General features: G+C 56.0%; 114 protein-coding genes. 67 read left to right on the forward strand and 47 right to left on the reverse strand.

Translation table 11 applies throughout. The features are described 5' to 3' along the window. On the forward strand, positions 1-534 hold a 534-nt coding region (locus Q0835_RS15020), incomplete at its 5' end, for a TOBE domain-containing protein (protein ID WP_298962514.1). A 19-nt stretch (positions 535-553) separates the two neighbouring features. Beyond that, positions 554-3,040 carry a glycoside hydrolase family 2 protein gene (locus Q0835_RS15025; RefSeq protein WP_298962517.1) on the forward strand — a complete coding sequence of 829 codons (2,487 nt, stop codon included), beginning with the start codon at positions 554-556 and terminating at the stop codon, positions 3,038-3,040. Here the strand turns inward: Q0835_RS15025 and Q0835_RS15030 are convergent. The 5 genes from Q0835_RS15030 to Q0835_RS15050 all read right to left on the reverse strand — a co-directional run bounded on the left by Q0835_RS15030 (position 3,037) and on the right by Q0835_RS15050 (position 6,358). Continuing rightward, positions 3,037-4,008 carry a LacI family DNA-binding transcriptional regulator gene (locus Q0835_RS15030; protein ID WP_298962520.1) on the reverse strand — a complete coding sequence of 324 codons (972 nt, stop codon included), beginning with the start codon at positions 4,006-4,008 and terminating at the stop codon, positions 3,037-3,039. The two genes, Q0835_RS15025 and Q0835_RS15030, sit on opposite strands and share 4 nt — an antisense overlap. A gap of 154 nt (positions 4,009-4,162) precedes the next feature. Then, positions 4,163-4,663 carry a hypothetical protein gene (locus tag Q0835_RS15035; protein WP_298822859.1) on the reverse strand — a complete coding sequence of 167 codons (501 nt, stop codon included), beginning with the start codon at positions 4,661-4,663 and terminating at the stop codon, positions 4,163-4,165. Between the two features lie 29 nt (positions 4,664-4,692). Then, positions 4,693-5,367 carry a L,D-transpeptidase gene (locus tag Q0835_RS15040; protein WP_298962523.1) on the reverse strand — a complete coding sequence of 225 codons (675 nt, stop codon included), beginning with the start codon at positions 5,365-5,367 and terminating at the stop codon, positions 4,693-4,695. Between the two features lie 21 nt (positions 5,368-5,388). After that, complete coding sequence (locus Q0835_RS15045) at positions 5,389-5,904, reverse strand: L,D-transpeptidase (RefSeq protein ID WP_298962900.1); 516 nt, start codon at positions 5,902-5,904, stop codon at positions 5,389-5,391. A 127-nt stretch (positions 5,905-6,031) separates the two neighbouring features. Next, complete coding sequence (locus tag Q0835_RS15050; protein ID WP_298962526.1) at positions 6,032-6,358, reverse strand: hypothetical protein; 327 nt, start codon at positions 6,356-6,358, stop codon at positions 6,032-6,034. A 458-nt stretch (positions 6,359-6,816) separates the two neighbouring features. On the opposite strand from Q0835_RS15050, the gene Q0835_RS15055 reads away from it, so the two are divergent. Further along, positions 6,817-7,290 (forward strand): DUF3775 domain-containing protein, encoded by a 474-nt coding sequence (locus tag Q0835_RS15055; protein WP_298962528.1) that lies wholly within the window; start codon positions 6,817-6,819, stop codon positions 7,288-7,290. Between the two features lie 396 nt (positions 7,291-7,686). Continuing rightward, complete coding sequence (locus tag Q0835_RS15060; RefSeq protein WP_298962532.1) at positions 7,687-8,646, forward strand: heparan-alpha-glucosaminide N-acetyltransferase; 960 nt, start codon at positions 7,687-7,689, stop codon at positions 8,644-8,646. On the opposite strand, the gene Q0835_RS15065 is transcribed toward Q0835_RS15060, so the two are convergent. Further along, complete coding sequence (locus Q0835_RS15065) at positions 8,634-10,031, reverse strand: FAD-dependent oxidoreductase (RefSeq protein WP_298962535.1); 1,398 nt, start codon at positions 10,029-10,031, stop codon at positions 8,634-8,636. The two genes, Q0835_RS15060 and Q0835_RS15065, sit on opposite strands and share 13 nt — an antisense overlap. An 80-nt stretch (positions 10,032-10,111) precedes the next feature. Continuing rightward, the gene (locus Q0835_RS15070; RefSeq protein ID WP_298962538.1) at positions 10,112-11,011 is read right to left on the reverse strand and encodes a choline/ethanolamine kinase family protein; all 900 of its coding nucleotides are present in this window, start codon (positions 11,009-11,011) and stop codon (positions 10,112-10,114) included. A 43-nt stretch (positions 11,012-11,054) separates the two neighbouring features. Between Q0835_RS15070 and Q0835_RS15075 the strand changes: the two genes are divergently transcribed. Continuing rightward, entirely contained in the window at positions 11,055-11,354 is a 300-nt protein-coding gene (locus Q0835_RS15075) for a SelT/SelW/SelH family protein (RefSeq protein ID WP_298822867.1), read from the forward strand. 66 nt (positions 11,355-11,420) lie between these two features. Here Q0835_RS15075 and Q0835_RS15080 read toward each other — a convergent pair whose 3' ends face one another. Further along, positions 11,421-12,653, reverse strand: a complete 1,233-nt coding sequence (locus Q0835_RS15080; protein WP_298962542.1) for an alpha/beta fold hydrolase — start codon at positions 12,651-12,653, stop codon at positions 11,421-11,423. A gap of 69 nt (positions 12,654-12,722) precedes the next feature. Between Q0835_RS15080 and Q0835_RS15085 the strand changes: the two genes are divergently transcribed. Then, entirely contained in the window at positions 12,723-13,181 is a 459-nt protein-coding gene (locus Q0835_RS15085; protein ID WP_298822871.1) for a MarR family transcriptional regulator, read from the forward strand. 157 nt (positions 13,182-13,338) lie between these two features. On the opposite strand, the gene Q0835_RS15090 is transcribed toward Q0835_RS15085, so the two are convergent. The 3 genes from Q0835_RS15090 to Q0835_RS15100 all read right to left on the reverse strand — a co-directional run bounded on the left by Q0835_RS15090 (position 13,339) and on the right by Q0835_RS15100 (position 15,496). Further along, complete coding sequence (locus Q0835_RS15090) at positions 13,339-14,370, reverse strand: fatty acid desaturase (RefSeq protein ID WP_298962545.1); 1,032 nt, start codon at positions 14,368-14,370, stop codon at positions 13,339-13,341. A 300-nt stretch (positions 14,371-14,670) separates the two neighbouring features. Beyond that, a complete protein-coding gene (locus tag Q0835_RS15095) occupies positions 14,671-15,066 on the reverse strand; it encodes a carboxymuconolactone decarboxylase family protein (protein ID WP_298962548.1) in 396 nt (131 codons plus the stop codon). Then, entirely contained in the window at positions 15,014-15,496 is a 483-nt protein-coding gene (locus tag Q0835_RS15100; RefSeq protein ID WP_298962551.1) for a MerR family transcriptional regulator, read from the reverse strand. Before Q0835_RS15100 ends, Q0835_RS15095 begins: the two co-directional genes overlap by 53 nt. 211 nt (positions 15,497-15,707) lie before the next feature. Between Q0835_RS15100 and betC the strand changes: the two genes are divergently transcribed. Continuing rightward, on the forward strand, positions 15,708-17,222 hold the full coding sequence (gene betC / locus Q0835_RS15105) for a choline-sulfatase (RefSeq protein ID WP_298962554.1): 1,515 nt from the start codon (positions 15,708-15,710) through the stop codon (positions 17,220-17,222). A 28-nt stretch (positions 17,223-17,250) separates the two neighbouring features. Here betC and Q0835_RS15110 read toward each other — a convergent pair whose 3' ends face one another. The 3 genes from Q0835_RS15110 to Q0835_RS15120 all read right to left on the reverse strand — a co-directional run bounded on the left by Q0835_RS15110 (position 17,251) and on the right by Q0835_RS15120 (position 20,945). Then, on the reverse strand, positions 17,251-18,132 hold the full coding sequence (locus Q0835_RS15110) for a hypothetical protein (protein ID WP_298962557.1): 882 nt from the start codon (positions 18,130-18,132) through the stop codon (positions 17,251-17,253). 178 nt (positions 18,133-18,310) lie between these two features. Next, positions 18,311-19,912, reverse strand: a complete 1,602-nt coding sequence (locus tag Q0835_RS15115) for a D-Ala-D-Ala carboxypeptidase family metallohydrolase (RefSeq protein ID WP_298962559.1) — start codon at positions 19,910-19,912, stop codon at positions 18,311-18,313. A gap of 25 nt (positions 19,913-19,937) precedes the next feature. Continuing rightward, a complete protein-coding gene (locus Q0835_RS15120) occupies positions 19,938-20,945 on the reverse strand; it encodes a hypothetical protein (RefSeq protein WP_298962561.1) in 1,008 nt (335 codons plus the stop codon). 278 nt (positions 20,946-21,223) lie between these two features. Here Q0835_RS15120 and uvrB point away from each other — a divergent pair, with 278 nt between their 5' ends. Both uvrB and Q0835_RS15130 read left to right on the forward strand, forming a co-directional pair. Next, complete coding sequence (gene uvrB, locus Q0835_RS15125; RefSeq protein WP_298962902.1) at positions 21,224-24,241, forward strand: excinuclease ABC subunit UvrB; 3,018 nt, start codon at positions 21,224-21,226, stop codon at positions 24,239-24,241. 135 nt (positions 24,242-24,376) lie between these two features. Continuing rightward, a complete protein-coding gene (locus tag Q0835_RS15130) occupies positions 24,377-24,664 on the forward strand; it encodes a GIY-YIG nuclease family protein (protein ID WP_298962564.1) in 288 nt (95 codons plus the stop codon). Between the two features lie 353 nt (positions 24,665-25,017). On the opposite strand, the gene Q0835_RS15135 is transcribed toward Q0835_RS15130, so the two are convergent. Further along, complete coding sequence (locus Q0835_RS15135) at positions 25,018-26,169, reverse strand: caspase family protein (RefSeq protein ID WP_298962567.1); 1,152 nt, start codon at positions 26,167-26,169, stop codon at positions 25,018-25,020. A gap of 131 nt (positions 26,170-26,300) precedes the next feature. Further along, positions 26,301-27,608: an adenylate/guanylate cyclase domain-containing protein gene (locus Q0835_RS15140; RefSeq protein WP_298962569.1), complete on the reverse strand. Its 1,308-nt coding sequence runs from the start codon at positions 27,606-27,608 to the stop codon at positions 26,301-26,303. Between the two features lie 232 nt (positions 27,609-27,840). Here Q0835_RS15140 and Q0835_RS15145 point away from each other — a divergent pair, with 232 nt between their 5' ends. After that, positions 27,841-29,058: a DUF1176 domain-containing protein gene (locus Q0835_RS15145; protein WP_298962572.1), complete on the forward strand. Its 1,218-nt coding sequence runs from the start codon at positions 27,841-27,843 to the stop codon at positions 29,056-29,058. A 59-nt stretch (positions 29,059-29,117) separates the two neighbouring features. Here Q0835_RS15145 and Q0835_RS15150 read toward each other — a convergent pair whose 3' ends face one another. Then, the gene (locus tag Q0835_RS15150) at positions 29,118-29,501 is read right to left on the reverse strand and encodes a hypothetical protein (RefSeq protein WP_298812365.1); all 384 of its coding nucleotides are present in this window, start codon (positions 29,499-29,501) and stop codon (positions 29,118-29,120) included. A 331-nt stretch (positions 29,502-29,832) separates the two neighbouring features. Between Q0835_RS15150 and Q0835_RS15155 the strand changes: the two genes are divergently transcribed. Continuing rightward, positions 29,833-31,326, forward strand: a complete 1,494-nt coding sequence (locus Q0835_RS15155) for a hypothetical protein (RefSeq protein ID WP_298962575.1) — start codon at positions 29,833-29,835, stop codon at positions 31,324-31,326. A gap of 141 nt (positions 31,327-31,467) precedes the next feature. On the opposite strand, the gene Q0835_RS15160 is transcribed toward Q0835_RS15155, so the two are convergent. Both Q0835_RS15160 and Q0835_RS15165 read right to left on the reverse strand, forming a co-directional pair. Further along, a complete protein-coding gene (locus Q0835_RS15160; RefSeq protein ID WP_298962578.1) occupies positions 31,468-32,466 on the reverse strand; it encodes an NAD-dependent epimerase/dehydratase family protein in 999 nt (332 codons plus the stop codon). A 52-nt stretch (positions 32,467-32,518) separates the two neighbouring features. Continuing rightward, positions 32,519-32,854 carry a hypothetical protein gene (locus tag Q0835_RS15165; RefSeq protein ID WP_298962580.1) on the reverse strand — a complete coding sequence of 112 codons (336 nt, stop codon included), beginning with the start codon at positions 32,852-32,854 and terminating at the stop codon, positions 32,519-32,521. A 15-nt stretch (positions 32,855-32,869) separates the two neighbouring features. Between Q0835_RS15165 and Q0835_RS15170 the strand changes: the two genes are divergently transcribed. Next, on the forward strand, positions 32,870-33,154 hold the full coding sequence (locus tag Q0835_RS15170) for a hypothetical protein (RefSeq protein ID WP_298812374.1): 285 nt from the start codon (positions 32,870-32,872) through the stop codon (positions 33,152-33,154). Between the two features lie 329 nt (positions 33,155-33,483). On the opposite strand, the gene clpS is transcribed toward Q0835_RS15170, so the two are convergent. Next, positions 33,484-33,780 (reverse strand): ATP-dependent Clp protease adapter ClpS, encoded by a 297-nt coding sequence (clpS, locus tag Q0835_RS15175; RefSeq protein WP_298812378.1) that lies wholly within the window; start codon positions 33,778-33,780, stop codon positions 33,484-33,486. 379 nt (positions 33,781-34,159) lie between these two features. Between clpS and Q0835_RS15180 the strand changes: the two genes are divergently transcribed. The 7 genes from Q0835_RS15180 to Q0835_RS15210 all read left to right on the forward strand — a co-directional run bounded on the left by Q0835_RS15180 (position 34,160) and on the right by Q0835_RS15210 (position 44,244). Beyond that, on the forward strand, positions 34,160-34,723 hold the full coding sequence (locus Q0835_RS15180) for a chalcone isomerase family protein (protein ID WP_298962582.1): 564 nt from the start codon (positions 34,160-34,162) through the stop codon (positions 34,721-34,723). After that, on the forward strand, positions 34,720-36,108 hold the full coding sequence (locus Q0835_RS15185) for an MFS transporter (RefSeq protein ID WP_298962585.1): 1,389 nt from the start codon (positions 34,720-34,722) through the stop codon (positions 36,106-36,108). The genes Q0835_RS15180 and Q0835_RS15185 overlap by 4 nt, the downstream gene beginning before the upstream one ends. A gap of 67 nt (positions 36,109-36,175) precedes the next feature. Continuing rightward, positions 36,176-36,496: a DUF6665 family protein gene (locus tag Q0835_RS15190; RefSeq protein WP_298962588.1), complete on the forward strand. Its 321-nt coding sequence runs from the start codon at positions 36,176-36,178 to the stop codon at positions 36,494-36,496. 305 nt (positions 36,497-36,801) lie between these two features. Next, entirely contained in the window at positions 36,802-38,820 is a 2,019-nt protein-coding gene (locus Q0835_RS15195) for a calcium-binding protein (protein ID WP_298962590.1), read from the forward strand. Between the two features lie 167 nt (positions 38,821-38,987). Beyond that, positions 38,988-42,077, forward strand: a complete 3,090-nt coding sequence (locus Q0835_RS15200) for a PAS-domain containing protein (RefSeq protein WP_298962592.1) — start codon at positions 38,988-38,990, stop codon at positions 42,075-42,077. Further along, positions 42,074-42,784 (forward strand): response regulator transcription factor, encoded by a 711-nt coding sequence (locus Q0835_RS15205; RefSeq protein ID WP_298962594.1) that lies wholly within the window; start codon positions 42,074-42,076, stop codon positions 42,782-42,784. The genes Q0835_RS15200 and Q0835_RS15205 overlap by 4 nt, the downstream gene beginning before the upstream one ends. Before the next feature lie 554 nt (positions 42,785-43,338). After that, positions 43,339-44,244 carry a DUF1402 family protein gene (locus Q0835_RS15210; RefSeq protein WP_363324504.1) on the forward strand — a complete coding sequence of 302 codons (906 nt, stop codon included), beginning with the start codon at positions 43,339-43,341 and terminating at the stop codon, positions 44,242-44,244. Positions 44,245-44,271: 27 nt separating this feature from the next. On the opposite strand, the gene Q0835_RS15215 is transcribed toward Q0835_RS15210, so the two are convergent. Further along, entirely contained in the window at positions 44,272-44,910 is a 639-nt protein-coding gene (locus Q0835_RS15215; protein WP_298813189.1) for an MBL fold metallo-hydrolase, read from the reverse strand. Between the two features lie 213 nt (positions 44,911-45,123). On the opposite strand from Q0835_RS15215, the gene Q0835_RS15220 reads away from it, so the two are divergent. The 7 genes from Q0835_RS15220 (at position 45,124) to Q0835_RS15250 (ending at position 50,765) form a co-directional block, all read left to right on the forward strand. Continuing rightward, on the forward strand, positions 45,124-46,221 hold the full coding sequence (locus Q0835_RS15220) for a DUF1176 domain-containing protein (RefSeq protein WP_298812399.1): 1,098 nt from the start codon (positions 45,124-45,126) through the stop codon (positions 46,219-46,221). A 214-nt stretch (positions 46,222-46,435) separates the two neighbouring features. Beyond that, positions 46,436-47,317: a cold-shock protein gene (locus Q0835_RS15225; RefSeq protein ID WP_298962601.1), complete on the forward strand. Its 882-nt coding sequence runs from the start codon at positions 46,436-46,438 to the stop codon at positions 47,315-47,317. Between the two features lie 160 nt (positions 47,318-47,477). After that, complete coding sequence (locus tag Q0835_RS15230; RefSeq protein ID WP_298962604.1) at positions 47,478-48,002, forward strand: GNAT family N-acetyltransferase; 525 nt, start codon at positions 47,478-47,480, stop codon at positions 48,000-48,002. Next, entirely contained in the window at positions 47,999-48,847 is an 849-nt protein-coding gene (gene rlmJ / locus Q0835_RS15235; RefSeq protein WP_298812405.1) for a 23S rRNA (adenine(2030)-N(6))-methyltransferase RlmJ, read from the forward strand. The genes Q0835_RS15230 and rlmJ overlap by 4 nt, the downstream gene beginning before the upstream one ends. 94 nt (positions 48,848-48,941) lie before the next feature. Next, positions 48,942-49,388: a cytoplasmic protein gene (locus Q0835_RS15240; protein WP_298812407.1), complete on the forward strand. Its 447-nt coding sequence runs from the start codon at positions 48,942-48,944 to the stop codon at positions 49,386-49,388. A 28-nt stretch (positions 49,389-49,416) separates the two neighbouring features. After that, positions 49,417-50,070: a ribonuclease T gene (locus Q0835_RS15245; protein WP_298962607.1), complete on the forward strand. Its 654-nt coding sequence runs from the start codon at positions 49,417-49,419 to the stop codon at positions 50,068-50,070. 47 nt (positions 50,071-50,117) lie between these two features. Next, entirely contained in the window at positions 50,118-50,765 is a 648-nt protein-coding gene (locus tag Q0835_RS15250; RefSeq protein WP_298962610.1) for a glutathione S-transferase family protein, read from the forward strand. A gap of 109 nt (positions 50,766-50,874) precedes the next feature. Here the strand turns inward: Q0835_RS15250 and Q0835_RS15255 are convergent, their stop codons facing one another. The 3 genes from Q0835_RS15255 to Q0835_RS15265 all read right to left on the reverse strand — a co-directional run bounded on the left by Q0835_RS15255 (position 50,875) and on the right by Q0835_RS15265 (position 56,472). Continuing rightward, complete coding sequence (locus tag Q0835_RS15255; protein WP_298962613.1) at positions 50,875-54,054, reverse strand: efflux RND transporter permease subunit; 3,180 nt, start codon at positions 54,052-54,054, stop codon at positions 50,875-50,877. Positions 54,055-54,097: 43 nt separating this feature from the next. Beyond that, the gene (locus Q0835_RS15260) at positions 54,098-55,603 is read right to left on the reverse strand and encodes an HlyD family efflux transporter periplasmic adaptor subunit (protein WP_298962616.1); all 1,506 of its coding nucleotides are present in this window, start codon (positions 55,601-55,603) and stop codon (positions 54,098-54,100) included. Between the two features lie 197 nt (positions 55,604-55,800). Then, positions 55,801-56,472 carry an outer membrane protein gene (locus Q0835_RS15265; protein ID WP_298812419.1) on the reverse strand — a complete coding sequence of 224 codons (672 nt, stop codon included), beginning with the start codon at positions 56,470-56,472 and terminating at the stop codon, positions 55,801-55,803. 376 nt (positions 56,473-56,848) lie between these two features. Between Q0835_RS15265 and Q0835_RS15270 the strand changes: the two genes are divergently transcribed. From Q0835_RS15270 to Q0835_RS15315, 10 genes are all read left to right on the forward strand, one after another. After that, entirely contained in the window at positions 56,849-57,865 is a 1,017-nt protein-coding gene (locus Q0835_RS15270; protein WP_298812422.1) for a calcium/sodium antiporter, read from the forward strand. 79 nt (positions 57,866-57,944) lie between these two features. Next, positions 57,945-59,906 carry an excinuclease ABC subunit UvrC gene (gene uvrC, locus Q0835_RS15275; protein WP_298962619.1) on the forward strand — a complete coding sequence of 654 codons (1,962 nt, stop codon included), beginning with the start codon at positions 57,945-57,947 and terminating at the stop codon, positions 59,904-59,906. A gap of 170 nt (positions 59,907-60,076) precedes the next feature. Next, a complete protein-coding gene (locus Q0835_RS15280) occupies positions 60,077-61,624 on the forward strand; it encodes a tetratricopeptide repeat-containing sulfotransferase family protein (RefSeq protein WP_298962621.1) in 1,548 nt (515 codons plus the stop codon). Between the two features lie 78 nt (positions 61,625-61,702). After that, positions 61,703-62,812 carry an endonuclease/exonuclease/phosphatase family protein gene (locus tag Q0835_RS15285; protein WP_298962624.1) on the forward strand — a complete coding sequence of 370 codons (1,110 nt, stop codon included), beginning with the start codon at positions 61,703-61,705 and terminating at the stop codon, positions 62,810-62,812. A gap of 97 nt (positions 62,813-62,909) precedes the next feature. Further along, positions 62,910-63,488, forward strand: coding sequence for a thymidine kinase (locus tag Q0835_RS15290; RefSeq protein ID WP_298962627.1), 579 nt, complete (start codon positions 62,910-62,912; stop codon positions 63,486-63,488). A 121-nt stretch (positions 63,489-63,609) separates the two neighbouring features. After that, a complete protein-coding gene (locus tag Q0835_RS15295; protein WP_298962629.1) occupies positions 63,610-63,903 on the forward strand; it encodes an HlyU family transcriptional regulator in 294 nt (97 codons plus the stop codon). Positions 63,904-64,032: 129 nt separating this feature from the next. Next, entirely contained in the window at positions 64,033-64,605 is a 573-nt protein-coding gene (gene pgsA, locus Q0835_RS15300) for a CDP-diacylglycerol--glycerol-3-phosphate 3-phosphatidyltransferase (protein WP_298813190.1), read from the forward strand. Positions 64,606-64,656: 51 nt separating this feature from the next. Then, on the forward strand, positions 64,657-64,908 hold the full coding sequence (gene moaD, locus Q0835_RS15305; protein WP_298812437.1) for a molybdopterin converting factor subunit 1: 252 nt from the start codon (positions 64,657-64,659) through the stop codon (positions 64,906-64,908). A 3-nt stretch (positions 64,909-64,911) separates the two neighbouring features. Continuing rightward, positions 64,912-65,376 carry a molybdenum cofactor biosynthesis protein MoaE gene (locus Q0835_RS15310; protein ID WP_298812439.1) on the forward strand — a complete coding sequence of 155 codons (465 nt, stop codon included), beginning with the start codon at positions 64,912-64,914 and terminating at the stop codon, positions 65,374-65,376. 99 nt (positions 65,377-65,475) lie between these two features. After that, positions 65,476-66,771 (forward strand): multidrug effflux MFS transporter, encoded by a 1,296-nt coding sequence (locus Q0835_RS15315; protein ID WP_366142345.1) that lies wholly within the window; start codon positions 65,476-65,478, stop codon positions 66,769-66,771. Between the two features lie 30 nt (positions 66,772-66,801). On the opposite strand, the gene Q0835_RS15320 is transcribed toward Q0835_RS15315, so the two are convergent. Next, positions 66,802-67,878, reverse strand: a complete 1,077-nt coding sequence (locus tag Q0835_RS15320; RefSeq protein ID WP_298962632.1) for an alcohol dehydrogenase family protein — start codon at positions 67,876-67,878, stop codon at positions 66,802-66,804. A 67-nt stretch (positions 67,879-67,945) separates the two neighbouring features. Between Q0835_RS15320 and Q0835_RS15325 the strand changes: the two genes are divergently transcribed. Continuing rightward, a complete protein-coding gene (locus tag Q0835_RS15325) occupies positions 67,946-68,470 on the forward strand; it encodes a TetR/AcrR family transcriptional regulator (protein ID WP_298962635.1) in 525 nt (174 codons plus the stop codon). Positions 68,471-68,577: 107 nt separating this feature from the next. Here the strand turns inward: Q0835_RS15325 and Q0835_RS15330 are convergent, their stop codons facing one another. Next, entirely contained in the window at positions 68,578-69,480 is a 903-nt protein-coding gene (locus Q0835_RS15330; protein ID WP_298962638.1) for a branched-chain amino acid aminotransferase, read from the reverse strand. 244 nt (positions 69,481-69,724) lie between these two features. Here Q0835_RS15330 and Q0835_RS15335 point away from each other — a divergent pair, with 244 nt between their 5' ends. The 3 genes from Q0835_RS15335 (at position 69,725) to Q0835_RS15345 (ending at position 72,442) form a co-directional block, all read left to right on the forward strand. After that, on the forward strand, positions 69,725-70,282 hold the full coding sequence (locus Q0835_RS15335) for a MarR family winged helix-turn-helix transcriptional regulator (RefSeq protein ID WP_298962641.1): 558 nt from the start codon (positions 69,725-69,727) through the stop codon (positions 70,280-70,282). Between the two features lie 37 nt (positions 70,283-70,319). Then, positions 70,320-71,018 (forward strand): response regulator transcription factor, encoded by a 699-nt coding sequence (locus Q0835_RS15340; protein WP_298812451.1) that lies wholly within the window; start codon positions 70,320-70,322, stop codon positions 71,016-71,018. 119 nt (positions 71,019-71,137) lie between these two features. After that, a complete protein-coding gene (locus tag Q0835_RS15345; RefSeq protein ID WP_298962905.1) occupies positions 71,138-72,442 on the forward strand; it encodes an ATP-binding protein in 1,305 nt (434 codons plus the stop codon). On the opposite strand, the gene Q0835_RS15350 is transcribed toward Q0835_RS15345, so the two are convergent. The 6 genes from Q0835_RS15350 to Q0835_RS15375 all read right to left on the reverse strand — a co-directional run bounded on the left by Q0835_RS15350 (position 72,385) and on the right by Q0835_RS15375 (position 76,394). Further along, complete coding sequence (locus tag Q0835_RS15350; RefSeq protein ID WP_298962644.1) at positions 72,385-73,185, reverse strand: DUF1194 domain-containing protein; 801 nt, start codon at positions 73,183-73,185, stop codon at positions 72,385-72,387. The two genes, Q0835_RS15345 and Q0835_RS15350, sit on opposite strands and share 58 nt — an antisense overlap. 61 nt (positions 73,186-73,246) lie before the next feature. Beyond that, complete coding sequence (locus Q0835_RS15355) at positions 73,247-73,588, reverse strand: tRNA-binding protein (protein ID WP_298812457.1); 342 nt, start codon at positions 73,586-73,588, stop codon at positions 73,247-73,249. Between the two features lie 82 nt (positions 73,589-73,670). Continuing rightward, the gene (locus tag Q0835_RS15360; RefSeq protein ID WP_298962647.1) at positions 73,671-74,372 is read right to left on the reverse strand and encodes a TetR/AcrR family transcriptional regulator; all 702 of its coding nucleotides are present in this window, start codon (positions 74,370-74,372) and stop codon (positions 73,671-73,673) included. Between the two features lie 95 nt (positions 74,373-74,467). Continuing rightward, positions 74,468-75,286, reverse strand: coding sequence for a pyrroline-5-carboxylate reductase (proC, locus tag Q0835_RS15365; RefSeq protein ID WP_298962650.1), 819 nt, complete (start codon positions 75,284-75,286; stop codon positions 74,468-74,470). Next, entirely contained in the window at positions 75,283-75,783 is a 501-nt protein-coding gene (locus Q0835_RS15370; protein ID WP_152500561.1) for a YbjN domain-containing protein, read from the reverse strand. The genes proC and Q0835_RS15370 overlap by 4 nt, the downstream gene beginning before the upstream one ends. A 344-nt stretch (positions 75,784-76,127) precedes the next feature. After that, positions 76,128-76,394, reverse strand: coding sequence for an accessory factor UbiK family protein (locus tag Q0835_RS15375; RefSeq protein WP_152500560.1), 267 nt, complete (start codon positions 76,392-76,394; stop codon positions 76,128-76,130). Between the two features lie 166 nt (positions 76,395-76,560). Between Q0835_RS15375 and lgt the strand changes: the two genes are divergently transcribed. The 11 genes from lgt to Q0835_RS15430 all read left to right on the forward strand — a co-directional run bounded on the left by lgt (position 76,561) and on the right by Q0835_RS15430 (position 88,425). Continuing rightward, complete coding sequence (gene lgt, locus Q0835_RS15380) at positions 76,561-77,394, forward strand: prolipoprotein diacylglyceryl transferase (RefSeq protein ID WP_298962655.1); 834 nt, start codon at positions 76,561-76,563, stop codon at positions 77,392-77,394. Next, complete coding sequence (locus tag Q0835_RS15385) at positions 77,391-78,479, forward strand: class I SAM-dependent methyltransferase (protein WP_298962658.1); 1,089 nt, start codon at positions 77,391-77,393, stop codon at positions 78,477-78,479. Before lgt ends, Q0835_RS15385 begins: the two co-directional genes overlap by 4 nt. Positions 78,480-78,527: 48 nt before the next feature. Further along, complete coding sequence (gene pgeF, locus Q0835_RS15390) at positions 78,528-79,295, forward strand: peptidoglycan editing factor PgeF (protein ID WP_298812479.1); 768 nt, start codon at positions 78,528-78,530, stop codon at positions 79,293-79,295. Between the two features lie 15 nt (positions 79,296-79,310). Next, on the forward strand, positions 79,311-80,468 hold the full coding sequence (locus Q0835_RS15395) for a Xaa-Pro peptidase family protein (RefSeq protein ID WP_298962660.1): 1,158 nt from the start codon (positions 79,311-79,313) through the stop codon (positions 80,466-80,468). Positions 80,469-80,561: 93 nt separating this feature from the next. Continuing rightward, complete coding sequence (locus tag Q0835_RS15400) at positions 80,562-81,083, forward strand: hypothetical protein (protein ID WP_298962663.1); 522 nt, start codon at positions 80,562-80,564, stop codon at positions 81,081-81,083. A 234-nt stretch (positions 81,084-81,317) separates the two neighbouring features. Then, positions 81,318-82,250, forward strand: coding sequence for a ribose-phosphate pyrophosphokinase (locus Q0835_RS15405; RefSeq protein ID WP_152500556.1), 933 nt, complete (start codon positions 81,318-81,320; stop codon positions 82,248-82,250). A gap of 211 nt (positions 82,251-82,461) precedes the next feature. After that, positions 82,462-83,469 carry a BMP family protein gene (locus Q0835_RS15410; RefSeq protein WP_298962666.1) on the forward strand — a complete coding sequence of 336 codons (1,008 nt, stop codon included), beginning with the start codon at positions 82,462-82,464 and terminating at the stop codon, positions 83,467-83,469. A gap of 84 nt (positions 83,470-83,553) precedes the next feature. After that, a complete protein-coding gene (locus Q0835_RS15415; protein WP_298962668.1) occupies positions 83,554-85,101 on the forward strand; it encodes an ABC transporter ATP-binding protein in 1,548 nt (515 codons plus the stop codon). Next, positions 85,098-86,180 carry an ABC transporter permease gene (locus Q0835_RS15420; protein WP_298962671.1) on the forward strand — a complete coding sequence of 361 codons (1,083 nt, stop codon included), beginning with the start codon at positions 85,098-85,100 and terminating at the stop codon, positions 86,178-86,180. Before Q0835_RS15415 ends, Q0835_RS15420 begins: the two co-directional genes overlap by 4 nt. Then, positions 86,177-87,121, forward strand: coding sequence for an ABC transporter permease (locus Q0835_RS15425; RefSeq protein ID WP_298962674.1), 945 nt, complete (start codon positions 86,177-86,179; stop codon positions 87,119-87,121). Before Q0835_RS15420 ends, Q0835_RS15425 begins: the two co-directional genes overlap by 4 nt. Positions 87,122-87,132: 11 nt before the next feature. Further along, positions 87,133-88,425 carry an amidohydrolase family protein gene (locus tag Q0835_RS15430; RefSeq protein ID WP_298962677.1) on the forward strand — a complete coding sequence of 431 codons (1,293 nt, stop codon included), beginning with the start codon at positions 87,133-87,135 and terminating at the stop codon, positions 88,423-88,425. 39 nt (positions 88,426-88,464) lie between these two features. Here Q0835_RS15430 and Q0835_RS15435 read toward each other — a convergent pair whose 3' ends face one another. After that, a complete protein-coding gene (locus tag Q0835_RS15435) occupies positions 88,465-89,229 on the reverse strand; it encodes a hypothetical protein (protein ID WP_298962680.1) in 765 nt (254 codons plus the stop codon). A gap of 89 nt (positions 89,230-89,318) precedes the next feature. Here Q0835_RS15435 and Q0835_RS15440 point away from each other — a divergent pair, with 89 nt between their 5' ends. Together Q0835_RS15440 and Q0835_RS15445 are read left to right on the forward strand one after the other, a co-directional pair. Then, positions 89,319-89,870, forward strand: coding sequence for a MarR family transcriptional regulator (locus tag Q0835_RS15440; protein WP_298812499.1), 552 nt, complete (start codon positions 89,319-89,321; stop codon positions 89,868-89,870). A 9-nt stretch (positions 89,871-89,879) separates the two neighbouring features. Beyond that, positions 89,880-90,566, forward strand: coding sequence for an MOSC domain-containing protein (locus tag Q0835_RS15445; protein ID WP_298962683.1), 687 nt, complete (start codon positions 89,880-89,882; stop codon positions 90,564-90,566). A 25-nt stretch (positions 90,567-90,591) separates the two neighbouring features. Here Q0835_RS15445 and Q0835_RS15450 read toward each other — a convergent pair whose 3' ends face one another. Continuing rightward, positions 90,592-90,933, reverse strand: coding sequence for a TfoX/Sxy family protein (locus tag Q0835_RS15450; protein ID WP_298962686.1), 342 nt, complete (start codon positions 90,931-90,933; stop codon positions 90,592-90,594). Between the two features lie 325 nt (positions 90,934-91,258). Between Q0835_RS15450 and Q0835_RS15455 the strand changes: the two genes are divergently transcribed. The 6 genes from Q0835_RS15455 (at position 91,259) to Q0835_RS15480 (ending at position 97,393) form a co-directional block, all read left to right on the forward strand. Then, positions 91,259-91,894 (forward strand): 50S ribosomal protein L25/general stress protein Ctc, encoded by a 636-nt coding sequence (locus Q0835_RS15455; protein WP_298962690.1) that lies wholly within the window; start codon positions 91,259-91,261, stop codon positions 91,892-91,894. Positions 91,895-92,034: 140 nt separating this feature from the next. After that, positions 92,035-92,778 (forward strand): aminoacyl-tRNA hydrolase, encoded by a 744-nt coding sequence (pth, locus tag Q0835_RS15460; protein WP_298962693.1) that lies wholly within the window; start codon positions 92,035-92,037, stop codon positions 92,776-92,778. Positions 92,779-92,961: 183 nt separating this feature from the next. Then, positions 92,962-93,981 (forward strand): ribonuclease T, encoded by a 1,020-nt coding sequence (locus tag Q0835_RS15465; RefSeq protein WP_298962696.1) that lies wholly within the window; start codon positions 92,962-92,964, stop codon positions 93,979-93,981. A 113-nt stretch (positions 93,982-94,094) separates the two neighbouring features. Then, positions 94,095-95,195 carry a redox-regulated ATPase YchF gene (gene ychF, locus Q0835_RS15470; protein ID WP_298962700.1) on the forward strand — a complete coding sequence of 367 codons (1,101 nt, stop codon included), beginning with the start codon at positions 94,095-94,097 and terminating at the stop codon, positions 95,193-95,195. A 106-nt stretch (positions 95,196-95,301) separates the two neighbouring features. Beyond that, a complete protein-coding gene (locus Q0835_RS15475) occupies positions 95,302-96,567 on the forward strand; it encodes an MFS transporter (protein ID WP_298962703.1) in 1,266 nt (421 codons plus the stop codon). 142 nt (positions 96,568-96,709) lie between these two features. Continuing rightward, positions 96,710-97,393, forward strand: coding sequence for a fumarylacetoacetate hydrolase family protein (locus Q0835_RS15480; RefSeq protein ID WP_298962706.1), 684 nt, complete (start codon positions 96,710-96,712; stop codon positions 97,391-97,393). Between the two features lie 63 nt (positions 97,394-97,456). Here Q0835_RS15480 and Q0835_RS15485 read toward each other — a convergent pair whose 3' ends face one another. Next, positions 97,457-97,624, reverse strand: a complete 168-nt coding sequence (locus Q0835_RS15485) for a hypothetical protein (RefSeq protein ID WP_298812520.1) — start codon at positions 97,622-97,624, stop codon at positions 97,457-97,459. 652 nt (positions 97,625-98,276) lie between these two features. On the opposite strand from Q0835_RS15485, the gene Q0835_RS15490 reads away from it, so the two are divergent. Beyond that, the gene (locus Q0835_RS15490; protein WP_298812522.1) at positions 98,277-98,465 is read left to right on the forward strand and encodes a hypothetical protein; all 189 of its coding nucleotides are present in this window, start codon (positions 98,277-98,279) and stop codon (positions 98,463-98,465) included. A 161-nt stretch (positions 98,466-98,626) separates the two neighbouring features. Here Q0835_RS15490 and Q0835_RS15495 read toward each other — a convergent pair whose 3' ends face one another. Both Q0835_RS15495 and Q0835_RS15500 read right to left on the reverse strand, forming a co-directional pair. Beyond that, positions 98,627-99,961, reverse strand: coding sequence for an ATP-binding protein (locus Q0835_RS15495; protein WP_298962709.1), 1,335 nt, complete (start codon positions 99,959-99,961; stop codon positions 98,627-98,629). A 36-nt stretch (positions 99,962-99,997) separates the two neighbouring features. Continuing rightward, entirely contained in the window at positions 99,998-100,675 is a 678-nt protein-coding gene (locus tag Q0835_RS15500) for a response regulator transcription factor (protein ID WP_298962712.1), read from the reverse strand. A 205-nt stretch (positions 100,676-100,880) separates the two neighbouring features. On the opposite strand from Q0835_RS15500, the gene Q0835_RS15505 reads away from it, so the two are divergent. The 7 genes from Q0835_RS15505 to Q0835_RS15535 all read left to right on the forward strand — a co-directional run bounded on the left by Q0835_RS15505 (position 100,881) and on the right by Q0835_RS15535 (position 105,926). After that, positions 100,881-101,234, forward strand: coding sequence for a PepSY domain-containing protein (locus Q0835_RS15505; RefSeq protein ID WP_298812527.1), 354 nt, complete (start codon positions 100,881-100,883; stop codon positions 101,232-101,234). Between the two features lie 77 nt (positions 101,235-101,311). Continuing rightward, positions 101,312-101,533 (forward strand): hypothetical protein, encoded by a 222-nt coding sequence (locus Q0835_RS15510; protein WP_298962715.1) that lies wholly within the window; start codon positions 101,312-101,314, stop codon positions 101,531-101,533. A gap of 197 nt (positions 101,534-101,730) precedes the next feature. Then, complete coding sequence (locus tag Q0835_RS15515; protein ID WP_298962716.1) at positions 101,731-103,506, forward strand: SLC13 family permease; 1,776 nt, start codon at positions 101,731-101,733, stop codon at positions 103,504-103,506. Between the two features lie 51 nt (positions 103,507-103,557). Continuing rightward, the gene (locus Q0835_RS15520) at positions 103,558-104,457 is read left to right on the forward strand and encodes an NAD(P)-dependent oxidoreductase (protein ID WP_298962718.1); all 900 of its coding nucleotides are present in this window, start codon (positions 103,558-103,560) and stop codon (positions 104,455-104,457) included. 104 nt (positions 104,458-104,561) lie between these two features. After that, positions 104,562-104,924 carry a hypothetical protein gene (locus Q0835_RS15525; protein WP_298962719.1) on the forward strand — a complete coding sequence of 121 codons (363 nt, stop codon included), beginning with the start codon at positions 104,562-104,564 and terminating at the stop codon, positions 104,922-104,924. Positions 104,925-104,997: 73 nt separating this feature from the next. Beyond that, positions 104,998-105,453, forward strand: coding sequence for a MaoC family dehydratase (locus Q0835_RS15530; protein WP_298962721.1), 456 nt, complete (start codon positions 104,998-105,000; stop codon positions 105,451-105,453). Further along, on the forward strand, positions 105,453-105,926 hold the full coding sequence (locus Q0835_RS15535; RefSeq protein ID WP_298812541.1) for a MaoC family dehydratase: 474 nt from the start codon (positions 105,453-105,455) through the stop codon (positions 105,924-105,926). The genes Q0835_RS15530 and Q0835_RS15535 overlap by 1 nt, the downstream gene beginning before the upstream one ends. Before the next feature lie 53 nt (positions 105,927-105,979). Here Q0835_RS15535 and Q0835_RS15540 read toward each other — a convergent pair whose 3' ends face one another. The 10 genes from Q0835_RS15540 to Q0835_RS15585 form a co-directional block, all read right to left on the reverse strand. Beyond that, entirely contained in the window at positions 105,980-106,459 is a 480-nt protein-coding gene (locus tag Q0835_RS15540; protein WP_298812544.1) for a GNAT family N-acetyltransferase, read from the reverse strand. A 14-nt stretch (positions 106,460-106,473) separates the two neighbouring features. Then, positions 106,474-107,136 (reverse strand): 5,6-dimethylbenzimidazole synthase, encoded by a 663-nt coding sequence (bluB, locus tag Q0835_RS15545; RefSeq protein ID WP_298962724.1) that lies wholly within the window; start codon positions 107,134-107,136, stop codon positions 106,474-106,476. A gap of 6 nt (positions 107,137-107,142) precedes the next feature. Continuing rightward, positions 107,143-107,691 (reverse strand): adenine phosphoribosyltransferase, encoded by a 549-nt coding sequence (locus tag Q0835_RS15550; protein WP_298962727.1) that lies wholly within the window; start codon positions 107,689-107,691, stop codon positions 107,143-107,145. Between the two features lie 104 nt (positions 107,692-107,795). After that, positions 107,796-108,677, reverse strand: coding sequence for an S-methyl-5'-thioadenosine phosphorylase (locus Q0835_RS15555; protein WP_298962729.1), 882 nt, complete (start codon positions 108,675-108,677; stop codon positions 107,796-107,798). Positions 108,678-108,748: 71 nt separating this feature from the next. Next, positions 108,749-109,240: a heme-binding protein gene (locus tag Q0835_RS15560; RefSeq protein WP_298962732.1), complete on the reverse strand. Its 492-nt coding sequence runs from the start codon at positions 109,238-109,240 to the stop codon at positions 108,749-108,751. Positions 109,241-109,308: 68 nt separating this feature from the next. Continuing rightward, the gene (locus Q0835_RS15565) at positions 109,309-110,148 is read right to left on the reverse strand and encodes a cytochrome c1 (protein ID WP_298812558.1); all 840 of its coding nucleotides are present in this window, start codon (positions 110,146-110,148) and stop codon (positions 109,309-109,311) included. A 30-nt stretch (positions 110,149-110,178) separates the two neighbouring features. After that, a complete protein-coding gene (locus Q0835_RS15570; protein ID WP_265683766.1) occupies positions 110,179-111,444 on the reverse strand; it encodes a cytochrome b/b6 in 1,266 nt (421 codons plus the stop codon). A 25-nt stretch (positions 111,445-111,469) separates the two neighbouring features. Further along, positions 111,470-112,033: a ubiquinol-cytochrome c reductase iron-sulfur subunit gene (petA, locus tag Q0835_RS15575; RefSeq protein ID WP_298812569.1), complete on the reverse strand. Its 564-nt coding sequence runs from the start codon at positions 112,031-112,033 to the stop codon at positions 111,470-111,472. Positions 112,034-112,330: 297 nt separating this feature from the next. Continuing rightward, complete coding sequence (locus Q0835_RS15580) at positions 112,331-114,169, reverse strand: ABC transporter ATP-binding protein (protein WP_298962734.1); 1,839 nt, start codon at positions 114,167-114,169, stop codon at positions 112,331-112,333. Positions 114,170-114,171: 2 nt separating this feature from the next. Beyond that, positions 114,172-114,600, reverse strand: coding sequence for a hypothetical protein (locus tag Q0835_RS15585; RefSeq protein ID WP_298962737.1), 429 nt, complete (start codon positions 114,598-114,600; stop codon positions 114,172-114,174). Positions 114,601-114,664: the final 64 nt, after the last annotated feature.

Here is a 114,664-nt window from a genome sequence, read left to right on the forward strand (position 1 = left end):
ACCATGATCTACGTCACCCATGACCAGATCGAAGCCATGACCCTGGCCGACCGGATCGCCATCATGCGCGGCGGGCGTATTCTGCAGCTGGCATCGCCCAACGAAATCTACAACCGGCCGGCCAGCAAATATGTCGCCGAGTTCATCGGATCCCCCACCATGAACTTCTTCGAGGGCGAGCTCAAAGCCGACGGCGGAACCTACAGCTTCACAAACGGCACACTCACCGTCCCCTTGAGCGACTATCAGTTCAAGGAAACAAGCCCAGAACCGGAACCAGCCTGGTTCGGCATCCGCCCCGAACACATGACCTCAGGCGAGGCCGCACAAAACGCCACAGTCCGCATGACAGCATCCGTCGAACTCGTCGAACCCCTCGGATCCGACACCCTCGCACGCGTCAATGCACAAAACCATACCCTTTGGGTCAGACTCGACGGACAGGCAAACATCAAAACAGGCGACAGAATCGACATCGGCTTCGATCCAATGCGCGCAAACATATTCAGCAAAAATAACGAAATCAGAATCTGAGCCGCTCGGAGTTTCAAAAGTGAACTATCACGCCAACGCACAATCGGCAGACAGCCCATCCCCGCAAAAAACTGCAACTCAATCCTTGAACGAAGGCTGGACGTTACGCTGTGCACGAACCGTTGCCGCTGCCCCGGTTACGCCGGACATGAGCTGGGAAGCAACCGTTCCGGGCTGCGTTCATACCGACCTTATGGCGGCTCGTACCATTCCCGATCCATATCTGGACTGCAATGAACTGGCAGTCCAATGGGTCGGCGAATGCGACTGGACCTACGAAACCGAGTTTAATGCGGATCTTGAAGCCGGCACCCGGCACACACTCGTATTTCACGGACTGGATACTGTTGCGACGGTCTCCCTCAACGGCAACGTCATCCTTGAAAGCGAAAACATGCATCGAACCTATCGGGTCGATGTCACCGACAAGCTGAAAGCTGAAGGCAACTCACTGAAGGTGGGTTTCCTGTCGCCCTATCAGCACGAAAAGAAACTGCGTGAAGAACTGGAACCGCGCCCCAATTGTTATCCTGGGCCGGGCAATCTGATGCGCAAAATGGCCTGCAATTTCGGCTGGGACTGGGGTCCCACACTCGTCACGGCCGGGATCTGGCGGAATGTGGACCTGGTCAGTTGGTCGACGGCCAAAATCGACAGTCTTCGAACAGATGTGTCGATGACCGGAGCCGATGGCCGGGTCTGCATTCATGCCGGTATCGACGGGGTGTCCGAAAGCCTCGAACTGGAGGCCCGCATCGGTGACCAGTCCGCATCGACCTTCCTGTCGGACAGTGATGGCTATCTTGAACTCAACTACCCTGCTCCACACCTCTGGTGGCCGCATGGAATGGGTGGTCAACCTCTCTACGATCTCGAAATTTCGTTGAAAAAAGACGGCGAATTGCTGGAGCGGCAAACCAGACGCATTGGGTTCCGGACTATCAGGCTGGACCTGTCCGGCGACGACGACCAATCGGCGTTTACATTTATCGTCAACGGCAAGCCTGTCTTTGTCTTTGGTGCGAACTGGATACCCGATGACTGTTTCCCCGCGCGCATCACACGCGAAAGACTGGCCGAACGTATTGCGCAGGCAAAAGACGCCAACATGAACATGTTGCGCATCTGGGGTGGCGGCATCTACGAAAGTGACGATTTTTACGACCTGTGTGACGAAGCAGGCATCATGGTCTGGCAGGATTTTCTGTTTGCCTGTGCCGCTTATCCGGAAGAAGGCACGCTTCCGGCAGAAATTGAAGCTGAGGCCAAAGACAACATTTCACGCTTGATGTCGCATGCCTCGCTGGCGATCTGGAACGGCAACAACGAAAACATATGGGGCTTTCAGGCCTGGGGCTGGCAGAAACCTCTGGCCGGAAGAACCTGGGGCGAAGGCTACTATCTGGATCTGCTTCCGCGCCTTGTCGGGGAATTGCATCCAAGCGGCACCTACTATCCGGGCAGTCCCTATTCCGGTTCAATGGAACGCTTCGCGAACGCGGACGAACATGGGTGCCGTCACATCTGGGATGTCTGGAACGAGGTCGGCTATGAAGTTTACGCCAATTATGCGCCGCGCTTCGTTTCCGAGTTCGGCTGGCAGGCCCCTCCGACCATGGCAACGCTCACGCAATCGATCTCCGATGACCCACTGACACCGACATCACCCGGGGTCATGCATCACCAGAAGGCGAGCGAGGGAAACGAAAAGCTTCTGCGCGGCTTGAAGGGCCATTTGCCGGAACCGGGCAATTTCGAAGACTGGCACTTCACGACACAGCTTAATCAGGCACGCGCGATACATTTCGGCATCTCCCATTTCCGCGCACTTCAGCCGCACTGCATGGGGTCGATTGCCTGGCAGTTGAACGACTGCTGGCCGGTCACTTCCTGGGCTGCCATCGATGGGTATGGCCGAAAGAAGCCGCTGTGGTACGCACTCAAGAAAGCCTATGAACCGCATTTCCTCACGGTCCAGCCATCAGAAGGCGGTCTTGCACTCCACATCGTCAACGACGCAAATCTGGAATGGCGCACCCCAGTTTCAATCAAGCGCGTCAGCCTCGATGGAAGGGAACTTGCCGAGCACACAGTCTGGCGCGTTTGTGTGGAAAGAAACAAACCAATCAGCGTGCAGCTGCCGGAGAGTATCATAACGCCAAACGACAAATCAAACGAACTGATTGTCGTCACCGCGGATGGCTGCAAGACACATCATTATTTCCAGGAAGACATCAACCTCAAGCTGCCGGAACCGCGTCTCAGGCTCGACATCGAGGCTGGCGCATCCATCACCAGGGTCATCGTGACAGCGGAAACGTTCCTGAAGGATCTTTGCCTCTTTGCCGATCGCATTGGTCCGGACGTTACTGTCGATCGGATGCTCGACACGCTTTTGCCGGGTGAAACGCTGACCCTTGAATTGGAGAATGCGACAGACCTTTCGCTTGAGGATCTCACACCTCCAGGTGTAATCCGAACCGCCAACACATTGCTGGCGTCCTAAAGCAACTTCGTTTTCACGAGTTGCTGCAAGACGTTCGGAGCCTCACCCTCAATCTGGCGGATCAACATATCCGCCAGGTTCCAGCCGGCGTCGAGCCTTGAAAAATACGAGGTGATTGGCCGCTTGGCGAGATAGTCACCGAGATTGGTGCCACTGCGTACGGAAAAGTTGAAATCCTGAATTCGGTCCGCCGCAGCGTCGCGAACGCCTCTGCGTGCGCCCATCAGCACAATATCGTTGACGCAGACAAAACTGTCCGTATCGGTTGTCCTGACCAGTTCGGCAGCTGCCTCCCGGGCAACATTCGCCTGTGGGTCAAGATTGCGCACAAGTGCCTCCCGATAGGAAAGTCCCTCTTCGGCAAGAGCTTTCTTGTAGCCAGCCATGCGCTGCAGAACGTATGTGAATTCGGCCGGACCGTCGAGCAGCGCAATGTTCTTGTGACCGAGTCGGACCAGTTCCTTCGTCCCCTGCCAGGCAGCAAACTCATTGTCGACGTCGAAATAGGCATGCTGCGAGAAGAGCTCGGTTCGCCCGAAGGTGACGAAAGGCAACTCCATTTCCAAAAGATATTTGGCGCGTATGTCCTGCGGCGTCGTATGATCCATGATGACCCCGTCAGTGGCGCGGCCTCTGACGAGTTTTTCCAGTTCCCGGATATCCTCACCGCCATTCGGCGCAATGATAGTTTGCACGGAATAGTCCGAGTTTGCGCATCGCTGATGAATGCCCTGCAATATTCCGAGGAGCGTTGGATCGCCGATTTCCGTATCGGTTGGAAAGTTGAGCAGCGCGGTCAGCACGAAGGTTCGGCCGGTACGAAGCTTCACACCTTCCATGTTGCGGACATAACCGAGCTCTTCCGCGACGCGGTTAACCTTCTCGGTCATTTCAACGCTGGTTTTAGGCGACCCATTCACGGCACGCGCAACGGTCGTCACGGACACACCCAGCCGTTCGGCAATCATCTTTAAGGTGACATTCTTGCTGGAAGATGGGCCGGGCATGGACTGGTAGAAACCGATTCAGATGAAACAAATTTGAACGACCAGAATAGCCCGGCACATCCCCCGACTGCAAAGCAAACGTTGAACAGAATGATTTGTGGCTACAACGCCCCGCCTAGCCCGCCAGTAGCCTCTCAAAGGCGTCTTTCAGCTGATAGGAACCTTGCTGGCCCTGAACGATGTCCTGCAGTTCACCGGCCTCGTTAAAGAGCAGAAGAGTGACATGCTGCGCTCCGTATCGATTGGCAAATTCCCGGCCCTTCTGGGTTCTGATATTGGCGACCACATAGTCAATTTGCCGCCCCTCAAGCATGTCGAGCGCTTTGCGTGTCTCGCGCTGAAGCGCAAGACACATGGAACACTGCGGATCATGTATCTGCACGATGGTCGAGACCCCGTTGCCGACACGGTCAAGATCATGCTCATGCATGGTTGTCATCACGTTCTGGGCGAAAACGTAGCCCGTACCACCCAGGACCGCCGCGCCTATGGCAACGTTTCGGACCAGCCGAAGCATACCGCGTCTGTCCACGCCGGTTTCTGAAGCTGGTTGATGGGAGACCATAGCTGACGTGCGTTTGGCCTTGTGATTGGTGTTTTTCCGTTGTTTCTTCATCGGTCACCTGTTTGAAAATGTCTTCTGTCTCAGGTCACGAGGATCCCGGCACCTGAGCGCACGCGATCGTAAAGATCGATCACATCCTGATTGACCAGCCTCACGCAGCCCGATGACACAGCACGGCCAATCGAGGCCGTTTCATTCGTGCCGTGCAATCGATAAAGCGTGTCGACATTGCCCTGGAAAATGTAGAGCGCTCTGGCCCCCAGCGGATTTTCCAGACTTGGCGCCATTCCACCGTTCCTGGCACTATATTTTGCAAGTTCTGGCTGGCGTGCGATCATCTCGTCCGGCGGTGTCCAGGTCGGCCACGGCCGTTTCCACGCGATCCTTGCCCGGCCCGACCATTCAAAGCCTTGCCGGCCAAGTCCGACGCCGTACCGCATGGCAGTCCCTTCCGGCTCGACAAGATAAAGGTAGAAGCGGCTGGTATCGACCACCACCGTGCCGGGCTTTTCCTGCGTCTGGTAAGGCACTCTTTGTCGCCTGTACTGAGGCTTCAAGACCTTCGGATCCACAGCAGGAAGCGGAAATTCCTCATTGGGACGCGATCCGTAATTCAAGACGAATTCAGGATCGACGCGCGGTTGAACGGGCGCTGGTAAGGGAGCCTTGGCCGTCGGTGCGCAAGCTGCCAACGACAGTCCGGCGAGACCCAGCCCGCCCGACAACACCTGACGCCGTGTCACATATTTATTCATGTATTTTGGTCCGAACGCCTCTTAAAGAACCACAACACGAGTTCCCACAGGGACCCGGTTGTAGAGGTCGACCACATGATCATTGATCATGCGAATACAGCCGTTCGAGACGGACCTGCCGATTGAGGATGGCTGGGTGGTTCCGTGGATCCGGTAGTAGGTATCCCGGCCGTTCTTGTAAAGATACAGCGCTCGGGCACCGAGCGGATTGTTGACACCGCCGGGTACACCTTTGGCGTAACGCGCATATTTTTGCGGTTCACGGCGGATCATGTTCCGGGTCGGCGTCCAGCTCGGCCATTCAGCTTTGCGCTGGATGATTGCCGATCCCTGGAAGGCCAGGCCGGCCTTGCCAACGCCGACGCCGTAACGGCGTGCCCGGCCCCAGCGTTCCATCAGGTATAGAAAATGGTTTCGCGGATCCACGACAATGGTGCCAGGTGTGTAGTTCAGGGAATAAAAAACCCTTTGGGGCGCATATTCCGGATTGAGTTTGAATGTTTTTTTGAATTTGGCCGTATGATGGGCACTGGCCATATCTGCGTTTGCAACGACCAGTGCTGCAGCACCGCCGAGCAGCAGCTCTCTTCGGTTGAACATCTGAAGTCTCCTGAAAATCTGAAAATGCCGACCGGAAAACCGGTCAGGTGATCAAATCAAACTTTCAGGTATTGGGCGGACGGGGCTCGAGACGGCCAGAAACGGAACTGCGTCTGAGCGGCCGCGTCGTATCGAGCCGCTCACGCGTTTCAAAGGTCTCCAAAAGGCCTGAGCCCATGACCGCCTTGCAGTCCGAAGACTTGCAATAGGTCGGTTTGGTGTCCGCGACAGTCTTTTCTTCGCAGCATTCGTCTTCAAGCTGAGCAGCTTCTCCGACGACATAAACCGAGATTGCTTCGGGCGCTGCCTGATAAAGATCTACATTGCCGCGCGCAAGGCTTTGTTGCGCGCCTGCCAAAAGAAGGCCGACAATGAGCAGAATCCGAAACATGACAGGAGGTTACCGGCGAATCCTGACAAAACCTATACAACCCACTTCACACTCCCGTGAGCAAGCACGCAGCTTGTCAGGCTGCCTCAGCCGCGGCTGAAAGGTTTGTTCTGTCAGAAAAGCTGGGGTCCGACACGCATGCACCCCTCAGCATGAATGCCGGACCCCGAGCGCCCGGTCCGCCCCCGGAAAAACAATCTGTCCAGCTTAACAAGCTTGGCGCCAATTCCAAGCAGGAAACGCACCTCACCGCTTTGGCGTTGATCCCGGTCAAGGACAGGATTTTGTTTGTCGTGCAAGTAAACCAATAGGCCAAAGTGTCTGCAAGACGGATTGGGTTTGCTGGCGTGGAGGAAACAAAAATCAACTCAAGTCCCGTTCAGAGGATCTGGTTGCCGGGGATAACCCCGGAAAAAATCCATTTCAGACCGGGTGACGGCAAAACAGGAATTCGAAACATGACCATTGCCAACGATGAAAAGTGGATCGATAAAGAAACATCGGGTTTGTCGGAGGCAACCATGGATATCGACCTCACCATTTCCGCGGATACGGTCCGCCTGTTCGCCCAGAAAGCGCGCGCAGTCGCTTCCTCAATACAGGATACGTTTGAAGACGGGCATGAAGGCGATGTAGAATTCGACGCTGACACGCTGGAAGAAAGCCATAGCCACGATGGCCTTGCCGAGGAAGAAAGCGAAGACCTTTCGGACGAGGAACTTCGTGAACTGATAGAAGATCTCAACGTCGACGAGGCAGCGAACCTTGTGGCCATCACATGGATTGGCCGCGGTGACTTTGAAGCCGAGGATTTTGACCAGGCCGTCACTGAAGCCAAAGAAAGGGCAGTTGGATCCACAGCGAAGTATCTCCTAGGCATGCCACTTCTTGCTGACTATCTGGAAGCAGGCTTGGACGCACTTGATCTTTGAATTTTTCATCGACCCCGAAAGACTTCCCTAAGGTCAATAGCGGAGCTGTGATTTCGCCCTCTACTCCACAATTAAACGGTTTCCTTGGGAAAACCGGTTTGAGGAGTGTTTCTTGTCTTTCCCCGAGCGTTCGATTGTCGCAGTCTCATTGATGGTGATGGTGATGGGAGCAGGGAGCTGAGTGAAATGCTACAAGACCCGACGAACCGTGATGCTTTGACAGTTCATCGACCGTCTCCGTGGCCATATGTCGGAGGCATGATGGCAGCGACCGCTTTGATCACGACACTGGTCATCGCTTTCAGCAGCTAAACGACCCCACGAAATCCGAACTGAATTGTCAGGCGTTCCCGGTTTTGCGAACCGGTTGATCAGGTTTCTGTCCGGAAAGTACATATGACCACGAAGCGATTGGCCGTGCTTGATCTCGCCCGTGGCCTCGCAGTGGTCGCCATGGCGATCTATCATTTTTCCTGGGATCTATCCTGGTTCGCGTTCGTCGACTGGCCTGTGTCTCAGGGAACCGGCTGGCGAGTGTTCGCAGCTTCCATTGCTGGCAGCTTTCTGTTCCTTGCGGGCGTCAGTCTCGATCTCGCGCATAATGACGGCATTCGCTGGCGGCCATTCTGGCGGCGGTTTGCGATGATCGCGGCAGCCGCCGCAGCTGTGTCACTTGTTACCTATTTCACATTTGGCGATAGTTTTGTGCGTTTCGGGATCTTGCATTCGATCGCACTGGCCAGCCTCATCGCCTTGCCTTTCGCCAGAGCGCCTCTCGCCCTCAGCGCTGCCGCATCCATAGTGTTTCTGACACTTCCATTTTGGGCAAAATCGCAGATTTTGGATGGTCCGCTCTGGCTGTGGACCGGACTCGGAACCGTTGGTTATCCGAGCGTGGATTACGTTCCCATGGCACCGTGGGCTGGGGTCACACTCGCAGGCCTCGCCGTTTCACGAACCTTTCGCAACTTGAAACTCTGGACCAGATTGTCGGCGTTTCGCCTGCGCAGTGCTTCTGCAAGTTTCATTCGTGCCATGGGACGCCATTCATTGGCAATATACCTGCTGCACCAACCGGTGCTTTACGGGCTCGTATGGACAGCAGCTGCAGTCGGGCCCGATTTGGATCGCTCAGGCAAAGCGTTCGTCCGCAATTGCTCGCTGGCCTGCGAGGACAGTCTTGGAACGCCCGGCATCTGCCGGTCCGCATGCACCTGTACTCTTGAGCAACTGAAAGCGGACAACACCTGGGAGGCTCTCCAGAAGGAGCCGCAGAACCAGTCTTTGCGCAGCCGGATGAACACCAGCTACGCCCAATGCCTTGCAGACGCAGAGCTTGCGCCTCAGGCCGACTGAAGCGCGTGATCGCACGACTTAAAGGCAAGCGCGAGAGCGGTCAATGTTGGGTTCACCGCAACAGGTGCCGGAATGACGCCAGCGCCCGCCAGATAGAGATTGTCGAAACCGTGGACCTTCGCGTTGCAATCGGAGACCCCTGACGTTCCTTCGCAGTCCATTCGACACGTCCCGACCAGATGCGATGTGCCGGCAGGCACCCAGACGGGTTCTCCTCCCCTCCGCCACGGACCAAGCTTTTCACCAAGATGGCGAATATCGTCTTCCAAACGCTGCATCCCTTCGCGATCTCTCTCCGAAAAGGAATACGTCACCGAGATTTTGCCGTCATCATTGAAGGAAACGGAATTCGCTTGATTGAACTCGACAGGCAAAAAGGCTTGGAATTCCAACAAGCGGTTCGGATTGTCGACCGCTTCCACCACGGGAAGCGGACACGTATCCCGCAAAACCTGAATGTGCCAGGGCGCGTTCTGCGTCGGGGCAATCCAATATCTGGGCGGGACATCATCGCGGGCGGGTGTGGATGCCAGCTCGGGAGACAAGACAAGTTGCGCGAAATAGAGCGCGTGGAAAGAAAATCCGCGCCCAAGGGCTTCGGGTCTGATGCCTGACTTGTGGAGCAAGCGCGGAGTTCCAAGTGCACCACCTGCAATCAGGAAGATACCTGCGCTCAAGACCTGATCGTTGGTGTCGCCGCTCTGGACTGCCACACCGGTTACCTTGCCGTTTTTGTACAGTATCTTGTGCGCAAGAGCCGGAGCATAAATCCTGATCCGTTCGCGAACGTCGCAATCGACTGCGGTCAGCAGGTCTGCAGTTCCAGCGAAATGCAACCCGTCCCCTTTTGCTCTGCCGCCCGAGAACGGCAGGCTTTGCAGTGTGCGCCCCTCCCCTCGAAGCCCGGGCAAAAGCCGTTCCTTGATGTTTGCGCCAACCCTGGATCCAGTAGCAGCATTGGTCGTAACCTGAAGGGCTGTTTCCGCTTCACCGTAATAGTCGTTCCATTGAGCATCACCAAGGGCATCAAAGCGCTCAAACACCGATGCTCGTAGACAATTATTGGTCCACAAGACACCTTGGCCGCCGATTGCCGCCGTGTCGGCAATTCCAGGCAGGACAGCATCTTGACCCGACGCCATGACCGGCTGCAAAAAGGGTTCCACGGCCCCAAAAAAGGCATCAGGATCGTGTTGGAACCCGGGTTGATTGCGAAGATGGGAACCGGCGGGATCCGTAATCGCTTCCCCCTGCTCAAGCACGGCGACGGTCAGCCCCTTTCTTGCGAAACGGATAGCACAAGAGACGCCTATCGGGCCGGACCCGACGATGACGACGTCGGTGTGCGTATCTGTCATCTGTTTGGGCAGATCTAGGATTTGCATCAACCATTTTCCTCCGGCCCCCGGCAAGTCTGTGGCACCGGAATGGTAACATCATCTCTGTGCTGGGCAATCCACCGGTGTCAGGCAAACGGTCGGCTTAACTGACCTATGTGCCGCACGGCACGCGAACATCGTTCGCTTGCGTAAGTATAAAGGTCTCGCGCGTTTTCGAGCGCCCAAAGTGCCGAAATGGCGTCGCAGCGGACTTTCATGAAGAGAAGGTCTTGCTGTGTCCAAGATGCTGGCTGAGATGTGGCGTCCCGATATGACGTCAGAAAGATCTGCTCCTGGGACCGCGTGAAACTCATTTCCAATGCGGCATAGGCAACATCCCAAAGCGGATGCGCCATTGCAGAAAACTCCCAATCAATAAAAAGGAGGGTCTCGGAGTTCGTGAGACAGTTTCCCGGTGAGACATCTCCATGACTGGGTACCAAAGTGTCAGTGTTCACTGGACCCATTGTGTTTTCCACAAACCTGAGCACTTCAGAAAGATCGGGAACTTTCGCCACGATATCACCGATGCTTCCAAGGCCCTTGATTTGCGCAGCAAGAACTCGATCGGGGTCCAGATGGCCCTGAAAGGCGAGCTTCGAGCCGTGCAGTGCGGCAAGTTGCGTTCCCAGCTCTTTTGCAAACGCTGACGGAGCGAGACTTTCTTGTTCCTGAGCGCGAGTGACAAGCACGCCGTTTTCAGGATTGCAATAAACGGCAGGCAAGGCGAGGCCGATCTCTGCCGCAAGCCCCATGTTGTGAGCTTCTGCGATCCGGTCCAAGGTTCCGGCCAATGACGGCCCAGGCACTCTTACAAAGAACCGCCCCTTAGAAGTCTCCGTCCGAAAAACCCTGTTGGTCAGCCCTGCTGCAGGCACAGATGAGATGATCTCGCCCAGCACTGCACGCAGTTCCGCATCCCGGGCCGAAAGCAGAAGGAGGTCGGATGCAATGGTGTCTGGTGTTTGAACGGAGGACTGTGGCACAAGCTCTAAAAAGATCATCCTGAGAGAAAGGTATCAGGACGCTATGGCCAACGTCCCTTCACCCCATATCATCATCACCTATTGCCGCCAATGCAATTGGCTGTTGCGCTCAGCCTGGATGGCGCAGGAAATTCTGACAACATTCTCCGAAGAAACGGGAACGGTCTCGCTGGTACCGGGCACCGGAGGAACCTTTACGATAACCTGTGAGGAACAAACCATTTGGGATCGAGCGTCTGATGGCGGATTTCCGGAAGCCAAGATCCTGAAACAGCGATTACGTGACCAACTCTGGCCCGAAAGAGACCTTGGTCATTCCGATAAACAGACAAGAACAGATTGATCGGTGGCAGACCGGTCATGCCCGGCATAGATAGTCCCATGCCAGGCACCTGCTTGAAACGCTGGCTCAGCGCAAATTGTCCTGGATCCAGCTTGCTGCCATCGCTTCCCGGGAATCTCGCTCAGGGCAATGGCCGGGCGTATCATAGACAACTCGTTTGACCTGCGTCCCGCGTGACAGAAGTTCATCTACATCGGAGAGCGGTGCGACCGGATCATCGTTTGTCAAAATCGCAAAGATTGGCGTCTCCACTTTTGTCACGTCGTAGAGCCCTTGCTGCTTCAAGGACAGCGTTCTCGCAATTGCTGAAATGTCTTCAAATCCTGCCTCTGGTTCCAGTCCGAAGCGGGCGCGCACTCCATCCATGTTGTATTCCGGAAAATGCGCATAGGCCTGAGGCGGCGCCATGAGAGAACTGTGTATCGGACCGCACATATAGACGACGCCGGCCAGATCTAGTTCGGGACGGGCAATCCACGCGCGTGCGACCGGATGACCGCCAAAAGACGCTCCCTGAACGAAGAGGTTCCTGGCGTCGATTTCCGGCATGGTCTTCAAATGCTCGACGGCAGCGACATGCAATTTGTCGAGGTCCGGGCTGAACCGCCATGCCGCAGATTCCCCCATGCCCGGCAAGTCCAGCGACAGCATGGCGATGCCACGAATGGAAAGCTGTTTTTCAAAATATGGTAGCAACTCTTCCTTGGCGACATCCGATCCCATGGAGACCACCACTGCGGGCGCCGGCTCATTGGTCGCAGGCAAGTGCAGCCAGGCTTTGAAGGAGCTTTCTTCGAATGGAACGTCGATTTCCCGAATGCGAAGCTCGTGGTTTTCTGCAAGCGCTCCGTAGCTTTCATGCGCAAGATCTAACGCTGCACGCTGCAGTGGATCATCTGTATGAGGTGAAGAGGCTCTCAAGAAATAGGTAACAGCAGCTCTGTATCTTGCGACCGCATCGGCTGATTTGCCGTTTTTCGCAAAAACCTCGCCCTCGCGCATTGCCTGCTCACCGGCCGTGCGCCACTCTGCAAGCCAGCTTCCTTCACCCTGATAGGCCGGATCATCCGGAAGCTCCCGGTCGGCACCGGCTGCCGCGATGCGGCTCAGTACTGTTTCGATTTCCGCTCTGTCTCCGCCGATGTGCACCCAGCTGTCTGGCTCAACCGGATGATACCAGCTGCCTTCCTCGGGCGCTCGAAATCGTGTGCCGTCAATCTCCTGTGCCCCAACCTGACCACTGCCCAAAAACAACGCCGCACAAAAGAGCGCACCACAAATTTCATAGCCAAAACGCATCATCGCCTCCTTATTGTCAATCTTGGTTGACAATTGACAATGTGGGGACGGCTGCAGAAGCTGTCAAGCATGAATGACAAAAAGCCGACTCAACCTCCGTTTGCCAGCATCCGCGGCCTGGTCTTCGACCTGGCCGAACAGCTGGACAAACGCATGATTGAGTTGCGTCAGGGAACAGGATTGGATGCCGCCCGTCCCGCGGATGCAAATCTGTTCATGATGATCTGCCGCAACCCTCGGACAATCTCTGAATTGGCGCGGGACAAAGGCATCAGCCGCCAGGCCGTCCATTCAGCAGTATCCAGACTGGTGGACCTGGGTGCGCTCAGACTGGAGCCCGTCCCGGGCAGCAAGCGCGACAAGCTGCCTGTACCGACCGAACTCGGTCAGGAAGCTCGTGTAAAAGTGGTGGGATTGTTGAAGCAGATGGAAATCGAACTTGAGGAAGTCATGGGGACAGAAGACCTGGAAACACTGCGCGCGCTCTTGGTCAAGCTGGTCAGTGCACAGAAATCCAAGGACGTTTAAAGGCACCGTTTCCCAGTTGGCAAACCTTGCGCAATACGCGTCGCCGGTCGCTCCGCAATCAGAGAGTTGGAAAGACGACCAAGGCTTCCGATGGCCAGACCTCACACAAAGAGGATCGTAGACTCACCGGAGCGGAAAAGGGCCTATTTCAAGCCTTTCACGGCAGAGCACGTGCCTGAGAAAATGACAAAAGGCGCCTGGAGTCCTCGTCCCAAAGACGAAGCCGCAAGCTGCTGAGGCTTTGCCGGATAGTCATGCGATTTCCCTCGGCAAAATAGTCGTGATCTCGAAGCACTTCCGGCAACCGGTAAAAGGGGATCCGGCTGTTGAGGTGATGGACATGATGAATGCCCAGATTGGCGACCGCCCATTGCAGAACGGACGGCAGCACATAATAAGAACTGCCGTAAAGCGCAGCCTCGTGCAGCTGCCAGTCTGTCTCGGTGTCCCAATGAGTTGTTTCAAACTGGTGCTGAACATAGAACAACCAGACACCAACAGTTGCGGCAAGCAAAGTGGTTGGAAGAAAGATCAAAAGGAGCGGCGCCCAACCGCCAATCGCAAAAACAATCGCAAGACTTGCCAAAATGGCGGCATTTGTCGCCATTGCACTAAGCCAGAACTTGGTATTCGTCATGAAGCCGAAGGGCAACCGGTTTTCCAGGTAAAACGTATAGGCGGGCCCGAGGCCGAACAACACCAGGGGCGACCGATAGATCTTGTATTTCAGCTGATTGCCTGGCGTCATTGCTTTGTATTCGGCCACGGTCAGCGTGTGAATATCACCCATACCGCGCCGGCCGAGATTGCCTGATGCACTATGGTGAATGGCGTGTGCCCGCCGCCAGACGTCGTAAGGCGTCAGCGTCAAGACACCAAGGACCCTGCCAAGCCAATCGCTGATGAAACGGCTTTTGAAGAACGATCCGTGCCCACAGTCGTGCTGGATCGCGAAGAGGCGCACAAGAAAAGCCGCATTGACAAGGGCGATCGCCACAGTGAGCCAGTAACTGACCCCCATGGCCCACCAGGCCACCCCCCACAGGAGCACAAAGGCACCAAACGTGACGGCAATTTCAAAGGAACTGCGCAACGTGCTGGGTTCACGGTAACGCGCAAGAATGGTCACCCAATCCTTTGGCGCTCGCATTTCCGGCTCAGCGCCAGCAGCATCGGGTTTTTCGAACATATACCTGCTTCTTATGATTTCTCATTCTACATAGACAGATACTGGCCGCTTGCAATGCTACAATGTGATATCCGGCGACAATTCTTGGGCATTAAGCGGTTTCAGCAACCACACCTAGAGAGAATTAGTCGCTCAACTTGGTCCTTTCGCTTCAAATTGCAATCAGCAGAGCTGTCGACAATCATCATCGCTTCGGTCGATTGACGGCTCCAGATGGAGCCGCCTCTGCCAGGAAGTTGCCGAAAACCACGACCCGGGGGTCCAATGGCGTTCAAGTGGCAGGAGTGTTTCAGGAGGTTACTAAAGCTGAGGGGCGCTGACCCTGTCTTGCGCGTCGAACACCTCACGGGCGGCATTCAGACCGTTGATTGCAGCCGGCAGACCGCCATAGACAGCCATCTGCCAAATCGCTTCCACGATTTCACGACGCTCCGCGCCGGCGGCCAAAGTGTGTTCGATATTGACTTTCAACTGTGGCCCTGTCTGTCCACCGAGAGCTGTCAACGCAGCTATTGTACATAGCTGGCGGGTTTTCAGGTCAAGTCCGGGGCGCGCATAGTGACGTCCATAAGCCCACTCGATCAGACTTTCTGCAAAGTCGGGCAAGAGGTCGTCATACCGATCGCGCAGAACCTCTTCCAGATCAGGGTTGAGATTTTGCGTCAGCTGGCGCCCGCGTTGAAGTGCTGTGGTCAAATGACTGGTCCTTCACTACTGGCTGCGAGCCGTGTTCGGTCCGGGCACAGCTTTCGAAAGCCGGATCGACGGTCTCACCCGCTTCCATCTTTCGGTAGAGTTCAACTTTATCGTCCAGAACATCCAGCATGTCGGTCAACTTGGCGATATCGCCGGCCACTTTGCGGCGATGTGCTTCCAGCATTTCACGGCGCTCGGTCAACGAAGCTCCGCCTTTCGTGCGCAACTCCGCATAACGCAATCGGTCCCTGATCCCCATGCCCGTCGCTTTCAGCCGATCCAGAAAGTCGATCCATCTGAGGATGGTTTCGTCATACACCCTCCGGCCTCCGGCATCCCTGAGAGCGCGCGGTAGTAAACCGATCTTTTCGTAATAGCGCAGAGTATCAGTCGAAAGTCCCGACTTTTCTGCCAAGTCACCAATCCGCATATCCGTCTCCGAACAGAACGATTTCCTTCACCTACCGGTTGGAGTGCACTCCAGGTCAAGCTGTTTTTGAACTCTTGTTCTTTCGTCCAGCATTGCAGCGTCGGCCCCATGAGGTTTTGTGTCGATTTTAATTGATCGATCAATCAAAAAAAGCGCATCATCAATTTGTTCGAAACACTCCCTGGCAGCGGCGAAAGAAGAGAAAATGGGCATGAGCGGCAAGAACATCCTGATCCTGATGGTTGACCAACTGAATGGGACGCTTTTCCCGGACGGGCCTGCCGATTTCCTTCATGCTCCAAATCTTAAAAAGCTGGCAGAAAGATCCGTCCGGTTCGAAAACGCTTATACTGCTTCGCCGCTATGCGCGCCGGGACGCGCAAGTTTCATGTCCGGTCAGTTGCCGCGCCGAACCAGGGTTTATGACAATGCAGCCGAATTCGCATCCGACATTCCAACTTACGCCCATCACCTGCGCAGGGCCGGATACACCACCTGCCTTTCGGGTAAAATGCACTTTGTCGGTCCGGATCAGATGCATGGTTTTGAAGAACGTCTGACCACCGACATCTATCCGGCGGATTTCGGCTGGACGCCGGACTATCGCAAACCGGGAGAACGCATCGACTGGTGGTACCACAATATGGGCTCGGTCACCGGTGCAGGGATCGCGGAAATCTCGAACCAGATGGAATACGACGATGACGTCGCGTTTCAGGCCGTTCGCAAGATCTACGACTATGGCCGAGGAAAATATGACCGGCCCTTCTGCCTGACGGCCAGCTTCACCCATCCACACGATCCTTATGTCGCCCGCAAAAAATACTGGGACCTTTACGAAGACTGTGAGCATCTCCATCCACCGGTTCCTGCGATGAACTACGAGGATCACGACCCGCATTCCAAACGCATTTTCGACGCCAATGACTGGCGCAGCTTCACCATCACCGAAGACGATATCCGTAGATCGCGGCGCGCTTATTTCGCAAATATTTCCTATCTGGACGACAAGATCGGCGAAATCCTGCATGCACTGGAAGCGATGGATCTTGCACAAGACACTACCATCCTTTTCGTCTCCGACCACGGCGACATGCTTGGCGAGCGGGGCCTCTGGTTCAAGATGTCCTTCTTTGAAGGGTCATCACGCGTTCCGCTGATGATCGCCGACAAGGACCTTGCTGCCGCCTATATCAAGACACCCGTCAGCACACTTGACGTGCTGCCAACAGTCTGTGACCTCGGCGGCATCGACATGGCCGAAATCATGCCCTGGACCGACGGCGAGAGCCTGGTACCACTGGCAAGCGGCACAGAGCGCACATCACCGGTGTTGATGGAATACGCGGCGGAAGCCTCCTATGCGCCGCTTGTCGGCATTCGTGAAGGCGACTGGAAATACATCCATTGCGAACTCGATCCGCCGCTGCTTTTCAACCTGTCGAACGATCCGCACGAGCTCGAAAATCTCGCCGCGGATCCGGACCATGCGGATATCAGTGCCCGCTTCGCTCAATCCATCAGAACGGGTTGGAACATGGCAACCTTCGATGCTGAAATTCGCCAATCCCAGGCCAGACGCTGGATCGTCTACGAAGCTCTTCGGAACGGCGCCTATTTCCCTTGGGACTACCAGCCCCTTCAAAAAGCCTCAGAGCGCTACATGCGCAACCACATGGATCTCAACGACGTTGAAGACACCCAGAGATATCCGCGCGGCGAGTGATGGAATTTCGGATTGTTGACGTCCTGCCCTACCGCGCGGCAAAAATCTCATAGCCTTTGGGCAATGGCTTGCCGTCGCGTTCGGCTTCCGCTTTCAGGCAGTCGAGCAGGTCCTGCCGGCTGTCCTCAAAACTGGGCATGACACTGGTTGCAGCAAAAGCCAGCCGTTCCAGACCGATGCCGCCGAGTTCCAGTGCGCTTTCCGGCTGCTCGGGCGGCGTGATCCCGATATCTGCGATTTCAAGATGCCCTGCGAGAGGATAGACAAGTTCATCGCTTGTCCTCGCAGCCAGAGGATAGTGAATGCTCACAGAGTGATATCCGGGTCCCGCCGGATGATCCTTAGGCGCGAAAAAACCGGAACCGTCTCCGGCTGCTTTCGCCTCGTTCATCGGTCGCAAAAGGGTACGACCAGCCCGAACCATGTCATTTGTCTCCGCATATGGAGAGAAGGCCTCAGTGGACACGAACACCAGGCGCGCCGGATCAAGCTTGGCCTTTTCAACCAGGAAATTCAGCATGTTGGCAAAGAGGCTGCGATGCTCAATCGGCTCGGATTGCCGGAGACCACAAATCGTGAAAAGGGCCAGAACTCCGGCTTCTTGGTGACGCGCAGCATCGTCAATTCTGGCAGCTGGCTGGACGACCAGGCTGTTGCCGGAAACAGGAATTTCCAAAGTTTCATCATATCGCAGACCGCCATTGAAGCGATCGCCTGTCAGCAGTCCGAGTGGTTCTGTCGTTTTGTAGCCCAACTGGCCGAAATGTGACCGAAACTCCGTTTCAAGCGAGACAGCCGCTTCCGTGGCACCGAACGCCAATCCGGTTCCTGCAGTCAGGCCGGCAGCTCCGGCAAGCGACAGCTCCAGAACGGTTCTACGGGAAATCTGCTTGGTCTTGCTTTTCGTCATTTCGCTCAATCGCTCTCGCCGGGTCTACCCTGAAACACTCTTTTGACTGCCTGATCCATTTTGCCAGACCACACACTGGTCCTCAGAATACGTACAGAAAGAGTTTTGGCCAGATCCAGCTCCATTACAAATTCTCAAGAAAGTCTGCTTTCGATGCTTCATCTAACAGAAGGCTGGATCAGCGCTGGTCCCAATTGGCGCGCGTCCCGCGCACATCGATGTGTACAAAGCTTCGGTAAATTCCAACCCCGCCTTCAAACAGCCCATTTGAGCGAAGTGATTTCATGCGGCTGGCCCAGTCGCCGGTGACGCCAGCACCGCCGCCGACAACCTTAAAGTCTGCCGCGGTAAAGGCCATGTGCTGGCTGCGTGTGGCCCCGCCGATGCTGGAATTGTATTTCGGGCTTCGGTAGACGCTGGTCAGAACCACCGGAACGCCAACCTGTTCGCGAAACGCGTCTAAAGCTCTGGCAAGAGGAAGAACATTTTCCCAGAGTTCACGGGGTGGGTCGGTGTTGAGGCCGTTGGCCCCGTGGGAGCCGCCTTTGATCAGAAATTCATGCCATTTGAAATGACGGACCTCGGGCAAACGTTCTTCAAAAAATGCCTGAAAGGGGTGTGCCGGTGGCACGACACCATCGATGTTGGGCTTGTTGTCTGCAACGACAGCATCCGCATTGGCATCGGAATCCGGTTGTCCTTGTTCGTTTTCTCCGACCACATCCAGCTTCAGGTCCACATGCCCGTGGTCATGGAGAAATTTCAGGAAGGTCGCACAACCGCATTGTTTGGAAACCGCCGATTTGTTGAAGACCCCGTCTCCGACATACTTGCCTTTCGTATAGATGGACGAAAAGCTCCAGAGATAGGGCGACGGCAGCCTCTTCTTGCGATAGCCCCAGCCATTGTACCGCTCCCATCGCCACAGTGCTCTTGGCAATGACCAGTCGGAGAGACCCGCAAGCTTCTGGTGCGTAAGTGCGTCCCTTGCGCTCTCCTCCCAGGAGTTTGGCGGCAGCCAGGCGGCGGGACGTCCGGACGGCACACGAAAGGTACGGTTCGACAAGGGGTCGCCATTGTGAAGATGTGTTGAAAAATTATAGGACGATTCCAGCAGGTGGATCGCTGCGACGAACCACCAGGGGATCCCAAGCGGGTTCCCGACAGCCTCATAGCGCGATTTCTCGGCCACCGCCTTCAGAGCGTATTTTTTGACCAGCGCTTCACGGTCGTTCTTGAAACCGGAAGAAACAAAGAAACGGATATATTCGTCCGCAATTTCCTCATACTTGCGGCTTGTCGATGTCTTGGGTCCGGTCAGAATTCCGGAGTTGGCGATATCATCGGGTATCTTCACGGGATCAAGGACCGGTGCGATCATGTCCTCGTCGTTGTTCAGATCCTCGACCTCCTGGTCGGAATTGTGTGTCTTGCGCATGCCTTCGTCATCATGAAAAAGGCGAAGCGCTTCACCCAGACGCCCGATAATCGATGACAGTGCCGGAGCCTGAATAGGATTGCGAACCGGAGAAATTGCAACAAACGTCCGGTCCAGATCGGTCATGGCTTCCAGCATTTTCTCGGTGACATTCAAAAAGCGCCGTGTGCCGGACCGAAAGCCTTCCACGCTTTCCAGAAGACGACGCTCAAGCAGCTCATTGCCGAAGGCGCGGATCGCATTCACTTCTTCAATCGTTTGCGCCTTGTCGAGCAGGTCGAACAGATTGGCCAAAGACAGATCGTCGTTGAGTTTAGCGAGTACTTCTTCAGACGAATCCACAACACCCTCCTTGGTGCCAGACGCCTTATTGGCTCCCGGCAGCTGCGAGACGGACTTTTCGGATAGACACCCAGAATGCGTTTGACCGGCGCCGTATTTCCTCGGCCTCAACCGCGACCTCGGTGAGGTTGGCGACGGTTACCTGGGGTGTTTCAGCGGCCGCGACCAGGACGTCCAGTGCCTCCGAAGTCTGGTCAAGCAGGTTCACGTAAGCTGTCAGGCTTTCATGAAAGCGTTTGATACTGAGCGAGATGGCACTGAAGCGTTTGTTAGCCGCGGCGACAGCTTTTGTATCGCCGGACAGTTCCGCGATCCTTCGGTCCGCCCGTATATTGAAAAGATCGATCTCTCGTGCCTTGCGAAAAATGTTGTAGATCGGCGTCGTGTCGTCCGCGAGCGCCTGGATCAGCTCCTGAATGTCATCTTTGCTTCTGAGGATCGATTGCCGGACGGTCGCATTCGCGCGTGCCTGTCCAAGCCGGTTGGCAAGATCTTTGGCGTAAGAAGCCGAAGGCGGGATCAAGGCCGACATGCCGCCGCTTGGCACCACGCCGATCGCCGCGACCGAATTTGCCAGCCGCACCAACTCGTCGATCCGGTTGCCGAATTCTTCGGAGCGTTTGCCCTCGGCGATATCAACGAGCATGTTGTTGTAGAGTGTGATTGCCTCCAGGGCATTACGGCGGGCAACGATGGACGGATCCTCGTCGATGCGTGCATTGTCCTGACTACGGGCGGTGTCCGGATCGAAACACAAAGGGTATCCGAGACGGGATGTTCCACATCTGGCATCGCCTGCTGTCGACGTTTTGGCCGAGACGATAGGCGAAATCTCGTCCAGAAGCAGATCTCCTGCATCTCTCGCCTGCGCGAAGGCGTCCGCGTAGGTTGTCAGTGTCTCGACAGGTATTCCTGCACATCCTGTCAGCAAAAGAAAAAGTGTTGCCCAAAGCCCTTGCAAGGACTGCTTTATCTGAAGCAGTGGTTTCACTTCACTGAAAATGACCAAAAACTCCCCCGAATCGGATTGCACCTACGGCACCTATCCGCAAGAAAAGTAAACTACAGGCAGATAAAGTTAGCAACCTTAAGAAGTGTTGGAACTATGCAACCACCTGTAGTAACGAGGTTGTGGAGCCAGCAAACCTTCTTGGATCTGCGCTTGCCGCAAAAACGACAGATGCTCCAAGGGCAACTTTGAAAGCCTCCTGACACCATTCTGTCAGGAGAGTGGCAGGAAGTTTGAATTTGCGGAACAAAACCGCAACGGCCCTCTTCCCTCGCACGCGCAACCGGACCATATTGGCCGGTATGAGCAAGCGCCCCACCAAATCCGCCTCAGACGAAAATGCGACACCGGAAGGCTTCGGCGAAGCGCCGCAGAAGCCATTGAGCGGTGCACCCCTCAGCGGCTCAATCGAAAGCTGGGCGGCGGAAGTCGCCGAGGAGGCAGCAAAGCCAGCCCCGAGCGCAAAGTCGAAGATAAAGAAGCCATCTGATCTTGAGGATCTCGCACCCGGCGCTCCAGGCACCATCAGCCGCACGGCGCGGACCTCTTCGCGGGAACGGGAAAGAGCCGGCGGTGACGGTGCTGTTGCAAGCAATGTTGCGGAAGGACGCAAGGCAAAGCTGTCCCCGAAAGGCGCCAAGGCCAAGGGAAAGATCGAAAAACCGACCAAGTCGGCACGCGGCACGTCCATCGGCAAGGCCGACAGTGTCAGAGAACGCGCGGCTGGTGGCCTGAACCCGGTGGCCGGCCTCGACATGACGCTGGAAGAGGCCGAAAAGCTTGAGCAAAAGCTCAAGGACCATCAGAAAGACAACAAGAAGAAAAAGAAAGAAAGCAAATTCGGGGAACTGACCGGCAACCAGGGCGCCACCGCGACTGTGGAGGCTCTGTCCGCGCTGATCGAAAGCGGGAATCCGCTGCACAAGAATGGCGAAATGTGGGTGCCGCACCGGCCCGACCGCCCGGCGAAATCCGAAGGCGGTGTTCCCATTGTCCTGAAGTCGGACTATGAGCCGAAGGGTGACCAGCCAACCGCGATTGCAGAATTGGTCGGCGGCATGGATGGCGGCGACCAGACCCAGGTTCTGCTTGGCGTCACCGGATCGGGCAAGACTTATACGATGGCCCAGGTGATTTCCCGCACCCAGCGTCCCGCCCTGATCCTGGCACCGAACAAGACGCTTGCCGCTCAGCTTTACGGCGAGTTCAAGTCTTTCTTTCCCGACAATGCCGTCGAGTATTTCGTTTCCTACTACGATTATTATCAGCCCGAAGCCTATGTGCCGCGCACCGATACGTATATCGAGAAAGAAAGCTCGATCAACGAGCAGATCGACCGGATGCGCCACTCAGCAACGCGCGCCTTGCTGGAGCGCGACGACGTTATCATCGTCGCCTCGGTCTCCTGCATTTACGGTATCGGTTCGGTAGAAACCTATACGGCCATGACCTTCGCCATCGAGGTCGGCGAACGTCTTGATCAGCGCCAGCTGATCGCCGACCTGGTGGCCCTGCAATACAAGCGCAACGATGCCGCCTTCCAGCGCGGCACTTTCCGTGTGCGCGGCGACACGATCGAGCTGTTCCCGGCTCACTATGAAGATCGGGCCTGGCGGATTTCGCTCTTCGGAGACGAGATTGAATCGATCGTTGAGTTCGACCCCCTCACGGGCAAGAAGTCGGGCGAATTGAAAAGCGTCAAGATCTACGCCAACTCGCACTATGTTACGCCCAAGCCGACGCTGAACCAGGCGGTAAAGTCGATCAAGGCGGAACTGAAGCACCGGCTGGAGGAGCTGAATGCCCATGGCCGGCTTCTGGAAGCGCAGCGTCTGGAACAGCGCACCATGTTCGACCTGGAAATGCTGGAAGCAACCGGCTCATGCCAGGGCATCGAGAACTATTCGCGCTACCTGACCGGCCGCAAGCCCGGTGAACCGCCTCCGACCCTGTTCGAATATCTGCCGGACGATGCCATCGTCTTCACCGACGAAAGCCACGTCACCATTCCGCAGATCGGCGCCATGTACCGGGGCGACTTCCGCCGCAAGGCTACCCTTGCCGAATATGGCTTCCGCCTGCCCTCCTGCATGGACAACCGCCCCTTGCGGTTTGAGGAATGGGATGCCATGCGACCCCAATCCATCGCAGTATCCGCGACGCCCGGGTCCTGGGAGATGGAACAGGCCGGCGGTGTCTTCGCCGAACAGGTGATCCGGCCAACCGGCCTGATTGATCCGCCGGTGGAGATCCGCCCTGCCACCAGCCAGGTCGACGACCTCCTTGGCGAGGTGCGCGAGGTCGCTCAAAAGGGTTACCGCACGCTGGTGACGACGCTGACCAAGCGCATGGCAGAGGACCTGACGGAATATCTGCACGAGAATGGCGTGCGCGTGCGTTACATGCATTCGGATATCGACACGCTGGAGCGGATTGAAATTTTGCGCGACCTGCGCCTCGGCGCATTCGATGTTCTGGTGGGCATCAACCTTCTGCGCGAAGGCCTCGACATCCCCGAATGTGCACTCGTCGCCATTCTCGACGCCGACAAGGAAGGCTTCCTGCGCTCCGAAACTTCGCTGATCCAGACCATTGGCCGCGCGGCCCGTAACGTCGACGGCAAGGTCATTCTTTATGCCGATCACATGACCGGCTCCATGGACCGGGCCATTGCCGAAACCAATCGCCGCCGTGAAAAGCAGCTCGCCTATAACGAAGAACACAACATCACGCCGGAGAGCGTCAAGCGCAACATCGCCGACATTCTCGACAGTGTTTATGAGCAGGACCACGTCACGGTCGACGCCGGCTTCGCCGAGGAAGGCTCTCTCGTCGGCCACAATCTGGCGGCCCATATCGAGGATCTGGAAAAACAGATGCGCGACGCCGCCGCCGATCTCGACTTCGAAACGGCCGCCCGCCTGCGCGACGAGATCAAACGGCTACAGGAAACCGAACTCGCTGTCGCCGACGACGCCATGGCCCGCCAGTCCGACGTCAACGACAAGACCGGCGGTTACAAGGGCAACAAGAAATTCGGTGCCGGTGGAACCAAGGAAGGTGCCAGCGGCAAGAAAAAGGAAACGGCCCGCGACAAGGCAAGAGCTGCGAAAGCAAAGAACGCCCTGCCCTCCCCAAGCGCCAAAGTCCGCAAAAACACACTCGACGAAATGACGGTCGGCCGCACCGAAGTGCCGCTCGGCTCCGATGACCCGAAACCTGTGGTACGCGGCAAGATCGGCGCCGGGTCTTACGAAGACCCGGTGGAGGAAAAGAAAAGGCGTGGACGACCGAAGAAGAGCGGACGGCCGGGGCAGTAAGTCTCGGTCAACGCTTGGGATTTAGTTGGACCATGGATCATGTTCGGGGAGACATTTTATTCGATGCAATGCCTTGCCCTCCCTCAAATGTCATCCCCGACTTGATCGGGGATCCGATCCACGCAACAAAACAACATGGCCTTCTTCGTCTATGTTCTGGCAAGCCGACAGCGCGGAACACTTTACACTGGCATTACAAACGACCTTGGGAGGCGGGTCCATGAGCACCTGCAGAAGACCGGAAGCAAGTTCACACGGCGATATGGTGTGACGCGGCTGGTTTATTACGAAGTCTTTGAAGATCCGAACACGGCGATCACGCGGGAGAAACGTCTCAAGCGCTGGCCACGTGAATGGAAAATCCAGGCAATCGAGGAATTCAATCCAGACTGGCGAGACCTCTATGAGGAGCTAAACCGTTAGGAACCGGGCTGGCTGATAAGTGGATTGGATCCCCGATCAAGTCGGGGATGACCTGATTTTGTCTGAGGGACTAACGAGCTTATGATTTAGCGGTGGTACGTTGCTGAACCGGTACACGCTTTAAATCTTGCGAGAACTTGATCGTCAGCTAGACGGCAATAGTTCGGCAACACGTTGCCTCTACCAACTGTTCTGGAAATGATTGAACCAAGGATCGCGCCTTAGGCGACACCCATTGTCTGACGCATAAGTTCGCCCTGCCTTCAGCGTCATCCCCGACTTGATCGGGGATCCAAGTCACCTCACGTGACCAGGCGCGGTCAGTCATGAGACACAGTTGTTCTACCAACCTCTTACAGCACCCACCCGGTCGTGATCCACGACCGTTCCTTGCCGTCAACGTAGAGACCGATCTCGACAGTCGCATCGGCGTTTGCCGGATCGGCGTAGAACCAAAGATGTGCGTCGTGGCCGTCCCCGGTCTTGAAATAGTAACCAGCGCCTCCGTCGTCGGGATTTCGAAGGTCTGCCGGAGAGTATGTCTGGCCGAAGCCACCGGACACCAAAAGCGCTCCGTTCAGAACACAGACTTCCAGAAACCTGTTGCCTCGGTCGGTCAGCACCAGGCTTTGCAGATCATCGTCAGTTTCCAGGTAACGCTCCGGCGCATCAAGCGAGATGGTCTCGCCGCCTGCGGGGCAGGTGCCTTCGTCCAAATGCGTCGCTGCCTTAAGAGGATGCTCGAGGGTCAAGCGGAGATGAACCGACAGTGTGCCTTCAGTATAGGGCAGCTGCTTGTCACCCGTCCGGGTGCGCACAAAATTGGTGATGTCGATCAGGGCTTCGGTCAGTTTCACTTCTTCCTGAGCAGTCAGAACAGAAGAAAAGGCTTCCATGAACGGGCTGTTCTGCCCATCGCCGTCATAAGCCAGATGATTGGGCTGGGCGGAATAGATCACCATCAGATCAGAGAGCTGATGATTGACCCTGGACAGGCCGGAAGCGTCCGGATTGAAGAGTTTTTCCAGGGACCGTGTTGTGGCGAAGGGATTGTCCCGGCAGGCGTCCACGATCAGCAGCTTGACACCGGACGATGCCGCAAGTGCCTCCAGGAATTCTTCCATCCGGACGGCGGTTTCTTCAAAGACAGCCCGCGTGGCAGCGCCCGTATCGGTCGCAAGCAGGTAATTGACGTTGTCAGCCTGGACGCCATGACCTGCAAAGAAGATCGCCGCCACCTCGGCATCAACGGCATCTTGCCGGAATGCGGCAAGCGCAGTGCGCATCTCCGAAGCATCCGCATTCAGCACCAGCCGGGTCTCGAACCCGAGCGCGGTGAAGGTTCTGGATGCAAGATCCGCATCACGCGGCGGGTTGTCCAGCGGCAAGACATTGTCATAGGCGGCGTTGCCGATGATCAGAGCCAGTTTGCCCTCTGCCGCAGCAGTAAGTGGCACCAAGCACAGGACAGTTCCGGCAATCGCCGCGGCGGCATTTCTGATCATCGACTTCCCCCTCGGTATGGACTGAACCGCATGTTGCCCGCTGGCTCATCAATTTCCGAACGCACCCACACTTGCAGACTATACCAGCCTTGGCCGGTTCGCTGCACATATTGACGCAGCGGAACTCAATCTCAAACCTTCAAGGGCAGCGTGAAAACCGGGACAGGATCGGCAAGTCCACGCAGCTGCTGCAGTCCAAGCAGCTGGGGTGTTTCCCCCGCAAGTTTCCCGGAAACACCGGCATCCATCAGAACGGACTGCCCGAGAACCTTGGCATGTGCTTCCAGTCGGGCCGCGCGGTTGACCGTGTCACCATAAACGGTGAAGGCCTGCCGATCTGATGAACCGATGCTGCCCGCCGCAACCGGTCCAGCCGCAAGCCCGATACGGATCGAGAAACCGGCCTGTTTAGCGCACAGCAGCAAATCGCGGCCTGCGGCAACCGCATCCTGCTCAGGATGATCGCTGTCAATCGGCGCGCCAAAAGAGGCCATCAGACCGTCGCCGGTGAACTGAATGACGACCCCGTCGTGCCGGCTGACCTCTTCGGCACATCCGGACAGGAAGTCGTTCAGGTTTTCAATCACTTCTGTTGGAGGCCGACCGGCCGAGTAAGCCGTGAAACCGGCGATATCCATGACAAGGATTGCCGCATGACGTTCCTGCGGGACAAGAGCGGACGGATCGTCGATCAGGCGCTGGGCAATGGCTTCAGGCACATAACGGCCGAGTGTCGCCGCAATCTGCTCGCGCTCCGCCTGGGCAGCGACCTGTGCCATGAAAACCCGGCGGGCACGCAGCACGGCAAGCGCCAGGATGAGCGTTGCTATCATCAAAAAACCGGTCTCTTCGATCCGGTTGCCGCGCCCGATGAAATTGGCTGACAGAAACAGCGCCTCATAGTCTGCCTTGGTGGCTCCGGGCGTCAGGTCCGACCAGGAAAGCGTGGTCTCCAGGTCCGAGATCGCGATGAAAAAAGCTGCGAACCAACCCGCCACGGCGACACCGCCGGCCCAGAGCACCAGTTTCGGCGACAAGGACAGCGTCGCCATGGCAATCAGCGGAAACAGGTAGTAGATGCCATAGGCCCTGAATGCGAGGATCTGCGGCACCGTTTCACCCTGGACAAGCGGCAGAAATGCAAAGACCGCACAGATGCCCAGAATGTCGACCGTATAGATCGCGTATTTCATCCACCAGCGGTCGAAGCGCGTTCCGATCACAGCAGCATGAGCGATTCCGACCGCGGTGAATATCCCCAACACGCCGAAGACCAGAGGATTGGGATAAAAGCCGAAGGCAACCCATGAGGAGCCAACCCAGAGGAACGCAGCGCCGACCACAAGCGTCCGGCAGACGATGGCAAGCCTCAGGCCACGCTGCTCGGTCCGCAAAAGACGGGAAGTATCGGGCAACTCACTGGCAGGGCTTTGGCTCATCTTGCGCGCTCCATCGGCGAAGACATAGGACCGCACGCTGAAATTGTAAGGCTTCCGATCCAGGTGCATTGCCGTCGACAAGAACCCGGCGGGCGATGACAGCAAGTCGTTGTGATCCAGCGTCCGTGCCGGTTGTCGAGCTTGTTTCCCACACGTTGCTGCCCGAATGATCGATTGACAACGCACGCAACCTCGTCATCTTCAAAGCATGATCTGGTCAGAGGGGGCTGACATGGCGTTTAGATTTTTTCTTTCTCTGAGCGTATTGCTCTTGGGCACGGGCGGTGCCTTCGCGGAGTTGGCCAAAACCGGCTACGGCAAATGGTCGGTATCCTGCGATGAAAACAACTACTGTATTGCCGTGACCAGCGGTGAAGGTTCGAATGGCGAAGCTTTCCGCATGAAGGTTGAGCGCGGCGCCAAACCTGCCAGCCAGGTCTATGTCACCTTCGATCCGACAACGGAGCTGCAAGTTGGCCTGCCGGCCCGCATCGAGATCGAAAGCCTTGAAGAAGACAATTACGGCTATTTCGGCAAGGTCGACAAAGTCTACAAGGGCAACGAAATGACCTTTGGCGGCGCATCTGATCGTGACCTCATCGAGAAGCTGCGCTTGGGTGAAGATGCCGCCATCCAGATCGAATTCGGAGGCTCCACCGGAACACTCACCTACTGGGTGTCGATGAACGGCATCACCCATTCCCTCCTGAAAATGGACGAGGCGCAGGGCCGTGTCGGCCGACTGGACGCCATTGTCGCCTGGGGCGGTCTGCCGTCGGACAAAGCGACGGGCATCGCTGCAGCGCCTTCAACCACGAGCCAACCTGCTGCCCGTGACAATGCTGCCGCAGCAACAGACACGGCCTCGGCAGCATCGAACGCGGCATCCGCTGCCCCTGCCGACGATTTGCCGCCTCCCGTGATGCCCTCGCAAGATCAGACTGCGGGCCTCAGCGGACCCGTCGGCCAGGTCTATAACCTGAATGAAGTGCCGGATTCGGTTCAGATGACCGGTTATCGAGTGCTTGACTGCGCTCTTGAAGAAACTGTTCCCGCCTTCGGCGCGCAGTATTACGCCGAGGGCGACGTAGAAACCTGGGTTGTCCCCTGCACGATGGCCGATGCCAATGTGCCTTTCTACATGATGGTTCATATTCCCTTTAACCCGTCACTTGACGAGCTGAAAGAATTCGAGACACCGCCGGACTTCAACCAGCCAAACCATGCGCTCGTCAACAACCTGTTCTTCGACCCCGGCACCGGTCAGGTGACAGGCACCACATATTACTCTCCGAACTATGACTGCGGTGCCTTCGAGCGCCATGAGATAGAAGCCGAGTCGGGCAACTACACGCTGATGGAATATCAGGAAAAATCCAACTGCGACGGTGTCTCGGGACCGCCGGAAGGCTGGCCACTGAGCTGGACGATCGACGAAATGGGGGGCTGAAAAGAGGCCTGAACATCAGGTTTCAGGAACCTTCCAGGGGCCGCATTCGGACTGCGGCCTCATTGCGCTGAAGTGAAAAGGCCCTGAAAGGTCGCGCACTGGATCACAAGAACCCCGTTCATGGTCGGAGCGTTCATGTCGATGACAATCTCGATGTAATCGCTCGTTGACCCTTTCACATACTCAAGCTGCTGCTTGCATTCGTCGAGGCCGCCATCGGATTCGATGAGGATTTCATTGCCCATGCCTCCGGAAGGAACGACAGTCAGCGTGAGTGCCCAGGGATCTTCATCGACATGGTCACCTTCCGTAATCGCCAGAATGTCCTGCCCCGCGATACGGTATGTGAGCAGTTGCTGATATGCAGCAGCGGGCACGAGCGGCAACGCCACTGCACTCACAAAAGCAACAGCAAGGAAAACCCGGTTCAGCAATCGTATCATTCGGTGTCCCCCCAAAAAAACATCCCTCACAGGACGCCACGCACACAGCGCCGCGTCAACAAAATTGCCTTCGGCGGCGGCAAGCCGGTGAGGATCGACGACTGGTAAACATGACAGGTTCGACAGTGCAGCCAGCAATCTGTTTGTTAACCAAAAGGTAAACTCCGTTAAAATGCCGGGGATATCTGTCTTTTAGGGGTAACACTTTGCAATGTATTGTGGCGTTCAGACCTCGTGAGTCGTTGAAACGCCCACGACAAATGAGTTAATAAAGAGTTAAGGTATGCGTATCTCGCCGGTGCGGCGCCGGCGCGGAAGTCAGGAGACAGGAATGGGCATTTTCTCGAAAACCACGCGCCCTGGTAGTGACCAGGAGCAGCGGGTCGAGACATCAAGCACGAGCCAGCAGGTAGAAGAGGCAACACCGGCTCCGGGTCAAAGCGGCAACGTTGAGCAGCTCTCACCTTTTGCGCTCAAGATGCAGGAGAAAATGAACCTGCTTGATGGCCTGAAAACACGGGTTGGCGGCCTTAACCAGACTTTCGATCAGATGGCCGCCTTCGCGGCGGAAAGCCAGACATCGATCCGCATGATGGCGGATTATCTGGAAGCCTCGCGCACAAGCGTCGAAACTGAAGTTCGTCTGAAATCCGAAAACGCCAAGATTTCGACCGATCTCCTGGACGCCGAACACAAAATCAAGACCCTGACAACGCAATTGGAAGACGCTCAGGCAGAAGTGCACTCTCTCAGGAAGCGTTCAACTGAAACCCGCACGGCCCTGGAAACCGCGCGCAATGACATCGTCTCCATTCGCGACAACAACAAAAAGGTCAATGAAGACTACCGCCAGCAAAGCGCAAAGCTGGTGGATGCCAACGCGCAAGTCGCAGACCTGTCCGGTCAGCTGAACGATTTACACGCCAAGCACGACACGCTTGAAAAGCATTCCGAGAGCCTTGGAAGCGACCTTGAGGCGTTCAAACTGCGTGAAAAGGAACTTCAGCAGAACCTGTCGGAAAGCGCGAAGCTGCTAGAAGACGAGATCCGCAAGAACAATCAGGCCTCAAGTGAACTGGAATCCGCCAAGCGCGAGCTTGTGGAGTTCCGCAACAACAACATCGACCTGAAGTCGCATCTCGATGTTGCCAATCAGGAACTGGTCTATGCCAAGTCCCGGCTAGAGGAAGAACAGCGCAAGCACGACAACGAGGTTTACGCGCTCAACGCAGAAATCGAGAACCTGTCCTCTCAACGTCGGATCGGCGCCCAGTCCCTGCAGGAAATGGCGCGCGAGAACACTCAGCTGAAAGACCGCAGCCGTGATCTCCTGAAACGGATGCAGGAAATCGAACACCTCCTCGACAGTGCGCAGAAGAACCACGAGAAGGACCGCAACGAGCTGATGGCAACCACCGCCAAGCTGCGTGAACTCAATCTGCGTTATAATTCTGCGCTGACAGACCTGAACCACCAGCGGAATCAGAACCAGAAATTCGCAGACAATCTGGAAGACCTCGTCGAAGAAAACAAACGCCTGCAGCGCTACAAGATCCAGGTGGATACGGCCAACGAACAGATTGTTCAGCTCAAGTCCGTGATCACCAACTATCAGATGGCGATGGAGGGCAAAGGCCCGGCAGAAGAACTCGGCATCACAGAGGGTTTTGATCCTGCAGCCGAACTCGGCATCACCGAGCCCGCCTCAGGCGATCTGAAACCAATGGATTTGGATACGACGAGTGACGCCGCCGACGATCTGACCAACCCCGATGACGACAGGCCAGGTGGTGGCAACGACAAGATCGTTAAGCTCCGCGACTAGGCCATCGGCTGGGCGAACGTGAATACATGAAAATCAAAGCGGTCTTGAGTTTCATTCAAGGCCGCTTTTGTTTGACCCGGTTGGGCGCCCCTCATCCCCTTGGCTCGAGCACTCGCAAGCGGACGGGCGGGCGGGCGGGCATCAACTTGCCTGCAACAATCGATCTGCCCGTGACAGGTAAGCGCCGTAAAGAGCCCTGAGTTCTTCATCGAAAAAACCGTTTTGCCGATATCCAAGCGCTCGGATGGCTTTGTCATTCAGACAAGCGGCCGGTTCACCGCTGCCCTGTTCCTTCACAAAACGCAAGCCGGTTCGAGCTCCCGCCAGGTCATAAATCCTCTTTGCCACCCGCAGATCGGATAAGCGCTCTTCACCGCCAAGGTTATAGACCGAAAGATTTTCGGAGGACGGCAGACAAAGCAATTGGCAGATGGCAGCCGACAGATCACCGACAGGCAGGTAGGAACGTTCGGTCCGGCCATCTGCTTCAAGCGAAAGTCGTTGCCGTCTGAGTGCCTCGATGACCAGTCGCGGGATCCTCTTTTCCGAATGCTGACCTGCCCCAACCGTTGTCACCGGACGCAGAATCGTTGCATTCAACCCGGTCTGTGCTGCCTGTATTACGGCTTCTTCGGCCATTGCCTTCGACGTTGCATAGGGTGTTTCAGGCCGCAATGGTGCGGTTTCCTTGAGCGCGCCCCTACCCGAACCATAAACCTGATGTGTGCTGACATGGATGAATTTCTTGACGCCGAGATCGCGGGCGGCATTCAAAAGGGTCTCCGTTCCGACCACGTTGACGTCGAAAAAGAGTTCGGGATTGACAATCGATCGTGGCACATGCGTTTCCGCTGCCAGATGAATGACTGCATCACTTCCCTCAAGTGCTCTGGAAACGTCCGACACCGAGCGTATATCACCACGCAGAATCGGCAGACTTTTCCCCGAAAACGGATATCCGAGCCGTCGGAAGTCCGCTGCATAGGTAACACGGTCGAAAATCACGAGTTCTTCAACATTTTCCATCGATGCCAACCGGGAAGCTACCCGGGCTCCGACAAAGCCTAATCCCCCTGTGACGACAACTTTGCGAAAGGAAGTGTTTTGTTCCGGTGCAAACGGTTTCGCATCGCGTTTCATAGTGGGACGGATCCTGTTCCTAGCCTTGTCTATTAGCTTGGAACAGCAGATTTCATGCCAGAAACCAGGCCTGTCCGCTCACCGTTTGGCCGAAAGCTGTTTCGCACCCATCCTCATCGGCATGCAGCTTCAAAGACCATTTTGTTGCAGGCACATTGATTTCATTGAAAATGCTTTGCAAACCGCTGATCAGCCCTTCTTCTTCGGCGTCAATCTCGTCTTCGAAAATGACAAGCAACTCAGCCGAAGCCCCGTCCGACAGATCGACAACAATCTCGCAGCGCTCGCCCGGCGACATTTCCATCATTGTCATGGAGACCGGTTCCACCAACAGACCACCGTCGCTGCCGATCTTGAAGAAGGTTCGATCCTCGATAATTGCGGGCAAATCATCGACGCCACAATGAGAGGGCAAATCGATTGCATCGCTGTCTTCGTGGTCATTGTTTTTGGCACCAGCCTTGTTGAAATCGTCTCAAAATTCATGAGTGGAGAAACCTTGCACTCAATGGCCGACCATGTTGCAAGGCTGGCCCTGAGCGCACTGGTGCTGGCGGGATTTGTTTTTGAACGCCGCGCTCAGCAAAATGCTCTGAAGGATCTTGGCGGTCAGCTCCAAAACGCGCGCGGTCAACTTGCCCGGATTGATTCCAGATCCCCTGGACTGCAGGGCAATACAGCGCAATGATGCAAAAACAGTTTGACGCCTGGAACCTCACCGGCAGCGAGCAGGATGTTGTCATCGGCATGTTGAAGGGATTGTCCTTCCGGGAAATAGCAGGACTTCGACAGACATGAGAAAAGACTGTTCGCCAACAGGCCTCATCTGTTTACCGGAAGGCGGGTGTTTCCAGCCGAAACGAACTCACAGCCTGGTTCTTTGAGGACATGCTTGATCCGCCGGCGTCGGGCGATTGACGACCAGACCTGTCTCCGGCGATCTCACTCGCATTCCAGTCGGTTCGGCAGAAATCGCGTTTTGGGTCATGAGAGACCAGAGGCTGAGAAAGCTAAAAATTATTCGGGTTCGACCGTGAACTGCAGCGGATAGCCAAGTTGCCCTGCTGCATCAATCGCGCGCGTCGCCTTCGTCTCAGCCACATCTTTCGGATAGACCGAAACAACACAGGCCCCTTTTTGATGGGCCGTGATCATGACCACCTCAGCCTGCGCCATGTCCAGCCGAAATTCGGCCTTCAAAATCAGAACCACAAATTCACGCGGTGTGTAGTCGTCATTCACCAGCACGACCTTATAAAGCTTTGGCCGCTGAACTTTGGTCTTTTGTTTCGGTTTTAGGTCAATCTCACTCATCGCACTGGCCTAAGCTGCCGCCGTCATCTCCGGACGCATTGTTTTGACTGTCTCTTTGGAAGTACCGCCGAAATATTCATGTCGGCGTATCGTCGACTTGCTAATATTTCCTTGCCGACAACCCCAGCATTCACCGCAGGTTCCCGAAAGGAAGCAGACTGTCTCTGAAAGACAGTATAGTGCATCGCGAAATCGAAGAAAACATGACAGGCGAATATTTGTACCAAATCCGCAGAATGCGGAACGCCAAAACCGGCCGTTGAGCACCGATTTCACGAACGCGTGAAGTCTGCGGTTCATTTTTTGAAAATCTAGCAGCCGTTCTCGCTCGTAGGCAGAGCAGTCGCTCAAGACAGAACTGCCGTCCGGAGGAATGAACATGATCCAGCGCCTCATCACAAAAGTTTCACGCTGGCCCGCAACGGCGCTGTTCAGCCTGCTGCTCACGTTTGCCCTGGTCATGCCAGATACTGCTCGGGCCGACCTCGGAGCGGCCGCAAGATCCGTTCCATCCGCCGAGCTGGTGGGCAAGGGTCGAATGACATATCTGGGTTTCAAGGTCTTTGATGCAGAACTTTACGCCCCCGGCGGCAGTTATCGCCCTTCGACCCCCTTCGCCCTGAAACTCACATATCTCCGGAATTTCAAGGGCAAAGACATCACATCAAGCTCCGTGAAGGAAATCAAACGTCAGGGCGGTGTGTCCCAACAGCAATTGGACAGCTGGACCAAGCAGATGCAGTCCATTTTCCCGAATGTCTCCTCCGGTCAATCGATCATTGGTGTCCGCACGGCGAAGGGAAGCACCATCTTTTACCTCGGCAACCGCAAACTGGGCTCGATCAACGACGCAGCCTTCACAAACAAATTCTTCTCGATTTGGCTCGGTAACAGCACACGCAATCCACAATTGCGCGCCAAGCTTGTCGGCGGCGGTTCGTGACATCAGACACCGACGACCCACACACTTCGCCGATGAAAACTGCAATTTCGCCTGAACCCGCCCCTCAGCCCAAAGGGGCGCGAGGCACACCAACATCTTCCTTTCAGTCCAGAACTGTCCCTGTTTCAATCTCAGGACTGGCTGCCTATAGCGCAATGGCCTTTCCCCTGGCCTTCGCCGGGCTGCCAATCTACCTTCATGCTCCTGATTTTTATGCTGTAACGCTCGGGCAACCTCTGGCCGCTCTAGGGGCTGTCCTGCTCGGTCTGCGTTTGTTCGATGCCGTCCAGGACCCTTTGATCGGCAGCCTCAGCGACAGGTTTCATCATCGGCGCGGAATGATCCTTGGAGCCGGCGCCGTCCTGCTGGGTGCGGGTTTCTGGATGCTGTTTCATCCCATGGAACAGATTCCTTTGCTGTGGTTTGCCATTTCAGTATTGCTTTGCACCACCGGCTTCTCCGTCGTGTCGATAAATTTCCAGACGCTTGGCGGCCTATGGCGAACCCATAGCCGGGACCGCACAAGAATAACCGCGAGCCGTGAAGCGGTCGGTCTGCTCGGTTTGCTGGCCGCGTCCGTTGCCCCTCCGCTTTTGGCCGGTCTTAGTGGCAAGGAAGCTGCCTTTCACTGGCTGTCGCTGGCTTACCTGCCGTTCCTGGCAATAGCCCTTTGGCTGCTGTTGCGTTGGATGCGGCAGACCCCCGTCAACGAGCCACCGGCAAATGTTCGTGGAACCGGATGGTTGAAGTTGATCGGTGATCGCTGGCGGGCGCTGTTCTTTGGCATGGTCTTCCTGAACACGTTCGCCAGTGCTATTCCGGCTGTTCTGGTGCTGTTTTTCATCCGGGATCGTCTGGAAGCGGAATCATTGACCGGTTTGTTTCTGCTTATTTACTTTCTTGCCGGTGCGCTTTCCATGCCAATTTGGACATGGTTTGCAGCCCGCCTAGGGAAAATGCGCGCCTGGCAATGTTCACTCGGGGCTGCAATCCTGACATTCTGCTGGGCCGCACTTTTGCAGCCAGGGGACATTACGGCCTACGCACTGGTATGCGCGTTGTCGGGACTGGCGCTCGGCGCTGATCTGGCTCTTCCACCAGCAATTCTTGCAGACCACATCGATGAAGACCACCGGCAGGCTGATGCCTCCAGGCTGTTCTCTGTCATGGCCTTTCAATCAAAGGGCGCGCTTGCGGTCGCGACCGGTCTGGCGCTGCCCCTGCTGGGCCTGGCGGGATACCAGCCGGGCGGTACGATGACACCTGAACTCGGCTTTCTGCTCAGCATCACCTATGCCGGCATTCCTTGCGTTTTGAAACTTCTTGCCCTCATCGGACTTCTCTGGTTCGAAAAAGATCTTGCCCTGAACAAATCCCCCGTGTGACCTTCGCGAAAGAAGACTTGCAGACGGAACAAGCAAGATGAGTGTTCGACCGCCTAGACAGACATCAATGTCCGACAAGGACCCATTGGCAGCTGCACTTGAGCAGGAGATCCTAAACGAAAAGGCATCGACACTCTCCCGCCTGAACAAGAAGCTGGAGGCGGCTCTCGATAGGTTGAAGAAGGCCGAGGCAGATCTGGATCGTTCGCCAGAAGAAAGGCACGCAAGACTTGCCGACGCAAGCGAAGCGCTCTGGCACGTCACCATTCAAAGAGAACTCTGTGGCCTTCGGCAGCACCGCGCTTTCTATGATTTTCTCGGCGTTCCTAAGGCGGTGCGGCTACACATGGGGCCGGCCAGCAGCGTCAGAACAATGAAAGCAAAATAATAAACTAGACCTGCTTTATATAGTTGCCAGCACGCTAGCCTCATCTGGATACAATTTGTCCGTCGATTTGAGCCAGTGATTTCCTCCCAAATTCGCGCCTGTCGAAAAGTATCATTTGTATCAAATGTAAAACAGCTGCTGATACGTGGCTTACAATTAAGACGTTTCTTCCTTCATCCAAACATCCAGCAGATACATCCGGCGCTGAAGATAGCTGCTCCGCTATCGAATTCAACGCGGAACTGGGCAGGACAGTTTGAACCCAAAGTAGCAACAGGGCTGCATACACTTGAAGGAATATTGAAATGTCTACCAGGCTAACTGGCCGAGCAAACACATCTCCTGCCAACACCGGTAAATTTGAACAACTGCGACCTTCCGAGCCCCTCAGAAAGGGCGACATTGAGGAAATCATCTCAGAAACACAAGGGCGCGAGACTATTTTCAATGATTACAATGGCAGACGCGCAGAGCGTGAAGGCCCAAGCCTCGGCATCGAGTTCGAGAGTGAAGGTGGTCTAGAACCAATCGCAATGCGTGGCCGTTCGCTCAACAATCTCAAACAGATTGGGTTGGCAAATGCTGAAGCTGATGACCAGGCATCTGCAAACTGGAACGTCATTGCCGAACTAGAATCGGATTTTGCCAGCGCAGTGTCTCGCCTCCAGTCAAATCTAAGTTCAAATCTTAAAAAATTGGGCGCTGCCAACCGGTTTGAGCCTTTTCCATCGAACCTCAGTTTTGAAGCTGGAAATTTCCAACCGTTGGATCAAACCATTTGGATCGACTGGTATGATGACGATTTTTATGCCGGTGGCGATGGCATCGACATTGCCTATGGTCTCGGTGGCGTCGACAATCTCTGGCTCAACGGCGGCAACGATGTTGCCTATGGTGGCAGCGACAACGACTACATTTATGGCGGAAACGGCGCAGACCGACTTAACGGCGATAGCGGCGACGACAAACTTTACGGTCATGATGGCAACGACATCCTCAATGGCGGCACCGGTGATGACTACCTATCAGGTTGGCGCGGCGATGATGAACTTCTCGGCGGAACCGGCAACGACACTCTGGAAGGTGACGGCGGAAACGACCTTTTGAGCGGTGGCCACGGTGACGATTATCTCTATGGCGGAAACGAAGATGATCTCCTTTATGGCGGTCATGGGAACGATCGCCTCTATGGAAACCGGCACAATGACCGCGTCTATGGTCAGGACGGCGATGACTTAATCAGCGGTGGCACGGGTGACGACAGGCTTTACGGCGGCAACGGCGAAGATCTGATCTATGGCGACTTTGGAGACGACATTCTCTACGGTGGTAGTGACAACGACACCCTCCACGGTGGCCGGGACGACGACACCCTCTATGGCGAATCCGGAAACGATACCCTTTTCGGCGAAGAAGGAAACGACACCCTTTTCGGCGGCAGCGGCATCGACCGGCTTTATGGTGAAGATGGCGATGACAATCTGAACGGTGGTTCCGGCAATGATCTGATGTGGGGCGGCGACGGCGCCGACACCATGTATGGCGGAATTGGCGCTGATGCCATGCAGGGCGGGAATGGCGATGACGTGATGTCGGGCGCCAACGGCAACGACATCCTGTGGGGTCAGAATGGCGCCGACGTCCTGAACGGCGGTTGGGGCAATGACTCCCTCTACGGTGGCGAAGGCGACGACGAAGTCAATGGCGACGGCGGCAACGACTTCCTCTATGGGCAGCAAGGAGAAGATACAATAAATGGCGGGTCAGGAGCCGATCAGATGTTCGGCGGTGAAGACCGGGACAAATTGTATGGCGGGATCGGCAACGATACGCAATATGGCGGCGACGGCAACGACCTGGTTTATGGCGAGGATGGAGCTGACAGTCTTTACGGTGGAGCCGGCATTGACCTCATAAATGGCGGTGAAGGCAACGACTTCATCAGTGGTGGAACCAACAGCCAGGGGTTCAACTTTGGCGATGGCCTTTTCGGAGGCGCGGGCTGGGACACATTCCATTTCCAGTCAGGTGACAGCGGTGGTTCTGGCGGCAATCCGATGGACATCATCTTCGATTTCGGTGATGGCGGTGACATGCTCTTTTTCGAGGGTTTTGGCGGTGCGAACTTCCTCGGAGAACAGTCGAGCTTCTCAAACGGCCTGGGTGCCGAAGCCTATTTCGAGCACACGTTTTTCGACGTAGACGGTATCGGAGATGCAACGGTGGTTCACATTCGTGACAATGCCGGTCAAAACGCAGATGTCTCCGTCATCTTGCTTGGGCATCTTGATCTCGATGCCCAGTCGGACGTGTTCATCATTTAACTTTCGGTACTGCGAGATGTCAGGCGGCGGGAAAATCCGCCGCCTTTCTTGCTTTATCGGGGTTAAACCTATGCAAACAAAAACAATGTCCTAGAGTGATCCGAAGCTTCGAGCAGCACCATGACAGCTGCATCAAATGCCAGACGAAATCAAACGAGGTGCCGCACATGGCTGCAGACAGTTCAAGCGATATCGTTGAAAGTGAGCCTGTTTCGGATCTGGGGTCACACACACCTTCCATTGAGGAGACGGGCAGCGACCAGCCGTCGTCCAGCATTCTTTTGGACGGTTTCGAGGCCCTTTCAGAAGGTGCCGCGCTCTGGGACCACACCTGGCGTCTGATTTCCTCCAACGCAGTTTTTCGCGAACTCGTCTTTGAAAACGACACAAGACTGTTTTCGGTCCACAGAGGTTTCCAAGAGATTTTCGCAGACCTGGTCGATCATAATTGCTTCGACATCCTAGCCGACGCTGATCCAGGTCAGTTTGCCAATGATCTGCAAGAAAAAATGGCAAGCCATGGAAATGCCTACCTGCATCACCGAGACGGCCGTGTTTTGCGGGCAACCTCCAGTAAAACCAAGCAGGGCAATTTCCTGACCGAATTGCGGGAAGTTGCCCGACCTCACTCGCAGGACAAGATCGGCGAACATGTTTTGCTCGAAGCAATTGAGGCTTTCGGTGAAGGCTTTGTGCTTTATGACAGGGACCGGCGCTTGGTATACGCAAACAACCAGTATGCGAACATGCTTGGACCACATAAGGATGTCTTGAAGCCGGGCACTCCGATGACAGAAGTCATCCAGCGCGCTATGAGCGACGGCCACGTCACCATCATTCGAGGGCCAGCCGGCGGACCAAAGGAAATTTTCCGGACCCTCGACGAACTCGGCACCCTCAAAATCGACATTAAGGTAGCTGACGGCACGTACAGAGTTATCACGCTTACCCGCCTCAAGGGCGGAGGAGTCGTCGCAACCGTGCTCGACATCACTGAGCGTTTCAAAGCCGAACGTCTGTTTACGGACGTGGTCGCTCGCCTGCCGGTGGGGGTTGCCATTGAAAGCGCAGATGGTCGTTTCACACATTGCAATGAGGCCTTCGCGGCCCCTTTCCAACTAAGTGTCGACGAAATTCTCGCGCTGTCGGATGAGCAACGGATCGAAATCCTCGCCTGCCACATCGCCACCGTGAAGGGACAGCCAGTTGGAAACGATGCTGCTGCCGACTTCAGCAGGGCCGCTCAGGAACAGCGTCAAACGCTCGCGTCCATGGAAGTCAGTTTTAAAGACGGCCGCCACTTTTTTGTAGAACGGGCCGTCACTCAGGACGACGGCAGAGTGATCGTGGTTACCGACACGACTGCCTTGATTGAAGCGGAGGAGCTCAGTCTCTCTGTTCTAAATGATGCCATCCAGTCTCTGGATGAGGGCTTGGTGCTCTACGACGCAAACCTCAACTTCTCGATGGCAAACCGCGAATGGCACCGCATGTTTTTCAGCAACATTCCCGCACCCGAAATTGGCGAGAATGTCGTCTCAATAATGCGGCGGCTTTTCAATGCCGATGTGATGTGTATTCCAGAAGGCCTCGAAGAGGCTGCTTATGTGGAAGAGCTCGAAAACACCATCCGCACCTATGAGAAAAAGATAACCCTGAAACTCGCAAACGGAGCAACACTGCTTGCCTCGGCGCACAAGACCGAACTGAACGGCTATCTGGTCTCCTTTATGGATGTCACCGAGCAGCTTCGTGCGGAGGAAGAGCAACGCGAAGCCGACATGCTGCTGCGAAAGATTGTGGAAGCCTGTCCGGCGAATTTTCTGGTCTCACGGGTCGACGACGGGAAAATTATCTATTGTCCACCTGCATCCAGGGAACGCTTCGGCAGTATCGAGACGACACTCAGTTTCTTTATGAAGCCGGAAGATCGCGAGGCATACCTGGAGGCGCTTTTGCCGACAGGTCAGCTTGACGACTATCGCGTGCAATTCCGCAGAGCCGACGGTTCTATCATGGAAGGTCTGACAGCAGCCAGGGTCACCGACTACAAGGGCGAAGATGTCATCGTCTCCTCCACCCGGGATATTTCCGATCAACTTGCCATGCAGGCAGAGCTGGAGCGTCAACGCGAGCTAGTCCACCAAAACGAAAAACTCTCCGCACTCGGTGAACTTCTTGCAGGTGTCGCACATGAACTCAACAATCCGCTTTCTGTAATTTCTGGCTACGCCCAGATGCTTCAGGGCAAAATCTCCGACCCGGTTCAGGCGGGACGCGTCGACTTGATCTGCCAGTCCTCAGAACGGGCAACAAAAATCGTTCGAACGTTCTTGTCCATGGCGCGTCGCAGACCAGCGAGGGTGGAGCTCTGTTCCGTCAACGACGTGCTGGCGACCGTCCTCGAAGTCTCTAACTACGGACTAACGTCCAGCGGCACTATCCTTACCAGCACACTCGACAAAAGCGTGCCGCTGGTTTCTGGCGACTTCGATCAACTGACGCAGGTTTTCAGCAATCTCATCACGAACGCAAAGCAAGCCGTTCAACCTCTTGGACAAGCGGGCAAGCTTTCCGTTCGGACACGATTCGAGGGTGGGTCTCGGCGGGTGGTTGTTGACGTGGAGGACAATGGGCCGGGTATTCCATTGCATCTGCAAAAACGAATTTTCGAGCCCTTCTTCACGACCAAGGATGTCGGCAAGGGCACGGGCGTCGGCCTTGCATTCAGTCATCGCATCGTCGCCAACCATGACGGAAAACTTGTATTGAAATCAGCTCCGGGAAAAGGAACCCGTTTTTCCGTCAAATTGCCCGCTGCGGCGGACAAAGCGGAAATCATCAAGACGCGCGTCAATGAGGAAGTTGCTCCTGGAAATATCTCGGTTCTCATTGTTGATGACGATGTTGGCGTTGCTCAGCTTCTCTACGATATTCTGAATGAAGCAGGATACAACGCAACGAAGGGCGTCTCCCCAAGAGAGGCGCTACGAAAGGTAGAAGCTCAATCTTACGATGCCATCCTGTGCGATTACAAAATGCCTGGCATCAATGGCGCAGAATTCTTCTACGCGCTGGAAGTCATCGCACCGGAAGCAGCCCAACGGGTGGGTTTTGTCACAGGAGACACTTTGAGTGACAAAATTCAACGCTTTTTCAGCTCGACCGGATGTCCACATATCGAAAAGCCCATCGCAAAAGATGAGCTTCTTCTGCTGTTAAAACAGATTGTTGAACAAAGTGAGAAAACTGCATGAGCGAGGACTGTCACGAAATCATAATCTGTGATGACGAAGCGCCACTGAGAAGAATGTTGAGTGATCATCTGAGTGAGTGTGGCTATCTGATCCGGGAAGCTGAAGACGCTACGTCCTTGTTTGTTTTGATGAATGAGCGGGAACCGGATCTCGTGTTGCTCGATGTCAGAATGCCAGGAAAAGACGGCCAGACAGCTCTGCGGGAATTGAGAAAAACTTCTGTTGTGCCCGTTCTCATGCTGACGGCAGCGGGTGAATTGGTCGACAAGATTCTCGGCTTGGAATTTGGCGCAGATGACTATCTTGTAAAGCCGGTCGATCTTCGAGAGCTTCAAGCGCGGATCAAGGCGACGATCCGGCGAAATGAAATTGGCCAGGGAACGAGGGACAGGGCCAAAGCACCGGAAGGTGCGGTGCAATTCGGACCCAGTCGACTTGACGTTGATAGCGGTCGGCTCTTTGGGCCTGATGGCAATGAAGTTACCATTACAGCCATGGAGTTCCGTCTACTACGCGTATTTGCGGCCAACCGCGGACGGATACTCATTCGGGACCAACTGCTTGAACAGGCGCATGACAAGGCTTGGGAGCCCTTTGACAGATCCATCGACCTACGCATTTCCCGCATCCGGCGAAAAATCGAACCTAATCCGGATAAGCCGGAAATCATTCGAACCGTTCGAGGTGTCGGCTATATTTTCGACTGAAATGTCAACGAATGCAGATGATCCATCGAGGTGGCGACGGCCTATGTGGGCATGAATTCAGATCATCCCTCGTGACGAACCGAAAGAAAGAGAACTCATCGGCCGATCCAGCAATGGCCTCGACCAAGAACAGATTTTGGGACGAGTACGTCAATTCTTCAAAGAAGCGTGTTCGTAACTCACCTGTGATGCCATCTCTCCGGCGAGGTACACTAATATGGTTGATCACAGGATTCCGAAACCCTGTGATAGTCATCACTTCTTTGTTGATGTCCCCGACTTAGAAAAGCGTACCGCTTGCATCTTGTATGTGGCGGTGCTTTTTTCTGGGGGCAATCTGAAAAATGAGTTATTTACAGTCGCGCTCAGCGAACTATGTGAAACCGTTATGGTTCGAGGCGCTGCCGGGTTCTGTTCGGCGAAACATTAACAACAACGTCAATCGCAGAGCGATCACAATGTGCAGGAAGACCGGCCCGCTTAGGTTCTCATCCAGACTGGCGACAGGATGCCTTGCATTGGCGTTGCTAATCAACCCGGTGTCGACACACCTGATGCCGGTTACCGAAGCGCAGGCGCAGTCCGTGCGCGCGGTCCCTGAAGGCAACAGATACAAGTCCCAACCCAAGATCCCATTTGCTTCCTCCCGCCGCACCAATGCGTCCAAATCCAGCTACGATGCCAAGTTCAACAAGGTTTTGTCGGTTCTCAAGCGTGACCGCCGGCTGCTAGGCTCCATAAAGCGGGTGTCCAAGCGCTACGGTATAGACCCGATCCACCTCATCGGCGCGATTGTCGGCGAACACACCTACAATTACGACACACTCGACAGCGCTCAGTCATACTACGTCAAGGCGCTTGCCTATGCCGGCATCAGGTTCGAATTCGAATTGAATGGCGAGCATGTCGACACTTTTGTTGAACGTCCACAGTTTGAGCGCTGCAACAAAGACCACATTCAAAAGAGCAGCGACCGGCGCTGGTCCTGCTATGAGAATGTCTGGAACAGCAAGTTTCGTGGCCGCAGGGTTGATGGCGTTCGGTATCCGAAGAAGAACTTCAATGAAGCATTTTTTCAGCCGCTGTTCTCAGGTCAGAGTTTCGGACTGGGTCAATTGAGCCCGCTCACCGTCCTCAAGATGACCGACCGAGTTGCCCGTCAAAGCAATTATCGCAAGCTCGAGGCTTCCAAGCCGAAGGAAGTCTATAAGGCAACCATGGATCCGAATATCTCGCTCCACTACATGGCGGCGATCATTCAGGACGCGATTGCAGCTTATAAGTCCGTAGGCAAAGTCGACATCTCAAACAATCCGGGTCTGACGGCAACCCTCTACAATCTCGGCGACCCCTGGAGTCGAGCTGCCAAGTTCCGCAGAACCGGTAGATCCTGGCCCCGCGAGAACTATTATGGCTGGCTGGTCAACGATCGCATCGATGACCTTCGGGCTTTGCTCTGACAACCCGGTTTTGGGCAGCGTAGCCCTTTAGGTCAGAAACGGATTTGTTTCCCGTTCCTGTCCCAGTGTCGATGCCTGGCCGTGACCGGGCAAGAACGAGACATCATCACCAAGCGGCAGCAGTTTTTCCTGAATGGATTTGATCAAAGTCGCGTGATCGCCTCCAGGTAGATCGGTTCTGCCGATCGATCCTGCAAACAGTACGTCGCCGGAGATGGCAAACCGCAGTTCCTTGTCAAAGAAAACCAGGTGACCGGGCGAATGACCCGGACAATGCAGTACATCGAATGTTCGCCCGGCAATGTCGATCTGATCCCCCTCGACCATCCATCGATCCGGCATAACCGGTTTGACGCCATCCACACCGAATTGCACGGCCTGATCGGAGATCCTGTCGATCAGTGGCTGGTCGGCTTCGTGAGGGCCTTCAACGGGCACTTTCAACGCAGCAGCAAGATCGGCTGCGCCACCCACATGATCGATGTGGCCGTGAGTAAGCACAATTTTTTCGACGCTGACACCCTGCTTTTCAATTGCAGCCTGAATGCGCTCGACATCGCCACCAGGGTCCACCACAGCACCCTTCATTGTCGCCGGATCCCAGATCAGCGAGCAGTTCTGCTGAAACTGTGTAACGACGATTACCATGACCTGGATCGGCGGCATCTCGTCACCGTCCTGGCCGTCGGGTCCATTTTCTTCTTGCGACAAAACCGCCTCCTCTCGTGAAACCCAAGCTCCGGCATTATAACTAATACGGGACAACACAGGCCGTTATTAGGAATATGATCACAAGCGGCTTCACCTTGCCGCAAGCATTTCGTACAAGAAGACAAGACCGCTGAGAAGACGGCAGCCACAATCGGGTATCCGAACCATATGAAGCGAAGACTATTAACACTGCTGATAACAACGGCGGCAGCCCTTGTCCCCGCCTCGGCGGGAATGGCGCAGCCCGGCAGAACGCCCCCCAGCTTTGAAGGCTGGACCGTTGACTGCGGCAATACCGGTGTGTGTTTTGCGTCTTCCTTTACCAGGTCTCAGTCCGTCTGGGTGGATGTTCGGATCGTTCGCGATTGGCAGGCCGAGGCACAGCCATTGGTGCGTCTGACAACCAATACCGAGCTTCCTCAGGACGGAACATTGCAGTTTGAAGTTGATGGCGGCGTTATCGAGGCTCTGCCGATCGAGCAACTGCGCGAGATGCAAACCGCGGTGACCCCACCTGCGGGCTTCCGCCCGCTAGGCGGTGAAGGCTTCTGGTATCCGACAGGCCCTGCCACCGTGACCTTGCTGGAGGCCATGCGTTCCGGCCGCGAATTGAAAATTCAGTTACCCCCCGTGGGAGATGCAGAGCCGGTTGCCGTTCCAGTTCCCCTGCAAGGCCTGAAGGCAAGCTTGCTCTGGCTCGACAATCGGCAGGACCGTACCGGTACCGTTGCCGCAATCATCTCAAAGGGCGATGAACCCGCCAAGGACGCACCGCATGCTGTCCCTGTCGTCAGCGCGGATCAATTGCCGCCGGAAGTCGCCGCCGTTTGGTCTGCCAACAGGCTCTGCTCTGAAATTGACCCGACAATCTTCGCCAGCCTAAACGCCGTTCGTGTGCCTCTTGAAGACACGGCATCGCTTTACATCATTCCTTGCGGCGCACCCACCGCCATCAACAGTCCCTATGTTGCCGTCCTTTCCGGCAAGGACGGAGCCGCGCGCCAGGTACATGTTGCCCGCATGTCTGAAAAGGGGCCCATTGCGTCGGATCTGATTTACAATGCCAGGTGGATCCCGGCAGATCAGCAACTTGTGAGCTACTTTAAAGGCTCCGGTGTCGGCGAATGCGGGCTCTGGAATCGGTGGAGCTGGAATGGAACAGGGCTGGTACTGCTGGAAGAAGCGACACGAAAAACCTGCGACGGAACCCCCCCGGACTTGTCCAATTGGTCAAACACCTGGCCGGCCAAAAACGCCCCAAATTAGGCCGTGGACCAAGGAATTTCTTGCGATTTTGCCTCTCTCGCCCTTATTATGATGACGCAGCGGCTGGAGAGGGATGTGGCAGGTGTGTTTCAGCCCTATCCCAGAATGTTGAACAGACGTACCGGGTGCGTCTTGGCGAAGTGACTCGACTGTGAAGGCGGGTGAGATTGGGTGTGATGTGTCAGTGCGGCACAGAGATTAAGGTGATTTAGTAATGCACGATGGCGATTCGGACCGGCGGTCGCGTGGTCGACGCGGCGGCAAGCGCGAGTTTGGCGGTCCGCAAGACTTCGGCAGTGATTTTGGCGGAAGCGACTTCGGTGGCGACTATGGCGGCGGCCGCAGTGGAGGTTACCGGGGCGGACGCGACAATGATTCAGGTGGCGGCTACGGCCGCGACAACAGGGATGGCGGATATGGCGGCGGCCGCGGCGGATACGGCGGCGGCGACCGGGACGGTGGTTATGGCGGCGGAGGCCGAGGTGGCTACGGCGGCGGTGGCGGAGAACGCGAAGGCGGCGGTTACGGCGGCGGACGTGGCGGTTTCGGCGACCGTGACGGCGGCGGTGGTCGTGGTGGCTACGGCGGCGGCGGCGCTGGCGGTGGCCGCGGCGGATATGGCGGCGGCGGCGGCCGTGGTGGTTATGGCGGTGGCGGTGGCGGTCGCGAAGGCGGCGGTTACGGCGGTGGTGGTCGTGAGGGCGGCGGTTACGGCGGCGGCCGGGACGGCGGCTATGGCGGTGGTCGCGGCGGATACGGCAATCGCGAAGGTGGTGACGGCGACGGCTTCCGTCAACAGCGTCCTCGCAGGGACGACGCCCCTGTTGAACGCGGTCCACGCCAATCCGGTACGGTGAAGTTCTTCAAGACGGACAAGGGTTTCGGTTTCATCACACCTGATGAAGGCGACGCGGATGTGTTCGTCCATATTTCAGCTGTGGAGCGTTCCGGTATGGCCTCGCTGGACAGCGGGCAACGGATTTCCTTTGAAACCGAGCCCGACCGGCGCGGCAAGGGACCGAAAGCGGTGGACTTGCAGGTCGTGGAAGAAGACGGCGGTCCCTCGGAAGAAGACAGCACACCTGTCGAGGAGTAAGCCTCCAATCACGGTGTGACTGCACTGGTGAGAACGGTTTCTAGGGCGCAGCCTTGCTGCGCCCTTATCGTTTTCCAGCATCACGATGCGCGTCTTCAATGATTGCAGGTGTCACTCCTCGAAAGCGCACCCCTGGCAACTCATGTGACAAGAACCAAGAATGAACAATGAGAACAATACGGTCCGGGTTCGTCCATTTCTTCCCGGAGATCTGGCAACACTGCTGCCACTGAACAATGCTGCGGCGCCGGGTGTCAGCGCGCTGAGCGCAGAAGCGATGCTGGACCTGATCAACAGCGCATTGATCAATATCGTCGCGGAAATCGACAACGTGCCAGTCGGCCTGCTTTTATGCCTGGCGGATGGTGCTGACTACGGCAGCCCAAACTATATCTGGGTAAGCGAACGCTATTCCAATTTTGCTTATGTAGACCGCATCTTTGTTGACGAGACGCTGCGAGGCCGAAGAATCGGAGACGCGCTTTACGCGGAGCTCTTCCGCCACTTCGCCGGGACGGGCCGTTCGTTCCTGTGCGAAGTCAATGAACGCCCACCGAACCCCGGTTCCCTGAGGTTTCACGGGCGCCTCGGTTTTCAGGAAGTCGGGAAGGCAGATCACGGAGGCACTGCTGTTATCTACATGAAACGAGATCCGGAGCCTTCTCCCGGGGAAGGTGCTCAATGAACTACCGTCACGCCTATCACGCCGGAAACATCGGAGATGTGCTCAAACACATCGTTTTGACCAGGTTGATCGTCTATTTCCAGCGCAAGGACAAACCTTTCCGGGTTCTGGACACGCATGCCGGCATTGGCCAATACGACCTGAAATCTACAGAAACTCTCAAAACAGGCGAGTGGCAGCAAGGGATCGGGAAAGTTCTCGCTGCCGATGCTCCTGCTTCGGTCGCACCCCTTATCGCTCCCTGGCTCGACGTAATCCGCCACCTCAACCCAAGTGGTGACCTGACGGTCTATCCCGGGTCACCCAGCCTCACGCGGCAAATGTTGCGAAAGACTGACCGGCTAAGCCTGACCGAGCTGCATCCGGCCGATTTCAAAACACTTTCTGCGCACTTTGAAGGGGACTATCAGGTCAAGACCATTCACCTGGACGGCTGGATGGCCATGGGCAGTTTTCTTCCGCCAAAAGAAAAACGGGGCTTTGTGCTGGTCGACCCGGCATATGAAGAGACCGATGAATTCGATCGTATGACCCAAGCGGTTAGCAAGGCCTATCGGAAATGGGCCAGTGGGACCTATGCGCTCTGGTATCCAATGAAGGATGCAAAGGCGATCAACCGAATGCACGAAGCTTTTGAATTGTCCGGTATCAGGGATGTGCTCGCAATTGAACTGAATGTCGGGAAAAGTGGCCCTGATACCCGGATGCTCGGATCCGGAATGACTTTGATCAACCCGCCATTCACTCTTGCGGATGAAATGCGCACTGTGCTGCCGTGGCTGTGTGACATTCTGCATCAGGGGCCCGGCACAAGTTGGCAGGTCAATCAGTTGATCGCCGAATAATTGCACCGCAGGGCACTTTTGCTCCGATCGACGCTTGACGTTGAACGTCTGCTCGCCCATCGTCTCCACTCAGTTTGCCTTCGGAGTTATTGCCGTGCGTATTGCCCGTTCCGCCCGTTTGATCCTGTCCGTCCTGACCGCCTGTGCAAGCCTGGCCACGCCTGTGATTGCCGACGAACACCGCGCCTACTTTTCCTTTGGCGGTGAACCTCGCCTGCCGGATTGCACGGCTGGTTCCGTTCAAAGCGCAGTTGCCGGTTCCGTTGCAAAGGCACGGAAAGACTATTATGGCGGCCGCACCATTCTCAGCATCGAGGAAATCACGGAAGTGGCCTACCGGGCCAACGATGTCAGCCCTCTTGCACGCCGTTTCTGCCGCGGCAAGGCAAGCCTATCTGACGGCAGCTATCAGTCCGTCCATTACATGGTCGAAGAGCATGCCGGCTTCGTCGGCGTAAGCTGGAACGTGGAAGCTTGCCTCGCACCATTGGACAAATGGCGCGTCTACGGAGCATATTGCAGCACCGCGCGTCCACACTGACGCAAAATCCCGCGGCAAAGGACAATCCATGGCGCTGATCAGCCGCGCATTGAGCTTTTGTGCATGTCTGATGGCAGCGAGCCTACAGTCGGTCTCTTCGCTCGCCGATCAGCCGGGCGACTTCGACTTCTATGTCCTTGCGCTGTCCTGGTCGCCCACCTACTGCAAACAGGAAGGTGAAGACGCGAACCCTCATCAATGTGATGTCCGCAACCCCTTCCGTTTCGTCGTGCATGGCCTATGGCCTCAATACGAAAACGGTTATCCGTCCTCCTGCCCGGGCGTACGCCAAAGGATAGATCGGCAAATCGCTGTTGAAATGGAAGATATCATGCCCAGCCATGGGCTTGTTTTCCACCAGTGGCGCAAGCACGGCACATGCTCGGGTCTGGAGCCAGGGGACTATTTCGGCCTGACCCGTGAAGCCTATGAAAAAATCACTATTCCGGGCGCATTTGAGAAGCTGAACAAGCGCGGCAAGGCAGCACCGGCAACGGTTGAGAAGGCTTTCAGACTTGCCAACCCGGGCCTCAAGGAAGACGGCATGGCCGTCACCTGCTCAAGGGGCGAGTTTGAAGAAATCCGCATATGCCTGACCAAAGATCTCGCATTCAGGTCCTGCGCCGCTGTCGACCGCAGAGGTTGTCGCTCCGGTAACCTCTCTGTTCCGGCGCCGCGCTAACCGCACCCGAAAACGCGCCACCTGTCCAATTCTAAGGAAACATCGTCATGAAATTGCGTTCTTCACCGCCTTCACCGTTTGGCCGGAAGGTGAAACTGGCTGCGGCAATCCTAGGATTGAAGGACAGGATCGAGATGGAAGACGCGAACACCGCAGACCCATCCGACAGTCTTCGCAGCCAAAACCCGCTCGGCAAGATCCCGGCACTGATCCTGGACAATGGCGATGTTCTATATGACAGCGCCGTTATCGTGGAGTATCTGGACCATCTGGCTGGTGGCGGTAAACTGCTGCCCCAGGGCGATACCCGTTTCACCGTTCTTCGCGACCAGACACTGGCTGACGGCATTATGGATGCAGCCCTGCTCAGGGTTTATGAAAAGCGCTTCAAGGATCCAAAGTACCGGGATCCTGCCTGGGACGCCTATCAGGGGGCAAAGGTCGAGCGTGGCCTGGCGCATTTTGAAGCCAAAACGCCCCCTGCCCCATCTGCTGCAAACGATGTCACTGTAGCGTCCTTGACGCTCGCCTGCGCGCTTGGATATCTCGACATGCGCTTTAATGGCGATTGGCGGTCAAATTATCCGAACCTGGTTGCCTGGCTAAGCGCCTTTGAAAACGCTGTCCCCGCATTCGCTGATACGAAGCAACCCGCTTCGCCGGTTCCCGACAACGCTCCGGCCCTTCTGCAATAAAAGGCTGTCAGACTGGAAGCAAACCAGGTTCGGTGCCTGATGCAAATCGGCACAACGGACCGGAGGTCGGCGGGTAGATCGAACGCTGCCCACCAACGCACCGACGGAACTATGTTCCTCTGCCGGACAAAGGGCGCCGGCCCCGGATTTTCAAAAGCCGGCGCCCGCTTGAAACAGATTGTCCGAAATCGCTTTGCAACGCCAGAAGCGTGGGCACCAGCAGGATCACGAGGAAAAGGCCGACCCCAAGCCCATAAGCCAGGGTAATAACGGTCGGCTTCAGGAAGAGCGCCTGACGACTCGTTTCAAACAGCAGCGGCGCAAGTCCGAAAACGGTCGTTGCCGTCGTCAACACGACTGCCCGCAAACGATCGCAGACCCCTTGCACCAAAGCCTGACGGAACGGATGGTTTTTGGCGTATTCGTCGATTGTCGTGACAAGCACGATACTGTCGTTGATGATGATACCGGACATGCCGATGAAGCCGACCACGGAGAACATCGACAGCGGCAGTCCGTGCAGGTAGTGACCCCAGAGCATACCGATCGCACCGAACGGGATGATGATCATGATCATCAGCGGACGTGTCCAGCTTTCAAAAATCCAGCAAAGCGTCAGATAAATCCCTGCCAGGCAGAGCGCAAATCCCAGCATGGCATCCGACAGGAAGGACCGTTCCTGTTCCGCCAGACCGCTCATCTCGCTTTCAACATCGAAATCCGATGAGAGTTGCGGCAACAATTCGCTTTCCAGAATGCTTGTGACCCGCGCCGCTGCCTCCGGATCGTCTTCCGAAACATCGCCGGTCACCCTCAAAGTGCGAAGACCATCGCTGCGCCGGACAGACGCAAATCCGTAACTGCTCTCCACATTGACGATTTCACTGAGTGAGACATAAGTGCCCGAATTGGTGCGAATGCGAGTGCTGGAAAGAAACGATGCGTCGGTTTCGTCATCGGGCATCAGGACCTTGACCTTGGCAGTCCGGCGACCGACGGGGAATTCCGCAACTTCAATACCTTCCAGCCTGTTGCGAAGCATCTGAGCAACGTCATCGGTGGTGAAACCCAGTGCTTCCCCACGTGGCGTCAGCGTCAGGCTAAGTTCGGGCTTGTCATAGGCGAGCGTATCTTCAAGTGCACTCACCCCTTCCATCGGGGCAAGCGCCTGTTTCAGGAACTCAGCCGCCGCTTTGAGGTTTTCAGTGGAAGATCCATAAAGCTTGACGTCAATGGCGTCCCCGCCGGGTCCGGACCGCTCCCCGCGCAGGGCCAGGGTTTCAAGAAGCGGCGGCCGCCGGATTTCTTCACGCCAGTCTCCAATGAACTGAAACGCGGAGTATGGCCGCAGGTCCGGATCCAGAAGTTCGATGGAAATGCCACCGAGCTGGTCGACGTCCTTGGAATCGGCACCGCTCAAACCGCGCCCCGCAGTTCCTCCCACCGTCGAAAGTGCGAAGCTAACCGGCTCCGTACCATACTCCTCTTGATACCGCGTATTCACGACATCAAGTGCTCGCTCCAATTCAGCAATCATCGCTTTGGTGTCTTCGCGTTCCGACCCAGGCATCATGGCGATGCTTGCAGACACAACTGCCCTTTCCGGCGCGTTGAAGAAGCGCCACCTGACACTGCCATCGACAAACAGCGTCAGCGACAGCAACAGAACCATCACTGCAAAACCGATGACGGGGTAGCGAACCGTAATCAACCAATCGACAAACCGTCGGAACAGGTTCTCGCGAAACCAGACAAAGCCGCGGTTGAACAACCGGTTCGGCAGATCGTACCAATGAGTTTTTTTGCTCGCTGACAAGGCGTGGTTCATATGAGCAGGCAGGATCAGGAAGCTCTCGACGAGACTGGCAACCAGTACAACTGCGACGGTAAACGGGATGTCCGCAATCAGCGTCCCGAACCTGCCGCCGATCGCGATCAGTCCGACAAAAGCAATCAGGGTGGTGATTGACGCACTGAAGACCGGAGCAGTCATCCGGCGCGCTGCAAGACTGGCAGCTTCTACGGGCGGGTACCCGCGCCTGTGCAGGGAATCTGCGTGTTCACCAACCACGATCGCATCATCCACGACAATGCCGAGACAAATGATCAGCGCAAAGACAGAAACCATATTGAGCGTCAGGCCAAACGCATACATCAACCCGATAGTTGCCGCCATGGCAACCGGTATGCCAGCAGCGACCCAGAACGCCGTTCGCGAAGACAGGAAAAGAAACAGAAACGCAAGCACCAGCGACAAGCCGAAAGCACCGTTCTCGATCAGGATATTCATCCTGTCGATAATGTTTTGCGAACGGGTCCGGGTCAGTTGAACCTTGACGCCTTCCGGAAGGGTTTCCTGAAATTCTGCGGTGATCCGTTCAACATCCCGCTGAATGGAGATGGTGTCGCCCTGAGCGCTTCTGTCGACCCGCAGCACAGCTGCCGGCATGCCTTTGTGATAGTAGGCACGTCCGCTTTCCACGCCTTCCGTCACGATTTCCGCAACGGAACGCAGTTGCAGCTTTTCACCCTGAGAAGGTGCCTTGAGGACAATTTCGCCAAGGTCCTGCTCGCTTCGCCGCGTCTGGCCCGTCCGGAGCCGCGCACCGCCTCCGCTCACGTCACCTGCAGGCGTGGTTTCCATTTCCGCTTCAACGACATCGGCGATCTCGCGCAGGGTCATATCGTGGCGGACCAGCATGTCCTCGCCGACATTGACCCTGATAATCGGATTGGCCAGTCCCTGAATGGACACCCGCGTAACACCCTGGCGGAATAGGGTGGTCTGCAAGTCTTCCGCGAACCGGGCCAGCTGGTCGATATCCACCGGCCCGAAAATCACGACGTCTGTCACCCTGTCGCGATAAACCCCACGCGTGACCACCGGCTCCTCGATACCCTCAGGCAAGCTGGAACGGGCCTGGTCGACGGCGGCCTTAACATCGTCGGTCGCCTGCCCCATGTTCCAGTCGTCTTCGAATTCCAACTCGATGCTGACAGTACCTTCACGGGCAACGGACGTTGCCTCATCCACGCCATTGATGGCGAGAAGCTGAGGGCCGAGTATTTCCACGACGGATTGATCGAGATCTTCCGGCCCGGCACCAGGCCAGTTGATCTCCACGTCGACTTCTTCGCGTACAAAATCGGGAAAGAACTGGGTTCTGATCTGCGTACTGGCTGCTATTCCGGCCAAAAGCATGAGGAGCAGCAACAGGTTTGCTGCCGTCCGGTGGCGCACCATGTAATCCAGAAACGACGCAAATCTAGGTCCACCGGGTGAACGCATTTCAGATCACTCCACTCAAGTCATCAGCTCCGAAGCCACGCCTCTATCCGCTGCGCCCACGCCTTTGCTCCAACCGGTCGACAAGATCTTTTGGCACCATCGGTTTATTCAAAAGCGCCAACAGACGGGCCTTGCGGTTCTCCGGCATGTTGGAGTCGTTCAGCTGAGCAATCAGCGCTGCGCGCCGCTCCGGATCCAGGGCAACCAGATCTCCCGAGTTTCGCTCATCATTTGCCGGCGACGCATTGGCAACAGCAGGGCCTTCAGGCTGGTCTGTGCTGCCATCCGTGTCCCTCGGCGAGACCTTCAATCCGGTCCCCAATTGCGGAAGCCGCTCCGTTACGTACTTTTCGCCAAATGGAACATTTGCCAGCACAACATCCTCGCGCATGCGACGAAGGACCTTGGCCTGGATTTCTTCAATCCTGTCGCCCTCACCGATAATCAACAGTCTACCGTCTTCGGTCACCGCACCAGCCGGCACTACTGCGACAAGGTTCAGTTCTGGTTCCTGGATCTCGACTTTCACAAAATCGCCCGGACGCAGCACGGCGCCTGGTTCAATTTCAAGCGTTGCAAACAACGTCCGTCCGGCTTCCCCTTCCGCGACGACTGCCGCCGCGCGGTCGATATTGCCCGGAACGACGATTGAGCGCCCGCCGAGTTGCAACGTCACGGAGACAGGCGCTTTGATCAGCTTGCCGCGATCATCCAGAAGTCTGGCAAATTCGCTGGTGGAAAGGGAAAATTTCACTTCCAAAGCAGTTGGATCGATCAAAACAGCAAGGGTTTCCGACTGGCTGACTCGGCGCCCCAGGGTCGCGTCGACTTCCGACAAATAGCCATAGAAGGGCGCTGTGAGCGTCGTTTCATCCAGAACACGCTGCGCATCATTGAGCGCGATCTGAGCCCGCTTCACAGTCAAGTCCATGCGTTCGATACGTTTGCGCGCGGTAATAACGGACTGCAGACGGTTGCTCAGAGACTGTTCAAGAGAGGCAACACCCAGCTCTTCTGTCTCAACTTGAACGGCCGTCGAATAGCCCTTGTCCTTGAGTTGCTGTTGACGTTCCAGTGCCTGTCTGCGCAGTGCGAGCTGGCGGCGAGCTGCTTCCAGCTCCTGTTCAGCACCGACAATTGCTTCCTCGGCCTCGGCCTTCTGCGCCTCTGCGTCAGCCAGCGCGGCCTCTGCGTCCAGGAATAGAAATTCGGCATTTGCCGGATCAATCTTGAGAAGCAACTCACCTTCGGCGACAGCAGCGCCATCCCGGAACTTGCTCGCAACGTTTACCAGACGGCCTTCAGAACTTGCCCTGAGCTGCAGACTGCGCCAGCTTTCAACCTGGCCAAATGCAGTTGTCAACGGCGTGACGGTTTGTGGTGCAAGCTCACTTACATTGACGGAATAGGTGCGCTCTCGAGCAGGTCTCTGACGCGTGGTTTCTTCTGCCGTCAGGGCATCATAAAACTGATAGGCGCCGTATCCGGCAAACCCGACCATGATCGCCATCAATGCCAGACCCAATAGTCCGCGCATCAAAAACCGCATTCACCTCTCCACCAAAAACATCGCCCCTGCCATGATTGCAGGCACGGACATTGCCGCAGCATTTAGTACAATATCAGTCTAATACCATGGTTGTGGGGCTAAATTCTGAAAAGCTTGTAACCACTTGTAACCGCTTGTAACAAAGAACCCGGCACCTTCCGGCACCGGGTTGAATGCTGTCAATTCTGAAACGGGGCTTAGAACTTGTAGCCCAGTCCGAGGCGAACCTGTGAATTGCTGAAATCCGAGCTCACGCCGGTGCCGTTCAGGTTGAAATCCTGGCTGCCGAAATCTTGATAGGAATAGTCAAGGCGTGCGCTAACATTGTTGGTAATGGCTGCTTCACCACCCGCGCCCAAGGTCCAGCCGAGAGCCGTCTTGTTATCGCTGTCACCATTTCCGGAGAGTTCCAGATCGGCAATTGCCAGACCACCGGCGCCGTAAACCAGATAACGGTCGAAGGCATAACCGACACGACCGCGGATGTTGGAATTCCAGCTGGACTTGGATTCCAGGGTCAGGCCGCCATTCGTGCGTGAATCTTCAAGACTTGTGAGACTGAAGTCAGCTTCTGCACCGACGACCACATTTGGCGTGATCTGATAGTTGTAACCGGTGTAAAGACCACCGCTGATGCCATTCGCACTGGTGTCCAGGCTGGCGCTACCGCTGGTGTTGTTGTCGAAGTTTCCGAAAGCCCAGCCGAGATTGCCACCGACGTAAAGCCCGGTCCAGTCGATGCTCTGCTGTGGGGCAGGAACCGCCTCGTAGGCTGGTGCCGGCGATTGCGGCAGATCCGCAGCCCAGACCGGGGCGGTTCCAGCCGTTGCGGCAGTCAGGGCCAAGCCTGCAATTGCAAGACGTTTCATTGATGGTACTCCAGATCCACATATTCATATTTGGTGGTCAAAAACAGTCGACCACACGGAACAGAACGAGGTATTACCGCGTCCATACTCGCCCCCTGCGGTGAGATATGGAGAGCGTTTGTGGCGGATCAGGATTGAGAATTGGGAGTTTTGATGACAAATGGAGGCAACAATCTGGCACAATGAAAGTGCGGTTAACCGACTCGCAAATTGCAAGAGGGTGCCGGTAAAAATGACCTATCAGTCTGTTCAAAGATCCTTGTCCACGGCTTTCCCCGCCCCAATCTATTGCGTATAAGGCGCTCAACTGTAATTGAGCGCTCCTTCCCATTTGCCGCTCTCCGATGGCACGACCGACCCGAACCGGAACCTTTAGATGCTGTTTGACTACATAAGCCTTGCAGGCGGACTTGTTGTGCTGATTATCGCCGGCGATGTCCTGGTCAGGGGGTCCGTAGGTATTGCCCAGCGGCTTGGCATCCCAAATCTGGTCATCGGCTTGACGATTGTGGCGTTCGGCACCTCTGCTCCTGAATTGGTAATTTCGCTCAAGGCGGCACTCGAAGGAGCCGGCGGTATTTCCATTGGTAACGTCGTCGGGTCAAACATAGCCAACGTGCTGCTGGTGCTCGGCATGCCTGCCCTGATTGCGGCAACCCCATGCGGCGAGTCAGGAGCAACGAGAAACGCGCTCTTCATGGTCGCTGTGACCATCGTGTTCATCACATTTTGCTTCTTCACACCGATCGGTTTGCCAGAAGGTTTCATTCTCCTCATCTTGCTGGGTGCCTTTCTGGCTGCCTCGACGATGGTCGCCCAGCGACATCGCAAAGAACAGAAAGCCATTGCCGCCGCCGCGGCCGGCGCTGCCGTTGCAACGGGTCAACCCGACGAAGAAGACGATGCTCTGGACGATGTCGACGATGTGCCGGACTCGGTCTGGATCGCCGTTATCTACATTGTCCTTGGCCTGGTTGGATTGCCCTTGGGAGCGCATTTCACCATCGGCGGTGCCACCAGTATTGCAAGCGCCTGGGGCGTCAGCGAAGCCGTGATCGGTCTTACGATCATCGCACTTGGGACCTCACTGCCGGAACTGGCAACAACCGTCATGGCCGCGATCCGGCAGCACGGCGCAGTCGCCATCGGCAATGTCATCGGCTCGAACATCTTCAATCTACTGGCCATCATAGGCATCACGGCCGTTGTCGTGCCGATTGACGTTCCACCTGAAGTGCTCAAGCTCGATATCTGGGTCATGCTGGCCTGTGCGCTTCTCCTGACCGCTCTTGCCGGATTTCGGATTTGCCTCGGGAGAATCTCCGGCCTCGCCATGACGGCTGCCTATGTCTTCTATATTGCGACCGTCTATATGCTGGGCCACACCGCCTGATCTTTGCACGGCAAGTTTTCCAACCGAGCACAGCGCTGCGCCCCTTTCCCCGGGGCGGCAAGACGCATAAATATCTGACATGCAGCAAAAACCTGATTCTCAATTGCCGGATGAGATAGCCGAACCCGTGAAGAAGGGGGTCGACGTCATCGCAGATGAGGTAAAGCGCCTGCCCAATGGCCCAGGTGTTTACCGCATGCTGGATGAAGATGGTGAGGTTCTTTATGTCGGCAAGGCACGCAGCCTGAAGAAGCGTGTCACCAGCTACACACGCCTACAAGGTCAATCCAACCGGATCATGCGCATGATCTTGTCGACCGCGTCGATGGAATTTGTCGTCACGGAGACAGAGCCAGAAGCCCTTCTGCTGGAAGCCAATCTCATCAAGCGGCTTCGGCCGCGCTTCAACGTGCTGCTGCGCGACGACAAGTCCTTTCCCTATATCCTGGTGACCGGTGATCACGAATCCGCGGCAATCGTCAAGCACCGCGGTGCACGCAAACGCAAGGGCGACTATTTCGGTCCGTTCGCGTCCGCCGGTGCCGTCGACCGAACCATCAATGCGCTGCAGAAGGCCTTTCTGATCCGGACCTGTTCCGACAGTTACTATGAGAATCGGACCAGGCCCTGCCTGCAGTATCAGATCAAGCGCTGCGCTGGACCCTGCACTGGCGAAATCGATCAGGAAGACTATGCGGGTCTGGTTTCTGAAGCCAAGGCCTTCCTGTCCGGACGCAGCCAGCTGATCAAGAAACAGCTCGCGGAACAGATGGAAACCGCGTCGGCGGAACTGGAATTCGAAAGAGCCGCCATCTATCGGGACCGCCTGTCGGCGCTGTCCCATATCCAGGCGCATCAGGGCATCAATCCGCAATCCGTGGAGGAAGCTGATGTCTTCGCCATCCACCAGGAAGGCGGCCAGAACTGCGTTCAGGTTTTCTTCTTTCGCACCGGACAGAACTGGGGCAACAGGGCCTATTTCCCAAAAGCAGACAAGTCTCTGGAAGAAGCCGACATCCTGGAGAGCTTTCTTGCCCAGTTTTACGACGACAAGCCGGCACCGAAACAGATCCTGCTGTCACACAGGCTGACGGAACAGGAACTCCTGTCTGAAGCCCTGTCGGAGCGCACCGGTCGCAAGGTTGATGTCGCAACGCCCCAGCGCGGCGAAAAAAGGGAGCTTGTGGATCATGCGTTGACCAATGCACGCGAAGCGCTCGGGCGTCGCCTCGCGGAAACCTCAAGCCAGGCCCGGCTTTTGAAGGGCGTGGCGGAAGCGTTCGACCTGAAAGCACCACCACGTCGCATCGAAGTCTATGACAATTCTCACATCATGGGCACAAACGCGGTTGGTGGCATGATCGTTGCCGGTCTTGAAGGTTTCACAAAAGGCCAATACCGCAAATTCAACATCAAGTCCGAAGACCTGGTTCCAGGCGATGACTACGGCATGATGCGTGAGGTTCTGATGCGCCGCTTCTCGCGTCTTCTCAAGGAACATGCCCGCGAAAGTGCCAAAGACGTGCACGACACGGTGCAGAATGGCGATACCAACGACGACGACATCGATGCTCCCGCCGCTTCCGAAATGCCCGCCTGGCCTGACCTGGTGTTGATTGATGGTGGTCAGGGTCAACTGACGGCCGCCAGGGAAACGCTGGAAGAACTCGGTATTAGCGACGTTCCGCTTGTTGGCATCGCAAAGGGTCCTGACCGGGACGCGGGACGCGAGAAGTTTTTCATCCCCGGCAGGCAGTCCTTCATGCTGCCAGAAAGGGATCCGGTGCTTTATTTCGTTCAGCGTTTGCGTGACGAAGCGCACCGCTTTGCGATCGGCAGTCACCGGGCACGGCGCAAGAAAGATATCGTGAAGAACCCGCTTGATGAGATCGCCGGTATCGGCCCAACCCGAAAGAAGGCCCTTCTGACCCACTTTGGAACCGCAAAGGCCGTCTCCAAAGCCGGACTTGATGATCTGGCAGCCGTTCCAGGAATTTCCGAAGCGATGGCCCGTCTGGTTTATGACCATTTTCACGAATAGCGGTGACTCAAGCCACCGCTCTCGTCTTGCCGCCTTCTTCGCCCGGCGCGTTTCGGGCATTTTATTCCGTAAACTCAGCTGCTAGAAGCGGCTGACTTCCAAACCCGGGAAATCCGGCCCCCAACATTCCCGTAACTGCGCAGCTATACGCGCCAAGCCCAGAAACGAAGATGTCTCAATATACGATCGACCGCGCTTTCAAGCTGATAGACAGCCAAAAATTTGCCGAAGCGATGCCCTTGTTGATCGATCTTCATGATCAGGATCCAACAAATGCCAGGGTCAATTATGGCCTTGGCCTGGCTTACCTGTTCTTCGGGCAACCAGGACGCGCCGTGCCACACCTTGCGTCCGCTGCCAAGGCCGCCAAAAAAGAAGCTGCCGTTCATACGACCCTAGCCAGTGCGCTGAACCTGAATGCGCAAAGTGAGGAAGCCCTGGCTCCAGCCCGCAAGGGTGTCGCGCTCGACGGCAAGTCGGAATACACGCAACGGGTCCTTGGACAGGTCTACGCCGACCTGCGCAAGCCGGTCATGGCCAAGCAGGCATTTGAGCGGGCTTTGAGCGCGGAACCAAAATCCGCCAGATCACAACTCGGCCTCTACGAAGTTGAAAAAAGCCTCGGCCACTCTGAAACGGCCGAAGACTGTCTCCATGCTGCTTTCGGTCTGTCCCCAGACGACCCGCTTGTGCTTGTGTCTGCAGCCAATTCGTCTGACGAAACCCTTAGAGAAAATGTCCTGACAAGGATCGAACGCATCTTGAGCACTGTGCCGGAAGGTGCCGCTCATCCCGAGATAGCAAAACTCTCATTCGCTGCCGGCAAAATCTTGGACGACCGCCAGGACCTCGAAAAAGCATTTCACTATTTCGACAATTACCGTGCGGGTCTTTACCGAGGCTATCAGCCGGAACGCTACGAATGGTTCGTCCAAACCTGCAAAACGGTTTTCACCGGCGATTTCTTCAAAAGCCGCGAAAACTTTGCTCTTTCCAGTGCGCGACCTGTCTTTGTCGTCGGCATGCCGCAATCCGGCTCGCCTTTGATAGAGAAGATGGTTTCCAGCCATCCTGATGCAGCAGCTGCCGGCGAGGTTCCCGTATTTCTGCAAGCCATTGGAGAGTTTACCAAGGGACAACCTCACGGACCTGCCCTGTTCGATCATGCTCTCGCACTCGACAAGCGAACCGTGCAGCGCATTGGCCGAAAGTATCTAGCTAGCCTGGACAAGCTCGACAGAAGGTCCCGTCTGATGGTCGATGCCACACCGCTCAGCTTTGAGTATCTTTGGCTGCTTGCCCTGCTCTTTCCCAATGCTTCCTTCGTTCACACAACAAGATCAGCAGCCGACACCTGCCTTGATCTGTATAGGACGCCCCTACCTGCAGAGCACACCTACAATACCGATCAGACGTCACTCGGGCACTACCACGGTCAACAACTTGACTTGATGGATCATTGGCAGAACGTGCTGCCTGTTAAGCTTCTTGAACAGTCTTTTGAGGCTCTTGTGGCCGATCCAAGATCCGAAGGCCAGGCCCTTATCGGTCACCTGGGCCTGACATGGCATGACGACTGCCTCGCACCTTTTGGCAAAGACGGTCGGGAGGGGTCCGTGAAAACTAGCGAGAACAAGCTGCCGACGCCAGCCAAATGGGAAGACTATAGGTCTCAAATTCAGCCATTGTTGAAAGCGCTTGAGCGTTCTTCAGCTTGAAGGGTGACAATCAGCAATCCATAGACAGATGCCGTGCGGTCTCTAGTATCGCCGGATGAACGCCGGACATTTACCCTGATGCAGCAACAAGAACCAGAAACGCGCAGATCGCTGACTCGAGCGGCCATATCGCTGATCGGTTGGTGCGGCCTGCTTGGAGCCTTGACCGTCTGCTTCATGGGACTATCCACATTCGTCGCGCCTGATTTCTGGTTTGCCGACAACATGAGCTTTTTCCTCACGCAATACCTCATGGCAGGTCTCGCCGGCGTGATCGGCGGGCTGCTTGGATTGTTTGTCAGCCATCGCTTCAAGCTGCTCTATAGGTTTTTCTGGCTCCTATCATTGGCCGCCTTCGCAGCACTTGTAGCACTGACCTCCTCTCGCACTCAGGCAAACACGGTCTCACCAACGCCATTGGCAGATGGCAGACAGCCGCTCAAGATAATCTCCATCAACATCGAGCATCTCTTTTTGGGCGATGAGGTTCTCACTTCATTTCTCGAAAGGGAAAACGCCGACATCGTCGTCATGCAGGAAGTTCTCTGGTGGCTGCAGGAGCGCAGATGGGAGCGGCTCGGTCTTACGGTAGGCAGCACAGGCCAAAACGGATTTCCGGAACACTTGCAAATCGGAGAGCTTGGCGGATTGGCGGTCTACTCGCGTTTCCCGATCCTGAAGGCCGTAACGAAAGTCATACAAGGAAAACTGCCGGCAGGCGCAAACGTCTACTACGACGCGGATCGTGAATTGCTTTCATTGACGCTGGATACAGGCGACACCCCCCTGCAGCTGGTGGTCATTCATCCTGATAGCCCGCGGACCGAACCCCGGTGGCAGAACAAGCGGGACTATCTCGATGAGTTGGACGAGGTCATAGAACGCCTACGCAATGAAAACTCCGGACACATCCTGGCAATCGGAGACTGGAACAGCTCGCCCTGGTCGGGCCGTTTCCAGGAAACGCTCATCGCCAACAAATTGGCGACAGCCTATCCAGGCGGCTGGCCACGAAATACGCGTTTCTTTTTCGACTATCGCCTTCACAAGATCCTGGGAGCCCCGGTTGATCAGTTTGGCGCATCTTCTGATCTCCAGGTCGTCGACGTAACGCTTGGGCCTGACATCGGATCCGACCACCTTCCGCTGATTGTCGAACTCGGCCTTGTCGAACCAGGCCCTGATTGAGCGATAAGCTGTGACCTAATCCTGAAAGTATTTGAGGCTTTGCCTCCGATTGGGAACACTGCGAACGACAATCAACCCGATTCCCGATCTTTGGCTCATGGCAAAACTCTATTTCAACTATTCCTCGATGAATGCTGGCAAGTCGACAGTGCTGCTGCAGGCTGCCTACAATTACGAGGAACGCGGCATGAACACTCTCCTACTGATAGCTGCCTTCGACGATCGTGGCGGCAAGGGCAAGATTGCCTCGCGTATCGGACTTGCGGCAGAGGCTGACGTTTTCTCTTCGGCTGACGATGTTTTCTTCCATATTTCCAAGGCGCGTGAGGCAGGCAAGCTGGATGCGGTTCTGGTAGATGAAGCCCAGTTTCTGACCGAAGAACAGGTCTGGCAACTGGCCAGGGTCGCAGATCAGCTCCGCGTTCCGGTCATGTGTTTCGGTCTGCGCACGGATTTTCAGGGCAAACTCTTTCCAGGAAGCGCAGCGCTTTTGGCGCTCGCGGACAATCTGAAGGAAATCAAGACAATCTGCTGGTGCGGCCGCAAGGCGACGATGGTCGCGCGGCTTGATGAAAACGGCAAAATTCTCGAAGAAGGTGATCAGGTCGTCATTGGCGGAAACGAAACCTATGTCTCCCTTTGCCGGCACCACTGGACGCAAAGGGCACTTGGCTAGTTTAGATTAAGCCTCATGAAGCTACGCAGTCATCGAACCGGGCCCAACAACCAATAGAGCCCTTGCACCCCATTCCAGCCCCTCGTAAAAGGGAAGAAAGCAAGTCAGGAGTGGGCCCAAGATGCTTGGCAAGATGTTCAAATCGCTGTTCTCGTCGTCCGGCGAAGGTAAGGCGAAAAGCAGTTCGAAAGCCACCACTGTGCAGCACGATGCCTTTCGGATCGTCGCTACGCCGCAATCGAACAACGGTCAATGGCAGGTGTCCGGCCGGATTGAAAAAGACTTCGGCGAGACCACCAAAGTGCATACCTTTATCCGGGCAGACACGATGCCCGACGAGGAGGGCGCTGCCAGAGAGATGGTGCGCAAAGCCAAAATGATGATTGACCAACTAGGCGATAGCATATTCGATTGAAACCGGTAGAAGGTTTCCCGAGGCACTCGCGTTAGAGTAATTATTGGGGCGCTGAGCTGAATGTCCGGAGAAGAAAGACGACACGCGTCTTCCTATCCTGGCTTCAAGCGCCCGCATCTGAAAGCCGATATGAAACGAAACGTTGTTCTGAGCCTGCCCAATCTATTGACCTATGGTCGCATTCTGGCGGTTCCGGCAGTCGTGGCCTGTTTCTATTTTGAAGGCAACACGTCCCGCTGGATCGCCTTGGCTCTTTTTGTGGTTGCGGCGATTACCGATTTTTTTGACGGCTATCTAGCAAGAGCCTGGCAACAGCAATCCGCGCTCGGCCGCATGCTCGACCCGATCGCCGACAAATTGCTCGTGTCCGTTTGCCTGCTGATGCTTGCAGCGGACGGTACAATCGGTGGCTGGTCACTGGTTGCGGCCATCATTATTTTGTGCCGCGAAATTCTGGTTTCCGGGTTGCGGGAGTTTCTTGCCGAACTGCAAGTCAGCGTTCCAGTCACGCAGCTAGCTAAATGGAAAACCACGGTCCAACTGGTCGCAATTGCATTCTTGTTGGCCGGACCGGCAGGCGATTCTGTATTGCCGGGAACTACGTTTGTCGGCTTGATTGCACTTTGGCTGGCTGCCACACTGACCCTATATACCGGCTATGACTATTTTCGGGCCGGCATCGGCCATCTCATTACGGAGTGACTGGCAGGTCAGGTCCGGAATTTTGAAAACAGCCACTTTATCGAGGAACTAATGAACATCCGCTATTTCGCATGGGTTCGCGAACGGGTCGGCCTTGAAGAAGAAACCATTGAGGTGCCAGCCTCCGTCAAGACAGTGGCAGACCTGATCGGGCACCTGAAATCGCTGGACGAAAATCATGCTGCGGCGTTTGAAGAAGAGGACGCGATCCGGGTCGCCCTCGATCAGCTTCATGTGGAGGTCGATGCAGAACTCGGCAACGCACGGGAAGCCGCGTTTTTTCCGCCGATGACAGGCGGCTGAACAATGAAGGTCACGCCGGTTGTTCGCGTTCAATCAGAAGATTTCGATGTTCAATTGGAGTCCCGTGCTCTTGCCGAGGGCCGCAAGGATGTTGGAGCGCTGGTGACGTTTACCGGATTGTGCCGCGATGAAGCAGGCACCCTGAGCGCTCTTGAACTGGAACATTATCCCGGGATGGCCGAAGCGGAGCTCACGCGGATCGCTGAGCAGGCAGTGCAACGCTGGCCGCTGACGGGACTGACTGTGGTTCACCGCTTTGGCAAGATACCGCCAGGTGAAAACATTGTTCTGGTCGTCTCGGCTTCGGCACATCGACGCGCCGCGTTCGAGGCTGCCGACTTCCTGATGGATTATCTGAAGACCCGCGCGCCTTTCTGGAAAAAGGAACACCTGGTGGACGGAGACAGCGGTTCCTGGGTCGAAGCAAAATCGGGAGATGAGGACGACGCTGCACGCTGGTCTTCGTGACAAACTCCAGCTTTCGTTCTATCGCTACCACCGGCTGACAAATCCCGCTATACAATTCAGACCATTGGCCTCCTGCCTTCAATATTGGTTCCAACACCCGTGAAACAGCACAGTGACTCATCAGACGCCGCAATTGGCGGCAATACGGCTTCGGAACCGAAGGACGGTTCGAGCGAGGTCGTCCGGGAAACTGGCATTCCGTTCATAGAGTTCGTGACCATCATCGCAATGATCATGGCGCTGAACGCGATGGCAATCGACGTCATGCTGCCCGCTTTGCCCGCCATAGGCGATGCCTTGCAGATCGTTGAGGAAAACAATCGCCAACTGGTACTGCTGTCATATTTGATCGGTTTCGGAGGCGGTCAGCTTTTTTTTGGTCCGGTCACGGATTCCTTTGGTCGGCGCAAGGTGCTGGTCAGCGGGCTCGCCGTTTATAGTGCCGCCAGCATAGCAGCCATCTTCGCACAGAACCTCGATCAGCTTCTGCTGGCGCGTGTGCTTCAGGGACTTGGCTGCGCCGCCGCAAGGGTCGCCGCCCTCTCCGTTGTGCGCGATTGTTATACCGGCCGGCGCATGGGCAAGGTCATGTCGCTTGTCATGATGGTTTTCATGGCTGTGCCGGTTGTCGCGCCATCCGTCGGACAGGCTATCTTGTTGTTGGCAGGGTGGCGCTGGATTTTTATCCTGTTGCTTCTTGCAGGCCTTGCCATGCTGGTATGGACCGGTCTCCGCCTGCCGGAAACATTGCCGGGTGAAAAACGTCGACCCATGGTGTTCTCGCACATTGTCGACGCATATGGCCTGGCGCTGAAAACACGGGTTTGCCTGGGTTATACTGTTGGAATGGCGTTCATATTCGGCGGTCTTTTTGCTTTCCTGGCAATGTCACAACAGATCTTCGTCGACGTATTCGGCCTCGGAAAACTGTTTCCGATCGTCTTCGCCGCCATAGCGATTGCCATGGCAATCGCTTCCTTCACGAATGCCCAGCTTGTCGAGGCAATCGGCATGCGCCGTCTGTCTCACGGTGCAGCAGTCTTCTATACCTCGCTCGGTCTGGTGATCTTTCTCATGTCGGCATTGGGTTTCGAAAACCTGTGGCTGTTTCTGATCTGCGCAAGCCTTGTGATGATGTCCTTCGGCTTTCTTGGGGCAAATTTCAACGCCATGGCGATGGAGCCGCTCGGTGCGATAGCCGGAACGGCATCGTCTGTCATCGGCTTCATCAGCACCTTGGGGGGCGCAATACTCGGATACATAATGGGCCAGCTGTTCGACGGCACAACCCAACCTCTTGGACTGGCCTATACGGTCTACGGCCTGTGCGCGATCGGTTGCATCCTTTACGCAGAACGCGGACGGATGTTTCACGCGCTGGAACGCAAAGCTTAGCCGCGCCGCAGGCAATGCCTCTAAGACGGCTCACTGCCTGACTTTGATTCCGATCTTGCCGACAAACGACTTTGCTTGAAAGCTCTCCTGCGCTTTGCGGATATCTTTCAGGGCAAATGTTTTGGCGACAATGGGCCGAATTTCACCGGCCTCTATGTAGCCAACCAGATCCGTGAAAATGTTGGCCGGCTGAAAGGTGCTGCCGAGGAGAGCTAGATCGCGCAAATAGAGCGTCCTGAGATCCAGCTCGACGATCGGTCCTGCGATCGCACCTGAGGTGACATATCGCCCGCCGTTGCAAAGCGACGCGACGACATCGTCCCAACGCGACCCTCCTACGAGGTCAAGCGCTACATCAAACGCACGGCTCGGCAATTCAGCATCCCGGTCGAGTGTCTCATCTGCACCAATGTCTTTAAGCGCAGTTGCCTTGGAGGCACTCGTAAGAGCGGTCACATGTGCCCCGCGACGTTTTGCGAGTTGGATCGCAGCTGACCCGACGCCACCGGACGCGCCGGTGATCAGCACTCTTTCAGCCCCAAGACCACATCGCTGGATCATGCCTTCAGCTGTTGAAAATGCGCAGGGAAACGTGGCCAATTCGATATCGCTCAGGTCGGAAACGACGGTGATCGCATCCATTGAACGGGTCTTGGTATACTCAGCGAAGCCGCCGTCATGTTCAGATCCAAAAGTCTGGACCGCCGGTTCATCACTTTCAGCATCAACCGCCTGCATCGACCGCACGAGAACCCGCTCGCCTATGCGTTCTTCAGAAACGCCCACACCGACAGCGACGATTTCACCGCAACAATCGGCCCCTTGAACACGCGGAAAGGAAAGCGGCGTTCCGGACCAGCTGCCATCGGTGTCCGCATCCGCGCCGTAGCCTCCGGTTGCCCCGGAAGCGGTGTCGCCACGAACGCTTTTGGAATACCAGCCGGTGCGGGTGTTCACGTCGGTGTTGTTAACTGACGACGCTCCAACCCGGATCAGCACTTCGCCCTTTTCAGGAACCGGCACCGTCAAGTCTTCCCGCCACTCCAGCTTTTCCGGTCCACCGTGACCGGTCAGGACGATACCACTCATCTTTTGCGGAATATTCACGCTGCCACCTCATGTAGAATGATCATTCTACTTGCTCATGTAGAACGATCATTCTACATAGTCAACCATGACATCCACATTCACCAAGATAGCGGCAGGACTGGAGCGGGTTTTCGCCGAGAACGGCTTTGCCGCACCCAGTGTCGGTGAGTTGCGGGACGGAGCTGGTGTCAGCCTTCGCACACTCTATAAATACACGCCCTCCAGGGAAGAAATGGTCTATGCCGCTCTTGAGCACCGGCATCAGCGGTACATGGATTTGATCTTCGCAGAGCTCCCGGAAGACCCAGTGGAAGCACTCGGCACGATATTGGATCGGGTCGGTCTCTGGATGCGGACGGAATCAACGCGTGGCTGTCTGTTCCATGCAGCCGTTGCCACCGCTCCTCAGGACCGGCGCCTCATTCAGCTGCTAAATGATCACAAGATGGAAGTTGCCAAACGAGCTGCACAGGCCGTTGAGCTGGAAGGCAAGGAAATTGAACTGTCCCTCATAATGGAGGGGCTGACACAGTCCTGGTCACTTTATGGGGCTCAGGCGGTCGAAAATGCCAAGAAGCTAGGCGAAGGGCTGAGAAGCACACAGCATTGATCGAATGAGAACTGATTGCCGCTAAAGAAAACGCCCAGAAACAAAGCCGGGACGCAAAAAAGGCGGGTCTAAAACCCGCCTTGTGCATTGAAGCCGCGTTGACGAGATCAGCCGGCAACGGCTTTCAGCGAAGGCGCTTCCGGGCGCACAGCGGTATCATAGTCTTCCATTAGGTTCTTGATGATATCGCCGACCTGGAACTGGTGACCGGCGATTTCCGACACAGGCGTGACTTCGGCGGCTGTTCCGGTGACAAAGCACTGTTCAAAGCCGGACAGTTCGTCCGGCAGGATCGACCGTTCAATCACTTCGATACCCCGGTCTCTCGCAAGGCCGATCACCGTGCGTCGTGTGATGCCGTCGAGAAAACAGTCCGGCGTCGGGGTGTGGATCTTGCCATCCTTGATGAAAAAGACATTTGCACCGGTCGCCTCGGCAATCTGTCCTCGCCAGTCCAGCATCAACGCGTCTGCATACCCTTTGGATTCGGCGGCATGCTTTGAAATGGTGCAGATCATGTAGAGGCCAGCGGCTTTGGCCTTGTAAGGCGCGGTCTGCGGATCGGGTCGGCGGTAGTCCGCCATATCAAGACGAATGCCCTTCAATCGCTCTTCCGGCGCAAAATAACTGGGCCATTCCCAGGCCGCAATGGCCAGGTGAATGGTGTTTTTCTGCGCAGAGATCCCCATCATTTCGCTGCCGCGCCACGCAACCGGGCGGATATAGGCATCGACCAGGTTCATGCGGGCAAGGGTTTCTTCCTTGGCGGAGTTGATCTGCTCGGCGGTCCAGGGAATGTCGAAACCCAGCATTCCGGCGGAGGCCAAAAGGCGTTCGGTATGTTCTTCAGACTTGAAGATCCGGCCGCCATAGGCCCGCTCGCCCTCAAAAACACTGCTGCCATAGTGCAGCCCATGGCTCAGGACATGGAGCTTTGCGTCCGACCAGGGCACGAAGGTGCCGTCGTACCAGATATCACCACTGAGCTGATCAAAAGGCTTCCCAGCCATCTTCCATCTCCCGCCCGCTCTTTGAGCGAATATTGTTGTCCTTGTGCAGAGGTAAATAACGCCAATGACTTGCGCTCTTTTTACCGCTGTATTTTTTGCACAGCACGCCTACTATCGGTATCCTGATGTCCGCTGCGATCTTGATCGGATTCGTTTAGCATCTGATGCGTAAAAAAGCATCTAAAAGACCGATCATTTCGTTCGCGGTGGCTAACAAGTAACAATCGACCAGAATTAAGTCAATATGACTGACGTAAATTTCAAATCGACACTTTCTTCTGTGTCCCGCGAGGAACACGGGGCCAAGTCCGGAGACCGAGATCAAAGGGGCGATGAAAGTCTGCCTTACGATCTCATCGAGCTTTTGTTCTTTGCCTACCGTGAATTTACCGGCGATCCGGATGACGTGCTGGCGAAGTTCGAGTTTGGCCGAGCCCATCACAGGGTCTTGCATTTTGTGGAGCGCAACCCCGGCATTATGGTCACCGACCTGCTCGGCATTTTGAAGATCACAAAGCAGAGCCTCGGACGGGTTCTGAAGCAACTGGTTGACGCGGGCATCATCGAGCAACGTGAAGGCCATCACGATCGTCGCCAACGCCTTTTGTTCACAACCGATCAGGGCCATGCGCTGGCCGTTGAACTGACCCGGCTGCAGCAACAGCGCCTTGAACGTGCCCTAATTGGATTGCCAGATGGAAGCAACGAAGTTATCCGCAAATTCCTGTTGCAAATGATTGATCCAGAAGCCCGCGCAGACATCCTGAAGCTCGTCCGGACGCCCCACGACTTGCTGGACTAATTGAGACCAAATGCCAATCGGAGCGAAGACAACCGCAATGAATGTTCAGGTCCCGGACGACAACGCCAACCACATTCTTCTAGTCGATGACGACAATCGCATCAGGGATCTCCTGTCCAGGCTGTTGAAGGAGAACGGTTATCGGGTTTCTGCCGCAGCAAATTCCGCCGAAGCACGCCAATGTCTGTCGGGATTGGAGTTCGACCTGATCATCCTTGATGTCATGATGCCCGGCGAAACGGGGCTGGAACTTGCCGGTGCCTTGCGGGAAGACTCGGAAGTTCCGATCCTCATGCTGACCGCCCGTTCAGAGGCGAATGATCGCATCGCGGGCCTTGAAGCCGGCGTTGACGACTATCTTTCAAAACCTTTTGAGCCACGAGAACTGATGTTGCGGATTGCCGCAATTCTGCGTCGAGGCAGCCAGCAACCGGTCGTAGCGCAGGAGGAAATCCGCTTTGGTCCGTTCTCTTACAATGCGTCGCGCGGCGAGTTGAAAAACGGCGATGCCATGGTTCGACTGACGGATCGTGAAAAACAGATCCTGTCGATCTTTGCCGAACAACCTGGGGCAACCGTACCACGCCACAAGATCGTCGGCGATGAAAGCGGTCTGGGTGAACGTACGGTCGATGTGCAGATCAATCGCCTCCGGCGCAAGATAGAATCCGACCCGGGAAATCCGATCTATCTGCAGACGGTGCGAGGGATTGGCTACCGATTGGCATGCGACTGAAACGCGCCCAGATGGATTTCACCTCCCTCTTGCGTCGCCTGCCCTCAGCTGATCGGCTGAAGCCATTGATCGCGCCGTTCAAACCCTTCGTTCACGTCTACAGCTCGGTTTCCAGGTTTATGTACCGGGTAATGCCCAAGGGGCTGTTCACGCGGACATTCCTGATCATCGTCGCACCGATTGTGATCTTGCAGTCGGTGCTGGTGTTCGTTTTCATGGAACGCCACTATCAGCTTGTGTCACGGCGCATGTCGGAGGCGGTCGTGCGAGAAATCGCAGCCGTTGTCTATGTCCTGGAAAACTACCCTCAGGATCCGAACCACCTCAAGATCGAGGAAATGTCCGCCCGGGCGCTTGGCATGTCAATCACGATCCTGCCTCTGGAACCCTTGCCGCCGCCGACGACGAAACCGTTCTTCGATGTCATCGATCAGGAACTCAGTCTTGCGATCAGCCAACGGATCGGCAAACCGTTCTGGATTGATACGGTCGGACGATCTCGTTTCGTCGAGATCCGCATTCAGCTGGAAGACTCGATCCTTCGTATTTTCACCCGCCGCAGTCAGACCTACGCGTCCAATTCGCACATTTTCCTTGTCTGGATGTTCTCAACCTCACTGGTCCTGGTGTTCATCGCACTTTTGTTCTTGCGCAATCAGATCAGGCCGATCATTCGCCTGGCCAATGCTGCCGAAGCGTTCGGCAAGGGACGTCCGGTTGAAAACTTCCGCGCCAGCGGCGCCCGTGAAGTCCGGCGTGCGAGCGTGGCCTTTATCGATATGCGCCGCCGGATCGAGAGGCAGATCGAGCAGCGAACCACAATGCTCGCCGGTGTCAGCCATGACCTTCGCACGATCCTGACCCGCCTGCGCCTTCAGCTTGCCTTTCTCGGCAACACACCGGAAAGCGACGCAATGCGCAAGGACGTCGATGAGATGAGCAATATGCTGGAAGATTATCTCGCCTTTGCCAGAGGGGATGGCGACGAGGATATCCAGGTAACCGACATTGCGATCTTGCTGGAAGAGCTCGAAGAAGAAGCTGAGATTTCCGGACAATCCGTGACAATCCGCTTTAACGGCCCGTCGGATGTTGAAATCAGGCGACTTGCCATGAAGCGCTCGCTGGCCAACCTCGTGACCAATGGATGCAAATATGGCGCCCGCGTCGAGGTCGAAGGCCGCATTGCCAACGGTTGGCTGACAATTACCATTGATGACGATGGGCCCGGAATTCCACCGGATCAGCGTGAACTCGCCTTCCGCGCGTTCCATCGACTGGATCTTGCCAGAAACATGGATGAAACCGGCAGCGGCCTCGGTCTTGCCATTGCAAGGGACATTGCCCGTTCGCATGGCGGTGATATTTATCTGGAAGATTCCCCGCTGGGTGGTCTACGAGCAAAACTGCGCGTCCCTGCGTGACCTAAGTCGCCTGACCGCAGATCGGCGAAACCGAGACCCATGATTTCCCGCACAAGTTTGCGAACCATGCCTTCGGTATAGTCCTCATAGGTGTTGATCGGTTGGGCAAAAGCGCCCGGGCCCGTGATGACCTTGTTGACGAAATACCGGAAGGTTCTCTCTTCCTTTCGGATGACCAGCGCATTGACGGTTACATCAGAGAAATCGCGGGTCGCGTAAGCGACAAACGGATCGTCGCCCTCGTTGTTGATTCCATCCGCCGACACGTCGATAACTTGTCGGTCGCAGCGCTCCGGAGCTGTCGACAGAACATCAGTTGCATGAACGAGCGCCGCGCCGAGCGACGTCATGAATTCTCTATGGTCGCGTGTTGTGGCCAGTATCGCATCGCCGGCTGCAGAGATACTTGTTTCATCGGAAAGATATCTCCAGTCGAGCAGTGTGTTCTGCTGGTAGCGCCCACTCCACTCAAAACTGTGCAACCAAATACCACCGACGGCCTCAATCGCCTTGATGACATCTGGATGCTTGAGGGCAATCGCAATTCCGGACTGTTGCAGCTCGTATTCTTCCTCGGTGATACTTGCTGAAACATCCACTGCCAGGACCAGAGCCAAAGAGCAGGCCCTGGCCGCTGAAGCAGGAAACAAAAGGAAGACCAGCAGAACCATCGGCCGGAGTGCTATTTGAGCCGGAGACAACCCCGGCACGTCGCACGCCGCTTTCCTGATCAGATGGGACATGGGGCCGCCGGATGACCTTTCTCTGGATTCGCACGCGGTTGTTCGAGCCGAAAACCAAATCCTAATAGAGACGACCGCCTATGGGAACGCCCTTGTCCGGTGTGAGAAGCACGACCTCACCTTCATCATCCGGCACACCCAGTGTCAGCACTTCCGACATGACCGGCCCAATCTGGCGCGGCGGGAAATTGATCACCGCCATCACCAGTTTTCCAACCAGTGTCTCGGGTGTGTAGTGTTTGGTGATTTGTGCAGAGGTCTTTTTAACGCCGATTTCAGGCCCGAAATCGATCTTCATTTTGTAGGCCGGTTTTCGGGCTTCGGGAAACTCTTCGGCTTCTATTATACGGCCGACGCGTATATCGACTTTCAGGAAATCATCAAAACTGATCTGGTCGCTCACGAAAGGATCCTTTCATTTCGCAAGCGACCTTGTCCGGTCAGTTCGGCTATTGCAAGTCAGTTTCCATCTTGTTGCTGCGGTTTCAGGCTCCTGCCGGTGCTTCATCAGCAAAGTCGACGCCGTCTTCATCCGTTTCTTCGCTGCGCTTCCGCCGATGGTTGCGGCCCTGGGAAGCCTTTCTCAAGAACGAGCGCATCTTCTTGGCGGCACGTTCCACGCCCTTAAGACGTTTCATGAACGAAGTCCCCTTGTCGAGTTCCTTGTCCAATTTCGCCATTGTCCGGGGCATGCCTTCGTCTGCTTCATCCAACCAGACATCAAGAACACGGGCAAACGCAATAGAAAGTCCCTGCGCCACCACCGTTGCCTTTACCCCTGACACATCAATGCCAGCGGCAATCAGCATCCATTTTTGAGACCGCACTTCGAGCGCATTGAAATCCAGTGCAAGCGCCGGGTCTTGTTGCGCGGCCGCCCTCAAGGCCCTAATGGTTTCCTTGTATTCATCCAGCGTGTCGATCCGTGTCATCAGGACGTCGAACAGGCGGTCGCGGGGCGGTTGATCGCCCATGTCCTCATCCCGTTCTTCCAGGACGATGGTATCGATCTGTTCATAGAACGCAGCAACCAGCTTGAGCTTCGATGCATATGCGCTGCGCATGTCCGACAATTTGACCTTTGCCTCTTCAGCAAGCAATGGGAGCGACACGTCGTCGTATGGATGTGTCTCCAGCAGCTTCAGAAAGGTCTTCAGGATCTTCTGTTTGGTCTTTGCGGTCGCCATGAATGGGCCTCCAGTTTCCTTCGTATCTGAAAGATAGGAGGCAAAGGCGTCCACGAAAAGGGTGACCCCGCGCCGCAGGGCCATTTAGACGAGGATTATTCAGCCAGTTCCTTGGCCCGCCGGATGGCAGCTGCAACTGCATCAGTCATGACAGGCTGCAGCCCTTCAGCGTGCATCAGCACGTCAAGAGCCGCTGCCGTTGTGCCATTCGGACTGGTGACATTCCGGCGAAGCAGCGATGGATGTTCACCCGTCTGGTGCATCAATTCACCGGCGCCGCAGACGGTGGCAACGGCCAGTTCCTGGGCAATATCATCCGGCAGCCCTGCTGCCTTTCCCGCTTCACAGAGCGCCTCAGCCAGGAAAAACACATAAGCGGGGCCGGAGCCGCTGACCCCGGTCACAAGATCTATCTGATCTTCCGCATCAAGCCAGACAACCTTGCCGACTGACGACAGCAGCTTGGTCACATCCGCTCTTTGTGCATCGGTGACTTCCTGCGTTGGAAACACAGCAGTGATCCCGCGCTGGACCATTGCGGGCGTGTTCGGCATGCAGCGGCAAATTGGAACCTTGCCGAAATACTGCTGGAATTTGGAGACAGGTGTGCCAGCTGCGATGGAAAGCACAAGGGTGTTTGCGTCAACGATCGTTTTAAGCTGCGGTAGAACCTGATCCATCAACTGAGGTTTGACGGCGACCAGCACGATCCCGGCCGTCAGGTCAGCCGGAGCAGCGGCCACATGGCGTACGCCATGTTTGGCAAGCATTGCGCTAATCTCATCGGAAAGGTTGGGATCGGCGACGACAATCGAAGCGGGATCAACTCCCTCTGCCAGCCACCCCGACAACATTGCCCCGCCCATCTTGCCGGCTCCGACGAGAAGGAAAGGGCGATCTTTGGAAAAACTCATGCTTCTCCTGCGGTTTCAAACAATGCCGAGTTCATCGCCTCGGAGGCCGAGTACCCGGCCCAGACAACGAACTGGAAGGCTTGATAGAAACGTTCGCAGTTTTCAAGTGCATTTGTCAGCATTGCTTCAATTTGCGCTGAAGATGCCTCAGCTCCACCGGACAAAAGCAGCGACTGGCGGAACATAATGACGTTCTCTTTATGCCAGAGATCGAAATGCCCCATCCAGAGCTGTTCGTTCACCATGGCGAGCAGCCGGAGAACTTCCGTCTTGCGCGGTTCGGTGACCTTGAGGTCGAATGCACAGGCAAGATGCAGGGCCTCAACCTCTTCCATCCAGGAAAAGGACACATGGTAGTCGCACCAACTACCTCCAAGGGAAATGGTTATTTCGTCCTCGTCCGACCGCTCAAAGGTCCAGTCATTCAAGGCCGCGACAGTCTCGATGGTATCGACGGGATTGCCAGGTCGCTCGAATTCGATCTCGATGAGGCTCATGATGCCTTCTCCCCTTTCGAGCCGGGGCCGAATACCCGATCACAATAACCGGGGGGGCCGCCGGGAAATGTCCCATGCCGGGGGAGCAAAACGCGTCCTTGATGGCCCTTTAGATCGAACCGGTTCCGTCTTGCTCCGACGAATCCCTGTTATCTTTGAGTATAGGATCAGGAATGATTTAAGCGATACATACCAACTGATCCGGAAAAGCCGAAACTTGTGGACGACGCCGCAAGAATTTTGATCACACTGCTCAAAAACACTGCAATTCTGCCGAGTGTAAGCGTCGTATTTCTGTCATTCACAATTAACAGAAATCGCTCACATCAACGTTAGAACTCAGTTCAGGCGTCGGCAGAAGGGTCCGAACCCGGATTTTCAAGCTTTGCGAGGCGCGATTCGAGCTCTTCAACCTTGTCGAGTGCCCGGGTCGCCATTTCCTTGACCGCTTCATGTTCTTCGCGAGAGACGACGTCCATTTCCGAAAGAAACCGCTCGGCCTGTGCACGAAACGCTGTTTCAACTTCGCGGCGCGCGCCCTGGGCGACACCGGCTGCGTCTGTCATCAGCTTGGCAAAATCGTCAAGAACTCGGTTTGGGCCTTGGGTCATCGGACCCTCCTATGTGCGGTTGAGGCGAATAGGTGACACGTATGAGGGAATGCGGGCAACTTCAAGAACCAATTGCGCCGCACCCTGTGTCTTGACGAGGACGGCAAGATCCGCCAAGCGTTGCGACTGGCTTTGCCCGTTCCGGATCTTGCCCTAAGGATTTACCGTGCCGCCCTTATTGGTTTTGCCGTTTCCCGCAATCGACCCAGTTATCTTCGAGGTCGGCCCTTTCGCACTGCGCTGGTACGCCCTGGCTTATATTGTCGGCATCGTTCTGGCTTGGCGGTACATGCGCATTCTCGCTCAAAACGAGCAGCTTTGGTGCAACCAGAAGCGACCGAGCCCTTTGGATCTCGATGATTTCGTTCTTTGGGGAACGCTCGGGATCATCATTGGTGGCCGTTTGGGGTATGTGTTTTTTTACAATCCCGCCTATTACCTTGCCAATCCGGCCGAAGCTATTGCCATCTGGAGTGGCGGCATGTCCTTTCACGGCGGCTTTGCCGGAACTGTCATTGCCATGATCCTGTTCGCCTGGCGCCGGGGGCTGTCCGTCTGGACGCTCTTCGATCTGGCGGCCTGTGCAGCGCCGATCGGCCTGTTTTTCGGGCGGGTAGCAAATTTCATCAATGCGGAGCTCTGGGGACGTCCAACAGATGTGCCCTGGGCCTTTGTCTTTCCCGGAGCTGGTCCGGAACCGCGCCACCCAAGCCAGCTCTATGAAGCTGCTCTGGAAGGTGTGGTCCTGTTTCTCGTGCTGCGTGTCTTAAGCCATCGGTTTGCGCTTTTGAAGAAGCCCGGCTTCCTGGCTGGAGCCTTCGCATGCGGCTACGGCATCGGTCGTTCAATTGTTGAGTTTTACCGTGTGCCGGATGCTCATATCGGCTATTTCGGCGGGTTCCTGACAATGGGGATCGTATTGTCGCTGCCAATGATCCTGGCAGGCATCGTCGCCATGGTCTGGGCATCACGCAACAGGGCCGAGGCCACCGTTTCGTGACGGATTTGAAAGACAGACTGAAAACGCGCCTTGCGGCAGAAGGTCCGATTTCCGTCGCCGAATACATGCGGGTATGTCTCAGCGATCCTGAAGCTGGCTACTACACGACCCAAAACCCATTTGGCCGGGACGGAGACTTCATCACCGCTCCGGAAGTCAGCCAGATGTTTGGAGAACTGATCGGTGCTGTCTGCCTTGCCGCATTCGATGCGATGGGTTCGCCTGCCGATGTTCAATTGGCAGAAATAGGACCCGGCCGGGGCACACTGATGGCTGATGTTCTGCGCATGGCATCGCTCCGACCAGACTTCCTTGAAGCTGCCTGCCTGAACCTGGTGGAAACAAGCCCGCGGCTTCGCAAAATCCAACAGGAAACACTCTGCGGCGGCCCGCTTCAGCCCACTTTCAGATCCGCTTTTCAGGAGCTACCGGACGGCCCCCTCCTGCTGGTCGCCAATGAGTTTTTTGATGCGCTGCCCATTCACCAATTTATCAAAACCGCTGACGGCTGGCGAGAACGCCAGATCGGTCTGTCTGATACCGGAGATCTCATGTTCGGGGCAGGAACTGCCCGTCTTCCAGACGACGCGGTGCCACATGATTTGATTGCAGCTCCCGAAGGCGCGATCGTCGAAACTCAGCCAACTGCAAATGCGATTGCCGAAGAGATCGGCACGCGTCTCGCAGATCACGGCGGCGCTGCCCTGATCATCGACTACGGTTATCTGAAGACCACAGCGGGGGACACGCTGCAAGCGGTCTACCGACATGCCTTCGATGACGTATTGGTCCATCCCGGTGAAGCCGACCTCACAGCTCATGTCAATTTCGAGGCGCTTACCGCCAGTGCAATCAAGGGTGGTGCCTTTGCTCTCTCGCCCATGAAACAGGGTAATTTTCTAGTCAGCGCAGGACTTTTGGAACGCGCAGGAACCCTGGGAGCCGGCAAATCACAAGCTGAGCAGGAACGGATCCGCGACGACGTGGAACGCCTGGCAGCTCCCGATCAAATGGGAGACTTGTTCAAGGTGCTTGCAATCACAGGACAGGAAATTTCGTTCCCACCATTTGACAGCGCAGTTTGAAGACTCCAAGGATTTGGAATTCGAATCTTTCCCATACCGGAGCAAAGCATGAGACTTGAAGCAACGGAGTTGCAGCTGGAAGGGTTGAACCACGGATTCTTCACGCGGCAAGGCGGTGTTTCCGGCGGTATTTATGACAGTCTCAACATCGGCCTTGGCTCTGATGATGACCGTGACAGCGTTCTTGAAAACCGCCGCCGCGTTGCGAAGGAAATGAACGTCGAAATCATCAACTTACTCGCGCCCTATCAAATCCACTCACCAGACGTGATTTCAGTCGCGACACCGTGGCAAGACGGGGCGGATCGCAAGGCGGATGCCCTGGTCACACGCACGCCCGGCCTGGCAATCGGCATATCCACCGCTGACTGCGGCCCCATTCTTTTCGCCGACCCGGAGGCTCGGGTTGTTGGCGCTGCCCATTCGGGATGGAAGGGAGCCGTAACTGGCGTTTTGCAAAACACTGTTTCGGCCATGGTGGATCTCGGCGCTTCCCCCTCTGGCATCACCGCCGTACTCGGACCCGCCATTTCTCAGTCGGCCTATGAAGTCGGACCGGAATTCAAACAACGCTTCCTTGAAGCAGATCCGGCAAACGAAAGCTACTTCATACCGTCTGAGAAAGCCCAGCACTTCATGTTCGATCTGCCGGCCTATATCGGCGACACGCTCAAAGGGCTGGGACTTGCAAAGGTGGCCAACATGGACCTTTGCACCTACGCCGACGAAGACAGGTTTTATTCTTACCGTCGCACAACGCATCGCGGGGAGCCGGACTACGGCCGCCAGATCAGTGCAATCGTTCTGACGCGATAAACTGGATAAAGGCTCATGGCACTTCATTTTTCCGACGCAGAATTCAAATCCCGTCTTGAGAAACTTCACGCAACAATGGAGGCGGAGAAGCTCGACGCGATGCTTTTGTTCGCGCAGGAGAGCATGTATTGGCTCACCGGCTACGACACCTTCGGCTATTGTTTCTTCCAGTGCCTCGTCGTTACAAGCGACAACCGTATGGTGCTTCTCACACGCTCGGCCGATGAGCGGCAGGCCAAACACACGTCCAACATACCCGACATCCGGATCTGGATTGACCGGGGGTCGGCTAGTCCAGTGTCGCAGCTGAAGGAAATGCTGTTTGACATGGATCTTCTGGGAAGCCGCATCGGCATCGAGTACGACACGCACGGAATGACCGGCAAGATTGCGCTGCAGATAAATGAAGAACTGTCGACCTTCGCGGACATTCGAGATGCTTCCCCGCTGATACCCGAACTGCGATCGGTCAAGAGCCAGGAAGAGATCGTCTATGTCCGAAAGGCCGCTGAACTGGCCGACAAGGCGTATCTGGCAGGGCTTGACGAAATTCGGCCGGGCGCCGACGAGGGCCGCGTCCTGGCCGCCATGCAGGCAACAATTTTCGAAGGTGGAGGCGACTATCCGGGCAACGAGTTCATCATCGGCTCAGGTCGGGACGCCCTGCTGTGCCGCTACAAGGCGGGTCGCCGGGTGCTTGAAGCCCAGGATCAGATCACGCTTGAATGGGCTGGCAGCTATCGCCACTATCACGCGGCACTGATGCGAACCGTGGTCATCGGTACACCGAGCGACCGGCATCAGGAAATGTACCTTGCCGCGCGCGAAGCGTTGGCAGCGGTTGAAACGCAACTCGTTCCGGGCCGGACGTTCGGTGATGTCTTCGACGCTCACGCAGAACGGATCGACAGTCATGGCATGATGCCGCACAGGCTCAATGCCTGCGGCTATTCTTTGGGGGCAAGGTTCACCCCGAGCTGGATGGACACACCCATGGCCTACAAGTCCAATCCGGCGGAAGTCAAAGAGAACATGGTGATCTTCATGCACATGATCTTGATGGATTCCATATCCGGAACAGCCATGACCCTTGGCCAGACTTACCTGACAACACAGGACGCTCCGGAAAGCTTATCCACGCTGCCTCTCGACCTGCCGGTCAAGTCAGGCTAAACCAAGGACAAATCTGCGGCCCGGTTCTTTCTTTGCGATTCTCGTGAAGGGCCTGCATCCACGGTAAATCGACAAAGAGAGCCAGGCATCTCCATGGTCCGTTTTTTCAACCAGACTTCTGATTTTCCTCTGCGCCTGATCGCCGGACTTCTGGTCGCAGGTCTTTTGGCCGCCTGTCAGGCCTCGCCGCAACCGCCGACCTCCATCACGTCGGCTGCACCCGCGCCATCCCTGTCTGGTCCTTCGGATGAGGCAGAGGGCGTCACATTTGCCTTTGAACCCTTTACCGGCGCGCCAGGTAATATTGCCGATGAACTATCCGAATTCATCGGAGCGGAAGCGCGCAAACAGGGCATCACTCTGGTTCGACGCGTTGGCGCCAGCGCGACCTATCGAGTGAATGGCTATCTGTCCGCCACCGGACAGCCGTCAACGGGAACCGTTTTCTATGTTTTTGACATTGTCGACGGGTCCGGACGCCGACTCAATCGAATCTCGGGCACCGAATCCACCGGCGGCTCGTCTGGTGATCCCTGGCAGTCGGTCAATTCTGGGACATTGTCGCGCATCGCAAATCGCTCGATGGTAGAAATCAAGGCCTGGCTCAACCGATAATGAAACGGTTAGCCGGGCAATTATCGCTGTGTGTCAGAAATTTTAAAAAAAACAGGTGTTCTGCCCCTTACGGCGGTTGTGGTCGAGGTGGTTGATTGCTAAAACGCCGCCGCCTGCCGAAGGATCTTGCAAAGATCTTGCGGCGTCCGGCAACTCGATAAGATCTAGTCCATTTCCGTGCCTTCAAGGATCTTCCCTTGAAACACGGTGTCGCACCAGAAGGACTTGCGGCTCATGAAGATCGTCGCGGGCAATTCGAACCGAGCCCTGGCAGAGGAAATCTCCACTTACCTGGATGTACCTCTGGCCAAATGCCAGGTCCGGCGATTTGCCGACCAGGAAATCTTCGTTGAAATTCAAGAAAACGTGCGTGGCGAAGATGTCTTCGTCCTGCAGCCAACCAGCTACCCGGCAAACGACCACCTTATGGAATTGCTCATCATCATCGATGCGCTTCGCCGTTCCTCCGCACGTCGTATCACCGCGGTAATCCCCTATTTCGGCTATGCCCGGCAGGACCGCCGCGCTTCCGGTCGAACGCCGATCTCGGCCAAGCTTGTGGCGAACCTCATCACCGAAGCAGGTGCAGACCGCGTTCTAACCCTGGATCTCCACGCCGGACAGATCCAGGGTTTTTTCGATATACCGACCGACAACCTGTTTGCAGCTCCGGTCATGACACGCGACATCAAGGAACGTTATGCCACCGACAACGTCATGGTGGTGTCGCCGGATGTCGGCGGTGTGGTCCGTGCCCGCGCGCTCGCCAAGCGAATCGAGGCTCCCCTCTCCATTGTCGACAAGAGACGCGACAAGCCCGGAGAATCGGAAGTCATGAACATCATCGGCGAAGTGAATGGCTATGACTGCATTCTTGTCGATGACATCGTCGATAGTGGTGGTACCCTTTGTAACGCTGCCGAAGCATTGCTTGCGAAAGGTGCCAAGTCGGTGACGGCCTATATCACCCACGGCGTCTTGTCCGGAGGTGCTGTCGCGCGCGTGGCATCTTCGAAACTCAAGGAATTGGTCATCACCAATTCCATCGAGCCGACAGCGGCAATCACCGCAGCCTCCAACATACGGGCAATCTCGATTGCGCCCCTGATGGGAGAGGCAATCAACCGTACCGCGCTCGAAAAGTCCGTATCCAGTCTGTTCAACTAAGACGGATTTCATCGCGACCTTGAAGAAACGCCGGCTTGTCCGGCGTTTTTTATTGCTTGAAACCAAGGTTGCTCCTGACCTGCCAGATTTCCAAAACGGCAGAAATTTTCCCAATTGATCAAAAAATTCCACTCTGGCGCACTGCACAGCTTGTGGGCACGCATATTTTGTGATCAACTTTTTCCGCAAAAATACCTTCCAGGGGACTCAAATGCACACTTCAAAACCATTTTCGAAGGCCCGCAGGGCCCTCCTGTCGGCTGCCTTGGCAGTCACAGTGGCTGCAGGCTTTGTGTACTCGCCGGCAGAAGCTGCAGATCCGATCAAGGTCGCTGCCATCTACACCGTTCCGGTTGAACAACAATGGGTCAGCCGCATCGACAAAGCGCTGAAAGCTGCCCAGGAACGCGGCGAAATCACCTACACATTCTCAGAAAATGTCGCCAACACCGACTATGAGCGCGTCATGCGCGAATATGCCGAGCAAGGTATGGATCTTGTTGTCGGCGAGGCGTTCGCAGTCGAACGCGCTGCCCGTAATGTGGCCGCCGAGTATCCGGAAACGGCTTTCCTGATGGGCTCGTCCTTCGGCCCGGCGCAGCCGAATTTTGCTGTTTTCGACAACTGGATCCATGAGCCAAGCTATCTGTCGGGCATGATCGCCGGTGCCACGACCAAATCCAACGTCATCGGTATGGTCGGCGGCTTCGCGATCCCGGAGGTCAATCGATTGATGCACGCCTTCATGGATGGTGCGACAGCGGTTAATCCCGATGTGAAGTTTCTCGTGACCTTCATCAACTCCTGGTACGATCCGCCCAAGGCGAAAGAATCCGCGTTTGCCATGATCGACAAGGGCGCCGACATTCTTTACGCCGAGCGCTTCGGCGTGTCCGACGCAGCCAAGGAAAAGGGTCTTCTGGCAATTGGCAACGTGATCGATACCTCCGGCGACTACCCGGGCACCATCCTCTCATCCGCTCTGTGGCACATGGAACCAACCATTGACCGGGCAATCGGAGCAGTTGTCGACGACAGCTTTGAACCGGCAGACTACGGTCCCTTCAGCTTCATGTCCTATGGCGGCGGCAGTTTCATTGTCGACGAGAGCCTCGCCCCGGCAGATGCCGTTACAGCCGCCAAGGAGAAAGAACAGGAAATCCTGGGCGGTCTGTTCCGCGTAAACGTGAACGACACAGAACCGAAATCCACCATGTAATGGTGATTGCCGGCGATCATCAGATCGCCGGCTCTTCCCCGCCCCGCCAGGCGGCGGCCACATTTCTTACATCCGGAGCTCTGCATGACCGCACCTGTACAGGAGGCTGCGCTCGCCCTGCGGTTGGACGGCATCACCAAACGGTTTGGTGCGCTGACGGCGAACGGCGACGTTTCGCTTGATCTTCGCAGCGGTGAAATTCTTGCTCTTCTGGGCGAGAATGGCGCCGGAAAAACCACTCTGATGAACATACTCTTCGGCCACTATGTTGCCGATGAGGGACAAGTGCTGGTCAATTCCGGGAATGGAAGTCTCACAGAACTCGAGCCGGGATCTCCCCACGCAGCGCTTGAGGCCGGTATCGGCATGGTGCATCAGCACTTCACACTGGCTGAGAACCTGAGCGCCCTCGACAATATCCTCCTGGGCACACAAAGCCTCGCGACACTTTCCACCGCACGCGCACCGGCACGCGCGAAACTTGAGGATCTGATGGCACGATCCGGATTGACGGTGTCGCTGGATGCACGCATTTCCCAACTGTCCGTCGGCGAAAAACAACGCGTTGAAATCCTTAAGGCGCTTTATCGAGATGCCCGTGTGCTTGTGCTCGATGAACCGACAGCGGTCCTCACACCGCAAGAATCAGAAACCCTGTTCGCAACGTTGAAGACACTTGCTGATGACGGTCTCGGGATCATTTTCATTTCCCACAAACTTGCAGAAGTGATCGCATCCTCGCATCGCGTCGCTGTCTTGAGAGGCGGTTGCAAGGTTGCCGATCTGCCGACAGCCAGCTGCGACCAGCGCAAACTGGCCGAGCTCATGGTGGGGCACGAAATCGTTGAGACCATTCGCACCGAAAAGGAAGCCGGAAGGTCGCTGTTCGTCCTCAAAAGGATATTCGCGGGCCAAGGTCGCGACGCACTGCAAGATGTGGATCTCGACTTGAAGTCGGGTGAGATCCTCGGGATTGCAGGTGTATCCGGAAATGGTCAGACGACTTTCGCCAAAGTCATTTCCGGGTTGGAGCCGATAGTTTCCGGAGAAATGCTTCTTGAAGACCAGCCGCTCACGCATGTTGACGCGCGCAAGATGATTGATATCGGTCTCGCCCGTATTCCCGAGGATCGTCATCATGACGGCATTGTCGGTGCAATGAGTGTTTCGGAAAATCTGGCGATTGAATCCATTCGCAAACCCGAAAACCAAAGTTTTGGATTGCTGCGCTTTGCTGCGATCCGGGAACGCGCCCGTAGCCTGATCAAAGCCTATGACATCCGATGCCAGAGCGAAGACAGTCCGGCGCGGCTGCTCTCTGGCGGAAACATACAGAAGATTGTTCTGGCCCGTACCTTGGAGACAATGCCAAAGGTCGTCCTCGCTGCTCAGCCGTCCCGCGGTCTTGATGTCGGAGCGACATCGGACGTTCACAAACGTCTTCTTGCCGCTCGCGACAGGGGAGCCGGTGTCATCCTGATCTCCGAAGACCTGGATGAACTGATGCGTCTTTCCGACCGTATAGCCGTGATCCATCGCGGAAAACTCTCTGAAGCGAACCCGACTGAAATGCTCGACCGGAGCACACTCGGCTTGCGTATGGCGGGCCATGATGGAGAAGAAGCCGCATGATCCGCTTTGAACCCAGAGGTCCGGTCCCCGTTTCCAGGGTGCTCTCTGTATTGGTTGCTGCTGCAGTGGCCGCCCTGTTACTTGCAGCCATTCCCATGGCGTTTGCCGGGCTGTCCGTTTTTGGTGCCTACGGCCTGATGGTCAAGGGTGCCTTCGGATCAATGTTTGCTTTTACCGAAATGCTCACGCGCGCCACACCCCTGATCCTGACCGGTCTTGCGGCTGCCGTCGCCTTTCGGGCAAAGCTCTGGAATATTGGCGCTGAAGGACAGCTCTATGCTGGTGCCATGGCTGCCGTTGCCGTCGGCACAGGCGCCTTTGGAGGCCCATCGTTGTTCCTTATACCCCTGGTCATTCTGGCCGGGGCACTTGCCGGCGGGCTTGTCATGCTCGGGCCAACGCTTTTGAAGACCCGCCTCGGTGTCGATGAAGTGGTCACCACGCTCCTCTTGAACTTTATCATCTTGCTCTTTGTCCAGATGATGCTGGAAGGCCCAATGAAGGACCCGATGGGAATGGGCTGGCCCCAATCAGAACCCATCCTCGATGAGGCTGCGCTGCCGAAGTTGATGGCCCGAATGCGCATTCACTGGGGCCTGATCATTGCGCTTGTTGCCTCGCTCGGCGTCTACTTTATGCTTAAGCGCACGGTCTGGGGCTTCGAAATCCGCGCTGTTGGAGAAAATGCAGCAGCGGCGCGCCATTCCGGCATCCCGGTAACCGCCACTTTCGTTCGGGTCGGGCTGATTTCCGGGGCTTTGGCTGGCCTTGCCGGTGTCGGTGAAGTTGCCGGATTGAAAGGGTATCTGACTGCGGACCTGTCGCCCGGTTTCGGGTATTCCGGCATTGTCGTAGCCATGCTGGCAGGCCTTTCTCCCGTCGGTGTGATTATCGCGGCCCTCTTCATCGCCAGTATTTTCGTTGGGGCAGACTCAATGTCCCGCGCAACAGGTGTTTCCAACTATCTGGCTGACCTGATGGTCGCCATGTCCCTGCTCTGCGTTCTGGTGGCCGGATTGTTCTTGAGGTTCAAGATCCGCCTTGTCGGTGCTCCGGCTGCAAAGGAGACAGCAAAATGATCGAGATCCTGGACATTCTTCTGTCTGCAAATTTCTGGGCGGCCGCGCTGCGTATCGCAACGCCTTTGATATTCGGCGTGATCGGAGCACTGATTTGCGAGCGTGCCGGGGTCCTCAATCTCGGCATTGAAGGTATCTTCACTGCAGGTGCAATGGCGGGCTGGATGGCCGTCTGGCTTGGGGCTGGCCTGTGGGGCGGTGTCTTCGTTGCCGCATGTGCGGGCGCTCTGTTCGGGCTGATCCATGCGATCCTGACAGTACCGCTCGGCCTATCGCAGCATGTTTCCGGGATCGGCGTAACGCTCTTTGCGACTTCGCTCAGTTATTTCATCTATCGTACAGCCTTGCCCGACGTCTCTTCACCGCCCCGCATCGACGCATTTCAGCCGCTCGACATTCCAGTGCTCAGCGAGCTGCCATTCATCGGTCCTGCGCTCTTTCAGCAAACCCCGCTGACATTTCTGGCCCTCTTTCTTGTTGTGGCAACAGCATATGTTCTCTACAGGACGCCTCTCGGTCTGGCGATCCGGGCCGTCGGCGATAATCCTTCAGCCGTTGAGTCACAAGGCCTTTCCGTCTATGCGATCCGCATCGGAACAGTCGTCGCCGGATCCGCCATCATGGCCCTTGGCGGTGCCTTCTTGACGATGTCCGCCTTTGACGCCTTTTTCTTCGGCATGGTCAACGGTCGCGGGTGGATCTGCATCGCACTCACCGTATTTGCGTCCTGGCGGCCCGGCAAAGCACTGATTGGTGCGCTGCTCTTCGGCGCATTCGATGCCTTCCAGGTCAGGCTCCAGACGGAAGTCGGCAGCTTCATTCCAGGTCAGATCTTCCTGATGATGCCGTATCTGTTTTCGATCGCTGCGCTGATCGTGGTTGCCCGCCGGGCAGACTACCCGAGAGCACTGCTTGTTCCCTATTTCCGCGGCCAACGCTGAGGTGTGCCCTGATGAGCTTTGACCTTCTCGTAAAGAACGCCAACTTGCCTGACGGCAGGACCGGCGTAGACATTGCGTGCCGCAATGGCCGGATCGAAGCCATTGAAACCGGCATCGCCGCAGAAGCTCAAACGGTCATCGACGCGGCTGACAATCTGGTGTCGCCCCCTTTCGTGGACAGTCACTTCCATATGGATGCGACGCTTTCACTGGGGTTGCCACGCATGAACCGGAGCGGCACGCTCCTGGAAGGCATCGCGCTTTGGGGAGAGCTCAAGGAGATACTGACCGTCGACGCTGTTGTTGAGCGCGCCCTGAAATACTGTGACCTTGCAGTGTCTCAAGGTCTTTTGGCTATTCGGACACATGTCGATGTCTGCGATGACAGGCTGACCGGCGTCAAAGGGTTGCTGGAGGTTCGCGACAGAGTGAAAGACTATATCGACCTGCAGCTTGTCGCATTTCCGCAAGACGGTCTTTACCGCTCTCCAAATGCGGAGGCCAACCTTTTGACAGCCCTCGACATGGGGGTCGATATCGTCGGCGGCATTCCGCATTTTGAACGCACCATGGATGATGGTGCCCGGTCCGTCAGAAGGCTTTGCGAAGTGGCAGCAGAACGCGGTCTCATGGTCGATATGCATTGCGACGAAACCGACGACCCCATGTCTCGCCACATTGAAACGCTCGCCTACGAAACCCAACGCCTTGGCTTGAAGGGCCGTGTAGCCGGCTCGCACCTGACGTCCATGCATTCGATGGACAACTATTACGTTTCCAAGCTTTTACCGCTGATTGCCGAAGCCGAGGTGCACGCCATCGCAAACCCGTTGATCAACATCACGCTCCAGGGGCGCCACGACACATACCCGAAACGCCGTGGACAAACGCGCGTTCCGGAAATGCGCTCCTACGGCATCAATGTTGCCTTTGGCCATGACTGCGTGATGGACCCCTGGTACTCCATGGGGTCAGGTGACATGCTTGAAGTGGCTTCAATGGGGCTCCACGTCGCACAGATGACAAGCCGCGAAGCGATCCGCTATTGCTTCGACTGCGTCACCAGCCATCCGGCAAAAGCCATGGGGCTTGAGGACTACGGCCTTGCAAAAGGCTGCAAGGCCGATTTCGTCATGCTTCAGGCACGTGATGCAATCGAGGCGATCCGTCTCAAGGCAACAAGGCTTGCGGTGGTCAAAGGCGGGAAAGTCATTGCCACAACGCCAGCGCGTCAAGCGCAACTGACCTTGCAAGGTCGCCCGGACATCGTCGACCCAGCCTCCTATGCGCCATCAGAAGGCTGATCAGGACGGCCGTGCCGGGGGGGCCCGGCACAACAGGGTTCAGTGATCAGCAATTTCACCCGGCAAACTCAGGTCGCCAGACGCAATATCAAATACATCAACGACACATAGCAGCGGTGCGTGGATACTCTGATTGACCCTCAACGCCGAGGTGACGCCGTCATACTTCAGTCCATCCACGAGCGACGCGTCGCTGAACGCAACATTGATGGTGATTTCCTGCTCGTCCAGAAACGGTGAAAAGCCAGGGCTGTCGATATAGAGCGGGAGGCCCGGCCAGGTTGCCGGCATTTTCGGACTGGCCCCATCCGGGATGTCCTGTACTGACAAGGCTCCAGGCCCGCAAGCCTCGTTCGCCGTCAGTACAACCCAGTGCGAATGCCACTTTGCGCCGTCATTGCCGACATCGCCGTCCCCATCTTCGTCAAAGAGCGGTGTGTCGTCGAAATCAGGATGGCTCGTGGCGGCCAGTGCCAAGATGCCTTTGCCGCCTTCAAAACCCACACTCGCCGGTTCAAGTGACGTCGGCCAGACGTAGGAATGCACTGGTGCGCCGGCCAAATCGCCCTTCTTCTCAGGCACCGTTGCCCCGGCACTTCCCGCCAGTGTCATGTGAAACGTCACGATACGGCCCTTACGGTGCACATGCGCGGCAAGGATGTCGTAATTTTGGTCGGCCCCTTCTTTTTCCGGTGACAGGACCGCTTCTTCCTGATTGAGCGCGTGATGGCCGTGGTCCCCGCCGGCAAGAGATGCGGCCGGCACTCCAGCGATCAAAAGACTTCCAAGGATCTGTTTCAACATTTGCCTATCTCCTTTTCTGAAGGCAGACATTTAATAATAGCGAGTCGAAACTATTGCAAGTTTAATTTCGACTCGCTACATATGAATTCATGAACGACCTCTCCGAAGCACAACAGATTCGAGACCTGATCGACCGCCTGACCCGGTTGAGCGCCGCTGAAGAGTGGAATGGACCGTTGAACCCGTCGCAATTTGCTGCGCTCAGCTATCTGGCGCGGGCAAACCGTTATTCGCGCGCGCCTTCACATGTCGCTGATTATCTGGCAACAACGCGCGGTACGGCGTCACAGACCCTCAAGGCGCTGGCGCGCAAGAGCCTGATTGACGAAACCCGTTCAGACGCCGACAAGCGCAGCATCCGATATGACGTTGCACCAGACGGTTTGGACCTTCTAAAGGTCCCGTCCGGTCTGGACGAGGTCATCAACGAATTGCCAAATGAGACATCATTCGTGCTGACGGCCGGGTTGAAGGCTCTCGTGAACGCAATGCTGCTTCGGCGTGACAACCGATCCTTCGGGCTCTGCCGAACCTGCAAACATCATCAGGGCCGTGAAAAAGGTGGATACTGCAAACTGCTTGAGGTCGAACTGTCGCCGGTTGAAACCGGTCAGATTTGCCACGAACACGCAGCAACATGAGGCAACTGCATGACTTTGAAAGCGAAAATCCTCAGCATTTATACCGGCGAGCCCGAGAAGCTTTGGGAAGACAAGGACCAATCCGCGATTCGTAAGACACTGGTCACCGGTCCGCAAAAGGTCAATCGCGATGGCCTCTTATCGGACAGTCAGGCAGACCGCGCTGTTCACGGAGGCCCTGAAAAGGCCCTGCACATCTACCCTTCCGAACACTATTCGTATTGGCGCGAAGTTTTTCCCGACCGCCAGGATATCTTCAAGCCGGGTGGCTTTGGAGAGAACTTCGCATCGGAAGGGTTTACGGAAGCGGAACTTTGTCTCGGCGACGTATTTGCTGCCGGCACCATACGTGTCCAGATCTCCCAGGCCCGGCAACCATGCTGGAAACTCAACATGCATACCGGCAATCCGGCACAGGCCGCACACTTTCAAAAAACCGCGCGGACTGGATGGTATTTCAGGGTTCTGCAGGAAGGCCATATTGAAGCAGGCGACGAGCTGACACTTGTCGAACGCCCCTGCCCGGAATGGAACCTGAAGGAAGTGATCCATGCCAGGTTCAGCCCGCGCGTGGATCCGCAGATGGCACGGGCCCTGTCCGAGCTCCCGGAATTGGCCGAACCTTGGCAAAAGGCGTTTGCCAAAAAGGCCGATCCGGCATTCCAGGAGGATACGTCCCGTCGGCTCAAAGGGTGAACCATTCCCTCACGACAAAGAAAGGTCACTTGGGTTTCAGTGTCATTGCATTTGCCACGGCCAGATCCAGCCAGTCGCGAAGGATGTCATCGGTGGCATCGTCTTCAGCCACAAAGAACAAGCCACTCATTACCCGTCCACCCTGCACCATTGGTGTTGCACCGGGCAGCGTTTCCGCTGTTCCATGATTGTCTTTCCCGACCCGGAACATGAACCGCCTTTCTCCGTCCTTCGTGCGATCGGCACCGCACACCATATGTCCGTTGAGTAGGAAGCACATGCCTCCCATCATCTTCTTTTCGGAAAGCCCTCCTCTGCCCTCAAGTGCATCGCGCAGCCTGTTGTTGAGATCCTCGTCGATTGCCATTGCAGCTCCATCCGTTCTGTCCTGAGCAGTTTTGTACGGACGTCAAAAACAGTCAACCTTTCAGTTGAGTAATTAAATTCCTCCAGATCGGGTGGAGCCGAACCAGTGGCAGATGGACGTTGACCTTGCGAATTTGCGCTCAATTTCGGTGCCTGAAACAACAAACTTGGTACGGCAGCCTTGCGCATTCGTTGGTGTTTCTGTATGTACGCGCTCGCGCCTGCACCCCTGGAGGAGGCGCATGTGGATCGATCCCGAACATCTGAAAGTCTTTTGAAGGCGCCAAGGTTCGCCGATCCGTTCTTAATACACCAAGGAGTTTCCCATGGCTTCCAGCTATGAGCTGAAGGCGTCGGCACGGGACCGGGTGGGCAAGGGGGCCGCACGGGCACTGCGTCGCGAAGGCCTTCTCCCCGCCGTTATCTACGGCGACAAGAAACCGGCACTGCCGATCACCATTCCGGTGAAAGAGACAACCATTACCCTGCACAAGGGTGGCTTTACCGCACAGATCGGCACGATCGACATCGACGGTGAAAAGCATCAGGTTATCGCCAAGGACTTTCAGCTGCACCCGGTGCGCGATGACGTCCTGCATGTCGACTTCCTGCGTGTTGCCAAAGGTGCAACGCTCACGGTCGAGATTCCTGTCCAGTTCATCAATGAAGAAGACTGCCCGGGCCTGAAAAAAGGCGGCGTCCTCAACATTGTCCGTCACACGGTCGAAATGAACGTGCCTGCGGACAGCATTCCTGAAGCACTGGTTCTGGATCTTGCCAAAGCTCAGCCAGGCGACAGCCTGCACATTTCCGCAGTCGATCTGCCGAAAGGCGCTGAGCCGACCATCACCGACCGCGACTTCACCATCGCAACGATTGCGGCTCCGGCCGGCATGAAAGAAACCGACGAAGGTGAAGAAGCAGAAGCCGCTGAAGAAGGCAACGAAGAAGCAAGCGAATAAGCTTCACTTCTGTTACAACAACAAGGAGGCGGCCACCGCCTCCTGCCTCGGCACTCCATCACGGAGCTGGCTCGGGGACGACTTCAGAGCAGCCGATTGGGCTGCTTTTTCGTTTCAACAACAGACGTGAAGGGCACACTATGAAGCTGATCGTCGGTCTCGGTAATCCAGGTGCGAAATACGCTGGAAACCGACACAACATTGGTTTCATGGCCCTGGATGAAATCCACCGGAGCCATTCTGCTTTTCAGCCTTGGCGCGCCAGGTTCCAGGGCCAGGTTTCTGAAGGACGCCTCGGCACGGATAAGGTCCTCCTGTTAAAGCCATCTACCTACATGAACGAAAGCGGCCGTTCAGTGGGTGAAGCTATGCGCTTTTACAAGCTTCAGCCTGAGGACCTTGCTGTCCTCTACGATGAACTTGACCTGCCACCTGCCAAATTCCGCATGAAAAAGGGCGGTGGTCACGGTGGCCACAATGGATTGCGCTCCATCTCTGCCCATATCGGGCCGGACTACCGGCGTCTTCGCCTCGGCATCGGTCACCCCGGCGACAAGAAATTGGTTTCGAACTATGTTCTCGGCGACTTTGCAAAGTCAGATCAGGACTGGCTGGTTCCGCTCTTCGATGAAATCGCAAGACATGCCGACTTGCTTGCGGCTGGACAGGACAGTCAATTCGCCAACAAGCTGACGCTTGCACTTGAACCGCAAAAGACCCAGCGAAAAGGCAAACCTGAAGACGCAAGCGAGCGTCCCGGCGGGCCGGCTGCAAAGCCAAAGGGACAAAGCCACATTCGGCAGGCACGTCAGCCCAAGCCTATGAAGATGCCCAAGTCCGGGCCGATGTCCGACATGCTGAAAAAGCTGTTCGGCAACGACTGACCCTGGCTGCAGCGAATGCTGCGGATCGTCAGCGGCGACGCAAAAACCGCGCGATAGGCAAACAGGATCCGTGCCCACGTCATAAGAACGACACGGTGACACCGCAAGATTTAGACCTTTCCCCGGGACGAAACTGCGCGTATTTGCTCGCTATGTCCGTCCAGTGTTTCTGGGAGGTAGGCAATGCGTTTACTAACAGTTCTGATCGCAGGCAGCTTTATGGTGACGACACCGGCAGCTGCATTCAAGAAGCTGGATGGCTATTTCATCGCCTTCGAGACCTGCGAGGCCTACCACAGCAAAAACAGGCTGACCAATCCGGGAGACATCACCACATCGCCAAGTGTGGCCTATAAGATGCTCGGACTGAACAAGGAAGGCGGAGACTATTTCCAGGTTCAGATGGACGACGCACCCGTATCAAACGCCAGGTGGGTTAGCACGGACTGCGGCGTTCACGTGGTCGAGGCCGACACCCGGACGCGTGGCACCGGATCAGACGGTTCGAATGATGTCATCGAACAGGAGGGCACGGAATCCGTCGACAACCTTCTGACGCTTTCCTGGCAGCCTGCATATTGTGAAATCCGTCCCGGCAAGAAGGAATGCCGCGACCTGAACGATGGCCTCCTTCCTCACACGACTCGTCAACTTTCCATCCACGGCCTGTGGCCACAGCCAAAGGACAACATTTACTGCGGGGTGCCGGCCACCATCATAGACCTGGACAAGCCCGACACCTGGGACCGTCTTCCGGCCCCGGCAATCGACACCGAAACCGCTGATGCCTTGCGGGCTGCCATGCCGGGATATGCCAGTTTCCTGCACCATCATGAATGGATAAAACACGGCACCTGTTTCCTGGGCGAAGATGGCGCGGATGAATATTACGACGACACGCTGTACCTGACGGAACTCGTCAACCAATCCGCTGTCGGAGACTTGTTCTTCAACAACGTCGGTGCCGAAATCACTGGTGCCGAAATCCGTGCCGCTTTTGACGCTTCGTTTGGACAAGGCACAGGAGACAGGGTCCTGATCAAGTGTACCAACGACGGCAGCCGGACCTTGATCAACGAGATCTGGCTCGGCATGAAAGGCAAGATAACTCGGGAGAGCGACCTGGGTGAGCTGATGCTGGCTGCGGACACCGTTGCAATGGGCTGCAGTCGCGGCACCGTCGACATGACGGGTCTGCAATAACATACAGGTACACGCTTCCTTTTCCGCACCGAGCGCTCAAAGTCTTGACCTGCCGCCAAGGCTCGGGCATGTAGCCCGGCAACAGTTTCAGACCAAACCGAAAGCGAACTCCCATGGGTTTCCAGTGCGGCATTGTCGGACTGCCGAATGTCGGCAAGTCCACGCTCTTCAACGCGCTCACGAAAACAGCCGCGGCCCAGGCCGCCAACTATCCCTTCTGCACCATTGAGCCGAATACGGGTGAAGTTGCCGTTCCCGACCCGCGCCTCTATGCGATCCGAGAAATAGCGGAGTCAAAAGAGGTCATACCGACCCGTATTACCTTCGTCGACATTGCCGGTCTTGTGCGTGGAGCTTCAAAGGGCGAAGGACTTGGCAACCAGTTTCTGGCCAATATCCGCGAAGTCGATGCAATCGCGCATGTACTGCGTTGTTTCGAAGACGATGACATCACCCATGTCGACGGTGCGATTGATCCGCTTGCAGATGCTGAAACGGTGGAAACCGAGCTCATGGTCGCGGATATGGAAAGTCTTGAGCGCCGCATAGCGCCTTTGAAGAAAAAGGCGACAGGCGGCGACAAGGAATCAAAAATCGTTTTGCCGATCATGGAGGCAGCCCTTGTCTTGTTGCAGGACGGCAAACCGGCTCGCATGCTGGAAACTGCCGACGCTGAAGAAGCCCGGCTCTTGAAGGGACTGAACCTTCTGACCTCAAAGCCAGTTCTTTATGTCTGCAACGTTGATGAAGCTTCAGCAGCAACAGGGAACGCGTTTACCGAAAAGGTCATGGCGAGAGCCAAGGAAGAAGGCGCTGTCGCCGTGGTGATATCAGCGGCAATCGAAGCTGAAATTTCCCAACTCGACAATGAGGAGCAGGACGAGTTTCTGGAAACCATCGGGCTTGAAGAACCTGGCCTCGATCGCATGATCCGTGCAGGCTACGACCTGCTCGGTCTGATCACCTATTTTACCGCCGGCCCCAAGGAAACCCGCGCCTGGACAATAACGGAAGGCACAAAGGCCCCCGGCGCTGCCGGTGTCATTCATACGGATTTTGAACGCGGCTTCATTCGCGCCCAAACAATTGCCTATGATGACTATGTGTCTCTCGGCGGTGAAAACCCTGCCAAGGAGGCCGGCAAGGCACGGGATGAAGGCAAGGAGTATATCGTCAAGGATGGCGATGTACTGCTCTTCAAGTTCAACACCTGAGGGTGCCGCGATCGGTTGAAACGGGCGCTTTGGCCTCGGAAACCTAAGATAAACACTGTTGCCTTATGCTCCTCCTAAATCAAAGGCCGGAGCAGGGGGCTGCAGGGTGGCGACAAATGAATTGAGAACCCGCAAGATTGTTGCGGGCACCGTCGGTAATACCCTGGAATGGTATGACTTTGCGGTTTATGGCTATTTGGCCCCGATTATCGCACAACAGTTCTTTCCAAGTAACAGCCCGACCGTCAGCCTGATCAGCACATTTGGCGTGTTTGCGGCGGGATTTCTGATGCGCCCGATCGGCAGCCTGCTGCTCGGGCACATCGCTGACAAGCTGGGCCGCAGCAAAGCGCTTTTGCTCTCCGTTACACTCATGGCTATCCCGACAACACTGATCGCCTTTCTGCCAACTTACGAACAGATCGGGATCGCCGCACCGGTCATTCTAACGCTGTTGAGGCTTCTGCAGGGTTTATCGGTTGGCGGTGAATATACAGGCTCATCGGTTTATCTTTACGAAATCTCACCTCAGTCGAAGCGCTGCTTCATCGTCTCTTGGGCCCTTGTCGGGGCGACCTTCGGCGTGTTGCTGGGATCAGGGGTTGCCGCTCTGGCCACAAGCTTGATCCCGACGGATGATCTCAGTATTTGGGGCTGGCGGATTCCCTTCGCCTTCGGACTGCTCGTCGGACTGACCGGCTTCCTGATCCGCAGTGGCAACAAGTCAGATGATACCGATATGCCCCCCTCGCCTCACAACCCTGTCAACGTTCCGGTCAGTGAGGTTTTGCGCAACCACAGACCCGCGTTGTTGCGCACCATTGCCTGCAACATCCTGAACGGTGTGGGATTTTACCTGACCTTCGTCTATCTGACGTCCTATCTGGTCACTTACGTGAAGTTTTCCGAAAGTCAGGCTCTGACAATCAACACCAGCGTCATGATCGTTTTCATGTTCCTGGTTCCGGTCCTTGGATACCTTGCAGACAAGTTCAATCGCAGATGGCTGATGCTGATCGGATCTGGCGGCATCACGATCTTCGGTCTGCCCCTGTTCTGGCTGATCCATCATCATGACACCTACCTGGTGGTGCTGGGACAACTCGGTCTTGCCGTCATTCTGGCAAGTTTCTTTGCACCGCTCATGGCCACGATGATTTCCCAGTTTCCGCGTTCCGTCCGCGTCACGGGATATTCGCTGGGTTACAACATTCCCCTGGCCATTTTCGGCGGCACCGCGCCACTTGTTGCAACCTTCCTGATCGAAAGATCACACCTGCAGATCGCACCCGCATTCTACTTGGTTGCAGCCGGCATTTTGACTTTCATAGTGGTGTGGCACATGCCGGACACGGTACAAGACGACGATTGATCCGTAATACGGACAGTTGCATACCTGGACGAAAGCAATCAGACGCCGGTAACAAACAGGTCGACGTCGCAGGGGCTGCTCGACAGCTGACATACGATGCGGCAAAAAGCACGGTAATCACCAATCTGGAGACCTTCGCCCCATGCAAACGGTGTTTCCCGCTCCGCAGCCGTCCATATTGCCCATTTGCGATAGCAAGCTTGGGTTTCCAGTCCGCAGGGTCTATTGCGTGGGCCGCAACTACGCAGCGCACGCGGTTGAGATGGGGCATGATCCTGACAAGGAACCGCCGTTCTTTTTCCAGAAAAACCCGGATGATCTCGACCCCTCCGGAACGTTTCCTTATCCCTCGCTCAGCCAGGATGTTCATCACGAGGTGGAACTGGGGGTGATGCTGAAATCGGGTCACGGAAGCATAAAGCCCGAAAACGCACTTCAACACGTCTATGGATATGCGGTGGCCCTCGATATGACCCGGCGGGATTTGCAAGGCGCTGCCAAGGAAGCCGGTCGTCCATGGGAAGCCGGAAAGGCTTTTGAACGATCAGCCCCTGTCGGCAGGGTCGTACCGGCTGCCGATTGCGGTTTTCTGAGAAGTGGCAAGATTTCTCTCGCAGTCAATGGTGGCATTCGCCAAGATGGTGATCTCAACCAGATGATCTGGAAAGTCCCCGAAATCATTGCAAAACTGTCCGACCTTTTCCAGCTGGGCGCTGGAGACGTCATCTTGACGGGAACACCTGCAGGTGTCGGGCCGGTGTCCAAAGGTGACGTGCTCCTGGCGACCATAGAAGGGTTGCCCGAACTGACGGTCGAGATTGGCTAGCAGTCTGGCATGCCGGTATGCCAACTCATCTGCAAGCAGGATGTCAGTGTTTTGGTCTTCCGTTCAGCTGCGATCCAGACCGAGCATCAACAACGGATTGGGACCTTTGTGGTTTCGCCACTTGTCGCTGTTCTCAGGTCGGCGCAGGCGCGCAACCCAATTCGTTCTGGGTGCGCCATACTTCTTCAACAAATTGTCTACTTCATAAAAACGATTGTTCTCGCGGGTCATTTTCCTTCCCTTTCCATTGCACGGCTTTCGCCGTTTCCTACCTGGAATATGGGAAGGAAAATTCGCGGTTCCATTGTCGTGAGATTAACGTTTCGTCATGTTTGAAGCGCACGATCAGGATGAAGCCAATCCCCTGCCCCGTGCCGGATTCGGTTCACATCATCGAGTGGGGCGTCATGCGTTCCGATCACAAGTGTCTGGATTGACAATCCTGCCTTGGTCAGCACCCGGAGATGCACCAGACAAAGCATGATTCATAGCTCGATCACGGACTGACTGGCAGACAACCTCAATCGCGAGTGCTGACTTCCAAACACAGCCTCAGTGCCGTCACGCAATCCCTCAAGCAAAAATCCAACATGAGGAAGCCAGGCTTCACACCCGACTTTCAGAGTGATCGCGCGAAGCACGCCATTGATACAGTACGGCACCCAGTTGCCTTTTCTGCGCCCAGGCAACGCTCCTCATGGAGCGTCATGCACCGGACTATATGCTGCTTCATTCCAGCTCTGCGGACACTATCGGACATACATTTGGTGGTGGCAGCAAGGAATACCGCCGCCAGATCTGACGTATTGACAATGCACTCTCGCGCGCCATCCCGATTTGGCGAAAGCTCGGCTACGATGTCATTGTCACTGCCGATCATGGCATGACTGAAGACGGTTGGCACGGTGGCACCACGTCCATAGCCACCAACGTCCCGTTATACCTCTTCTCGAATGCCCTGGCCCCGGAAGAAGAACAGGTGCATTCCCAACTCGGGATCGCCGCGTCGATCCTCGCATTGACCGGCATTGCTCCCTCGAACGGCATGGGGGATGCACTCCTGATACCGTAATCCACGCCGTGACGGATCCGCAATCCATCAGGCAATCAAGCAGAATGCAAATTGACCGAAACTGGCTTGTCAGCAAGGTTCCAAGGCCGGATTAGACAATACCCGCCGCCCTTGTTCAGAGACAGGTAGGTATCCTCCGGCTGAAAAACGTGAGTTTGGGGTCAGGGAAACCGGATTTCTATTCTCAATCCCTTTCGTTCAGGATCATCTCGTCGGCTGGGGGACATTGAAAGCTCTGCCCCATGCAGGTTGGCGATGGTTTTCACCAGCGCCAGGCCAAGACCGGCACCGGGCGTCGTTCGGCTTTCCTCGAGCCGGTACATCGGCTCCAGCACGCGGTCATACAAATGCTCTGGTATACCGGGACCGGTATCTGCAAGGACAAGGCTTTTGCCCTGCGCGGCAAGTGTAAGTTGCGCGCCCTCTGCCGTGTGTTTCAGACTGTTCTCGATCAGATTGGCAACGGCTTGAAGGATCAAGCGCCGGTCTCCTGAAATGCTCTCCGTTTCTTCGACAACAAGGTCGAATCTCCGCCCGCTGTCCTCGATGACAGCCTGATAAATGTCAGCCGTTTCCTCGGCAAGCACGGCCGGACTGAGGGTCTCGAACCTTTGCCGGTGTTCACCCGACTCCAGTTTGGCGATACGCAGCAGCGCCTCAAAAAGATCAATGATCTCATCTGTCTGTTCCAACGCCATGCCGATCGCATCTTCATCGGCCGACGCGGTTTCAATCATTTCCAGTTGCCCGCGCAGTCGGGTCAGGGGTGTCTTGAGGTCATGTGCAATGTTCGCCGTCAGGTTCCGTGTCTGCCTCAACAGAATTTCCAGCTGAGATGTCGTCTGATCGATTGATCGCGACAGACGAACGAAGTCGTCACTGCCGGATCCCGGTTCGATCCGTGCCGTCAGGTCTCCCGCGGCCACCTTGTCGAGCACTCCCGAGATGGCGGACAGACGCCGTTGTGCCCGCCAACCCAGGAGGCCTCCGATCATCAGCACGGCGACGAGCGTCAGAGCGCCCGATACAGCGAATATATTGATCAGGACCTCCAGATAGTCGTCGCGATCATCAAGGTTCGTCCCGACAGCAAGAGTGCCGCCGGCTGCGCGTGCGATGTAAACCCTCCAGATGCCGTCGAGATCCTCTCCAACAACCTTTCGGCCAAGTTTGACGGTCTTCAGTCCCGGTCTGTCCCCAGTGAGCTTTGCCAAGGCGCCAAACGTTGCTCCACCAGTTCCTTGAAAGGCGACAAACCGGTCTTCCGTCTCATAAAAGAGAGCATCATCTGGACCGTTTACAGCAATTCTGCCGGCAACATCGGCCAAGCGGGTTTCCAGTTCGGCGTCTATGCGGGCATTGATCTCTCTGTCGATGAATAGGATCGACACGAACCCTGCAAAAACGACAATAACGAGGAAGACAAGCGTAAGCTGCACTGTCTGACGCAGAACCGACATTTGCAGCAAGGCTCGTATCTGAGTGAGCAGATTCAAGGGCTGAGGCTCCAGCCAAAAACCCGATTTTCCGGATCACACTTCGAAGACATAGCCAGCACCTCGCTTTGTCCGGATCAGTGTTCCCTCGAACGGTTTTTCGATCTTTGCACGCAATCGACTGATATGCGTTTCAACAACACTGCTGGTCGGGTCGAAGTTGATATCCCACACTCGTTCAAGAAGCATCGCCCGGGTCAGCACCCGGCCCTCGCTGCGCATGAACACTTCGAGAAGGCGGAATTCCTTCGCATTGAGATCGATTTTCTGGCCCTGTCGCTCGCAGGTCTGTTTCAGGAGATCCAGCTCAACGTCGCCGGACTTGAGTTTCACCGGCTCGGCATCCGAAACAGCAGACCGGCGACGGCCAAGTGCTGCAATTCGCGCCAGCAGCTCGCTTGAGGCGAATGGCTTGGTTAGATAATCGTCCGCGCCCGCTTCAAGGCCTTCGACCCTATCTTCAACTGCCTCCATGGCTGTCAGGAACAAGACAGGCGTGGTGTTTCGGGAGGCGCGAATGGCCTTTAGAACCGACAACCCGTCAATACCTGGCGTCATCCGGTCGAGCACAATGACATCAAAATCTCCGGTCGCAGCACTTGCCAGGGCTTCTCTTCCATCTGCAACCCAGTCGACCACGTGACCGGCCTCGCTGAGGCTGGAATGCACCCACTTGCCGATGCCGCTATCATCTTCCAGAAGCAAAATGCGCATCTTAAGTTCAACGTCCTCAGCCTTTGACGGTCCTCATGCCGTCTCTCCCCTCAAGGCGTACAACGTTCGATCCCGATGAGGAAATCGAATTTCGCTTCTTTACAAAAATGTATATTTCACGCCAGAGGCAGGCAAACTCCACCGCTTATCTCTTGGACATCGGAGGGCAACGAAGCCGTCGGAGAAAACCCAAGAGGACGATGACATGAAATCCACCGCCAAGATTATCGCAGCCAGCCTGATCGCAGTCGGACTGACAGGCACTTCGCTTGCCATTGCAGCTCAGAAAAATGCTTCAGACGCGCCGCTTCATTCCGACCTTTCAATCGCGCAGGTCTCTGAAATCGCACTTGCTGCACAGCCAGGCACAATTGAGGAAATCTCACTGGAAAACGAAGACGGCAAAGCAGTCTTTGAAGTCGAAATCAAAACCGAAGCAGATGAAGTGGAGGTGCTGATCGATGCCGCCTCAGGTGAAGTGCTTTCGGTGGAAAAAGACAAAGACCACGCATGGTTCGGAGGCAAGGGCAAAGAGGCCGATGGTCAAAACAAAGGTTGACCCGAACCTCAAATGGAGTGGCGGGTCCCGGCCCGCTGCTCATTCCTAACCCCGCAAGACTAATTTTGGAGACTGTTATGAAAACCATGAATTCCTACCTTGAAACCGGCAAGACTGCACTTCGGCGCTGCGGCGCAGCCCTTGCCGGGATAGTGGGCCTCGTTGCTGGCGGCCTTCTGGTTTCCGCTTTTGCCACGCTGGGGCTGGCGATCATCGGCATCGGAGCCGTTGCCATGTCGATCCTGCTTGCCGCCAGTGCTCTTGCGCCCGAAGAGGACAAGAAGGTGACAACAACCTGACCTAGCGTGTTGAAGTCACACCGCGCCCTGCCCGGTCACAGCACCGGGCGCGCGTCAAACTTGTCCCCTTCAAAAGCATAAGAAGAAACCGGCTGCCGAGGGATTGAAATCCAATTGCAGGCCTTTTTCTGGCGAATCTCGGCAATTCGTCCTAAAACCGGTTGTAGCGAATTGGGGCCGCATCCACCGGAGCTTATGTGACATTCGATCAGACCGCCCTCTTTGTGTTGTTCGGTGCCGTTTTTGTCCTGCTTGTCTGGGGCCGCATCCGGTTCGACCTCATTGCCTTTGCGGCACTCATTCTGGGCGCGCTGCTCGGTCTTGTTCCGTCAGGTGAAATCTTTACCGGCTTCGGTCATCCTGCCGTCATCATCATTGCACTTGTACTGATTGTGTCCCGCGGGCTGATGAATTCCGGTGCCGTCGAACTTATTGCTGGCCATCTCCTGTCAGCCTCGCGAAGCCTTTCCGGCCATATCGGCCTGATGTCCGTTGTCGGTGCAGGGCTTTCAGGGATTATCAACAATGTGGCCGCGCTTGCTCTGTTAATGCCGTTGGATCTTGAAGCTGCCCGTAAGGGCGAACGGTCACCGGGCCTGACCTTGATGCCCTTGTCTTTCGCAACCATCCTCGGCGGCATGATTACCTTGATCGGTACGCCTCCAAATATTGTCATAGCCGAATACCGCTCCGACGCACTCGGCCAACCGTTTGCGATGTTCGATTTCGCTCCGGTCGGACTGGTTGTTGCCGTAACCGGGATTGCCTTTGTTGCTCTTTTTGGCTGGCGCCTGCTTCCGGCCCATTTTCGAAAGCCGCCCAAGCAGGAAGGATTTGCTGAAAGTCTCTATTCAGCGGAACTCAAAGTCGGAAAAATCCCTGATGACAAACCGCTTAACGTCGGCGATCTCTACCCCGTTGCCGATGACAAAGACGTGGTCATCATTGGGCTGATCCGCAACGGCAGACGCGTCAGGGGATTTGCCCGCCGCGAGCCGATCAAATCCGGAGACTTCCTGGTGGTGGAAGGCGACCCAAAGGCCATCGAGGCATTCATGGGCGCTGCGAAACTCGAATTCGCGGGCTCCGAACGGCACAAAGGCGGCCTGAGCGGCAGCGCCCTGTCGTTGCTTGAAGCCATCGTGCCCGACAACGCGCGCATCATCGGCCGATCAGCCTTCGACATGCGCCTGCTCTACGGTCAAAGCGTCACGCTCCTTGGCATATCCCGTCAGGGACGCCGCATCCAGAAGCGGGTGCGTCACGAGATCATCCGGCCGGGAGATGTCCTTCTCATGCTCGGCACCGAAGACCGGCTCGATCATGCCAGCAGCTGGTTGGGCGTCCTGCCTCTGGAAGGACGCAAGACCGGTATGATCCAACGCAACAAGGCCTGGCTTGCCATCGCGGGCTTTGTTCTGGCCATTACGGCAGCCGTTGCCGGTCTTGCCTATTTGCCCGTCGCGCTGGCGGCATGTGTCGTTCTTTATTCTGCAACCGGGCTCATCAGCGGTTCAGAGGTCTATTCCGCCGTCGAATGGAAAGTCATTGTGCTGCTTGGCTCGTTGATCCCGCTCGGACAAGCCTTTGAAAATGCAGGCAACGCCCAGCTGATTGCCGATGGCATCGTAGCCCTGACCGCGGGAGCTCCGGCCTGGATCACACTTGCCGTGCTGATGATCGTGACCATGACGCTGTCGGATTTCCTGAACAATGTTGCCACCTGTCTGATTGCGGCTCCGATATCCGTTCAGATCGCAGGCAGTTTGGGTGTCAACTCGGACCCCTTTCTGATGGCGGTCGCAGTGGCTGCATCCTGCGCCTTCCTGACGCCGATCGGCCACAAGAACAACACCATCATCATGGGGCCGGGTGGCTATCGCTTTGGCGATTACTGGCGCATCGGCCTGCCTTTGGAGCTGCTGGTGCTGGTCGTTTCTATACCGGCAATCCTGGTTTTCTGGCCTCTCTGATCTGTCTCGACACTCACCAGTGTCGACCTTCTGAAACTGGACCTTCTTCATATGAGTACACCAAAACGAATTTTGTTCACTGGCGGTTCCGGCAAAGCGGGAAAACATGTCATTCCCTATCTGCTTGATCAGGGGCACAGGGTTGTAAATGTCGATCTGACGCCTCTTGATCACCCAGGCGTCGACAATCTGACGGCCGATATCACCTCCTCAGGCGAGATGTTCAATGTCATGACGAGCTACGCCAATTTCGATGAGCTGGAACCCGGCAACGGTGTCCCGGCCTTCGATGCCGTCGTGCATTTTGCCGCTGTACCACGCATCCTGATCCATCCGGACAACAAGACTTTCGCTGTCAATGCCGTTGGCACCTACAATGTCATCGAGGCAGCGGTAAAACTCGGCATCAGGAAAATCGTGATCGCGTCGTCGGAAACGACCTATGGCGTCTGCTTTGCCGATGGCGTTGTCGATCCGAAAACCCTTCCCGTCGAAGAGGACTATGATGTCGATCCAATGGACAGCTACGGCCTATCCAAGGTCGTCAACGAGCAAACGGCTCGTGCGTTCCAGCGTCGCTCCGGATACGACATTTATGCTCTGAGGATCGGCAATGTCATCGAGCCGCATGAATATGATCGTTTTCCGGATTTCTTCAAAGATCCGGCACAAAGACGGCGCAACATCTTCTGCTACATCGATGCGCGCGATCTCGGTCAGATTGTCGATCTGTGCCTGGAAAAGGATGGATTGGGGTATCAGGTCTTCAATGCGGGAAACGACTCCAACTCGGTCGATATTCCCAACTCGGAAATCCTGGAACGGTTTTTCCCGAGCGTTCCCCTGAGCCGCGATCTCGGCGACCACGAAGCGCTGTTTTCCAACCGCAAGATCCGGGACGTGCTTGGCTTCCAGGAAAACCACAATTGGAGGAAATACGTGAAAACCTGACCACGCCTTCAACCAGTGCTACCGGAAACCGGTTTACTTGCCGGGATCCGGTGGATAGCGTCTGATGGCGCCGGAAGGGGAATGGCTAACATGAAGGAACGCCGATGAATTTTCTGAAGATAGTGGCCTGCGCGAGCATGCTTTTTCTGACCGGGACAGCCGCCATGGCGCAAGGAACCGGCTCGGAAGGCTATTTCCAAGTATACAACAATACCGAGGGCAACATCGTTGTCGGTTTCTACACTGATGACGGCAGTGGCTGGAGCGACAACTGGCTATCGGATGCCCTTGGTCCGGGCAAGAACGTGCGTGCTGAGTTTTATGCTGACACGGGCAACTGCGAGCAGGTACTTCAGATCGGCTGGCTCGGGGACGATGACAGCGAAGTTCTGGACGAGCCGATTTCAATCGATATCTGTGAAGCCAGCAATGTCTATTTGGACGATAATGAAATTTATTTCGACTGAACCTGGTCCAGTCTGGCTTCAGGAAACCTGATACATCCTGGCCTGCTCGACCGAATGATTCCGGAAAACACCTATGTCGGATCTCCTTTATTTCGAGGATTTACAACCAGGTCAGGAGTTTGATCTCGGTTCGCTCACGGTCACTCGGGAAGAGATCATTGGCTTTGCTGAAGAATTCGACCCTCAGCCATTTCACCTGGAAGACGCTGCAGGAGAAGCTTCGCTGCTCGGCGGCTTGGCAGCTTCGGGCTGGCACACAGGGTCCTTGGTCATGCGGTTGTTGGCCGCGAACCTCCTCAACAGGACAAGTGGCAGGGGCTCTCCGGGCATTAGCAAATTGCAATGGAAACAACCGGTCTTTCCGGGTGATACGCTGACGGCCCGTGCCGAAATTCTGGAAACCAAGAACCTGCGCACCAAACCAGACCTCGGTATCGCAATTTTTCGGATTACAGCAACCAAGCAAAACGGCTCAAGAGTCATTCATTGGGAAAACCCGATCCTGTTCGCCAAGCGGGAGATCGCCTGATGACGAAACCCTTCGACGAAATCGAAATTGGTGAAACACTCGAGCTTGGGCAACACACCTTCACCCAAGATGAAATCATCCGTTTTGCAGAGCAATTCGACCCCCAACCGTTTCATTTGAGCGAAGAAGCAGCCGCTGCGACCCATTTCGGCCGTTTGTGCGCGTCCGGTTGGCACACCGCTTCAGTGTTCATGAAACTTTGGGTCGCGAGACACAAAGAGCTTGTGGCCGAAATGCTCGCCGATGGACAGACCCCTGCAAAGATGGGCCCGTCTCCAGGATTTGAGGATTTGAAATGGATAAAGCCGGTCTTTGTTGGCGACACGCTTCGCTACAAGCGGATCGTCACTGGCAAAACAGAAAGCCGCAGCCGACCGGAATGGGGCCTCGTTCACTCTGATATGCTAGCCGTCAATCAGGACGACAAACTGGTATTTTCGTTCAAGGGCACGGTTTTCGTCGAACGCCGATAGGCAACTACGCTTTCCTGAAACTGACGCGATCAGGTGCGCAGCAGGCGCCCACATCAAAGCGCGCGCGCAAACAGTACTTCGTCGTGGATTTCGATCCCGTAGTCGCCCCGCAGCGGAATACCCGGCTTCTGCTCGCGCTCCCGGTCAATCACACCCTGACCGATCCGCTCGAGCCGAAAACCCCGTCGCTGATAAAACCGGAATGCATCCAGATTGTCGTTGGATGTGCGCACGGTCAGGCGCAGCATGCCGATAGAGCGGGCCTCGGTTACCACTGCATCCAGCAACTGGCTTCCGACACCCCCCCAACGGTTGAGCGAGTCGAGCGTCAGGATTTCCCACTCGTCAGCACGCTTGATCAGGGTCACCATGCCGACAAGTTCTTCACCGTCGTATGCGACGTATCCCGGCAGTCGTGATGCATCGACCATTTCATTGTCGAGCATGATTTCAGGAGCCGTCCAGCGATCCATCAACAACTGACGGACGTCGGCGTGGTCACTCTCTTCGGTCGCACGAATAATCACAGGCATCTGAGATTCATCTCCTAACGGCGAAACAACCGTGTCTCCAACGGGCTGCGCGATTGCCATCGCACGCGCTCAAGTTCCGGATCAATGTGTTCTTCTTCCGGAAAACCGACGCATAGATAAGCCACGAGCCGCCAGCTGTCGTCAACCTGAAGAATTTTGGCGACGGTACCCGGATCAAGAATAGACACCCAACCCACGCCAACTCCTTCAGCCCGCGCCGCCAACCAAAAGGTGTGGATCATGCTGACCGTGGAATAGGCAAGTGTCTCCGGCATCGTCATGCGTCCAAGGCCATGCCCCTGTGCGGGGTCTTCGTCGCTGAAGATGGCCAGATGGACAGGCGCGTCTTTCAGCCCGGACAGCTTGAGCTGACGGTAGTGCACAGCCCTGTCTTCTTGGTAAGTTTTTGCCGCCGTTTCGTTTTCCGCCTCGAAACACGCAGTCACTTCCGACCGCTTCTCCGGGCTCTCAACGATCACGATTCGCCAGGGCTGACTGTTGCCGACAGAAGGCGCTAGGTCTGCCAAATGCAGCAGATGATCCAGCTGACCGGATGGCAACGGATCCCTTCGGAATCGGCGCACATCGCGCCGCCATTTCAGAAGCGTTTCGAAGTCCAGGCGGAACTTTTTCGAAAAGTCCGGTTTTGCCTCTTCGTCCACGGAACCTCCCGACATGGCAAGTCAGTGACCCGGAAATTCCACCAGGGTCCGGACCGGGACATTCATGGCTTCAAGTTTCTTGCGCCCACCCAGATCCGGCAGGTCCACGATGAAACAGGCTGCTTCGATATTGGCACCCATTGAGCGCAACAGCTTGCAGGCGGCTTCGGCAGTACCGCCGGTCGCGATCAGATCGTCGACGACAATCACACGATCACCTGCATTGATGGCATCTTTGTGCATTTCCATTTCGTCGAGGCCGTATTCCAGCGAGTAGGCGATGCGCACGGTCTCGTGCGGCAGCTTGCCCTTTTTGCGGATCGGAACAAAACCCGCAGAGAGTTGGTGTGCAACAGCACCGCCCAGAATAAAGCCACGGGCCTCGATGCCGGCAACCTGTTCGACCTTGGAGCCCGCCCAGGGTTGAACCAGAGCGTCAACGGCGCGCCGAAATGCCCGAGCATTCCCAAGAAGCGTCGTGATGTCGCGAAACAGAATTCCATCTGTCGGATAATCCTTGATCGTCCGGATCGCTCCGATCAGTTCATCCTGGATTGTCTGGTCGGTCATCTATTCACTTTCTTTCGCTGGCTGTTCCTCTCCGACCGGTGCTTATAACAAGATTGTCGAACCGGTCGAAGCAAATTCAGTTAGGTCAAAACGTGGATTTCCGTTCAGGACGGCCTGTTCAGAACGCGTCCGGCCACGGCATCGAGTTTGGCCACAAGTTCCGGGTCACGTTTTTCCGGCGCAGTCATGAAGGCAAACTCAAGCGCGGTGTCCGAGCCTGCGGGACAGGACTGATGTTGCCTCGGCAAATCCCGCGCGACGCGGGCAACCAGACGCTGCGCGTTTTCGGCATTGTCGTGCAACACCTTGATGATGGCTTGAATATCAACCTCGCCATGATCCGGGTGCCAACTGTCATAGTCGGTTACCATGGCAATGGTGGCGTAGCAGATCTCCGCTTCACGGGCCAATTTCGCTTCCGGCATATTGGTCATGCCAATTACGTCGCAGCCCCACGTCCGATAAAGGTGACTTTCTGCGAGCGACGAGAATTGCGGTCCTTCCATCGCCAGGTAAGTTCCGCCCTTTGCGTAAGCCAGGCTTTCTGCCTCCGCGGCCGCTGCAACAGCATCGACAAGTTTCGGACTGACGGGCGTTGCCATGGAAACATGCGCGACGCACCCCGTCCCGAAGAAACTCTTTTCCCGGGCAATTGTCCGATCGATGAACTGATCCACCAGAACAAAGGTTCCAGGTGCATGCTCATCCTTGAGAGAGCCGCATGCAGACACCGACAAGAGATCGGTTGCGCCGCAGCGCTTCATTACATCGATGTTGGCGCGGTAGTTGATGGTGGTTGGAGAATAGACATGGCCACGGCCGTGGCGCGGAAGGAATACGACCTTCAGGCCGTCAATGGATCCGATGCGAACCTGGTCAGAGGGCTCTCCCCATGGGCTTTCCACACTGATCCATTCCGAATTTTCTAGTCCCGGCAGATCGTAGATGCCGGATCCACCGATAATGCCCAAAACTGCGTCTGCCATGTCCGCTCCAAAAATGATCTAAGTTCTGCAAGCATTGTCCGAACAAGGCTCGGCCACCGCTTCGAGATGGGTTATTTCAACTGTTCTGCGATGGCGTCAAGACCAGCTTCAGCACATTTGGCCTCATTGTCACTTCCCTCCCCGCCGGCAACACCAATTCCGCCAAGCAGCTCTCCGGACTGGGAGACAATCGGCAGCCCGCCAGCAAGTGCAAGGACCCCGGAAAGCGTTCGAAGATCTTCGCGCGCCGCGTCCTGCGCCAGGGCATCAATTTCAGATGTCGGCAGATTGAACGTTGCTGCGGTCCAGGCCTTGCGGCGTGCAGCATCCGTCACATGGGCTCCACCCATGTTGCTTCTCAAGGTGACCTGCTCCAGGCCAAACCGGTCGACGACCGAAACACCCACTTGATGACCGGCTTCATTACACACCAGAACGGCTCGCAGCGCGGCTTTCATCGCCAATTGCATGTCGAGTACCGACACCCGGTGCGTTGCCGCCGACCCGGCCACAGCGCTCCAGGAGAGCAGAAGCGCTCCCAGTAGTAACAACAAGCGGTGCATAAACATTCCCCCAAAGAAAAAGCCGCCGGAAACCGGCGGCTTTCATCATGCATTGTGTAGGCAATCAATCAATGCTCAACATTGCGCCATAGTTTCTTCTTGGTGAAGTACAGCAGGCCAGCAAAGACGATCAGGAAGATCATGACGCGGAAGCCGATTTTCTTGCGATCTTCCAGATGAGGCTCAGCTGCCCACATCATGAACGCCGCAACGTCCTTCGCGTACTGGTCCACCGTCATCGGCGTGCCATCGGTATATTCCACGGCCTCTTCAAACAGAGGAGGAGCCATGGAGATAAATTCGCCAGCCAGGAACGAGTGGTTGTAGTACTGCCCGTCCGGAACTGCCACGCCTTCCGGAGCATCCACATAGCCTGTCAGCAGCGAGTAGATATAGTCCGGACCGTTTTCCTGGTACTGCGTGAAGATGTCAAAGACAAACCACGGGAAGCCGCGCTGTGCAGCGCGTGCTTTTGCGAGCAGCGAGAAATCCGGCGGGTAAGCGCCGTTATTGGCAGCACGTGCTGCCTGCTCGTTGGGGAATGGCGACGGGAACCGGTCGGCCAAAATGGCCGGACGGTCATACATGTCGCCGAAATCGTCTGGTCCGTCGACAACAGTGTATTCTGCTGCGACAGCCTTGGCCTGGTCTTCGGTAAAGCTCGGGCCACCATCTTCGGCCAGGTTGCGGAAAGCAACCAGTCTCAGGCCGTGGCAGGCAGAGCAGTTTTCACGATAGACCTTGAAACCGCGTTGCAGCTGGGCCCTGTCATAGAAACCGAAAGGGCCCGCAAAAGACCAGCTCTGATAGTCGATCTCGACATTGGCACCTGCGGCCATCGCAGGTGTCGCAATGGCAAGCGCTGCCACTGCTGCTAGGGAACGAACCATTTTGATCATGGTGCTCATTGTCTCAAATAACTCCTGATCCGGTTCGCGTTACTTCGTTTCCGGTGCTGCAGCCGCAGCCGCCGGTTTGCCTGATCCACCCTTCAGCACAGATTCTGAAATCGAAGCCGGAAGCGGCTTCGGTTTTTCAAGGAAACCGAGCATCGGCAAGATGACCAGGAAGTGCGCGAAGTAGTAGGCGGTGAAGATGCGCGAAAGCGTCACGTAGATGCCCTCCGCGGGCATTGCGCCCAGATATCCAAGAGCCACACAAACCGCTGCAAAAATCCAGAAGAACTGCTTGAACAGCGGACGGTAGGCGCCGGAGCGCACCTTAGAAGTATCCAGCCACGGCAGGATGAACAGAACCGCAATCGCACCGAACATCAGCACAACACCACCCAGCTTGTCTGGAACGGCTCGCAGGATCGCGTAGAACGGCAGGAAGTACCACTCAGGAACGATATGCGCAGGCGTAACCAGCGGGTTGGCCTCGATATAGTTGTCGGCATGACCCAGATAGTTCGGCAGGTAGAATGCGAACCACGAGAAGAAGATCATGAACACGACAATCGCGAACAGGTCCTTCATCGTGTAGTACGGATGGAACGGAAGCGTATCCTGTTTGGTCTTCGGCTGAACACCGGTCGGGTTGTTGTTGCCCGTCGTGTGGAACGCCCATACGTGCAGGATCACCACGCCGAAAATCATGAACGGCAGCAGATAGTGCAGCGAGAAGAACCGGTTCAGCGTCGGATTGTCGACAGCAAAGCCGCCCCACAGCCAGGTCACGATGGCTTCACCGACCAGCGGGATCGCGGAGAACAGGTTGGTGATAACCGTTGCGCCCCAGAAGGACATCTGGCCCCATGGCAGAACGTAGCCCATGAAGGCTGTACCCATCATGATCAGGAAGATGATCACGCCGAGGATCCAGGAAATCTCGCGCGGCGCCTTGTAAGAACCGTAGTAGAGACCGCGGAAAATGTGAATGTAGACGGCGATAAAGAACATCGAGGCGCCGTTAGAGTGCAGATAGCGTAGCATCCAGCCGAAATTCACATCACGCATGATGTGCTCAACGCTGTCGAATGCTGCGCCGGTGCTGGGCGTATAATGCATCACCAGAACGATACCGGTCAGGATCTGCGCGATCAGCACGAAAAACAGGATACCACCGAAGGTCCACCAGTAGTTCAGGTTCTTCGGGGTCGGGAAATCTACAAAGGAACCGCGCATAAGCGAAATAACCGGCAAGCGGCTTTCCAGCCACTTGGCCGCAGCGCTTTGCGGTACATAGTTTGAATGTCCAGCCATGGCTGTCTCCTAAAAATGTCTGCCGTTAGCCGATCTTGATCGTCGAGTCGCTAACGAACTCGAGCGGCGGAATCAGCAAATTCTCGGGAGCCGGGCCCTTACGGATACGGCCGGCAGTGTCATAGTGGGAGCCATGGCAAGGGCAGAACCAACCGCCAAACTCACCCGCGTCACCAATCGGAACGCAGCCAAGGTGTGTACAGATGCCGATCTGTACCAGCCAGTTTTCCTTGCCCTCAACACCACGGTTCGGGTCTGACGCATCCGCGTCGGCCGGAAGGTTGGCGTTTCGCGCCAGTTGGTCCGGCAAATCCGCGATCGGCACGGATTTGGCTTCGTCCACTTCCGTTTCAGTGCGGTTGCGGATGAATACCGGCTTACCGCGCCACTTAACCGTGATTGACTGCCCCTCTTCAACGGCAGACACATCAACTTCAATAGATGCCAATGCCAAGGCGGAAGCATCCGGGTTCATCTGATCTATGAACGGCCATACCAACGCGCCGGCGCCTACAACGCCCATTGCCCCGGTCGCGATGTAGAGAAAGTCACGGCGGTTCGGTTCTTCCGCATCCGTGTTGTGTGCCAAGGTCGCGTCCTCTTTTATGTTCAACCTGTACCGAAAGCCCACGCACGGTCCAAACCCTTCTGCCCCAGAAGGACCTCGGAACCATGCCGGGCTCTACGGAGACCGGGCGCCCTCAAACGCGCACCGATCAAGCGGTTTGTCTTTTTGCACCCTTCGAAACGCTTGTCCAGTTCAACAAACGCCCTAGAACGCATATGTCGCAGGCAAAACCGCTACCGCGTTCGTTCAGACCCTATTTTGGCACGGAGTGCAAGACCGGAAATGGATTTCCCGGCCCTGCTTTTTGTGACGGGACCACTAGGCTGCCTGAACGGGAGCCAGGAAGCCGCCCGACTGATGTTGCCAGAGCTGGGCATAAAGGCCATTCCGGTCAAGCAATTCCTGATGCGAGCCTTCCTCGATGATTCGGCCATTGTCCATGACTATCAGACGATCCATCGCCGCGATTGTCGACAGCCGATGGGCGATCGCGATCACGGTCTTGCCTTGCATCAATTCGAACAGGCTTTCCTGGATGGCGATTTCCGCTTCGGAATCAAGCGCGGAGGTTGCCTCGTCGAGCACCAGGATAGGTGCATCCTTCAAGAGCACCCGCGCAATGGCTATCCGCTGCCTTTGCCCGCCCGACAGCTTGACGCCGCGTTCACCGACATGAGCATCCAACCCGGCCCGGCCATTGAGATCAGTCAGACCACCGACGAACTCTAGTGCCTGGGCCTTGCCGAGCGCGGTCTCGACTTCTTCGCGGCTGACATCCGGCTTGCCGTAGGCGACGTTCTCGAAAATCGAACGATGAAGCAGCGATGTGTCCTGCGTCACCACTCCGACATTTGCGCGAATGTCATCCTGCAGGACACCGGCAATATCCTGCCCGTCGATCAGGATCTTGCCACGCTCCAGGTCGTAAAAGCGTAGCAGGAGATTGACCAAGGTCGATTTGCCCGCACCCGAACGGCCGATCAGACCGATCTTTTCGCCCGGTTGAATGGTCAAGGTAAGATCCTCGATCACACCGGACGCCTTGCCGTAGTGGAAGCCGATCCCGTCGAAACGGATTTCACCTGTTGGCACTTCAAGCGCAGTCGCCTCAGGCACATCCACAACGTCGCGCTCACGCGAAATGGTGTTGATGCCGTCCTGAACCGTCCCGATGTTTTCAAAGAGGCCAGAGACTTCCCAGAGAATCCATTGCGACATGCCCTGGATCCTCAGAACCAGCGCAACGGCAACAGCAATCTCTCCCGTGTTGACGGCTCCCGCCTGCCAGAGACTGATCGACATCCCCGCTACTGCGAAAAGAAGCAGCATGTTAAGTGTCGTCAGCGTGATGTTCATTCCAGTTACCAACCGCATTTGCAAAAACACGGTCTTTAGGAAGGTCATCATCGAAGTCTTTGCATAGTCCTCTTCTCTCGCAGCGTGTGAAAACAGCTTCACGGTCGAGATGTTGGTGTATGCATCCACCACGTGTCCCGTCATGACAGACCGAGCGTCTGCCTGTTCCCTGGAAACGTTTTTGAGCCGCGGTATGAAGATCCGCATCGTCACCAGATAACAGCCCAGCCAGGCCATAAATGGAATGGCGAAATAAGGACTGGCCTCAGCCACGACGAAAAGTGCTGCCACGAAGTAGACAATCACATAGACGAGAATGTCTGCAATCCTCGTGACAACCTCTCTGACGGCAAGAGCTGTCTGCATCAGTTTGTTGGCGATCCGCCCCGCAAAATCGTTTTGATAAAACGAAATGCTTTGGCGCAGCAGATAACGATGTACCCGCCAACGCACCGACATGGGGTAAGTCCCCATCAGGCCCTGATGAAACAGCATCTCCCAAACGGCGGAAACACCCGGCAGCAGCACCAGCACGACCAGCCCCATCCAGAGCAACTGCCGCCAATTGTCTTCAAAGAAAGTCTCTGCGTTCTCGGTGCTGAGCCAGGTGACCAGCTCGCCCAAGAACGTGAAGATCAGAACCTCCAGGACCGCGATGATCGCCCCCAAGACGGAGGCCGTGAGCAAAATGGGCCAAACTGGCTTGGTATAGTACCAACAGAAGGCCCAAAAACCCTTGGGAGGAACTTCGAGTTCTTCGTTTTCGAACGGATCAATGAGCTTTTCGAACCGATCAAACATGATCACCTCTCAGACCCGCTCAACCGTAACACAGTCAAATGCGCCATGGCATCTTCCTGTCCGACCGGTCTCGAATACGGGCGTATCAATCGGCCAGATGCAAATATGAGCATGCTGGCAACGAAACTTGTAAAGGCCAGAGCCAGGACAAAAGTGCCCCAGAAAAGCGCACCCAACTGACCCAGGAACGCGGTCACGGTGAGTTGCTGACCTGCGATTTCCAGAGCCTCAATCCGGCTCAGGTTGAAAAAGAGCACCGGGATGAAAAACAGCCCGGCAACTGCAAATGTAGTGCCCAGGAAAAGAGCTGCGGAGGCAGCTGTCCTTTTCAACCGCACAAGAATACCGGGATCCGGTTCTTCGGGAGGGGACACCTCGAAATCCGGACGGCCTGCCAATGCGGCCAGGTCCGGTGTGAATTGGACTGACATCGGATCGTCTCCGAAATGGGATTTGTCACTGGTGACGGCGGACATACATCGACAGCGTATGCAG

It is taken from the genome of uncultured Roseibium sp. (assembly GCF_947499295.1).
In the GTDB taxonomy this organism is placed as follows: Bacteria; Pseudomonadota; Alphaproteobacteria; order Rhizobiales; family Stappiaceae; genus Roseibium.

Bases quoted from the DNA above. Each gene is read 5' to 3' on its own strand.
- Q0835_RS15030 (WP_298962520.1), bottom strand. From the start codon at position 4,008: ATGATTGCCGAACGGCTGGGTGTGTCCGTGACGACCGTTGCGCGTGCC.
- Q0835_RS15035 (WP_298822859.1), bottom strand. From the start codon at position 4,663: ATGAAGAAACAACGGAAAAACACCAATCACAAGGCCAAACGCACGTCA.
- Q0835_RS15040 (WP_298962523.1), bottom strand. From the start codon at position 5,367: ATGAATAAATATGTGACACGGCGTCAGGTGTTGTCGGGCGGGCTGGGT.
- Q0835_RS15045 (WP_298962900.1), bottom strand. From the start codon at position 5,904: ATGGCCAGTGCCCATCATACGGCCAAATTCAAAAAAACATTCAAACTC.
- Q0835_RS15050 (WP_298962526.1), bottom strand. From the start codon at position 6,358: ATGTTTCGGATTCTGCTCATTGTCGGCCTTCTTTTGGCAGGCGCGCAA.
- Q0835_RS15055 (WP_298962528.1), top strand. From the start codon at position 6,817: ATGACCATTGCCAACGATGAAAAGTGGATCGATAAAGAAACATCGGGT.
- Q0835_RS15060 (WP_298962532.1), top strand. From the start codon at position 7,687: ATGACCACGAAGCGATTGGCCGTGCTTGATCTCGCCCGTGGCCTCGCA.
- Q0835_RS15065 (WP_298962535.1), bottom strand. From the start codon at position 10,031: ATGCAAATCCTAGATCTGCCCAAACAGATGACAGATACGCACACCGAC.
- Q0835_RS15075 (WP_298822867.1), top strand. From the start codon at position 11,055: ATGGCCAACGTCCCTTCACCCCATATCATCATCACCTATTGCCGCCAA.
- Q0835_RS15080 (WP_298962542.1), bottom strand. From the start codon at position 12,653: ATGCGTTTTGGCTATGAAATTTGTGGTGCGCTCTTTTGTGCGGCGTTG.
- Q0835_RS15085 (WP_298822871.1), top strand. From the start codon at position 12,723: ATGAATGACAAAAAGCCGACTCAACCTCCGTTTGCCAGCATCCGCGGC.
- Q0835_RS15090 (WP_298962545.1), bottom strand. From the start codon at position 14,370: ATGTTCGAAAAACCCGATGCTGCTGGCGCTGAGCCGGAAATGCGAGCG.
- Q0835_RS15100 (WP_298962551.1), bottom strand. From the start codon at position 15,496: ATGCGGATTGGTGACTTGGCAGAAAAGTCGGGACTTTCGACTGATACT.
- betC (WP_298962554.1), top strand. From the start codon at position 15,708: ATGAGCGGCAAGAACATCCTGATCCTGATGGTTGACCAACTGAATGGG.
- Q0835_RS15110 (WP_298962557.1), bottom strand. From the start codon at position 18,132: ATGACGAAAAGCAAGACCAAGCAGATTTCCCGTAGAACCGTTCTGGAG.
- uvrB (WP_298962902.1), top strand. From the start codon at position 21,224: ATGAGCAAGCGCCCCACCAAATCCGCCTCAGACGAAAATGCGACACCG.
- Q0835_RS15130 (WP_298962564.1), top strand. From the start codon at position 24,377: ATGGCCTTCTTCGTCTATGTTCTGGCAAGCCGACAGCGCGGAACACTT.
- Q0835_RS15135 (WP_298962567.1), bottom strand. From the start codon at position 26,169: ATGATCAGAAATGCCGCCGCGGCGATTGCCGGAACTGTCCTGTGCTTG.
- Q0835_RS15140 (WP_298962569.1), bottom strand. From the start codon at position 27,608: ATGAGCCAAAGCCCTGCCAGTGAGTTGCCCGATACTTCCCGTCTTTTG.
- Q0835_RS15145 (WP_298962572.1), top strand. From the start codon at position 27,841: ATGGCGTTTAGATTTTTTCTTTCTCTGAGCGTATTGCTCTTGGGCACG.
- Q0835_RS15150 (WP_298812365.1), bottom strand. From the start codon at position 29,501: ATGATACGATTGCTGAACCGGGTTTTCCTTGCTGTTGCTTTTGTGAGT.
- Q0835_RS15155 (WP_298962575.1), top strand. From the start codon at position 29,833: ATGGGCATTTTCTCGAAAACCACGCGCCCTGGTAGTGACCAGGAGCAG.
- Q0835_RS15160 (WP_298962578.1), bottom strand. From the start codon at position 32,466: ATGAAACGCGATGCGAAACCGTTTGCACCGGAACAAAACACTTCCTTT.
- Q0835_RS15170 (WP_298812374.1), top strand. From the start codon at position 32,870: ATGAGAGGGCAAATCGATTGCATCGCTGTCTTCGTGGTCATTGTTTTT.
- clpS (WP_298812378.1), bottom strand. From the start codon at position 33,780: ATGAGTGAGATTGACCTAAAACCGAAACAAAAGACCAAAGTTCAGCGG.
- Q0835_RS15180 (WP_298962582.1), top strand. From the start codon at position 34,160: ATGATCCAGCGCCTCATCACAAAAGTTTCACGCTGGCCCGCAACGGCG.
- Q0835_RS15190 (WP_298962588.1), top strand. From the start codon at position 36,176: ATGTCCGACAAGGACCCATTGGCAGCTGCACTTGAGCAGGAGATCCTA.
- Q0835_RS15195 (WP_298962590.1), top strand. From the start codon at position 36,802: ATGTCTACCAGGCTAACTGGCCGAGCAAACACATCTCCTGCCAACACC.
- Q0835_RS15200 (WP_298962592.1), top strand. From the start codon at position 38,988: ATGGCTGCAGACAGTTCAAGCGATATCGTTGAAAGTGAGCCTGTTTCG.
- Q0835_RS15205 (WP_298962594.1), top strand. From the start codon at position 42,074: ATGAGCGAGGACTGTCACGAAATCATAATCTGTGATGACGAAGCGCCA.
- Q0835_RS15210 (WP_363324504.1), top strand. From the start codon at position 43,339: ATGCCGGTTACCGAAGCGCAGGCGCAGTCCGTGCGCGCGGTCCCTGAA.
- Q0835_RS15215 (WP_298813189.1), bottom strand. From the start codon at position 44,910: ATGCCGCCGATCCAGGTCATGGTAATCGTCGTTACACAGTTTCAGCAG.
- Q0835_RS15220 (WP_298812399.1), top strand. From the start codon at position 45,124: ATGAAGCGAAGACTATTAACACTGCTGATAACAACGGCGGCAGCCCTT.
- Q0835_RS15225 (WP_298962601.1), top strand. From the start codon at position 46,436: ATGCACGATGGCGATTCGGACCGGCGGTCGCGTGGTCGACGCGGCGGC.
- Q0835_RS15230 (WP_298962604.1), top strand. From the start codon at position 47,478: ATGAACAATGAGAACAATACGGTCCGGGTTCGTCCATTTCTTCCCGGA.
- rlmJ (WP_298812405.1), top strand. From the start codon at position 47,999: ATGAACTACCGTCACGCCTATCACGCCGGAAACATCGGAGATGTGCTC.
- Q0835_RS15245 (WP_298962607.1), top strand. From the start codon at position 49,417: ATGGCGCTGATCAGCCGCGCATTGAGCTTTTGTGCATGTCTGATGGCA.
- Q0835_RS15250 (WP_298962610.1), top strand. From the start codon at position 50,118: ATGAAATTGCGTTCTTCACCGCCTTCACCGTTTGGCCGGAAGGTGAAA.
- Q0835_RS15255 (WP_298962613.1), bottom strand. From the start codon at position 54,054: ATGCGTTCACCCGGTGGACCTAGATTTGCGTCGTTTCTGGATTACATG.
- Q0835_RS15260 (WP_298962616.1), bottom strand. From the start codon at position 55,603: ATGCGGTTTTTGATGCGCGGACTATTGGGTCTGGCATTGATGGCGATC.
- Q0835_RS15265 (WP_298812419.1), bottom strand. From the start codon at position 56,472: ATGAAACGTCTTGCAATTGCAGGCTTGGCCCTGACTGCCGCAACGGCT.
- Q0835_RS15270 (WP_298812422.1), top strand. From the start codon at position 56,849: ATGCTGTTTGACTACATAAGCCTTGCAGGCGGACTTGTTGTGCTGATT.
- uvrC (WP_298962619.1), top strand. From the start codon at position 57,945: ATGCAGCAAAAACCTGATTCTCAATTGCCGGATGAGATAGCCGAACCC.
- Q0835_RS15280 (WP_298962621.1), top strand. From the start codon at position 60,077: ATGTCTCAATATACGATCGACCGCGCTTTCAAGCTGATAGACAGCCAA.
- Q0835_RS15285 (WP_298962624.1), top strand. From the start codon at position 61,703: ATGCAGCAACAAGAACCAGAAACGCGCAGATCGCTGACTCGAGCGGCC.
- Q0835_RS15290 (WP_298962627.1), top strand. From the start codon at position 62,910: ATGGCAAAACTCTATTTCAACTATTCCTCGATGAATGCTGGCAAGTCG.
- Q0835_RS15295 (WP_298962629.1), top strand. From the start codon at position 63,610: ATGCTTGGCAAGATGTTCAAATCGCTGTTCTCGTCGTCCGGCGAAGGT.
- pgsA (WP_298813190.1), top strand. From the start codon at position 64,033: ATGAAACGAAACGTTGTTCTGAGCCTGCCCAATCTATTGACCTATGGT.
- moaD (WP_298812437.1), top strand. From the start codon at position 64,657: ATGAACATCCGCTATTTCGCATGGGTTCGCGAACGGGTCGGCCTTGAA.
- Q0835_RS15310 (WP_298812439.1), top strand. From the start codon at position 64,912: ATGAAGGTCACGCCGGTTGTTCGCGTTCAATCAGAAGATTTCGATGTT.
- Q0835_RS15325 (WP_298962635.1), top strand. From the start codon at position 67,946: ATGACATCCACATTCACCAAGATAGCGGCAGGACTGGAGCGGGTTTTC.
- Q0835_RS15330 (WP_298962638.1), bottom strand. From the start codon at position 69,480: ATGGCTGGGAAGCCTTTTGATCAGCTCAGTGGTGATATCTGGTACGAC.
- Q0835_RS15335 (WP_298962641.1), top strand. From the start codon at position 69,725: ATGACTGACGTAAATTTCAAATCGACACTTTCTTCTGTGTCCCGCGAG.
- Q0835_RS15340 (WP_298812451.1), top strand. From the start codon at position 70,320: ATGAATGTTCAGGTCCCGGACGACAACGCCAACCACATTCTTCTAGTC.
- Q0835_RS15345 (WP_298962905.1), top strand. From the start codon at position 71,138: ATGTACCGGGTAATGCCCAAGGGGCTGTTCACGCGGACATTCCTGATC.
- Q0835_RS15350 (WP_298962644.1), bottom strand. From the start codon at position 73,185: ATGTCCCATCTGATCAGGAAAGCGGCGTGCGACGTGCCGGGGTTGTCT.
- Q0835_RS15360 (WP_298962647.1), bottom strand. From the start codon at position 74,372: ATGGCGACCGCAAAGACCAAACAGAAGATCCTGAAGACCTTTCTGAAG.
- proC (WP_298962650.1), bottom strand. From the start codon at position 75,286: ATGAGTTTTTCCAAAGATCGCCCTTTCCTTCTCGTCGGAGCCGGCAAG.
- Q0835_RS15370 (WP_152500561.1), bottom strand. From the start codon at position 75,783: ATGAGCCTCATCGAGATCGAATTCGAGCGACCTGGCAATCCCGTCGAT.
- Q0835_RS15375 (WP_152500560.1), bottom strand. From the start codon at position 76,394: ATGACCCAAGGCCCAAACCGAGTTCTTGACGATTTTGCCAAGCTGATG.
- pgeF (WP_298812479.1), top strand. From the start codon at position 78,528: ATGAGACTTGAAGCAACGGAGTTGCAGCTGGAAGGGTTGAACCACGGA.
- Q0835_RS15395 (WP_298962660.1), top strand. From the start codon at position 79,311: ATGGCACTTCATTTTTCCGACGCAGAATTCAAATCCCGTCTTGAGAAA.
- Q0835_RS15400 (WP_298962663.1), top strand. From the start codon at position 80,562: ATGGTCCGTTTTTTCAACCAGACTTCTGATTTTCCTCTGCGCCTGATC.
- Q0835_RS15405 (WP_152500556.1), top strand. From the start codon at position 81,318: ATGAAGATCGTCGCGGGCAATTCGAACCGAGCCCTGGCAGAGGAAATC.
- Q0835_RS15410 (WP_298962666.1), top strand. From the start codon at position 82,462: ATGCACACTTCAAAACCATTTTCGAAGGCCCGCAGGGCCCTCCTGTCG.
- Q0835_RS15415 (WP_298962668.1), top strand. From the start codon at position 83,554: ATGACCGCACCTGTACAGGAGGCTGCGCTCGCCCTGCGGTTGGACGGC.
- Q0835_RS15420 (WP_298962671.1), top strand. From the start codon at position 85,098: ATGATCCGCTTTGAACCCAGAGGTCCGGTCCCCGTTTCCAGGGTGCTC.
- Q0835_RS15425 (WP_298962674.1), top strand. From the start codon at position 86,177: ATGATCGAGATCCTGGACATTCTTCTGTCTGCAAATTTCTGGGCGGCC.
- Q0835_RS15430 (WP_298962677.1), top strand. From the start codon at position 87,133: ATGAGCTTTGACCTTCTCGTAAAGAACGCCAACTTGCCTGACGGCAGG.
- Q0835_RS15435 (WP_298962680.1), bottom strand. From the start codon at position 89,229: ATGTTGAAACAGATCCTTGGAAGTCTTTTGATCGCTGGAGTGCCGGCC.
- Q0835_RS15440 (WP_298812499.1), top strand. From the start codon at position 89,319: ATGAACGACCTCTCCGAAGCACAACAGATTCGAGACCTGATCGACCGC.
- Q0835_RS15445 (WP_298962683.1), top strand. From the start codon at position 89,880: ATGACTTTGAAAGCGAAAATCCTCAGCATTTATACCGGCGAGCCCGAG.
- Q0835_RS15450 (WP_298962686.1), bottom strand. From the start codon at position 90,933: ATGGCAATCGACGAGGATCTCAACAACAGGCTGCGCGATGCACTTGAG.
- Q0835_RS15455 (WP_298962690.1), top strand. From the start codon at position 91,259: ATGGCTTCCAGCTATGAGCTGAAGGCGTCGGCACGGGACCGGGTGGGC.
- pth (WP_298962693.1), top strand. From the start codon at position 92,035: ATGAAGCTGATCGTCGGTCTCGGTAATCCAGGTGCGAAATACGCTGGA.
- Q0835_RS15465 (WP_298962696.1), top strand. From the start codon at position 92,962: ATGCGTTTACTAACAGTTCTGATCGCAGGCAGCTTTATGGTGACGACA.
- ychF (WP_298962700.1), top strand. From the start codon at position 94,095: ATGGGTTTCCAGTGCGGCATTGTCGGACTGCCGAATGTCGGCAAGTCC.
- Q0835_RS15480 (WP_298962706.1), top strand. From the start codon at position 96,710: ATGCAAACGGTGTTTCCCGCTCCGCAGCCGTCCATATTGCCCATTTGC.
- Q0835_RS15485 (WP_298812520.1), bottom strand. From the start codon at position 97,624: ATGACCCGCGAGAACAATCGTTTTTATGAAGTAGACAATTTGTTGAAG.
- Q0835_RS15490 (WP_298812522.1), top strand. From the start codon at position 98,277: ATGACTGAAGACGGTTGGCACGGTGGCACCACGTCCATAGCCACCAAC.
- Q0835_RS15500 (WP_298962712.1), bottom strand. From the start codon at position 100,675: ATGCGCATTTTGCTTCTGGAAGATGATAGCGGCATCGGCAAGTGGGTG.
- Q0835_RS15505 (WP_298812527.1), top strand. From the start codon at position 100,881: ATGAAATCCACCGCCAAGATTATCGCAGCCAGCCTGATCGCAGTCGGA.
- Q0835_RS15510 (WP_298962715.1), top strand. From the start codon at position 101,312: ATGAAAACCATGAATTCCTACCTTGAAACCGGCAAGACTGCACTTCGG.
- Q0835_RS15520 (WP_298962718.1), top strand. From the start codon at position 103,558: ATGAGTACACCAAAACGAATTTTGTTCACTGGCGGTTCCGGCAAAGCG.
- Q0835_RS15525 (WP_298962719.1), top strand. From the start codon at position 104,562: ATGAATTTTCTGAAGATAGTGGCCTGCGCGAGCATGCTTTTTCTGACC.
- Q0835_RS15530 (WP_298962721.1), top strand. From the start codon at position 104,998: ATGTCGGATCTCCTTTATTTCGAGGATTTACAACCAGGTCAGGAGTTT.
- Q0835_RS15535 (WP_298812541.1), top strand. From the start codon at position 105,453: ATGACGAAACCCTTCGACGAAATCGAAATTGGTGAAACACTCGAGCTT.
- Q0835_RS15540 (WP_298812544.1), bottom strand. From the start codon at position 106,459: ATGCCTGTGATTATTCGTGCGACCGAAGAGAGTGACCACGCCGACGTC.
- bluB (WP_298962724.1), bottom strand. From the start codon at position 107,136: ATGTCGGGAGGTTCCGTGGACGAAGAGGCAAAACCGGACTTTTCGAAA.
- Q0835_RS15550 (WP_298962727.1), bottom strand. From the start codon at position 107,691: ATGACCGACCAGACAATCCAGGATGAACTGATCGGAGCGATCCGGACG.
- Q0835_RS15555 (WP_298962729.1), bottom strand. From the start codon at position 108,677: ATGGCAGACGCAGTTTTGGGCATTATCGGTGGATCCGGCATCTACGAT.
- Q0835_RS15560 (WP_298962732.1), bottom strand. From the start codon at position 109,240: ATGCACCGCTTGTTGTTACTACTGGGAGCGCTTCTGCTCTCCTGGAGC.
- Q0835_RS15565 (WP_298812558.1), bottom strand. From the start codon at position 110,148: ATGAGCACCATGATCAAAATGGTTCGTTCCCTAGCAGCAGTGGCAGCG.
- Q0835_RS15570 (WP_265683766.1), bottom strand. From the start codon at position 111,444: ATGGCTGGACATTCAAACTATGTACCGCAAAGCGCTGCGGCCAAGTGG.
- Q0835_RS15580 (WP_298962734.1), bottom strand. From the start codon at position 114,169: ATGTTTGATCGGTTCGAAAAGCTCATTGATCCGTTCGAAAACGAAGAA.
- Q0835_RS15585 (WP_298962737.1), bottom strand. From the start codon at position 114,600: ATGTCAGTCCAATTCACACCGGACCTGGCCGCATTGGCAGGCCGTCCG.